Annotated in this window: 109 protein-coding genes and 4 tRNA genes (2 of these 113 cut by a window edge); 36 read left to right on the top strand and 77 right to left on the bottom strand. The window is 55.9% G+C overall.

Annotation, left to right across the window (positions count from 1 at the left end):
* The 3 genes from ACOSDR_RS04015 to dctP form a co-directional block, all read right to left on the bottom strand.
* On the bottom strand, positions 1-1179 hold the 5' portion of the coding sequence (locus ACOSDR_RS04015; protein WP_420724174.1) for a TRAP transporter large permease. Its footprint begins 138 nt before the window's first position; the window shows 1179 of its 1317 coding nt (coding positions 1-1179); the start codon lies at positions 1177-1179; its stop codon lies beyond the left edge, outside the window.
* Positions 1179-1730, bottom strand: a complete 552-nt coding sequence (locus ACOSDR_RS04010) for a TRAP transporter small permease (protein ID WP_420724175.1) — start codon at positions 1728-1730, stop codon at positions 1179-1181. Before ACOSDR_RS04010 ends, ACOSDR_RS04015 begins: the two co-directional genes overlap by 1 nt.
* A 96-nt stretch (positions 1731-1826) precedes the next feature.
* On the bottom strand, positions 1827-2816 hold the full coding sequence (gene dctP / locus ACOSDR_RS04005) for a TRAP transporter substrate-binding protein DctP (protein ID WP_420724176.1): 990 nt from the start codon (positions 2814-2816) through the stop codon (positions 1827-1829).
* Positions 2817-2971: 155 nt separating this feature from the next.
* On the opposite strand from dctP, the gene ACOSDR_RS04000 reads away from it, so the two are divergent.
* From ACOSDR_RS04000 to ACOSDR_RS03975, 6 genes are all read left to right on the top strand, one after another.
* Complete coding sequence (locus ACOSDR_RS04000; RefSeq protein WP_420730435.1) at positions 2972-3637, top strand: GntR family transcriptional regulator; 666 nt, start codon at positions 2972-2974, stop codon at positions 3635-3637.
* Positions 3638-3788: 151 nt separating this feature from the next.
* On the top strand, positions 3789-5309 hold the full coding sequence (locus ACOSDR_RS03995) for a 4-hydroxyphenylacetate 3-hydroxylase family protein (protein ID WP_420730434.1): 1521 nt from the start codon (positions 3789-3791) through the stop codon (positions 5307-5309).
* 8 nt (positions 5310-5317) lie between these two features.
* Positions 5318-6490: a LysR substrate-binding domain-containing protein gene (locus ACOSDR_RS03990; RefSeq protein ID WP_420724179.1), complete on the top strand. Its 1173-nt coding sequence runs from the start codon at positions 5318-5320 to the stop codon at positions 6488-6490.
* Positions 6491-6518: 28 nt separating this feature from the next.
* Positions 6519-6935 carry a RidA family protein gene (locus ACOSDR_RS03985; RefSeq protein ID WP_420724180.1) on the top strand — a complete coding sequence of 139 codons (417 nt, stop codon included), beginning with the start codon at positions 6519-6521 and terminating at the stop codon, positions 6933-6935.
* Between the two features lie 3 nt (positions 6936-6938).
* Positions 6939-7613 carry a DUF1028 domain-containing protein gene (locus ACOSDR_RS03980; protein WP_420724181.1) on the top strand — a complete coding sequence of 225 codons (675 nt, stop codon included), beginning with the start codon at positions 6939-6941 and terminating at the stop codon, positions 7611-7613.
* 42 nt (positions 7614-7655) lie between these two features.
* The gene (locus tag ACOSDR_RS03975) at positions 7656-8585 is read left to right on the top strand and encodes a LysR substrate-binding domain-containing protein (RefSeq protein ID WP_420724182.1); all 930 of its coding nucleotides are present in this window, start codon (positions 7656-7658) and stop codon (positions 8583-8585) included.
* Here the strand turns inward: ACOSDR_RS03975 and argE are convergent.
* Genes argE through ACOSDR_RS03955 form a run of 4 tightly spaced genes read right to left on the bottom strand, consistent with a single transcriptional unit; the run spans position 8580 to position 11656 of the window.
* Entirely contained in the window at positions 8580-9737 is a 1158-nt protein-coding gene (gene argE, locus ACOSDR_RS03970; RefSeq protein WP_420724183.1) for an acetylornithine deacetylase, read from the bottom strand. The genes ACOSDR_RS03975 and argE overlap by 6 nt on opposite strands.
* 56 nt (positions 9738-9793) lie before the next feature.
* A complete protein-coding gene (locus ACOSDR_RS03965; protein WP_420730433.1) occupies positions 9794-10399 on the bottom strand; it encodes a biotin transporter BioY in 606 nt (201 codons plus the stop codon).
* Complete coding sequence (locus tag ACOSDR_RS03960; protein WP_420724185.1) at positions 10338-10934, bottom strand: energy-coupling factor transporter transmembrane component T; 597 nt, start codon at positions 10932-10934, stop codon at positions 10338-10340. The genes ACOSDR_RS03965 and ACOSDR_RS03960 overlap by 62 nt, the downstream gene beginning before the upstream one ends.
* The gene (locus ACOSDR_RS03955; RefSeq protein WP_420724186.1) at positions 10922-11656 is read right to left on the bottom strand and encodes an energy-coupling factor ABC transporter ATP-binding protein; all 735 of its coding nucleotides are present in this window, start codon (positions 11654-11656) and stop codon (positions 10922-10924) included. Before ACOSDR_RS03955 ends, ACOSDR_RS03960 begins: the two co-directional genes overlap by 13 nt.
* 328 nt (positions 11657-11984) lie before the next feature.
* Here ACOSDR_RS03955 and ACOSDR_RS03950 point away from each other — a divergent pair, with 328 nt between their 5' ends.
* Positions 11985-14054: an NAD(P)-binding protein gene (locus tag ACOSDR_RS03950; RefSeq protein ID WP_420730432.1), complete on the top strand. Its 2070-nt coding sequence runs from the start codon at positions 11985-11987 to the stop codon at positions 14052-14054.
* A gap of 27 nt (positions 14055-14081) precedes the next feature.
* Here the strand turns inward: ACOSDR_RS03950 and ACOSDR_RS03945 are convergent, their stop codons facing one another.
* From ACOSDR_RS03945 to ACOSDR_RS03935, 3 genes are all read right to left on the bottom strand, one after another.
* Positions 14082-15179, bottom strand: coding sequence for a hypothetical protein (locus ACOSDR_RS03945; protein ID WP_420730431.1), 1098 nt, complete (start codon positions 15177-15179; stop codon positions 14082-14084).
* Between the two features lie 223 nt (positions 15180-15402).
* A tRNA-Pro gene (locus ACOSDR_RS03940) sits at positions 15403-15479 on the bottom strand.
* 91 nt (positions 15480-15570) lie between these two features.
* The gene (locus ACOSDR_RS03935; protein ID WP_420730429.1) at positions 15571-16062 is read right to left on the bottom strand and encodes a GFA family protein; all 492 of its coding nucleotides are present in this window, start codon (positions 16060-16062) and stop codon (positions 15571-15573) included.
* A gap of 138 nt (positions 16063-16200) precedes the next feature.
* On the opposite strand from ACOSDR_RS03935, the gene ACOSDR_RS03930 reads away from it, so the two are divergent.
* On the top strand, positions 16201-16530 hold the full coding sequence (locus tag ACOSDR_RS03930; protein ID WP_420724190.1) for an ArsR/SmtB family transcription factor: 330 nt from the start codon (positions 16201-16203) through the stop codon (positions 16528-16530).
* Here the strand turns inward: ACOSDR_RS03930 and ACOSDR_RS03925 are convergent.
* Complete coding sequence (locus ACOSDR_RS03925) at positions 16521-17933, bottom strand: mechanosensitive ion channel family protein (protein WP_420730428.1); 1413 nt, start codon at positions 17931-17933, stop codon at positions 16521-16523. The genes ACOSDR_RS03930 and ACOSDR_RS03925 overlap by 10 nt on opposite strands.
* A 251-nt stretch (positions 17934-18184) precedes the next feature.
* On the opposite strand from ACOSDR_RS03925, the gene ACOSDR_RS03920 reads away from it, so the two are divergent.
* Entirely contained in the window at positions 18185-19393 is a 1209-nt protein-coding gene (locus tag ACOSDR_RS03920; RefSeq protein ID WP_420730427.1) for an MFS transporter, read from the top strand.
* Positions 19394-20190: 797 nt separating this feature from the next.
* Here ACOSDR_RS03920 and guaA read toward each other — a convergent pair.
* From guaA to ACOSDR_RS03840, 16 genes are all read right to left on the bottom strand, one after another.
* Positions 20191-21759, bottom strand: coding sequence for a glutamine-hydrolyzing GMP synthase (gene guaA, locus ACOSDR_RS03915; protein ID WP_420724193.1), 1569 nt, complete (start codon positions 21757-21759; stop codon positions 20191-20193).
* A gap of 1145 nt (positions 21760-22904) precedes the next feature.
* Positions 22905-23300: a RidA family protein gene (locus ACOSDR_RS03910; RefSeq protein WP_420730426.1), complete on the bottom strand. Its 396-nt coding sequence runs from the start codon at positions 23298-23300 to the stop codon at positions 22905-22907.
* A 13-nt stretch (positions 23301-23313) separates the two neighbouring features.
* Positions 23314-24432 carry a peptidoglycan DD-metalloendopeptidase family protein gene (locus ACOSDR_RS03905; protein WP_420730425.1) on the bottom strand — a complete coding sequence of 373 codons (1119 nt, stop codon included), beginning with the start codon at positions 24430-24432 and terminating at the stop codon, positions 23314-23316.
* Positions 24425-25069 (bottom strand): protein-L-isoaspartate(D-aspartate) O-methyltransferase, encoded by a 645-nt coding sequence (locus ACOSDR_RS03900; protein WP_420730486.1) that lies wholly within the window; start codon positions 25067-25069, stop codon positions 24425-24427. The genes ACOSDR_RS03905 and ACOSDR_RS03900 overlap by 8 nt, the downstream gene beginning before the upstream one ends.
* A gap of 86 nt (positions 25070-25155) precedes the next feature.
* Complete coding sequence (gene surE, locus ACOSDR_RS03895; RefSeq protein WP_420730424.1) at positions 25156-25941, bottom strand: 5'/3'-nucleotidase SurE; 786 nt, start codon at positions 25939-25941, stop codon at positions 25156-25158.
* A 5-nt stretch (positions 25942-25946) separates the two neighbouring features.
* Positions 25947-27230, bottom strand: coding sequence for a serine--tRNA ligase (serS, locus tag ACOSDR_RS03890; RefSeq protein ID WP_420724197.1), 1284 nt, complete (start codon positions 27228-27230; stop codon positions 25947-25949).
* Positions 27231-27327: 97 nt separating this feature from the next.
* Positions 27328-28182 carry a twin-arginine translocase subunit TatC gene (tatC, locus tag ACOSDR_RS03885; protein ID WP_420724198.1) on the bottom strand — a complete coding sequence of 285 codons (855 nt, stop codon included), beginning with the start codon at positions 28180-28182 and terminating at the stop codon, positions 27328-27330.
* Positions 28179-28886, bottom strand: a complete 708-nt coding sequence (gene tatB / locus ACOSDR_RS03880) for a Sec-independent protein translocase protein TatB (protein WP_420730423.1) — start codon at positions 28884-28886, stop codon at positions 28179-28181. Before tatB ends, tatC begins: the two co-directional genes overlap by 4 nt.
* A 70-nt stretch (positions 28887-28956) precedes the next feature.
* Positions 28957-29202 (bottom strand): twin-arginine translocase TatA/TatE family subunit, encoded by a 246-nt coding sequence (locus ACOSDR_RS03875; RefSeq protein WP_420724599.1) that lies wholly within the window; start codon positions 29200-29202, stop codon positions 28957-28959.
* Between the two features lie 116 nt (positions 29203-29318).
* Complete coding sequence (locus ACOSDR_RS03870) at positions 29319-30398, bottom strand: ABC transporter ATP-binding protein (protein ID WP_420730422.1); 1080 nt, start codon at positions 30396-30398, stop codon at positions 29319-29321.
* Positions 30399-30480: 82 nt separating this feature from the next.
* The gene (gene scpB / locus ACOSDR_RS03865; protein WP_420730421.1) at positions 30481-31152 is read right to left on the bottom strand and encodes an SMC-Scp complex subunit ScpB; all 672 of its coding nucleotides are present in this window, start codon (positions 31150-31152) and stop codon (positions 30481-30483) included.
* 35 nt (positions 31153-31187) lie between these two features.
* Positions 31188-32087, bottom strand: coding sequence for a segregation and condensation protein A (locus tag ACOSDR_RS03860; protein ID WP_420730420.1), 900 nt, complete (start codon positions 32085-32087; stop codon positions 31188-31190).
* 63 nt (positions 32088-32150) lie between these two features.
* Positions 32151-33164 carry a beta-N-acetylhexosaminidase gene (gene nagZ / locus ACOSDR_RS03855; protein ID WP_420730419.1) on the bottom strand — a complete coding sequence of 338 codons (1014 nt, stop codon included), beginning with the start codon at positions 33162-33164 and terminating at the stop codon, positions 32151-32153.
* 16 nt (positions 33165-33180) lie between these two features.
* Complete coding sequence (locus ACOSDR_RS03850) at positions 33181-34104, bottom strand: SPOR domain-containing protein (RefSeq protein ID WP_420724204.1); 924 nt, start codon at positions 34102-34104, stop codon at positions 33181-33183.
* Between the two features lie 97 nt (positions 34105-34201).
* Complete coding sequence (gene argS / locus ACOSDR_RS03845; protein WP_420730418.1) at positions 34202-36034, bottom strand: arginine--tRNA ligase; 1833 nt, start codon at positions 36032-36034, stop codon at positions 34202-34204.
* Between the two features lie 46 nt (positions 36035-36080).
* Entirely contained in the window at positions 36081-37235 is a 1155-nt protein-coding gene (locus ACOSDR_RS03840) for a deoxyguanosinetriphosphate triphosphohydrolase (protein ID WP_420730417.1), read from the bottom strand.
* 154 nt (positions 37236-37389) lie between these two features.
* Here ACOSDR_RS03840 and erpA point away from each other — a divergent pair, with 154 nt between their 5' ends.
* Both erpA and ACOSDR_RS03830 read left to right on the top strand, forming a co-directional pair.
* Positions 37390-37755: an iron-sulfur cluster insertion protein ErpA gene (erpA, locus tag ACOSDR_RS03835; protein ID WP_420730416.1), complete on the top strand. Its 366-nt coding sequence runs from the start codon at positions 37390-37392 to the stop codon at positions 37753-37755.
* A gap of 24 nt (positions 37756-37779) precedes the next feature.
* Positions 37780-38397, top strand: coding sequence for a TetR/AcrR family transcriptional regulator (locus ACOSDR_RS03830; protein WP_420730415.1), 618 nt, complete (start codon positions 37780-37782; stop codon positions 38395-38397).
* Positions 38398-38422: 25 nt separating this feature from the next.
* On the opposite strand, the gene ACOSDR_RS03825 is transcribed toward ACOSDR_RS03830, so the two are convergent.
* The 4 genes from ACOSDR_RS03825 to yajC form a co-directional block, all read right to left on the bottom strand.
* Positions 38423-38797, bottom strand: a complete 375-nt coding sequence (locus tag ACOSDR_RS03825) for an Mth938-like domain-containing protein (RefSeq protein ID WP_420730414.1) — start codon at positions 38795-38797, stop codon at positions 38423-38425.
* 46 nt (positions 38798-38843) lie between these two features.
* Positions 38844-39800, bottom strand: coding sequence for a protein translocase subunit SecF (gene secF, locus ACOSDR_RS03820; protein ID WP_420724210.1), 957 nt, complete (start codon positions 39798-39800; stop codon positions 38844-38846).
* 3 nt (positions 39801-39803) lie between these two features.
* A complete protein-coding gene (gene secD, locus ACOSDR_RS03815; protein WP_420724211.1) occupies positions 39804-41417 on the bottom strand; it encodes a protein translocase subunit SecD in 1614 nt (537 codons plus the stop codon).
* Positions 41418-41507: 90 nt separating this feature from the next.
* Positions 41508-41915, bottom strand: coding sequence for a preprotein translocase subunit YajC (yajC, locus tag ACOSDR_RS03810; RefSeq protein WP_420724212.1), 408 nt, complete (start codon positions 41913-41915; stop codon positions 41508-41510).
* 218 nt (positions 41916-42133) lie between these two features.
* Between yajC and ACOSDR_RS03805 the strand changes: the two genes are divergently transcribed.
* From ACOSDR_RS03805 to ggt, 3 genes are all read left to right on the top strand, one after another.
* Positions 42134-43009, top strand: a complete 876-nt coding sequence (locus ACOSDR_RS03805; protein WP_420724213.1) for an ATP-binding protein — start codon at positions 42134-42136, stop codon at positions 43007-43009.
* A gap of 739 nt (positions 43010-43748) precedes the next feature.
* On the top strand, positions 43749-44057 hold the full coding sequence (locus ACOSDR_RS03800) for a hypothetical protein (protein ID WP_420724214.1): 309 nt from the start codon (positions 43749-43751) through the stop codon (positions 44055-44057).
* Positions 44054-45970, top strand: coding sequence for a gamma-glutamyltransferase (ggt, locus tag ACOSDR_RS03795; protein ID WP_420730413.1), 1917 nt, complete (start codon positions 44054-44056; stop codon positions 45968-45970). The genes ACOSDR_RS03800 and ggt overlap by 4 nt, the downstream gene beginning before the upstream one ends.
* Here ggt and ACOSDR_RS03790 read toward each other — a convergent pair.
* The 9 genes from ACOSDR_RS03790 to ACOSDR_RS03750 all read right to left on the bottom strand — a co-directional run bounded on the left by ACOSDR_RS03790 (position 45967) and on the right by ACOSDR_RS03750 (position 51997).
* Positions 45967-46818: a hypothetical protein gene (locus ACOSDR_RS03790; protein WP_420730412.1), complete on the bottom strand. Its 852-nt coding sequence runs from the start codon at positions 46816-46818 to the stop codon at positions 45967-45969. The genes ggt and ACOSDR_RS03790 overlap by 4 nt on opposite strands.
* Before the next feature lie 307 nt (positions 46819-47125).
* A tRNA-Pro gene (locus ACOSDR_RS03785) sits at positions 47126-47202 on the bottom strand.
* Positions 47203-47252: 50 nt separating this feature from the next.
* Positions 47253-47708 carry a MerR family transcriptional regulator gene (locus ACOSDR_RS03780; RefSeq protein ID WP_420724217.1) on the bottom strand — a complete coding sequence of 152 codons (456 nt, stop codon included), beginning with the start codon at positions 47706-47708 and terminating at the stop codon, positions 47253-47255.
* A gap of 89 nt (positions 47709-47797) precedes the next feature.
* A complete protein-coding gene (locus ACOSDR_RS03775) occupies positions 47798-48088 on the bottom strand; it encodes an integration host factor subunit alpha (RefSeq protein ID WP_420724218.1) in 291 nt (96 codons plus the stop codon).
* A gap of 106 nt (positions 48089-48194) precedes the next feature.
* Complete coding sequence (locus ACOSDR_RS03770) at positions 48195-49169, bottom strand: beta-ketoacyl-ACP synthase III (RefSeq protein ID WP_420730411.1); 975 nt, start codon at positions 49167-49169, stop codon at positions 48195-48197.
* Positions 49166-50236 carry a phosphate acyltransferase PlsX gene (gene plsX, locus ACOSDR_RS03765; RefSeq protein WP_420724220.1) on the bottom strand — a complete coding sequence of 357 codons (1071 nt, stop codon included), beginning with the start codon at positions 50234-50236 and terminating at the stop codon, positions 49166-49168. Before plsX ends, ACOSDR_RS03770 begins: the two co-directional genes overlap by 4 nt.
* 311 nt (positions 50237-50547) lie before the next feature.
* A complete protein-coding gene (gene rpmF, locus ACOSDR_RS03760; RefSeq protein WP_420724221.1) occupies positions 50548-50733 on the bottom strand; it encodes a 50S ribosomal protein L32 in 186 nt (61 codons plus the stop codon).
* A gap of 86 nt (positions 50734-50819) precedes the next feature.
* Positions 50820-51398, bottom strand: a complete 579-nt coding sequence (locus ACOSDR_RS03755; RefSeq protein WP_420730409.1) for a YceD family protein — start codon at positions 51396-51398, stop codon at positions 50820-50822.
* Positions 51399-51400: 2 nt separating this feature from the next.
* Positions 51401-51997 carry a ubiquinol-cytochrome C chaperone family protein gene (locus ACOSDR_RS03750; protein ID WP_420730485.1) on the bottom strand — a complete coding sequence of 199 codons (597 nt, stop codon included), beginning with the start codon at positions 51995-51997 and terminating at the stop codon, positions 51401-51403.
* Positions 51998-52174: 177 nt separating this feature from the next.
* Between ACOSDR_RS03750 and ACOSDR_RS03745 the strand changes: the two genes are divergently transcribed.
* Positions 52175-52639: an outer membrane protein assembly factor BamE gene (locus ACOSDR_RS03745; protein ID WP_420730408.1), complete on the top strand. Its 465-nt coding sequence runs from the start codon at positions 52175-52177 to the stop codon at positions 52637-52639.
* 88 nt (positions 52640-52727) lie between these two features.
* On the opposite strand, the gene ACOSDR_RS03740 is transcribed toward ACOSDR_RS03745, so the two are convergent.
* On the bottom strand, positions 52728-54821 hold the full coding sequence (locus ACOSDR_RS03740; RefSeq protein WP_420730407.1) for a sodium-translocating pyrophosphatase: 2094 nt from the start codon (positions 54819-54821) through the stop codon (positions 52728-52730).
* A 294-nt stretch (positions 54822-55115) separates the two neighbouring features.
* Here ACOSDR_RS03740 and ACOSDR_RS03735 point away from each other — a divergent pair, with 294 nt between their 5' ends.
* Positions 55116-55910 carry a hypothetical protein gene (locus tag ACOSDR_RS03735; RefSeq protein WP_420730406.1) on the top strand — a complete coding sequence of 265 codons (795 nt, stop codon included), beginning with the start codon at positions 55116-55118 and terminating at the stop codon, positions 55908-55910.
* A gap of 15 nt (positions 55911-55925) precedes the next feature.
* Positions 55926-56669 (top strand): SDR family NAD(P)-dependent oxidoreductase, encoded by a 744-nt coding sequence (locus tag ACOSDR_RS03730; protein WP_420730405.1) that lies wholly within the window; start codon positions 55926-55928, stop codon positions 56667-56669.
* A gap of 24 nt (positions 56670-56693) precedes the next feature.
* Here the strand turns inward: ACOSDR_RS03730 and ACOSDR_RS03725 are convergent, their stop codons facing one another.
* The 7 genes from ACOSDR_RS03725 to ACOSDR_RS03695 all read right to left on the bottom strand — a co-directional run bounded on the left by ACOSDR_RS03725 (position 56694) and on the right by ACOSDR_RS03695 (position 64053).
* Positions 56694-58037 carry an RsmB/NOP family class I SAM-dependent RNA methyltransferase gene (locus tag ACOSDR_RS03725; RefSeq protein ID WP_420724227.1) on the bottom strand — a complete coding sequence of 448 codons (1344 nt, stop codon included), beginning with the start codon at positions 58035-58037 and terminating at the stop codon, positions 56694-56696.
* Positions 58034-58282 carry a SemiSWEET transporter gene (locus ACOSDR_RS03720; protein WP_420724228.1) on the bottom strand — a complete coding sequence of 83 codons (249 nt, stop codon included), beginning with the start codon at positions 58280-58282 and terminating at the stop codon, positions 58034-58036. The genes ACOSDR_RS03725 and ACOSDR_RS03720 overlap by 4 nt, the downstream gene beginning before the upstream one ends.
* 10 nt (positions 58283-58292) lie before the next feature.
* Positions 58293-59756, bottom strand: a complete 1464-nt coding sequence (guaB, locus tag ACOSDR_RS03715) for an IMP dehydrogenase (RefSeq protein WP_420730403.1) — start codon at positions 59754-59756, stop codon at positions 58293-58295.
* A 177-nt stretch (positions 59757-59933) separates the two neighbouring features.
* Complete coding sequence (locus ACOSDR_RS03710) at positions 59934-61589, bottom strand: flavin monoamine oxidase family protein (protein ID WP_420730402.1); 1656 nt, start codon at positions 61587-61589, stop codon at positions 59934-59936.
* 26 nt (positions 61590-61615) lie between these two features.
* Positions 61616-62386 carry a carbon-nitrogen hydrolase family protein gene (locus ACOSDR_RS03705; RefSeq protein ID WP_420730401.1) on the bottom strand — a complete coding sequence of 257 codons (771 nt, stop codon included), beginning with the start codon at positions 62384-62386 and terminating at the stop codon, positions 61616-61618.
* Between the two features lie 3 nt (positions 62387-62389).
* The gene (locus tag ACOSDR_RS03700) at positions 62390-63127 is read right to left on the bottom strand and encodes a hypothetical protein (RefSeq protein ID WP_420730400.1); all 738 of its coding nucleotides are present in this window, start codon (positions 63125-63127) and stop codon (positions 62390-62392) included.
* Positions 63124-64053 (bottom strand): aminotransferase class IV, encoded by a 930-nt coding sequence (locus tag ACOSDR_RS03695; protein ID WP_420730399.1) that lies wholly within the window; start codon positions 64051-64053, stop codon positions 63124-63126. Before ACOSDR_RS03695 ends, ACOSDR_RS03700 begins: the two co-directional genes overlap by 4 nt.
* A 90-nt stretch (positions 64054-64143) precedes the next feature.
* Here ACOSDR_RS03695 and ACOSDR_RS03690 point away from each other — a divergent pair, with 90 nt between their 5' ends.
* Both ACOSDR_RS03690 and ACOSDR_RS03685 read left to right on the top strand, forming a co-directional pair.
* The gene (locus ACOSDR_RS03690) at positions 64144-65406 is read left to right on the top strand and encodes an NAD(P)/FAD-dependent oxidoreductase (RefSeq protein WP_420730398.1); all 1263 of its coding nucleotides are present in this window, start codon (positions 64144-64146) and stop codon (positions 65404-65406) included.
* Between the two features lie 127 nt (positions 65407-65533).
* Positions 65534-67330: an EAL domain-containing protein gene (locus ACOSDR_RS03685; protein ID WP_420724235.1), complete on the top strand. Its 1797-nt coding sequence runs from the start codon at positions 65534-65536 to the stop codon at positions 67328-67330.
* Here ACOSDR_RS03685 and ACOSDR_RS03680 read toward each other — a convergent pair.
* The 3 genes from ACOSDR_RS03680 to dapA form a co-directional block, all read right to left on the bottom strand.
* A complete protein-coding gene (locus ACOSDR_RS03680; RefSeq protein ID WP_420724236.1) occupies positions 67327-68190 on the bottom strand; it encodes a DMT family transporter in 864 nt (287 codons plus the stop codon). The genes ACOSDR_RS03685 and ACOSDR_RS03680 overlap by 4 nt on opposite strands.
* 62 nt (positions 68191-68252) lie before the next feature.
* Positions 68253-68744 (bottom strand): SsrA-binding protein SmpB, encoded by a 492-nt coding sequence (smpB, locus tag ACOSDR_RS03675; protein WP_420724237.1) that lies wholly within the window; start codon positions 68742-68744, stop codon positions 68253-68255.
* A gap of 76 nt (positions 68745-68820) precedes the next feature.
* Positions 68821-69699, bottom strand: coding sequence for a 4-hydroxy-tetrahydrodipicolinate synthase (dapA, locus tag ACOSDR_RS03670; RefSeq protein ID WP_420724601.1), 879 nt, complete (start codon positions 69697-69699; stop codon positions 68821-68823).
* Positions 69700-69997: 298 nt separating this feature from the next.
* Here dapA and ACOSDR_RS03665 point away from each other — a divergent pair, with 298 nt between their 5' ends.
* The 4 genes from ACOSDR_RS03665 (at position 69998) to ACOSDR_RS03650 (ending at position 73945) form a co-directional block, all read left to right on the top strand.
* Positions 69998-71974, top strand: coding sequence for a transglycosylase SLT domain-containing protein (locus tag ACOSDR_RS03665; protein ID WP_420730397.1), 1977 nt, complete (start codon positions 69998-70000; stop codon positions 71972-71974).
* Between the two features lie 5 nt (positions 71975-71979).
* Complete coding sequence (locus ACOSDR_RS03660; protein ID WP_420724239.1) at positions 71980-72666, top strand: haloacid dehalogenase type II; 687 nt, start codon at positions 71980-71982, stop codon at positions 72664-72666.
* 21 nt (positions 72667-72687) lie between these two features.
* On the top strand, positions 72688-73680 hold the full coding sequence (locus tag ACOSDR_RS03655; RefSeq protein ID WP_420724240.1) for a threonine ammonia-lyase: 993 nt from the start codon (positions 72688-72690) through the stop codon (positions 73678-73680).
* 94 nt (positions 73681-73774) lie between these two features.
* Positions 73775-73945 carry a hypothetical protein gene (locus ACOSDR_RS03650; RefSeq protein ID WP_420724241.1) on the top strand — a complete coding sequence of 57 codons (171 nt, stop codon included), beginning with the start codon at positions 73775-73777 and terminating at the stop codon, positions 73943-73945.
* A gap of 63 nt (positions 73946-74008) precedes the next feature.
* Here the strand turns inward: ACOSDR_RS03650 and recO are convergent, their stop codons facing one another.
* The 3 genes from recO to ACOSDR_RS03635 form a co-directional block, all read right to left on the bottom strand.
* Complete coding sequence (recO, locus tag ACOSDR_RS03645; protein ID WP_420730396.1) at positions 74009-74734, bottom strand: DNA repair protein RecO; 726 nt, start codon at positions 74732-74734, stop codon at positions 74009-74011.
* 63 nt (positions 74735-74797) lie between these two features.
* Positions 74798-76054: a hypothetical protein gene (locus ACOSDR_RS03640; protein ID WP_420730395.1), complete on the bottom strand. Its 1257-nt coding sequence runs from the start codon at positions 76052-76054 to the stop codon at positions 74798-74800.
* Positions 76055-76096: 42 nt separating this feature from the next.
* Positions 76097-78400 carry a molybdopterin-dependent oxidoreductase gene (locus ACOSDR_RS03635; protein ID WP_420730393.1) on the bottom strand — a complete coding sequence of 768 codons (2304 nt, stop codon included), beginning with the start codon at positions 78398-78400 and terminating at the stop codon, positions 76097-76099.
* Positions 78401-78471: 71 nt separating this feature from the next.
* On the opposite strand from ACOSDR_RS03635, the gene ACOSDR_RS03630 reads away from it, so the two are divergent.
* On the top strand, positions 78472-79494 hold the full coding sequence (locus ACOSDR_RS03630) for a lipid A deacylase LpxR family protein (RefSeq protein WP_420724245.1): 1023 nt from the start codon (positions 78472-78474) through the stop codon (positions 79492-79494).
* Here the strand turns inward: ACOSDR_RS03630 and ACOSDR_RS03625 are convergent.
* Both ACOSDR_RS03625 and ACOSDR_RS03620 read right to left on the bottom strand, forming a co-directional pair.
* Complete coding sequence (locus tag ACOSDR_RS03625; protein ID WP_420724246.1) at positions 79472-79858, bottom strand: GFA family protein; 387 nt, start codon at positions 79856-79858, stop codon at positions 79472-79474. The genes ACOSDR_RS03630 and ACOSDR_RS03625 overlap by 23 nt on opposite strands.
* A 25-nt stretch (positions 79859-79883) precedes the next feature.
* The gene (locus ACOSDR_RS03620; RefSeq protein WP_420730392.1) at positions 79884-80690 is read right to left on the bottom strand and encodes a CmcJ/NvfI family oxidoreductase; all 807 of its coding nucleotides are present in this window, start codon (positions 80688-80690) and stop codon (positions 79884-79886) included.
* 149 nt (positions 80691-80839) lie between these two features.
* Between ACOSDR_RS03620 and gcvA the strand changes: the two genes are divergently transcribed.
* A complete protein-coding gene (gene gcvA / locus ACOSDR_RS03615) occupies positions 80840-81757 on the top strand; it encodes a transcriptional regulator GcvA (protein ID WP_420724248.1) in 918 nt (305 codons plus the stop codon).
* Positions 81758-81768: 11 nt separating this feature from the next.
* Here the strand turns inward: gcvA and ACOSDR_RS03610 are convergent, their stop codons facing one another.
* The 4 genes from ACOSDR_RS03610 to ACOSDR_RS03595 form a co-directional block, all read right to left on the bottom strand.
* Entirely contained in the window at positions 81769-83280 is a 1512-nt protein-coding gene (locus tag ACOSDR_RS03610) for a CHAD domain-containing protein (RefSeq protein WP_420730391.1), read from the bottom strand.
* 84 nt (positions 83281-83364) lie between these two features.
* Positions 83365-84144 carry an SDR family oxidoreductase gene (locus tag ACOSDR_RS03605; protein ID WP_420724250.1) on the bottom strand — a complete coding sequence of 260 codons (780 nt, stop codon included), beginning with the start codon at positions 84142-84144 and terminating at the stop codon, positions 83365-83367.
* A gap of 25 nt (positions 84145-84169) precedes the next feature.
* Positions 84170-84868: a DNA replication protein gene (locus tag ACOSDR_RS03600; RefSeq protein WP_420730390.1), complete on the bottom strand. Its 699-nt coding sequence runs from the start codon at positions 84866-84868 to the stop codon at positions 84170-84172.
* Complete coding sequence (locus tag ACOSDR_RS03595; protein WP_420730389.1) at positions 84865-86145, bottom strand: DUF2066 domain-containing protein; 1281 nt, start codon at positions 86143-86145, stop codon at positions 84865-84867. The genes ACOSDR_RS03600 and ACOSDR_RS03595 overlap by 4 nt, the downstream gene beginning before the upstream one ends.
* 23 nt (positions 86146-86168) lie before the next feature.
* Here ACOSDR_RS03595 and purM point away from each other — a divergent pair, with 23 nt between their 5' ends.
* From purM to ACOSDR_RS03580, 3 genes are all read left to right on the top strand, one after another.
* Positions 86169-87272, top strand: coding sequence for a phosphoribosylformylglycinamidine cyclo-ligase (gene purM, locus ACOSDR_RS03590; protein ID WP_420730388.1), 1104 nt, complete (start codon positions 86169-86171; stop codon positions 87270-87272).
* A gap of 3 nt (positions 87273-87275) precedes the next feature.
* On the top strand, positions 87276-87941 hold the full coding sequence (gene purN, locus ACOSDR_RS03585) for a phosphoribosylglycinamide formyltransferase (protein ID WP_420730386.1): 666 nt from the start codon (positions 87276-87278) through the stop codon (positions 87939-87941).
* Positions 87942-88041: 100 nt separating this feature from the next.
* A complete protein-coding gene (locus tag ACOSDR_RS03580; protein ID WP_420724255.1) occupies positions 88042-88176 on the top strand; it encodes a hypothetical protein in 135 nt (44 codons plus the stop codon).
* Between the two features lie 88 nt (positions 88177-88264).
* On the opposite strand, the gene ndk is transcribed toward ACOSDR_RS03580, so the two are convergent.
* Complete coding sequence (gene ndk, locus ACOSDR_RS03575) at positions 88265-88687, bottom strand: nucleoside-diphosphate kinase (RefSeq protein ID WP_420724256.1); 423 nt, start codon at positions 88685-88687, stop codon at positions 88265-88267.
* Positions 88688-88924: 237 nt separating this feature from the next.
* On the opposite strand from ndk, the gene ACOSDR_RS03570 reads away from it, so the two are divergent.
* Both ACOSDR_RS03570 and ACOSDR_RS03565 read left to right on the top strand, forming a co-directional pair.
* The gene (locus ACOSDR_RS03570) at positions 88925-90958 is read left to right on the top strand and encodes an ABC-F family ATP-binding cassette domain-containing protein (protein ID WP_420730484.1); all 2034 of its coding nucleotides are present in this window, start codon (positions 88925-88927) and stop codon (positions 90956-90958) included.
* Positions 90955-92106 carry a CaiB/BaiF CoA transferase family protein gene (locus ACOSDR_RS03565; protein WP_420730385.1) on the top strand — a complete coding sequence of 384 codons (1152 nt, stop codon included), beginning with the start codon at positions 90955-90957 and terminating at the stop codon, positions 92104-92106. Before ACOSDR_RS03570 ends, ACOSDR_RS03565 begins: the two co-directional genes overlap by 4 nt.
* A 1480-nt stretch (positions 92107-93586) precedes the next feature.
* On the opposite strand, the gene ACOSDR_RS03560 is transcribed toward ACOSDR_RS03565, so the two are convergent.
* The 11 genes from ACOSDR_RS03560 to ACOSDR_RS03510 all read right to left on the bottom strand — a co-directional run bounded on the left by ACOSDR_RS03560 (position 93587) and on the right by ACOSDR_RS03510 (position 105128).
* Positions 93587-94108 carry a hypothetical protein gene (locus ACOSDR_RS03560; RefSeq protein ID WP_420730384.1) on the bottom strand — a complete coding sequence of 174 codons (522 nt, stop codon included), beginning with the start codon at positions 94106-94108 and terminating at the stop codon, positions 93587-93589.
* A 12-nt stretch (positions 94109-94120) separates the two neighbouring features.
* Positions 94121-94645 (bottom strand): hypothetical protein, encoded by a 525-nt coding sequence (locus ACOSDR_RS03555; protein ID WP_420730383.1) that lies wholly within the window; start codon positions 94643-94645, stop codon positions 94121-94123.
* Positions 94646-94714: 69 nt separating this feature from the next.
* Positions 94715-95437: an amino acid ABC transporter ATP-binding protein gene (locus ACOSDR_RS03550; protein ID WP_420724603.1), complete on the bottom strand. Its 723-nt coding sequence runs from the start codon at positions 95435-95437 to the stop codon at positions 94715-94717.
* Between the two features lie 35 nt (positions 95438-95472).
* A complete protein-coding gene (locus tag ACOSDR_RS03545) occupies positions 95473-96342 on the bottom strand; it encodes an amino acid ABC transporter permease (RefSeq protein ID WP_420730382.1) in 870 nt (289 codons plus the stop codon).
* A complete protein-coding gene (locus ACOSDR_RS03540) occupies positions 96339-97085 on the bottom strand; it encodes an amino acid ABC transporter permease (RefSeq protein ID WP_420730381.1) in 747 nt (248 codons plus the stop codon). The genes ACOSDR_RS03545 and ACOSDR_RS03540 overlap by 4 nt, the downstream gene beginning before the upstream one ends.
* Before the next feature lie 84 nt (positions 97086-97169).
* Positions 97170-97982, bottom strand: coding sequence for a transporter substrate-binding domain-containing protein (locus tag ACOSDR_RS03535; RefSeq protein ID WP_420724263.1), 813 nt, complete (start codon positions 97980-97982; stop codon positions 97170-97172).
* 213 nt (positions 97983-98195) lie between these two features.
* Positions 98196-99197 carry an NAD-dependent epimerase/dehydratase family protein gene (locus ACOSDR_RS03530; RefSeq protein ID WP_420730380.1) on the bottom strand — a complete coding sequence of 334 codons (1002 nt, stop codon included), beginning with the start codon at positions 99195-99197 and terminating at the stop codon, positions 98196-98198.
* Between the two features lie 77 nt (positions 99198-99274).
* The gene (locus tag ACOSDR_RS03525; RefSeq protein ID WP_420730379.1) at positions 99275-101923 is read right to left on the bottom strand and encodes a valine--tRNA ligase; all 2649 of its coding nucleotides are present in this window, start codon (positions 101921-101923) and stop codon (positions 99275-99277) included.
* 138 nt (positions 101924-102061) lie between these two features.
* On the bottom strand, positions 102062-102733 hold the full coding sequence (locus ACOSDR_RS03520) for a DUF2497 domain-containing protein (protein WP_420724267.1): 672 nt from the start codon (positions 102731-102733) through the stop codon (positions 102062-102064).
* Positions 102734-102909: 176 nt separating this feature from the next.
* Positions 102910-104337: a TolC family outer membrane protein gene (locus tag ACOSDR_RS03515; RefSeq protein WP_420730378.1), complete on the bottom strand. Its 1428-nt coding sequence runs from the start codon at positions 104335-104337 to the stop codon at positions 102910-102912.
* A gap of 137 nt (positions 104338-104474) precedes the next feature.
* Positions 104475-105128: a protein-L-isoaspartate O-methyltransferase family protein gene (locus ACOSDR_RS03510; RefSeq protein WP_420730377.1), complete on the bottom strand. Its 654-nt coding sequence runs from the start codon at positions 105126-105128 to the stop codon at positions 104475-104477.
* A gap of 195 nt (positions 105129-105323) precedes the next feature.
* Between ACOSDR_RS03510 and ACOSDR_RS03505 the strand changes: the two genes are divergently transcribed.
* From ACOSDR_RS03505 to ACOSDR_RS03495, 3 genes are all read left to right on the top strand, one after another.
* Positions 105324-105397: transfer RNA gene (locus tag ACOSDR_RS03505), tRNA-Cys, on the top strand.
* Positions 105398-105489: 92 nt separating this feature from the next.
* Positions 105490-106719, top strand: coding sequence for a diaminopropionate ammonia-lyase (locus ACOSDR_RS03500; RefSeq protein WP_420724270.1), 1230 nt, complete (start codon positions 105490-105492; stop codon positions 106717-106719).
* Entirely contained in the window at positions 106712-107878 is a 1167-nt protein-coding gene (locus tag ACOSDR_RS03495; protein WP_420730376.1) for a M24 family metallopeptidase, read from the top strand. Before ACOSDR_RS03500 ends, ACOSDR_RS03495 begins: the two co-directional genes overlap by 8 nt.
* A 15-nt stretch (positions 107879-107893) precedes the next feature.
* Here the strand turns inward: ACOSDR_RS03495 and ACOSDR_RS03490 are convergent, their stop codons facing one another.
* The gene (locus ACOSDR_RS03490) at positions 107894-109273 is read right to left on the bottom strand and encodes a hypothetical protein (RefSeq protein ID WP_420724272.1); all 1380 of its coding nucleotides are present in this window, start codon (positions 109271-109273) and stop codon (positions 107894-107896) included.
* Between the two features lie 73 nt (positions 109274-109346).
* Positions 109347-110282, bottom strand: coding sequence for a LysR substrate-binding domain-containing protein (locus ACOSDR_RS03485; RefSeq protein ID WP_420724273.1), 936 nt, complete (start codon positions 110280-110282; stop codon positions 109347-109349).
* A gap of 135 nt (positions 110283-110417) precedes the next feature.
* Here ACOSDR_RS03485 and ACOSDR_RS03480 point away from each other — a divergent pair, with 135 nt between their 5' ends.
* The 3 genes from ACOSDR_RS03480 to ACOSDR_RS03470 all read left to right on the top strand — a co-directional run bounded on the left by ACOSDR_RS03480 (position 110418) and on the right by ACOSDR_RS03470 (position 114276).
* Positions 110418-111899 carry a catalase gene (locus ACOSDR_RS03480; RefSeq protein WP_420724274.1) on the top strand — a complete coding sequence of 494 codons (1482 nt, stop codon included), beginning with the start codon at positions 110418-110420 and terminating at the stop codon, positions 111897-111899.
* Between the two features lie 263 nt (positions 111900-112162).
* On the top strand, positions 112163-113311 hold the full coding sequence (locus tag ACOSDR_RS03475) for a DNA cytosine methyltransferase (RefSeq protein ID WP_420724275.1): 1149 nt from the start codon (positions 112163-112165) through the stop codon (positions 113309-113311).
* 41 nt (positions 113312-113352) lie between these two features.
* On the top strand, positions 113353-114276 hold the full coding sequence (locus tag ACOSDR_RS03470; protein ID WP_420724276.1) for a NotI family restriction endonuclease: 924 nt from the start codon (positions 113353-113355) through the stop codon (positions 114274-114276).
* 127 nt (positions 114277-114403) lie between these two features.
* Here the strand turns inward: ACOSDR_RS03470 and ACOSDR_RS03465 are convergent.
* The 3 genes from ACOSDR_RS03465 to ACOSDR_RS03455 all read right to left on the bottom strand — a co-directional run.
* Positions 114404-114478, bottom strand: a tRNA-Asn gene (locus ACOSDR_RS03465).
* A 113-nt stretch (positions 114479-114591) separates the two neighbouring features.
* Positions 114592-114960 (bottom strand): helix-turn-helix domain-containing protein, encoded by a 369-nt coding sequence (locus ACOSDR_RS03460; protein WP_420730375.1) that lies wholly within the window; start codon positions 114958-114960, stop codon positions 114592-114594.
* A 262-nt stretch (positions 114961-115222) separates the two neighbouring features.
* Positions 115223-115343 carry the 3' end of a hypothetical protein gene (locus tag ACOSDR_RS03455; RefSeq protein WP_420724278.1) on the bottom strand. It continues 554 nt past the right edge of the window, so only the last 121 of its 675 coding nucleotides appear in the window; the start codon falls outside the window, past its right edge; the stop codon is at positions 115223-115225.

Here is a 115343-nt window from a genome sequence, read left to right as displayed (position 1 = left end):
CGCTATCCCATTGATCACATACAGATTCAGACCAACCGGTGGGGTAATCAGACCGATCTCCATATTAATGGTCAGGATCACTGCAAACCAATAGGGATCGAACCCGGCTGCTGTGACAATGGGCAACAGGATTGGCGCAGACATCAGGATCACCGCAACCGGTGGCAGGAAGAATCCGGCAACCAACAGGAAGATATTGATAAAAATCATCAATAGCCAGGGATTGACATCCAGAGTCCCGATCCAGCCAGCAATGGATTGTGTGATAAACAGGCTGGACAACATATAGGAAAACACACTGGCAGCCCCGATGATGAACAGGATCATCACGCTTTCCCGTGTCGAGTCCCGCAGCACCACCCACAGCGCTTTCGGGCTCCACAGGCTGTAGACGACCATCGCGACGGCCATACATAACAATGCACCGACAGCGGCGGTCTCAGACGGGGTCGCATAGCCACCATACATCGCAACCAAGACGCCCAGAATGATCAACAGGAAGGGCAGAACCCGGGGCAGGATTTCCAGCTTCTGACGCAGGCTGAATTCACTTTTGCGCAGCACTTCTTCTGATCCGTTGCGCCATGTGTCATACAGCGACCACAGCATGAATAGGACGACAAGAAGGACGCCCGGTATCACCCCTGCCAGAAACAAACGACCTATCGAGGTATCTGTGGCAATACCGTAAACAATCATCGTCACGGAAGGCGGGATCAGAATGCCCAGCGTACCGCCTGCGGCAATGGATCCGGCGGCGACACCATCCGGGTAGCCGCGTTTGCGCATTTCCGGGATACCCATCTTGCCAATCGCCGCACAGGTCGCGGGCGAGGATCCGGACATTGCCGCAAACAGCGCACAGGCGCCCAGATTGGAAATCACCAAGCCGCCCGGAACACGGGTCAGCCAGCGGTCCAGGGCTTCATACAAATCTGCCCCGGCCCGCGTAGAAGCAATGGACGCCCCCATGATAATAAACATTGGAATCGACAGCAGGGCGAAATTATCCAGCCCGCCAAAAAAGATTTCCGGCATCAGGGCAACCGACCGCATGCCATCAAAGGCCAGCAAGAAGCCCGCAGCAACCAACAGCAACCCAATCGCAACGGAAATACCGGAAAACAAAACCACAATCGTGGCAACCGCCACCATTAATCCTAAAATCAGCGGATCCATCAGGATGTACTCCCAACACCATAGGACGTATCAATGCGCGCCAGGATCGCATAAAGGTCCGCGATCAACTGCAGCAGCAATAAACAGAAACCGACAGGAACACCCAGATAGGGGATCCACAAACGCACGGCCCAAACCGTGTCGGATTTCCAATCCCGCGCAAAGGCTTCATACCATTGCTCATAGCCATAGACGGCCATGATGCCGATAACGGTGATGGTCGATAAAATCACGATCAGCGCCAGCACGCGCCGCAACCCAACGGGCAGCATCATGGGCACCAGATCGACATTCACATGTCCGCGTAAACGCTGAACATAGGGCAGGCCCAGCAGCGTCGCGTTGATCATCAAATAGACAACCATCTCTGTCTGCCAGGTGGTCGATTGATTTAAAATGCCGCGCACAAAAATCATCTGGCATGTAATCGCGACAGACGCGATGATCATCGCCGCCGCAATCCAACCGCAAATCGTAGAAATCCTGCCCACAACGCGCAGAAACAAATTTCCACCGTCGCGGTCTGTCGATGTCTCACCGTGTCCGCTCATCACCGAAATCCTCCGCACAAAATGGCACTTTCAACGTTGTGAAATGGCACGGGGTGATCCTGTAAGATCACCCCGGCCGGACATTCAACGTTCTGCTTACTCGACTGAAAGTGCCATATCCAGCAGCGCCTGGCCGTCTGGAACAGACTCAACGAAGGTCTTGTAGGAAGATGTCTTTGCAACATCACGCCACATCTGGAATTCCGCTGGCGTCATTTTCGCGATTTCAACACCGGCCTCTTTAAAGACACGAACCGATTCCGCATCTTCCTTTTTGGCTTCGTCCAGATAATAAGCCTGAGCCTTTGCAGCCCCTGCCTCCAATGCCGCCTTCTGAGCATCGTTTAATCCATCAAAGGTGGATTTGTTCATCAACAGCGGCTGATACATGAACCACAACGCAACATCACCAGCAGGCGTGTAGCATTTCACCTGTTCGTAAATCCGATAGGAAACGAAAGAAGAGGATGAGGTATTGGTGGCTTGCAGTACCCCGCTTTGCATCGCGGAATAGATTTCTGAAGACGCCATGGAGGCAATGGACGCCCCCGAAGCAACCAGCATCTCTTCGAATGCCTTACCGGCGGCCCGAATCTGAAGGCCTTTCACATCATCAGGTTTGGTGATGCAGCCCTGGGTACTGGCAAATCCACCGGCCAGATAGCCATGGACCAGAACCATGACATCATCGCTGGCCAAGATGTCTTCGATCTTACCCATAAAGGGCGATTCATTCAGTCGTGCCGCATGGTCATGGTTTTTCACCAGGCCTGGCATCAGCGTCAGGTTATATTCCGGATGCTGACCCCCCGCATAAGACAGCGGGAACACAGTCATGTCCAACTGACCCCGGGTCATTGGCTTGTACTGTTCTTTGGCCTTAAACAAAGATCCCGACGGAAAAATCTGGATCGACAGATCCACATTTGCCGCCGCCACTTCATCCGCGACGATCTGCGCAACCTTGTGGCGCACATCAGACGTTGACCATTGGTGGGATAGACGGAGTTCTTTCGCGAAAGACGGGCTTGTCACCCCGGCAATCAGTGCGACCGCCGCAAGCGCGGCGCTTACCTTAAACTTCATAGCGTTCTCCCCTAAAAGGAATGATATTATTATTTCTTTCCATCACGCTGTTATCAGCGCGTTGAAGAGCAGCCTAAATCGACTGCATCCAATGTCAATGATAATGTATACAATTTCGATTTGTCGCCCAAACAATGCGGTGATACCTTAAGATCATGACGATACGAACCGCTGATATGGTCCGGGAAAACCTGGAACAATTGATCATCACCGGCGCCCTGGGAAATGGCGACCGACTGGACGAGGTGCGTCTGGCAGCGCAATTTGATGTATCACGCACCCCGGTACGCGAGGCTTTACAAATGCTGACCGCTACGGGTCTGGTCGAACATATCCCAAACCGGGGCACATTCGTTCGACACCCGGATTTTCCAGAAATGATTGAAATGTTTGAAGTTATGGCAGAACTGGAAGCCTTGTGCGCGCGCCTTGCGGCCCGCCGGATCCAAACCGCACAATTAATCAAAATTCAAGAAGCAGCTGCCGCCTGTGAAAATGCGCTGCAACACGGCACGCTGGATGATTATTATCTGGAGAATGAGAGATTTCATTTCCTGATTTATCAGGCCAGTGGCAATGGCTTCCTGGCGGCAGAGGCGACAAGGCTGCAAAAGCGCCTGAAGCCATTCCGGCTGATGCAATTGCGCGTCCGGGGCCGCATGAAACAATCCATGCAGGAACATCGTGAAATACTGGCGGCGATCCAAGCCGGTGACGAATCCTTAGCCGCAAAAGCCTTGCGGGGTCACGTCAAGATTCAGGGGCAACGGTTCAACGACCTGATGGCCAGCTATACCCAGGATACCGCCCAGGCCGGGTGACGCATTTAAGCTAAGTCGATCAAAATGGATTAGCCTTATCCTAATCAAGGATGTGGAAAGCCGTGCTTTATCTTAGCCCCAATCTTCCGCCACACTGACTGCAGCACAGAATCCCGTACGGGATGCAATTTTTTGGATGTGGAGCAGACCAATGATCAGAACAGGCGACCAATACCGCGATTCCATTCGGGATAACCGCGAAGTTTATATGAATGGCGAACGGGTAAAAGATGTCACCCGCCATCCCATGTTCAAACCCCTGGTCGATATCCGCGCTCGCATATACGACATGGCCCATGACAGCGAAACCGCCGATGTTATGACGGTTGAGCAGGACGGCGAAGTCAACGCGGTTGGCAACGCCCTGCCCTATACTCAGGAAGACTGGTGGGCCAAGCGCCGCGCGACCGACACCGTGCTGGAAACGATTGGCGGTGTCGTCACCCGCGTGGGAGACGAAACCGTCGGCGAAATGTGGTCACTGTATGATGGTCAGGACCTTCTGAACGAAGTCGACCCTCAGTTTTCAAAGAATATCCAGAGCCATATCAAGAAAGTACTGCACGAAGACCCCTTCCATGTATCGGCCAATACCGATCCCAAGGGCGACCGATCTCTGGCCCCACAGGATCAGGATCCGGACATGCTGTTGCATGTGGTCAAGGAAACCGATGCTGGCATTGTCGTGCGGGGCGCGAAATATGAAACGGCAGCAGCCTATGCCAATCAGGCCTTCACCAAGCCCACGATTGCCAATTGGGGCAATGCGGAAATGTCCGACTATGCTGTCGGCTTCATCTGTGACCTGAATTCGCCTGGGTTGAAATTTATCTGCCGCGGTGGATTTGCCGGGACGCGCGGGGATGAGCGGGACTACCCCCTGACCAATCGCTTTGATGAAGTCGACACCATCGTTATCTTCGATAATGTTCTGATCCCCTGGGAAAATGTGCTGTTCTATCGCCATACCAAGGCGGCAACTTTTATCCGGGCGACGCTGCATCGCTATTCCGCCTTCGCCTTTGTACAGCGCACCCTGAAACAGGCCGACCAGATGATCGGAACCGCCCTGTTCAATGCGCGCCAGACCGGCCTGGAAAAGCAACAGGCGGTTCAGGAAAAGCTATCCCAACTGGCGATCTGGCGTGAAGGCATCAATGCGCATCTGACCGCCGCCATTGCCCTGGGCGAACGATCCCCCGCAGGGCTGTTGATGCCCAATCAATCCCTGCTGATGACCGGGCGTTGTCATGCCCTGGATAACCTGCCGGCCATGATGCATATCGCGCGGGAATTATGCGGGGGACAAATTTGCGTCACCCCCAATGTCGCAACCTTTGAATCGCCGGAAACCAAGCCCTGGATGGATAAATACTATACCATCAATGACAGCTGGATGGCGGAGGATCGGCGCAAGCTATTGGCCTATGCCCGCGACCTGCTGAATTCGGACTATGCCGGTCACCGACTGACCTTCCAGCTTTTTGCGCAATCTCCGCCTTTCGCCCAATATGGGGCCGTCTATCGCAATTTTGATTGGGATGGGCCGCTGAGCTTTGTAAAGGCGGGGGCCAATCTTTCTGACACCGTGGTGAAAGGCTTCAAGCCCCGCAACAGCGACTGTGCAGTTCACCAATATTATGGCGAGCAGCTAAAAGACGCCGCGGAATAGGGGAAGTCATGGACGGCATCATCGATCTGGACCTGCGGGACCGCTTTCTGGGCGGGATGAGCCATGCGGCCTGCACGGTCAATATCGTCACCACCAATGGACCAGCCGGTCATGCGGGGGTCACGGTCTCAGCCATGGCATCGGTCTCTGCAGATACGCCCCGCCCGACCCTGCTGGTCTGTGTCCATCACAAAAGCCCCGCTGCGCAGGCGATCATTGATAATGGCGTGTTTTGCGTCAATGTGCTGCGCGATGATCAATCCTATATCTCCGACACATTTGCGGGACGCTTTCGCGATGATGTTGCAGACAAATTCGCCTGTACCGAATGGACCAAGCAAGTGACCGGCGCCCCCAGGGTGAAGGATCCGCTGGTCGCCTTCGACTGTCGGGTATTGAGTTCGGAACGTGTCGGCACCCATCATGTATTTATCGGAGAGGTGGAGGATATATTCTCCGCCGGGCGTGGATCGCCCCTGATCTATGCCAATCGCACCTATGGACGGACATCGCGGATTGATCCCGTCGCCTCAATAGAGGCCGGATTGATCAATGCCGAGGGAAGCCTGCGCATCGGTTGTTTCCACACATTCGGTCCCTTTGTTCTGCCGGAAGTCTTGAGCACAATCACACCGCAACTGGATGTTGAACTGACATTGGTGGAAGGCGATCACCGCCGCATTCTGGAGAGTCTGAAATCCGGTGAGACGGATATCGCCTTGATGTATGATTTCGATCTGGGGCGGGATATTGAGACGGAACTGCTGAACGAACTGTATCCCTATGTCCTGTTGGCGGAAAATCATCCCCTGGCGGCGCAACAGAGCCTGTCACTGGCCGATCTGGTAGCGGAACCCATGATCCTGTTGGATGCCCCGCCCAGTGCGGATTACTTCCAATCGTTGTTTACCAAGAATGGCATGTCGCCCAATATCCGCTATCGATCCGCATCGTTTGAGATGGTGCGCGGCATGGTGGGCCGTGGTCTTGGATTTTCCATTCTAGCAACCAAGCCCGCCAGTGATATCAGTTACGATGGCTGTCCCCTTATCACGCGCCCCTTGACCGATACGGTTGATCCCAGCCGCGTTGTCCTGGCGACCCGCAAGGGAAAGCGTCTTCCGAAACCAGCCCAGGCTTTCGCCAGCCTGTGTCGTGATATGTTTAGTCCTGAAACCTGACCCAACCCAATCTGTGAACGGAAACACTATGGCCCATACCCGCATTCGAAAATTCAACACCGCCGATACCTATCCGGAGCAAAATCTGGACAATGATCTGTGCCAGGCCGTGGTGACACAGGGCGGCAAGACCGTCTATCTGCGCGGTCAGTGCCCGCAAAACCTGGATGATGCCAAAAATATCGACAGCCATGATCCGGTGGAACAGACCCACAAGGTCATGCAGAATATCAAGCAATTGATCGAAGAAGCCGGTGGCACGATGGAGCATCTGGTGAAAATCGTCGTCTATATCACCGATGTCCGCTATCGGGAGGCGATCTATCGCACCATGGGCGAATATATCAAAGGGGTTCATCCCGTTTCCACAGGCCTGGTGGTACAAGCCCTGGCGCGCCCGGAATGGTTGGTTGAAATCGACGGCACCGCTGTCATACCGGAGTAACCGATGACCTTTTCCCTTGTTGCCCGTTGCAAAGAGACCGGCATGTTCGGTATCGCCATTTCGTCTTCCTCTCCTGCTGTTGCAGCGCGGTGTTCCTATACCCGCGCGGGCGTTGGCGCGGTTGCCAGTCAGAATATCACCGATCCGACACTGGGGCCGGGTGCGCTAGACCTGATGCAAGGGGGCCTCAGCGCGCCAGAAGCCATCGCAAAGCTGCAGGCGGAGCGGAACTTTATGGACTATCGTCAAGTTTTGGCGATTGATACGGCGGGCAAAACGGCAATCCATTCCGGCACTCGGGCGCTTGGCATCTGGACACAGGCCGAGGGAATTGATGTCGCCTCCGGTGGCAACTTGCTGGCCAATGACACGATTCCACAAGCCATTGTGGACGGGTTCATGGCATCCAAGGGGCATCTGGGTGATCGCCTGATCGCTGCCATGCGGGCCGGGTTGGCGGCAGGCGGTGAAGCCGGTCCCGTCCATTCCGCAGGCCTGCAATTATGCGATACGGTCGCCTGGCCCGTTGCGGATTTGCGCTGCGATTGGACCGAAGACTGCCCGATTGAGGCCATCGCAACCGCCTGGGACGTCTATAAGCCGCAATTGGCAGCCTATATACAGCGCGCCCTAGATCCGACGGAGGCCCCGTCTTACGGCGTACCGGGCGATCTTTAATAGTGTCTTGATTTTCGTCAGCGTTAAGGTTTAGTGGCATCTATGCCGCTGCGATTCACATTCAGACAGCTTGAATATCTCGTTGCCGTTGGGGAGGCAGGCAGCATTGCGCTCGCCTCTCAGCGGATCAATGTGTCCTCCCCCTCTATCTCGTCAGCCATCTCTCATCTAGAGGCGGAATTGGGGATGCAGCTATTCGTGCGCCAACATGCCCAGGGCCTGTCCCTGACGCCAGGCGGACAGCGCCTGTTTAACGAGGCGAAGCAAATCCTGCATCACGCGGCCTCCCTAACCGATCTGGCCGGCGATATCCGCACAGTACCGCGTGGGCCGATCTCCATTGGCTGCCTGAACACCGTCGCACCCTTTATCTCCGCTGCGATCCGCCGCTCCTTCGAGGCAGACTACCCCGATGCGGAAGTGACACTGCGTGAAGCCCATCAGGCGGAATTGCTGCATATGCTGGGCCGTGCGGAAATCGACATCGCCATTACCTATGATCTGGAGATACCCAGCGATATAGAATTTCAGCACCTGATCGCCCTTCCCCCCTATGTCATGGTCGATATAGACCATCCCCTGGCGCATCAGGACAGCATCATATTGGACGATATGCGCGATGACCCAATGATCCTGTTGGACCTGCCATTGAGCCGCGAATATTTTCTGTCCGTGTTTCATGCGGCAGGAATTCGCCCCAACATCGCGCAACGCACATCGGATCTTTCCGTCGCGCGCAGTCTGGTGGCAAACGGATTTGGCTATTGCCTGATCAATTTCCGCACAAAGACCAGAATTGCACCGGATGGGGAGGAACTGACCTTCCTGAAGCTATCTGGCAATCATCGCCCGATGGTTTTGGGACTGGCGACAAAGCGCAGCGAGCATGTCCCGCGCGTTATCTCCGCCTTTACAGAACATGTGCAAAAGCTTGCGGAAAAGGGCACCCTGCCCGGCATGGCCCCGCTATAGGCCATCCCGCAAACGCGCGATCAGGGCATCCAGCATCTGATCGCATTGCTGTAATTGCACCAGGGTAACAAATTCGTCTGGCTTATGTCCCTGTGCCATAGAGCCAGGCCCGCACACTACGGTGGGCAGGGATAGGCGTTGTGTAAACAGCCCCGCCTCCGTTCCGAAGGCCACTTTCATCGTGGCATTGGCCCCGGTCAAGGACTTCACAAAGGCAACGACGTCGGAAGATTCGGGTGTTAACAAGCCAGGGTAACTATTTGTTATTTCAAAGTTAATTGAAACTTCCGGATAGTCGTCTGAATGCCGGGCTACAATGTTGTCAGCCGCCGCGCGAATGCGGTTTAAAATCTCCGCCGGATCATCCTGTGCAATATTTCGGATTTCAAAATCCAACTGACAGTGATTGGGGACAATGTTCAACGCAACGCCCCCCTGGATCAGGCCAACATGAACCGTGCTATAGGGAACATCATAATCGGCATCCTGGGCATCGCTTGCTGCCAGTGCCGCCTGCTCCTGGCGCAGCACCGCGATCAGATCCGTTGCCAGATGAATGGCATTCAGTGCCTGGGGGGCCAGGGCGGAATGCCCCTCTCGCCCTGTGCAGGTCGCCCGGATGACGGTCTTTCCCTTATGCCCCGTCGCCACCGCCAGAGAGGTCGGCTCCCCCACGATACAAAAACCGGGCTTGAACGGCGCATCGGCCAATACATCCAACAGGGACCGCACACCGATGCAGCCGATCTCCTCATCATAAGACAGGGCCATGTGCAGCGGCGTTTTTAGATCGTATTGGGACGCGCGCACCATCGCCGCGATGGCGCAGGCGACGAACCCCTTCATATCCGCCGTGCCGCGCCCATAAACCTTGCCGTCTTCCTGGGTCATCTGAAACGGGGGCTTGGTCCAGGCCTGCCCCTTTACCGGCACAACATCCGTATGCCCAGATAACAGCACGCCACCCGCCTGATCCACTTGCCCAATAGTGGCGTAAAGGTTGGCCTTTGTACCGCTCTCATCCCTCAATACTTGGACCGTCGCACCCGCTTGGCGCAACACATCCTCCACGAACAGGATGAGATCCAGATTGGGCTCCAAACTGACGGTGGGAAAAGCTAGAAGACGATCTAAAATGTCGAGGGTTTTCATATAATATCTCTTAGAATGTGAACTACACCTATCTTATCAGGTGCCGATGCATCATTTTATTCTGATAGGCTCGGTCTGGCGCGTCGGACCTCACGGTTTATATAGGCAGCTAGGATAGCCTTGAGGATATCCCCAGGGATAAAGATGGCAACGGCGAGAACAGCCTTCAGCAGAGACAGCTCAGCAATGATCATCAGCCCGACAATTCCAAAAACATAAAGCAAGACGATACCGCCCAAAAGGCTCGCAATCACACCTGCGGTCATAACGCCGAGCCGAGTTGTCGCCCTGAACACCAGTCCAATCGCGATAACGGCAATGGGCCATCCAACAAAAAAACCGACAGTGGGGCCTACAAACACACCCAGCCCACCGCGTCCACCCGCGAGCAGGGGAGCGCCGAGTGCAACGACTCCGATAAAGACGATGATTGAAAGCGCCCCGCGCCAGGGGCCAAGAATCAGCCCTGCCAGCATGACGCCCAGTGTTTGGGCGGTTATTGGAACGCCACTGGCAATGGGCAAAGTAATCTGGGGAATCAATCCGAGGGCGGCGATGAATGCCGCGAAAAGCGCAACGCGGGTTACTGTATTTTCCATTCTATTTTCTCCGATCAAAGCCGCCACGGGCGACCAGTGCTTCAGCGGTGCGATCCGCATCATCTATCACTGATATAACAAAGGGTGATACGAGTCGCCAAAGTGGGCGGCGGGGTGAGCGGGCGCGCCAGCTTTCCGCAAGGAATTGCCAACGTTCTGTCAGCATTGGTGCGAAACGCAAAGTCATAGCAATGACCACGCCAACCGGGCGGGTCGGCAGTCCGATCCACCGGAGCGGCGCCAGAATGCGGTCCAGCACGGCAAGCATGCTAGCCAGCGGAATCGAGGCTGAAATCACTGTGGCGAGCAGAACCAGCGTGGCGATTCGCAGGCAGACAGTAAGACCCAGCACCCAATCCCCCAACAGTCCATGGGCCGCAAAGGCGAGGAGCAGCATTTGTCCAGGCGCGCGCAACGCGGAATATAGGCCGTGGGCGCGGGCAAGTATGGTCAGGATCACGACGCAGGCGAAGACTGCGATCAGAAAGACAGGCCTGTCTATCAGAAAGACGAATACATTGATAAGAGCCAGCAATAAGAGCTTCAAACCTGCGGGCAAACGGCGCAGCCATTGCGCCTCAATATTTACATTTCCCACGATGACTCTCTTTCTACGGCTGCCTGCATCGCGACGGCGAAGGCGGGCAAGATGGATTCCGGTCGACCATCGGCATGAATCCTCCCTTTCTCGATCCACAACACTCTGTCGAAATCGTTCAGGCTATCGATGTCATGGGTGATCATAAGGACCTGATGGGGCAGATCCGCAATGAAACGCTTCAGGCGGCTTCGGGTTGGAATGTCCAATCCATTGAAGGGTTCATCCAGCAGGATCACTTTCGGCTGCATGATCAACACCGCCAACAGGCACACCAGACGGCGCTGACCTTCTGACAGGGTCGCGACGGCGCGATCGCGCCAATCGGCGATCCCATAGTGCTGAAGCAACGCCATAACCGTGGAATCAATCCGCTTCGAAGAGGTGCCATTTTCGCTCAGACCAAAGGCAATTTCCTCAAAAACATTGGGACACAGGATCTGATGATCCGAGTTCTGAAACAGAAAGCCGGCAACAGATAAGGAGTCAAAGTCGCGTTTTGCGGGGTCGCGACCATAGAGCCGCACAGTCCCGGATGAGGGGCGCAGTATTCCCTTTATAAGACGCGCCAATGTCGACTTTCCCGATCCATTTCGTCCAACAATCGCAACTCGGTGCTGTGTTATCGACAGATCAAGATCATGCAGAACCGTCTGCCCACCGCGATCAACCCGGGCCTGTTTCAGGTGAATACCGGTTTCAACGCTGATATCTGAAGTCACGAGCTGTATCCATTATGGGCAGTGAAGGCGCCATCTATCGCATATTGTCTCGCTGAGTCCCAGACGCGAGGCAAAGTATTATTTTGGCCGAGGGCGTCTTCCGGCCTCTCTTGTGCCATGAAGCCACGTTATCGGCTCACAATGTACGCTGCTGTCAAATTCAGCGTGAAATTTAGTGAAACCTGACCTCAGATATTCGCACTACATCAAGTCTTGCTTACCAGCGCGATGGTTAGTCTTTACCTAAGCTGCGCTTCCGAACACGATGCTTTTGCAGAGGAATGGAATTGCCCAACCTCCGCAAGGCAGCAAAATAGGGAATTCAGACGTGGCACGGGATCCAAGATACGACATTTTATTTGAACCACTGGCAATCGGTCCGGTTACAGCCAAGAACCGATTCTATCAGGTGCCGCACTGCAATGGTGGTGGCTATCGCGACCCATCGGCGGCGGCAGAAATGCGTGGCATCAAGGCCCAGGGCGGCTGGGGGGTAATCTTCACCGAACAATGCGAGATGCACCCGACATCTGAAATCACCCCCTTTATCGAATTGCGCCTGTGGGAAGATCAGGACATTCCGATGATCGCCAAAATGGCCGACAGGATGAAGGAACACGGCGCCTTGGCAGGCATTCAACTGGCCTATTCCGGGATCAATGGTCCAAATTTCTATACTAAAGAAGTCCCCATGGCCCCGTCTGCCCTGCCAATTCGGACCTTTACCAATGACCCGGTGCAGGCACGGGCGCTGGACCGTCAGGACATCAGGGATCTGCGTCGCTGGTTTGTTACCGCCGCGAAACGCTCCCGCACGGCAGGGTTTGATCTGATCTGCCTGTATGGCGCCCATGGGTTTGGCATTTTTCAGCATTTCCTGTCCCGCGCCACCAACCATCGTACCGACGAATATGGCGGCAGCCTGGAAAATCGCTCACGCTTCGTGCGCGAAGTGATTGCTGACCTAAGAGATGCGGTCGGCGATTCGATGGGCCTGACCTTACGTGTTTCCCTGGATGAAATCACCGGCGATCTGGGGTTTGGCAATGCGGAAGTCCGCGATTTCATCGAAATGCACTCAGATCTGCCCGATTTATGGGACCTGGCCCATGGCACGTGGGAGGATTGCTCCGGCCCCTCCCGCTTCAAGGAAGAAGCGGCGCAACAGGATCTGGTGCAGGGAATCAAGGCGCTGACCAGCCGTCCCGTCGTTGGCGTGGGGCGTTTCACCAGCCCTGATGTCATGGTGCGGCAAATCAAATCCGGCATCCTGGATTTCATTGGATGCGCGCGCCCCTCCATTGCGGACCCCTTTCTGCCAAAGAAAATCGAAGAGGGCCGTATCGAGGATATTCGCGAATGCATCGGGTGCAATATCTGCATCACCGGCGATATGACCATGTCCATCAGCCGCTGTACCCAGAACCCCACCTTTATGGAGGAATGGCGCAAGGGCTGGCATCCCGAAAGAATGAATGCAAAAGGCGACAGTTCGTCCGTTCTGATTATCGGTGCAGGCCCGGCAGGACTGGAAGCAGCCCGCGCCTGCGCCGAGCGGGGCTACGATGTCGCCCTGGCAGAGGCACAATCCGAAATTGGGGGGCGTGTGGCGAGGGAGCGCCTGTTGCCTGGCCTGTCTGCCTGGGGGCGCGTGGTCGACTATCGCGCCTATCAATTATCCCAGAAGGGCAATGTCGAGACATATCTGAACTCCTCCCTGACGGCGAACGATATCCTGCAATTCGGCTTTGAAAATATCGCCATTGCCACGGGGGCAAGCTGGCGGCGCGATGGGGTGGCGCGTCAGCATGTATCGCCCCTGCCCATCGATCCCGCCTTGCCCCTGTATACGCCAGACGACCTTATGGCGGGTAGCATTCCGACCGGCACTGTCGTCCTGTATGATGATGATCATTATTACATGGGGGGCGTACTGGCGGAGTTGCTGGTTCAGAACGGTGCCACGGTTGTGCTGGTCACGCCTTCCGCCTATGTGTCGGACTGGACCAACAATACCCTGGAACAGGCCAGCATTCATCGAAAACTGGCCATGATGGGGGTTGATATCCAGCTGAACCGGGGCGTGGTGGCGATTGGGGCAGATCATGTCCTGACCAATTGCACCTATACGGATGTGACCCGCCCGATACCCTGTGATGCCGTTGTCATGGTGGCATCGCGCATCGGAAACGATGGACTGTATCAGGCCTTAAAGGCCCGACAGGACGATTGGCCGGATGCCGGGTTAAAATCCGTGAAGCTGATCGGGGACGCCAATGCGCCGGGGCCAATTGCCTGGGCGACCTATGCCGGTCACCGGTATGCCCGTGAATTGGATGAGCCAGACCGTGGCGACGCGCTATCTTTCCGGCGGGAGATTACGGCCCTGGCGGAGTAGATTTGTCCTGGCAGCCTCTGTTCCGGCCTAAATCTCCACAATCTCAAAGGCGCTCAGTCTCTGTATCATTTCCTGATCCAGCTCTTCAGTGCGCCAGTCCATATTCGCCTTCACCCAGCTTTTCTGGGTTTCGCGAATTCCCGACAGGATATCCGCCTGCTTACCCGCCAGGACAGCCTTCGGAAGAATTGGCAGATCCTCATAAATCTGCTCCAACATCTTACGACGTTCGCCCCGGAAACTTTCTTCAGATTCTTTCCAGACCTGACATAAACGTGTCCAGCCATCCAGAATCCAGGAGATCTTTTGGACACGGTCAGACATATCCCGCATCGCCTTATCGGATTGGCTCAGGGTCGCAGCCAAATCAATTTCATATCCCCAGCAAGCGTCCATTTCCCGCAATGCAATGTCACTGGTCAATGCCGCAGCCTCAATCACGCCTCTTCCAACGAATTGAACTTCTGGCGGCTCTTTCGCCAGATGCTCTTTGATTTCATCGATCATCAATTGAATATTGCTATAGGTCTGGGTCAGATAACCCGGATATTCTGTTTCTCTGGCACCGATTGCCCAGATGATATTGGCCCATAGCTGGAATTTCCGCATCAGCTCTTCGGATGTTGTATTCCACTTTTCGCTGTAACGTTTGAACTGCTCTTTGGCCTGAGATTGGCCGTCCTCCGTCATCAGATCATTCACATCCAGTTCGATAGGATCAGTACTCAAGACCCTTAATGCCCGCAGGATCAGCAAACACTGGTTGTAGGATATGACCGTACGTTCATCTTTCAGCGCCTTCTTTGCCGCCTTCGCCTTTGGGACGCCGCCATAGCCCTTGGCGTCCACTTCCATCACGATCCGCCGCAAATCAAAGGGCGTAAAGGTTTGAGCATCGGTCAAATGCTCCAACAAGGCCTGATCATACAAATTCAGATCAATCGTCCCGGAAAGAGCCTTAAATGGAACGACATAGGTGCCCTTACCACCACTCAGCGCCGGCAGAAGAAACTCCCTTTCCTCCGCAACTTCGCCCCGTAAACGCGCGTTGCGGGCCACGTCCGTGGTAAAAGGAACCGTCACGCCCCGTTCTTCAAATGTGCTAGGTAAAAATAATGTCGCCATTGCCCCCATCCTATGCAAAAGGCGTATTATAATTTCGCTAAGGTGGCAATTGGAAAGAGTCTGGAAACCTCAGCCCAATCCAAAATTACTGTGATGCGCCAGTTCACCAGTATTGCAGGGATGCAAGATCTTTTCGTCATCGCTGAGGTCATTCCTCAGGTAACAAATAAATGCACTCCCTCGTCGGCAGAGAAAGCGAAATGCATTTGATTTTCAGAAAAAATGGTCGGGGCGGCTGGATTCGAACCAACGGCCCTCTGCTCCCAAAGCAGATGCGCTACCAGGCTGCGCTACGCCCCGACATGTGCGGTCTCCCGCGCCCGATTGCTCAGGTGGCGCAATGAGTATTGCGTCGCGGGGGGAAAATCAACACTTCCGTTGACCTGTAATGTCACTTCTCGCGATTTTTTAGGGCCATAAAGCGCTTTTGGCTGGATTCCGGCCATTCTTCGCGGGGTTTATAGTATCCGGGATGTTGCGACGCCCCCGGCGGAATGATCACCCAGGGCTGTTTAGAGTCGGTATAGATGTGAATATCTGGCGGCGCGCATTCCGGATTGTCCAGTGTCCCAACCCGCACGAAGGCGACAGCTTCCCCCGCCCCGGCATAATGGCTCCAAACCGCCATACGACAGGTTGGGCAGCGATGGATAATCTGACCCTTTCCGCTCTCACTGGGGGTCATGATGACTTCCGGGGTGCCTGTGATCACCTCGACATGACTGCTTTCGATCATCGCGTTCAAGGCAAAGGCGGACCCTGTTTCACGCTGGCACCAATGGCAATGACAGCAATGGACGAACATTGGCGGGGCGGTTATCGCATAGCGTATCTGTCCACAACTGCATCCGCCCTCTTGTCGCCACTGTGCCTGTTCCTTCATCAGACGCCCCTTCATGTAAATGTGCAGTTTTTGTTTCACTATGTCGAAATATGCTTGAATTCCGTTTGCGGTTCCCCCTACATAGACCCTGCGATCTAGAAGTAGCGTATTTTGGTGACATTTACCATGGTGGGGACCATGACAACAGCATGCTTGAAAGCGGGTCAAACGACTCCGATAAGAGAGAGTTCTGCCGTCGATATCGATTCGGCGGCTGCGGCGCTTCGTGCCATATCAAATGTGCATAGATTTATGATTCTGTGTCTTCTGGCAGAGCAGGAACACACTGTTGGGGATCTGGAACGGGCGGTCGGAATTCGTCAGCCCAGCATGTCCCAACAGCTGGCGCGGTTGCGGGAAGACGGTATCGTGTCTTGCACCCGGGACGGGAAATCAATGATCTATGCCCTGACTGATTCCAGGGTCAGGCAGGTGATTTTGACGTTGAGCACGATCTATCATCGTTGATCGTCCGACGGCGCTGTAGTGCCTGACGATGGCGGAGGTTCCGTTGCGTCTGAATGACCCATCTTCGAAGCATCTGGCTTGGGGGACAGGGGTTCTGTGTGCATATAGACCGGAATTGGCACGCTGGACCGGATGTGAAGATCACGCTGCCCGAATGGGAACTCTATCCCGTTGTCGCGGTACATCTGCCAAATAATCAACAGAATTTCGCTGCGGACATTCACCACGCCCGCCTGGGGATCATCAATCCAGATCCGCATTTCCAGTTCCAGGGCATCGTTCCCGAAATTCATGAAACGACAGACCGGCGCCGGATCGGTCCGGACACGCGCGATGGAACGCGCCGCCTGAACGGCCAGATCCATCGCCAGCTTCACATCTGAGTCATAGGATATGCCAATTGGAATCTTCAGGCGCACCAATGTGTTGGAATAGGACCAGTTTTCAACCCGTTGAGAGATCAGCTCTTCATTGGGAATCAGATGTTCTGTTCCATCCCGGGTGATCACGGAAACATATCGGGCGCGCAAGGAATTAATCCACCCGAACGTATCGCCAATGGCTATTACATCGCCGGGCTTTACAGATTTATCCATCAGCAGGATCAAGCCGCTGATCAGGTTGGAGATAACCTTCTGCAGACCAAAGCCGATCCCCAGGCCAATCGCGCCGGAAAAGACCGCCAAAGCGGTTAGGTCTATGCCGATACTGTCCAGGGCGGCGAAAATCGCAATGGCGATCAGGAGAATGCGGAAGGTCTTGCTGAGCAGCACCCGCGCAGACGGCGATAAGCTCTTGGAATTATGAAACCGGCTATCGACCATCTGGGATACCAGGCTGCCCAGCCATAGCAGCACGACCAGCACCACACCGGCCTTACACGCGCTCAGCACGGAAATCCGGACATCCCCAAGATTGACCCCCATCCTGTCCAGCGCCACCATTGTGGGTGTCAGGAGCCCCAGCAGATTCAAGGCGGCAATGCTCCAGGCGATGATCGCCAACAGCTTCGCCCAGCCAGGGTCGCGCACCGCGCCGGAAACCAATCGGATCACCACCCAGGCCGTTAACAGGCTGACCGCGCTTTCAATCAGGTGATTGGACAGTCCAGCCTCTTGCGCTGCAAAAACTGAAAACCATTGTAAAATCAGCCATATGAGCGGCAGTATCAGTGGCAACACGGTCCGGATTGCCACATCGAAAACGCGGGCAAACCTCAATTTGCCGATCTGATTTTCCAGCAGGCGTTTTACGGTCGGGGTCAAAAGCGCTGACAGGCCGAAGGCCACGACAATGATACCCGCCTGGACGACGGTGGATGGCACCAGAAGATTACTGTCGATCCACTGCCACACGCTCGCGATCAGCCGTTCAATCTCCGCCGCGTCCAGATACTTCTCCATTCCAACTCCCTTACATGATTTTGAATATCGTAGTGAGCATTCCGGTAAATTACTAGGCTGGTACTATGCTGGGGCGGATCACCTTAATTTTAAGGCGATACTCTGCTGTTTTATTCCATTTGGGAACTCAATATAGTGTCATGCAATTTATTCATTCCTGAATTTCATATAAATTGCGTCAAAACACCCCCTATTCTCCAATACCGATGACCGCCATATTGCGCTGCATCACATAGGGACGCGGAGTATCCATGCCGACAAAAGCAGAAATCATAACCAGCACGACTATTGCTGAAGACCCGCCGGTCTTGAGCCGCTGGCTGACATTTGCCATGGCGGGCGCGACGGGAATTGCTGTGGCCAATATTTACTATAATCAGCCGATGCTGGGCATCATGCAGGCGGAATTTCCCGGACAGTTGGCTGGGCTTGTTCCGACCGTCACACAGTTGGGATATGCGCTGGGCATATTCCTTCTTGTCCCCCTGGGGGATCTAGTCGAACGCAAGAAGTTGATCATCCTGCAGTTTGGTCTGCTGTTCCTTGCCCTGGCCGGTGTGGCCCTGGCCCCCAATGCGTCTGTGCTTCTGTTAACGTCCTTGCTGGTCGGGGTCGGTGCGACGGTCGCGCAACAGATTATTCCTTTGGCGGCGCATTTGTCGGACCCAAATAAAAGAGGCGCCACGGTGGGATTGGTTATGTCCGGTCTGTTATGTGGCATCCTTTTCAGTCGTACCCTGGCCGGGTTTGTCTCAACCCATTCCGGGTGGCGCGAAATGTTCGCCCTGGCCGTGCCAATGGCACTCGCCGCTTGTGCCGTAATGGCCTGGAAACTGCCGCGCAGTCACCCGGAACCGACAATGGGCTACCCTGCCCTGTTGGGATCGATATTGGGATTATGGCGGGAGTTTCCTGAACTGCGCGTGGCAACGCTGACGCAATCCTCTCTCTTCGCTGCGTTTAGCGTGTTCTGGACCATCCTGGTCTTCCAATTGGAAAGCCCGGCCTTCAATCTGGGTCCCGACGCAGCCGGCTTATTTGGAATTATTGGCGCAATCGGTATATTGGCTGCCCCCTTTGCAGGCAAACTGGCCGATAAGCGTGGCCCGCATATGATCGTGCTGTTCGGGACCAGCCTAACCCTGGTTTCATGGGTCATATTCGGATTCTGGATATCCATCCCCGGCCTGATCGTGGGGGTGATCCTTTTGGACCTTGCGTTGCAAAGCGCGATGATCCCCAATCAGCACATCATCTATGCCCTGCGGCCCAGTGCCCGTGCCCGCGTCAATACGATCTTCATCGGCAGCATGTTTCTGGGTGGCTCGCTAGGGTCCGCCCTCGCCTTGCAAATCTGGACGGCGTTCGGGTGGACCGGGGTCTGCCTGCTGGGTGGCGGCTTCTGCGCCATAGCAACGGCATTGCAACTCGTCCGTTGGTCTGCACGTCGCTCCCGGTAAAACGCCGCACGCACAATTACACTACACGATATGGGCTACGGCATCAGCCTCTCTCTGCTTTTGCCCCGTTTAACATTAGTAAAACAGGCTGTTTGTGAAGGGACTTCATCCCAGTATCCACGCCCATAATTCTGGAACATAAATGCTGGGGGCCCGCATTCTTGATGGAGTTGGCCTAAGGTTGTTTTGGTTGGATAAACATTCGGATAATCCTCAGGGATATACAGCGATCAGCCATACCAATATTCGATATCACGATAATTGTCTTTTGGTCCTGATAGTTCAGTTCTTTCCCGATCCTGTGTGCAGTCCGACCATGCACCATTCACCGAGCAATCACCCGGCCTCACTTCAAATTATTCGATGACTTTACTCGGAGCCTCCCCCGTAAAATCTTCAATAACCTTATAGCCATATGGTTTGGTATTCAGACTTCTTTCGAAGTCTCCGAAAGACCCGCGATCAACTGTCTGGCATCCCATAAGGCTCGCAATGAAGAGCAATACAAAAATGTAAGTGTTCTTTTCATCTTAACTGACAGCTTGATTAAGATTTTCGATATCGACTATAAAGACCCAGTCTATTCTTCTGATTCCTGCCTTCAGCGACCAAGCCTTTGATCATACAAATGGCTCTACCCATTTCAATTCCTCACGAAATTGCTGCAATTATGCCCAATATGTGCAAAATAGGCTGTAAGGGCCGATGCGCTGAGGGATCGCTTCGGGCGTTGGCTTCCGGGCTGCGGCGTCACCATGCGCACATTCAGGTCAGCACTCTCGGGTTCGGCCCTTACCTTACTCCCACTCAATCGTGCCGGGCGGCTTGGACGTTACATCATAGACCACGCGGTTGATGCCGCGGACCTCGTTGATGATGCGGGTCGCAACACGGCTGAGGAAGGCGTGTTCGAACGGGTAGCTGTCGGCGGTCATACCATCAGTAGACGTCACCGCACGCAGGCCGCAGACATGATCATAGGTGCGCGCATCGCCCATCACGCCGACGGTCTTGACCGGCAGCAGCACGGCAAAGGCCTGCCATATTTCATCATACAGGCCCGCATTGCGGATTTCTTCCAGATAGATCGCATCGGCCTTGCGCAGGATATCCGCCTTTTCCTTATCCACGGGGCCCGGTATGCGGATGGCAAGGCCCGGCCCCGGAAAGGGATGGCGGCCGATCATGCTTTGCGGCAGGCCAAGCTCCAGGCCCAAAGCGCGCACTTCGTCCTTAAACAATTCGCGCAGCGGCTCCACCAGCTTCATATTCATCCGCTCCGGCAGGCCCCCCACATTGTGGTGCGACTTGATGGTCACGGACGGGCCACCCGCGAAGGAAACGCTTTCAATCACATCGGGATACAACGTGCCTTGAGCCAAGAAATCCGCGCCGCCAATCTTGGTCGCCTCCTCTTCAAAAACATCGATGAACAGGCCCCCGATGATCTTCCGCTTCTTTTCCGGATCATCAACCCCGGCCAGCTTGCCCAGGAACAGGTCAGAAGCATCCCGATGCACCAGGGGGATGTTGTAATGATCCCGGAACAGCGTGACGACCTGATCGGACTCGCCCTGGCGCATCAGTCCATGATCGACATAAATGCAGGTCAAGCGCTCGCCAATTGCCTCATGAATCAGGACGGCAACCACAGAACTGTCCACCCCGCCCGACAGGCCACAGATGACCCTGCCGGTTTCGCCGACCTGACGGCGCACGCTTTCAATCGCCTGTTCCTTAAAGGCGGCCATGGTCCAGTCGCCGGTACAGCCGCAAACGGAATGTACGAAATTTGACAGCAGCTTGTGCCCATCGGCGGTGTGAACCACTTCTGGATGGAACATGACACCATAGAATTTGCGCGCCTCATCGGCGAAAATGGCAAAGGGGGCCCCTTCGCTGCGCGCGACAACCTTGAAGCCTTCAGGAATGTCGATGACGCGATCCCCGTGGCTCATCCAGACCGTTGGCGTATCGCCGGGTGCCCACAGACCATCATACAGGCTGCACGGCTCCAGCACATCCAGGGCCGCACGGCCGAATTCATGATGATCCGACGTGCTGACGACACCGCCCAATTGATGGCACAAGGCCTGCTGACCATAACAAATGCCCAGGATCGGCAGGCCCAGATCAAAGACCATCTGAGGCGCACGGGGGGTATCGGAATGGGTGACACTGGCCGGACCACCGCTGAGAATGATACCCTTGGGCGCAAAGGCGCGGATTTCATCATCAGTGATGCTGTTGAATGGGTGCACTTCGGAATAAACACCCGCTTCGCGCACGCGCCTGGCGATCAACTGGGTGACTTGGCTGCCGAAATCGAGAATGAGAATACGGTCAGCGGCGACAATTTCGGTCATAGGGGCAGATCTTTCCCAGATTTTGCCTGAAAACAGGTAGGGGGCGCGGAAGCGATCAGATAGCGCGATTCAGCCGCAGGAACAAGCCAGCAGCCGGGATTTTCGCGCATAAATACCACACCACGGAACCACCGTCAGAGCATGCGAGCGCCGAACACTCCCCGCGCTCTGAGGAGCCCAACGTCTCGCTGCAAGCATCCCCCTCCCCGTCACACCTGCGCAGGCGGGTATTCAGGGGCCACCCGCACCGTTCGTGCCTACCGCCCTGGATCCCGGATCACGTCCGGGATGACGATAGTGGGGGAACGCAAAGGGCGCGGAGAAACGCAGAGGGCGCAAAGGCAAATACAGGCACGTCTCTCCCGCGAAGGCGGGAGCCCAGGGCCACCCGCACCGATCATGCCCGCCGCCCTGGATCCCGGATCACGTCCGGGATGACGATAGTGAGGGAACGCAAAGGGCGCGGAGAAATGCAGAGGGCGCAAAGGCAAATACAGGCTCGTCTCTCCCGCGAAGGCGGGAGCCCAGGGCCACCCGCACCGTTCGTGCCTACCGCCCTGGATCCCGGATCGCGTCCGGGATGACGATAGTGGAGGAACGCAAAGGGCGCGGAGAAACGCAGAGGGCGCAAAGGCAAATACAGGCACGTCTCTCCCGCGAAGGCGGGAGCCCAGGGCCACCCGCACCGTTCGTGCCTGCCGCCCTGGATCCCGGATCGCGTCCGGGATGACGATAGTGGAGGAACGCAAAGGGCGCGGAGAAACGCAGAGGGCGCAAAGGCAAATACAGGCACGTCTCTCCCGCGAAGGCAGGAGCCCAGGGCCACCCGCACCGATCATGCCTACCGCCCTGGATCCCGGATCACGTCCGGGATGACGATATTTCGAGACAAATACTCCCTCACCCTGAGGAGCGCAGCGTCTCGAAGGGTGATCTTTCTGTAAGCAGCCCCCTTACAGCGCATCCTTCGAGACGGCGCGAATGCGCCTCCTCAGGATCAGAATGGTGCTGAAAGTATGCCTAAAACACCCCCTTCCGCGCCCTTCGCGCCTGCTCTGCGCTCTTTGCGTTTTCTTTTCCCGTCACACCTGCGCAGGCGGGAGCCCAGGGCCACCCACACCAATCGTCCCTACCGTCTCTGAACCTCAGACGCGGCGTGCGACCATATCGATTTCGACCAGCGCACCTACTGCCAATCCGGTCACCCCGATCGTGGTGCGGGCCGGTAATTTACCGGGATGAAAATACTGTACATAAGTCTCGTTCATCACCGCATAGTCGCGCTGAAACTCGGTCAGATAGATACGGCATTGCACGACATCCGCCAGGGTTAGATCCAATCCCTTGAGGATCAGGATCAGATTGTCCATCACGCGGCGCGTTTGTGCCTCAATCCCTTCCGGCAATGGTTTCTGATCATCATTGGGGTCGGTTGGCATCTGACCGGTCAGGAAGACGAACCCATTCACCTCTGTCGCATGAGAAAAGGGCGCAACAGGCGTCGGGCCGCCTGCGATCATATGGTGCAGTATATCGGACACAGTGCCCCTCTCCTTAGCTGGTCAGTAACAGAGTGCGGGGGTCAATAGCCTGACGCCCCTTTCGGATCTGGAAGTGTACCTGGGGCGTTTCGACATTGCCCGTTGATCCCACCCGGGCGATAGCCTGCCCGCGCTGGATCACCTGACCGCGTGTCACCAACAGACTGTCAGCATGGGCATAGGCGGTGACATAGCCATTCTGATGCTTGATCAGGACAATATTACCAAATCCCTGCAGGCCATCCCCGGCATAGGCAACGACCCCGGATTCCGCCGCCCGGATCGGACTGTTGCGCGGGGCGGCGATATTAATGCCATCATTGTGCAGGCCCCGACCTTTGGCGCCATATCCTGAGACAACCTTGCCCTGCACCGGCCACAAGAATCCCTGTCCCGTCATGGGGGGAGGACGGGGAATGGGGCCTACCAGACGGGGCGGCGCGTTTGGCTTGGCGGGGGGATAAACCACCTCGCCCGGTCCATAGCTTGCCTGCTGGGGGGGTGACGGTTGTGGGTCGGCAGCAGTTGGATCGGAAGAAGCCGGCGTTTCATCCTGTCCAACGGGAGAAGACGTGCCAGAGGGCGGCAATGGTTCCTGGGATATCGTCCCATCATCCGGGGCGGACGGGCTTAACGCGACGGTTTGTTGGCGCACCGACCCGGTCTGGGCTGGAATATTCAGCCTTTGCCCAACCTTAATCCGGTACGGGGATGGTATCTGGTTAGCCCGCACCAGTTCATTCATCGCCACGCCATATTGCCGGGAAATGCCGTAAACTGTTTCTCCTGGGCGCACTGTATGCAGCCGCACTGCGGGGATGCGCAGGCGCTGCCCCACCAACAGATCATAAGGCGGCGTCAGATTGTTTTCGACAATCAGGCTGCGCAAGGGAACGCCGTATTCTCGGGAAATCGCATATAATGTCTCCCCCCGGGCGACACGATGGATGCCGTCTTCCGGTTGAGCGACCGAGACACTGGACGAGCCACCAACGGTGTTTGCGGACCCGGTGCCGCCGCTCGGCACGCTGGACCCATCGAATATCCGAACCTGCGGACCACCGCCAGAAGAGCACGCCCCCAACAACAAGATCACCAACAGTCCAAATAGTGGAAGTGGAAATCTAGCCATTGCCCGCCTCCACCCCCGGCAGCAAGGGGACGAAACGCACGCCGCCAAGCTCTTGAAGCTCTAGCCCAGTCTCCGCCTTAATGCCCAGCAACAGTGTCTGGTTCTCCCCGTCGGGGCCCACCGGCACGACAAGCCGCCCGCCGATTGAAAGCTGATCGATTAAAGCCTGCGGAATATCCGGCGCAGCGGCGGTTACAATGATGCGATCAAAGGGGGCCTGCTCTGCCCAGCCGACTGCCCCATCCCCAAATCGGGTGCTGATATTGTGCAGATCAAGGATTCGAAACAGCGACTCTGCCTCTCGCAGCAGAGGTTTGTGGCGCTCGATCGTATAGACGCGCCGCGACAGCTTGCTTAACACTGCCGCCTGATAGCCCGACCCTGTGCCAATTTCCAAAACCTTGTGGCGGCGGGTCAGGTCCAGTGCATCGGTCATCCGCGCAACGATCAAGGGCTGGCTGATTGTCTGTCCACGCCCGATGGGCAGCGCGGAATCGTCATAGGCATGCCGGGCAAAGGTTTCTGGCACGAACAGCTCACGCGGGATCGCTTCCAGGGCTGCCAATACAGTCTGGTTCAAAATCCCGTTCTGGCGCAGCCCCAAAATCAGCTGCGCGCGTTCGGAGACCATATCCATCTCAATATCGATGTCTCTTGCCCCGATATCAGTTCCCCAACATCCCTGACCCGACCGAGGCCAGACCATAGCACCTTGCGTCAGGTTTAAAGCGCTTCGGCGGCTCTATGCAAGAGGTCCCTGTCGGTTCTGTCCAGCGTCAATGGCGTGATCCCGATCCGACCGGCTTGAATTGCGGCTGTATCCGTGCCGGATTCCAACGATCTGTCACCATCCTGATGGTGCAAAATATATCGCCCCTGCGCAGCTTCAACAGCGACATAATGCATCGTATCAACCGATTGACCCTGGCGACACAATTGCGGTTCAGAATGCATGACACGGGATGGAAAATTAACGCCATATGCCCCGTTAGGCGCAAAGCCAAACCAGCAAATACGCCCCAGAACGGCCGGTAAATGCTTGCGCACATCATCCCAGGTATGGGGCTCCACAGGGTGACCGGAAACATGGTCCGCACTAAAGGCAACGGCTGGCACACCATTGGCCGCCGCAGATATCGCCGCCCCGACAGTCCCGGAATAGATCAGGTCCACCCCGATATTCAAACCGTGATTGATACCACTGAGCACCAGATCAGGCGGGGCATCCTTCATCACCAGACGCAGGGCTGCCAGAACCGTATCGGCGGGTCGACCGGTAACGGCATAGCGTCGCAGCCCCCTTTCCTGCACCTCAATCTCGCGACGCAGGGAAACCATGGCGGATGCCCCACTGTGCCCTTCTGCAGGGGCACAGACCCACAATTCCCCCACCATCGGGCGTATGATTTCTTCCAGAACCGCAAATCCTGCGGCATCAATGCCATCGTCATTGGTCAGCAGGACCCGCGCCGTGGGCAAATCAACGGATCGCAGATCCGGCTCCATCATCCGCCTCACGCCTTGCCAACTGGTTGAATGACATCCTTGCCACCCATATAGCCGCGCAGCACCTCTGGCACCGTGATCGATCCATCGGCATTCTGATAATTCTCCAGAATGGCGACCATGGTGCGGCCTACCGCCAATCCCGAGCCATTGAGCGTGTGGACAAACCGGGTGCCCTTCTCTCCAGCGGTGCGGAAACGCGCCTTCATGCGCCGCGCCTGAAAATCCCCGCAGTTTGAGCAGCTGGAAATTTCGCGATAGCGGTTCTGTCCGGGCAGCCAGACTTCGATATCAAAGGTCTTGCGAGCGCCAAACCCCATATCCCCGGTGCACAGCATCATTGTACGGAAAGGTAGGCCCAAAGCTGTCAGAATACCCTCAGCACAAGCGGTCATGCGGTCCAGTTCAGCTTCAGACTGATCGGGATGAACGATGGAGACCATTTCAACTTTGGAAAACTGATGCTGGCGGATCATGCCCCGTGTATCCTTGCCCGCCGCCCCTGCTTCTGACCGAAAACACGGTGTCCAGGCCGTCATGCGCTTTGGCAGGTCGGCCTCGTCATAAATCTTTTCCGCTGCCGTATTCGTCAGCGGCACTTCCGCGGTGGGAATTAACCAGAAGCCATCATCCGTATGGAACAGATCCTCAGCGAATTTCGGCAATTGTCCGGTGCCATACATGGCATTGTCCCGCACCAGCAGAGGCGGAATGACTTCGGTATAGCCGTTGGTTTCGGTATGGGTATCCAGCATGAAACTGGCAATCGCCCGCTCTAAACGCGCTAAGGCCCCCCGCAGCAAGACAAACCGCGCACCGGACATGGTGGCTGCCGTTTCAAAATCCATCAGGCCCAGCGCTTCGCCCAGATCAAAATGTTCCTTGGGTGCAAAGTCTTTCGCAACAGGTTCCCCGACGCGTCGGACCTCAACATTCTCCTCTTCCCCACCACCATGAGGCACATCCTCATAGGGAATATTCGGCAAGCCCGCCAAAAGGGCATCCAGCGTTTCCGCCAGCAGGCGTTCTTCTTCCTCCGCCTTGGCCAGGCCGTCCTTCAACGATTGCACTTCCGCAATCAGATCATCTGCGTCTTCGCCCTTGGCTTTGCGCTGGCCAACTTCCTTCGACGCTGTATTGCGGCGGTTCTGTATCTCCTGCATGCGTGTCTGGGCACCACGCCGGGCCTCATCAAGGCGCAGAATCTCAGCGGATGCAGAGGAAATCCCACGACTTGCCATTGCGGCGTCAAAGTAGTCCGGGTTATCCCGAATGACTTTCAGATCGTGCATTCTCTCTCTCCTTATCCACGCATGGGAACCATCCCCCAAATTGATGGAGGCGTTATAGGACGCACCGGGGGCACACGTCCAGCCGCTGTAATGGATTTTAAGGTTGGGAACCCGCCTTGCGGTCTTCGGCATCCGGATCGTCGTCATCGTCGTCGACATCCAGACCCAACAGCTTATCGCGTTCCTTGCGTTGACGTTCAATCAACACACCGCACCAAATAGAAATTTCGTACAGCAGGATAATGGGAACGGCGAGACCGATCTGGCTCAACGGATCTGGCGGTGTCAGCACCGCAGCGACGATAAAGGCAACTAGCACCGCATAGCGACGTTTTGCCCGCAAACCATCCGACGTCGCTATGCCGACCTTAACCAAAAGGCTGAGCAGCACGGGCAGTTCGAAGCACAGACCGAACGCAAAAATCAATGTCATGGCAAAGGACAGATATTCACTGACCTTTGCTTCCATTTCCACCCGCAGGCCATCTGCGGCGGATTGCTCAAAGCCTAGAAAGAAGCTGAGCGCAACGGGCATCACCAAATAATAGACAAAGGCCGCACCCAGGGTGAACAGGAAAGGCGTTGCCAACAGAAATGGCATGAATGCTTGTTTTTCGTGACGATACAGGCCGGGCGCTATGAACATCCACATCTGTCCCGCAATTATCGGGAAGGTGAAACAGAAGGAGGTAAACAACGCCACCTTCATCTGGGTAAAGAACCATTCCTGTGGGGCCGTGAAAATCATACGGCGCCCTTCCAGATTGTCCCCCCAGGAGGATATCAACGGATGCGCAAGGAAATTATAAATCGGTTCAGCAAAGGCAAAGGCTATGAAAAAACCGATCATCAAGGCGCCAACAGAAATCAACAGCCGCCGACGAAGCTCCTTTAAATGCTCCATTAGCGGCGCTTTTGAATTTTCCAATTCGCTTTCATCAACGCTGCTCATGACTTATCGCCTGTCTTCTTAGCAGCCGCTTTTTTGGCAGCAGTCTTTTTAGCACCCGCCTTTTTGACTGCTGTCTTCGCAGGTGCCGTTTTGGGTGTGCCTGCTTTTGTTGCAGACGTTTTTGTTGCAGACGTTTTTGTTGCAGATGTCTTTGTGACGGGCGATTTCTTTGCGGTGGCCTTTTTCGCAGCCGCCTTAGGGGGTGCCGTATCGAGACCTGTCTTGGACGCCGCACCATCTGGATTGGCCGTCTTGGCGTCCTTGACCGATTCCCCATCTGCCTTCACGTCAGGCTTAGGCGTGGTCGTGCTGGGGGAGTCTGTGGCGCTGGACGATGCGGTGGTGCTGGCTGTGGGCGTTTTATCCGGGAAATTGGGGCGTGCGCTTTTGTTGATCCAATCCTTTGCGGACGACACCTGCTCCTTCGTATCCTTCATGGATTTGGATACTTCACCAGTCGGATCGATATCTTTCACCCAATCAGAGGACCCGCTTTTTGCCTTCGTGACTTCATTTTTGATGTCTTGCAGGTCCGCTTCCCGGGCCATTTCATCCATGGCGCTGTGGAACTCACCTGCCAAAGAACGGGCTTTTCGCATCAGTCCGGAAACCGTGCGAAACACGCGCGGCAATTCCTTGGGCCCAACAACAAGAACGGCCACAACACCAATCACCAAAAATTCCTGCCAACCGAAGTCGAGCATACCTCACCGCACAAACCGGGTTAAAGAAAAGACACGCTTATAGAGGCAGTCTTATGGCTGCCCCGCGAACTCAGCTGTTTACAGCCTTATCCTTTTTCGTCGTCTTCTCAGCATCCCCATCGGCGGCGATGCGCTTGGCTTCGGTTTCAGACTCTTCATCCGCAGAGCCATCCGTCTCGTCCTTCATGTTCTTCTTAAAGGTTTTCAAACCTTTACCGAAGTCGCCCATGAGGCTGGAGATTTTGCCTTTACCGCCAAAAAGCAGCAATACGACAGCCAAAACGATGACCCAGTGCCACCAAGAACCGATACCCATAAATTCTACCCCTGTGGTCTCTTTGCCGTCTGTATAGACAGAAACGACACGTGTTTCACGGTTCAATCAAAGCCCGCCATCACAGTGTGACCGGACCCTGATCTCGCTTGTCCCCGCTATGTAGCGCCTTCCGAGGGAAAAACAAAGACCTGACTGCGATCCAAATGAACAGATTGCAATTCGCCTTCCTTCGGAAGATACCGGCCGGGCATGCGCGCATGTAAATGAACCGCCTGATCGCTGGTTTCGCAAGTGCATAAATGAATTAAACTGGTCCGACCCAGCATTCGCGACGCCAAAACCTTTACCCGCGCTGGGGCGTCGGACGATACAGGCGATAAATTCAAGGCTTCGGGGCGGATCACGACTTCAACTGCCGCCCCCTCTTTCAAGCCACCTGATGGAAAACTCCCCAACGGGGTTGCCGCCTGCCCTTCTGCAACAGTCCCCGCAATTTTGTTCACATCGCCAAAAAACCCTGCAACAAAGCCATTTTTAGGCTTTAAGTACAAAGTATCTGGTGTTCCTTCCTGTTCTAACCGCCCATCACGCATCACGACGATGCGGTCCGCCATATGCATCGCTTCTTCCGCATCATGGGTGACCATCAGGACCGCCGCGCCTGATTCTTTCAGGATATGCAGGGTACGATCCCGCACAGATTCCCGCAAACGCGCATCCAGGCCGGAAAAAGGCTCATCCATCAAAATCCCATGCGGTTCCGGGGCCAGCGCCCGTGCCAGGGCGACCCGCTGTTGTTGACCACCGGACAATTCATGGGGATAAGCCGCCGCATAGTCGGTCATGCCAACCTGTTTCAGAACGGCCACAACTCGGTCTTTGGCCTTGGCCTTATCCGTCAGGCCAAAGCCAATATTCTCGGCAATCGACATATGAGGAAACAGGGCGTAATCCTGGAAAACCAGACCCAGATTGCGGTTTTCCGGCGCGACCATTTTCCCCTTCTGAGAAACCGGGACGCCATCCAGCAAGACATGTCCCGCCGTCACGGGTTCCAGACCTGCGGCAATTCGAAGCGCCGTTGTCTTGCCACAACCAGAAGGCCCCAACAGGCACACAACCTCACCCGGATGCACCTTCAGGTTCAACCCCAGAACAGAAGGCGTGTCGCCATAAGAATGACTGACATCCCGCAATTCAATAACGGGTGGCAAAGAGTGTTTGACGTCTTGCATAGAGATCATTGATCCAATCTATTGAGAACCAGTCGCAGGTTCAAGGCCAGCCATGCCATGCGCGGCCCTTTTTATCCCTTTATCAGTCGTCCAGGGCGATATGCTCATCTTCCTCAACGGCGTCAAAGGCTTCATCGTTTTCCAGAAAGGCCGTGCGCTCGTCATCCTCTTCATCCTGCGCCTCGTCATCCGTATCCGTGCCCTGCATGGCAATCGCCCCCAGATTGGGACGGCTATCCAACAGGCCTGCCGCCTTCAATTCCTCAACGCCGGGCAGATCATCCAGGCTTTCCAGGCCAAAATCTGCCAGGAAGCGCTCTGTCGTGCCCCATGTCACCGGCTTTCCAGGCGCGCGCCGGCGGCCTCTTGGGCGTATCCAGGCAGCTTCCAGCAAGGCATCCATTGATCCTTTGGACAGGGCAACCCCGCGAACTTCCTCAACCTCCGCCCGGGTAACGGGCTGATGATAGGCAATGATGGCCAGGGTTTCGATCGCGGCACGGGACAATTTGCGGGGCACTTCCCGCTCCACCGTCATGTGAGACGCCAAGTCGCTTGCCGTGCGGAAGCACCACCCCTTCCCCACCTTCACCAGGTTCACGCCGCGCGCCGAATACATGCCTTCCAGCTCTTCCAGAAGGCTTGCCAGGTCCACCCCTTCCGGCAAGCGTTCTAACAGGGCGGCATCTTGAACAGGCTCAGCGGCAGCAAACAGCATGGCCTCTAGCAAACGTAATTGCTGAAATCGATCCATCTCTAACAGTCCCAATCTATGCAGAGCGTTATCGCTCAGTCTTCCTTATCTTCAAACAAGTCCATGTCGTCCGGGTCCAGCGGGTCTTCATCCGCCGCCAATGCATGCGGATCAGGCTGCTGCAAATCTGCGCCCGGTTTTGCGCGCATATAGATCGTGCCAAAAGTGCCGGTCTGGCGGATTTCCACCAACCCCTCTTTCGACAATTCCAGGCTGGCCGCAAAGGTGGAAGCCATAGCGGACCGACGCAGCAGCGGGTCGTCGCTCTCATAGGGAATAAACCGTTCCAATGTCTGCCAATCGGGCATTTCGCCCAGGATGGCGCGCAATCGACGGGCCGCCTGTTCCATCGAAACCAGACGCGTTGGCATGATCCGCAATTCGCTGCCAATATCCTGTTTTCGGCGGATATCCCCATAGGCCCGCAGCAGATCCAGTAGATTGGCATCATAAATCGCGCGATTGGCAATCCTCAGCCGCTCTGGCATGCCACGAGCAAAGAACTCCTGTCCCAGGCGCGGGCGATCAAACAGAATCTTGGAAACGCCCTGCATCGCTTCCAGCCGCTGCAACTGAAAAGCCAGACGCGCAGCAAGCTCAGCCGGGTTTTCCTCTTCCGATTCATCGGCAGGCGGCGGCAGCAGCAATTTGGATTTCAGATAGGCCAGCCAGGCCGCCATCACCAGATAATCTGCCGCAAGTTCCAGCCGTAACTCTCTGGCTTTATTTATGAATTCTAAATATTGCTCGGCCAGCGCCAGAATCGAAATCTTCGCCAGATCAACCTTCTGATCGCGCGCCAGGGTCAACAGCAAGTCGATGGGCCCTTCGAATCCATCCAGATCCAGAACAAGATTGTTCACGGTAATCAGGCCCGCAGCAGGGGCGGTATCTTCCTGAAACTCTGATCTGGGATCTGATCCGGTATCCGACACGGTTCCGTCCTTAATTGACTGACATAGTGATGTGCCGGATGACACCGCCTTTGGCAAGAATGGCTATATCAAAAGCGCCATGAGTTCCGCCAAGGCGGCGTCTGCATCAAAGTCAGGCTCCACCTGGCGCAGGCTTGCCGCCCTGGCCCAGCGGCGTTGCGCCTCTGGCGACATCGGGCCGGTCGCAGCCATGACAGCCTGCATTTCCTGCGGATCGCCATTGCAATGAAGCACGAGGTCACAGCCCGCTTCCAGGGTGGTTCTGGCGCGGTCTTCAAAACTGCCGCCCAAGGCCTTCATGGACAGATCATCGGTCATCAGCAAGCCATCGAATAGCAGGGCTTCGCGAATGAAGGCGATCCCGATTTTGGATTGCGTGACAGGACGATCCGGGTCCAGCGCATCAAAAACAATATGCGCCGTCATCCCCAGTGGTATCTCAGGAAGCTTCATGAAGGGCACGAAATCCGTGTTCTTCAGCACCTCTAACGGCGCATCGACACGGGGAAGATCATGATGGCTGTCGGCCATTGCGCGCCCATGGCCCGGCAAATGCTTAGAAACCGGCAGAACACCGCCCGCCAGCAATCCCTTAACCGCGATACGACCACAGGCCGCAACAAGGGCGGGATCGGTCGAGAAGGCGCGATCCCCGATCACATCATGGGATCCTGGTATCGGGACATCCAGACAGGGCACGCAATCCACATCAATGCCTAAATCCGCCAGATCCCGGGCAATCAGGCGATAATTCAACCAAATCGCCCGCAGGCCATCGGTAATATCGCGATCATACAGGTCGCCCAATTGCCGCGCCGTGGGGGCGTGTCGCCAATGGGGTGGTTTCAGGCGTTGAACCCGGCCGCCTTCCTGATCAATCAGGATCGGCGCATCGTCCCGACCAACACTGGCACGCAATTCCTTCACCAGGGTGCGTACCTGATCCGGGGTATCGATATTTCGGGCAAATAGAATGAACCCCAAAGGGTTTGTCTGTGCAAAAAACGCCGATTCCTGAGGTGACAGTGTCAAACCCTGGCAGCCAAGCAGGGCAGCAGACGGCACAGTGGGGCTCATAATGGCGATCCCACTACTAACTGCCGGGCGCAACGGGAATACAGGCCAACTTCTTGGCCTTCATTTCGGCGCATAGCGCTTTTGCAGCATCGCCATTGGCTAAAGGCCCGCCACGAATCCGGTAGTAGGTGGTGCCATTCACTGTTGCTTCCTGAATTTGCACCGCCAAATTGCCCAACAGATCCGGATTGGCGGATTGCTTCTTGGTCCATTCCGCGCGGGCGTCCGCTTCGCTGCGCAAGGCTGCGATTTGAATCCGCCAGCCATTTCCGGCGCTGGAGGGGGCCGTCGTTGTTGCAGCAGGTGTAGCAGCCGTCGTTGAGGCCGGAGCGGCTTCCTGAGCTGCCGGTTTAGGGGGCGCCGGTGGTTCCGGCTGAACCGGCGCAGCGGCGACCTGCTCTGTCTCTGAGCCGACCGTCGGTGGCGGAGCCGTTGGCTGTGCCAAGACTGCATCTGGCGCAGGCACTGGTGCGCGCGTCGCGGACGCATCAGAGCCTGTTGTTGTCGATGGGGCGGAAGGCTCTGTCGGTGCCGCGGGAGCCTTATTGGGCGTTCCCGCAGGCGCATTCTGCAAGATATCGACAGGCGGGCTGCGTGGTTCCTCTGGCGGGGGCAGAATACGCTCTACAGACGCCGTTTCCTGATCCCCGGAGACGCGATCATAGATTCCCAGTTCCGTCCCTGCGATTTCACGCCCGCCCGGATTTAAAGGGGGTTCTTTTGCCGTTCCCTCAGGCATCAACAAGGGGGCGGCAGTCTCACTGCCTTCCCTAACGCCTTGAGAATAGGCATACCAGATGATGCCGCCCAGGGTCAGCAGAGAGACAACCCCCACCGCGATGGGCAACAGGCGCAAACCGGATTTTTTCCGATCCGCCCCCGGCTCATCGCCGAGTTCCCCAAGTTCACGATCCAGTTCGTCATATTCCGTGGCAATCATGCGCAGTGCGCTCCATTGACTATGACGCGGGCAAAACCCACGCAGTTATGAGCCGCTTTACCTCAGCACTCAGCTTAGAATGTGGGGACGATGGGCCCTAATTCAATTCATTGCGCGGCTCAACGCCGAACACAGACAAGCCAGATGCGATCACGATTCTAACCGCCATGACCAGTGCCAATCGCGCCTGGGTGACTTCTGGTTCTTCCGGGTGAATGACGCGCAGCGCCGTGTCTTCCCGCCCCTGCGTCCACCACCCGTGGAAGGTTGAGGCCAGGTCATACAGGTAATAGGCAATGCGATGGGGCTCTTCGGCTTCGGCAGCAGAGTCCACAACACGCGGCCATTCCGCCATCAACCGCAACAACTGCTCTTCCGCCGGGCCGGACAGAACGGTCAGATCAGCTGCCATCAGTGCCGCATCGCTGACATCCAGATCAGGCATTTGCTCGTCTGCCATGCGAAACACCGAATGGGTCCGGGCATGGGCGTATTGAACATAGAACACCATATTATCGCGGGATTGTTCCTTAACCGCGGTCAGGTCAAAATCCAGCGGGGCGTCTGGCTTGCGGGTCAACAGATAGAACCGCACCACATCCTTGCCCACGGCCACTTCCAGGTCGCGCAGGGTGACGAAGTTCCCTGCCCGCTTGGACATCTTCATGGGTTCGCCCTTATCCAGCAGGCGGACCATTTGGCATAGCTTGATCGTCAGCGTTGCCTCGCCCTGGGACGCGGCCTGAACTGCGGCCTGCATCCGTTTGACGTATCCGCCGTGATCGGCTCCCCAGACATTGATCTGGCGCTTGAAGCCCCGCAGATATTTATCGCGGTGATAGGCGATATCGGATGCAAAATAGGTCCAACTGCCGTCTGATTTTTGCAGGGGCCGGTCCACATCATCGCCAAACTGGGTTGACCGGAACAGGGTCTGCTCCCGGGGTTCCCAATCGTCCAGCTTCTGGCCTTTCGGTGGTTCCAGAACACCGCGATAGACCATGTCCTTTTCCTTCAGATAGGACAGGACGCTGTCGACTTTACCGCTTTGGATGATGTCGCGTTCCGATGTGAACTCATCCTGTACGATCCCCATGACAGCCAGGTCCGCCTTGATCAGTTCCAGCATCTTTTCCACAGCCACCAGGCGTATGGGGTCCAGCCATTCTGATACCGGCACCGGCTTGACCGCGCCATCTGCACCGCGCGTGATCAGGCTTTCGCCAAACTTATCCAGCACCGCTTGCGCTGCAGGAATCAGATACTCACCGCGATATTCCAATTCCCGATCCGGGGCACCCATTTCAACCGTAAAGGCCTTGATTGCGGCCTCATCGGTAATCGCATAGGCCTTGGGGTCCAGCAGTTCCAGATAGCGCCAGTAAACCGCCCAGCCCAGGCTGTCGATCTGTGATCCTGCATCATTGACCCAATATTCCTTGCAGACGTCATAGCCTGCCTTCAACAACAGACCAGACAGGGCATCGCCTACGACCGCGCCCCGCGCATGGCCAATATGCAAGGGTCCTGTCGGATTGGCCGATACATATTCGACATTAACCTTTGTCCCAGTCCCCATGTCGCTGTCGCCATAGGCGGTATTGAGGCGCAAAATGCCGCGCAACACGTCGAACCAGACAGACTCTTTCAAACGCATATTTATAAAGCCGGGACCGGCGATCTCAGCGGTTGCGATCAGGTCACTCTCCGGCAGGGCCTTTGACAGGATATCCGCCAGGTCGCGGGGCTTCATGCCTGCCTGCTTGCACAGCACCATGGCGGCATTCGTCGCCATATCGCCATGGGCGCGGTCCTTGGGCGATTCCACCGTCACGCGCGACAGATCCAATCCATCCGGCAAGATGCCTTTTGCGACCATTGTTTCCAATATGCGGACCAGATCGGTCTTAACGTCCCGAAATATATTCATGATATCGCTCTTTGTGTTTTGGCGTGCTGGCCCCAGCCGGGGCGGATCATTCGGTGTGAAAGATTCGTCGGTGCAGACGTTTGGCAAAACGATCCGTCATGCCCGCAATATAATCGGCAACGATCCGCTCCCAACTTTCATTCACCGCGCGGGGATACGCCGTCAGCCACGACATGTCCAGCGCATCGCGCACTTCCAGGAAATACGTAAACAGGTCCCGCACGATCTGGGCACCGGCCTTGCGTTCTGCATTCACGCTGGGGGACCGATACATATGTTCGAAAAGGAACGTTTTCAGGGCCCGCTCATTTTCCTTCATCGGCTCGGTGAACCGCACCATCGCTTCCCCGCAATTGCGCAGATCTTCTGCCGATACCGGCGCAATCCGCGCCAGTCTGCGTGTGGTGCAAGCCAGGGTATCGTCAATCATGTCACCGATTAAGCGCCGCACAGCTTCCGAGATGACATCGGATTCGGGCGCATCCGGCTCATCCTTGCGCACCTTGGCAAAAACCTCCGCAACATGGGGAACGGAATCGCACAAGGCCTCTATGGTAAACAGGCCGGCGCGCAGGCCATCATCCATATCATGATGGTTATAGGCGATATCATCAGAAATCGCGGCGATTTGCGCCTCGACCCCCGCATGAGTGTAGATTTCCAAGTCAAATTGGGCGTTGAACCAAGCCAGGGTGCTGGGCAAAGGGGATTTGGTCACCGGACCATTATGTTTCACCACACCTTCCAGGGTTTCCCAACTAAGGTTCAGCCCGTCGAATTTGGGATAGCGCTGTTCCAACAATACCAGAACCCGAAGGGCCTGATCATTATGGTCAAACCCGCCATAGCCCGCCATAACCGCGTCCAGCGCGTCTTCCCCCGCGTGACCAAAGGGCGTGTGCCCCAGATCATGGGCCAGAGCAATCGCTTCTGTCAGATCCTCATCCGCGCGCAGAACCCGCGCAATCGACCGCGCGATTTGAGACACTTCCAATGAATGGGTCAAGCGCGTGCGAACATGGTCCCCTTCCGGCGAAATGAAAACCTGGGTCTTATGCTGTAACCGCCGAAAGGCCGTACAGTGAATAATCCGGTCGCGATCTCGCTGAAACGGTGTGCGGGTCCGTGACGCTTCCTCCGTCACCAACCGGCCGCGGGTGGCTTCATAATCCGTCGCATAAGGCGCTCTTAACACAATCACGTCTGCACCCTCCTTGGGCGACATTGTAGGATCTATCGGGATGGTCTATTCCGAGTCCGTCGATTGACAAAACACTGTGACCACTTACCTATGAGAAGTGCCTAGCAATGTGCTAGTGTATCGGAATTGGCAACCAGTTTAGGACTTAAAAGTGATGTCTGACCCTTTCGCAATCGAAACCGATGAAGCCACACGGCATCTCAGCCTGTCAGATTCCGCTGTTGCGCGCCTGAACCGTTTGATCAAACAGGAAGGCAAGCCAGACCTGATGTTGCGGGTTACCGTATCGGGCGGCGGCTGTTCCGGTTATCAATATGGCTTTGATTTCGACACCAAATCCGGCGCCGACGATCTGGTGTTTGAACGCGATGGCGTGCGCGTTGTCACCGATACGGTATCAATGGACCTGTTGGCGGGGTCCGAACTGGATTATGTCGATGATCTGGTCGGGGCCTATTTCAAGGTCAACAATCCCAATGCCTCCTCCTCCTGTGGCTGTGGAACGTCTTTTTCCGTCTGATTGAACCAGTCGCGGGGACAGCGTATGAGCGGCCTTCGCGAACAACAGAAACAGGATCGGGAATCACGTCTCCTGCATGCAGCCGCGCACTGCTTCCGGTCCGCTGGCTATGGCAATGCCACAATCGAAGACATCGCCAGACAGGCCGGTCTTTCCCCCGGAACCGTCTATAATTATTACGGGCATAAAGGGGAAATGCTGATCGCCCTGGTCGCGATGGAAGTAAACGATGTTCTGAAAGCAGGCGAATCCTTTGTCAGGAACCCTTCCCTCGATGTGCTGGAATCGGTTGATGGGTTGATCGGCCTTTTTCTGGAAAAATCACTTGTCTATCTGGACAAGGAAAGCTGGCGACACGCCATCGCCGCCTCTATCGAACAACCCGATGCGGTTTTTGCCAGCCACTATACCGATCTGGACGCCAGACTGGCCGATCAGATCAGTCGTATGCTGATGACCTTGCAACGACTGGACCGCATCCACCCGAAAATAGACCCGCAAGTATTCGGTCGCATGCTGTTTAACAACATGAACAATCAATTCATCGAATTTGTGAAGGATACGCCGCGCGAACTGGAACAGTTGCGCGCCGATCTGCGCTATCAACATACAGCCTTGTGCCGGTTGATAGAAATCGGGTGACGCCCCTCTCCCGTGCTGGAGTCGATCACACCGGGATCAGGGCCGCAGCGGCGCGTCGTCCTTCTATCATCAGGACATTGAATGTGCGACAGGCGGCCCCCGTCTTCATGATATCCATGGAAAGCCCTGCATTCCGAATGGTATCGCGCAAGGCTGAGGGAATCATCTCCATCCACTCCCCCGTCCCCAACAGCAGAACCTCAATAGGGGGCGATTCCTGCTGAACCAGTGACAAAGCATCCAGGGAGACATCAGCCGCCCGGGTCAAGGACCACGGCACCACATGGGTCGGAAACACGATCACAGGCCCCTGATAGGCAATACCGCGCACTTGAAATCGGCCCGGACCATAAGAGTCGATCAGCATCCGGTTTTCGGGAACTGCTGGGGTGATATCCATTCGGCCGCCCCTTCCTGACGCAATCAATTAGGTGAAGAGGCTGACTTTATGCCTGTTCTGCCTTTGCCTCTTCCGATGTACCAACATCATCTCCACGATGCGGTTCCAGCACTAACAGCAACGGCACGGCGATACAAATCGACGAATAGGTCCCGATTGTAATCCCCCAGATCAGCGCGATGGAGAAGTCACGGATAACCCCGCCCCCGAACACCGCCAGCGCAGCCAGCGCCAGCAATGTGGTCAAGGCTGTCATCGTGGTGCGCGACAAGGTGCTGTTAATGGCGATATTGAACAAATCCGGAAGCGACATCGTCTTGTATTTGCGAAGGAATTCACGCACACGGTCAAAAATAACCACGGTATCATTGATCGAATACCCAGCAATCGTCAGAAGCGCCGCCACAGTTGCCAGATTAAATTCCAGCTGCAGCAATGCGAACAGGCCAATCGTGGTGATCACATCATGCAACAGCGCCACAACGGCGCAGATCCCGAACTGCCATTCGAATCGCAGCCAGATATACAACATGATTGCCCCGATGGAGAAACAGATGGCATAGATTGCCGCCTTCTGCAGTTCCGCCCCGACCGTCGGTCCGACGACTTCGGTCCGGCGATATTCCTTTTCGCCGTTCGCATCGACAGAAACCATGGAATCAATGGCATCTTTTGCCTTTTGCAGGGCAGCCTGTTGCGCCACATCATCACCGGGTTGGCGTTGAATGCGGATCAACAGATCGTCCGGCGCGCCAAACTCCTGAATCTGAACATCCCCCAGACCCAGGCTGCCCAGTGCTTCCCGGAAGTCAACAACGCCCTTGCCTTGCTCTGTCTTGACCTCCAACAGCGTGCCACCGACAAAATCAATCCCAAGGTTCAAGCCACGGGACATGAATAACCCGATAGACGTCGCAATAAGCAGGACAGAGAAGATATAGGCCAATCTGCGCCGACCAATGAAGTTGATTTTCGTATTGTCTGGAATCAATCGTAACAGCATGGATCAGGCCTCCTCAGCCACGGCCTTGGCGGCAATTGGCAATGTCGTCGGTTTCTTCGCTCGTGCATACCGTACGATAAGATAGCGCGTAACCATGATCGCCGTGAACATAGAGGTCACAATGCCGATCGCCAGGGTAATCGCAAACCCCCGAATGGGGCCCGATCCAAAGGCAAACAGCAGAACCGCCGCGATCAGGGTTGTCAGGTTTGAATCGACAATGGTGACAAAGGCACGCTCAAACCCGGCCTCAATGGAATTCAGGACGCCGCGACCATTTGCGGCTTCCTCCCGAATGCGTTCAAAAATCAGCACATTCGCATCAACTGCCATACCGACCGTCAATGCAATCCCGGCGATCCCCGGCAGAGTCAGTGTTGCGCTGAGCGCAGACAACACGCCAATAATCATGATCAAGTTTAATACCAGGGCGATATTGGCAAAGACACCAAACCGGCCATAGGTCACGAACATGAAGACCACCACCAGCACAAATCCAACCACGCTGGCCAATTCGCCGGCTTCAATCGAATCCTGTCCCAGCCCCGGCCCAACCGTGCGTTCTTCGATGGTATCCATCTGCGCTGGCAATGCCCCTGCCCGCAGCAGCAGGGATGTTTCCTGGGCCTCTTCCAGACTGAAATTCCCGGTGATGATGCCACTGCCGCCGAGGATCGGGCTTTGAATGCGCGGCGCACTGACGACCTTGCCATCCAGAACGGCCGCCAGAAAGCCGCCAACATTTTCCTGTGTCACCCGCCCAAAGCGCTGTGCGCCAATCGAATCGAAGGTGAAGGAAACCACGGGACGACCATCCTGAAACGTCGCCTGGGCATTGGTCAGATTCTCACCGGAAACAAATGCCTGGCGGGATACCAGATACTGTCGCAGCGGCTCACCCGAAGCTGATTCCTCAATCGATGGCATCAATTGATAGCCAGACGGCGCGCGGCCCGATTGAATGGCTTGCGCCTGTTGTTCAAAATCCACCAGATGGAAGGTCAAACGCGCCTGGGCATTCAGAATTGATTTCAATTCATTGGTATCAGCCAGACCTGGCACCTGTATCAGAATGCGATCCAGGCCCTGGCGTTGGATTGTCGGCTCCGTCAGGCCCAGCGCGTTCACACGGCGTGTCACGACCTCTAAGGACTGCGCCATTGTGCGCTGATTGATTGCCAGAACTTCAGTTTCCGGCAGCACCAAACTAAACCGCGTATCGCCTGTTCGGACCACATCATAACCCGGTGCCGCATCGTCAATGGCTTCCAGCGTTGCATCCCCGTCCGCTGCGTCGCGAATGGTGAACGAAACACTAAGGCCGCTATTATCGACATTAAAGCTGCTGGCGCGCACCCGCTTTTCGCGCAACAGGACCCGCAGCGCATCGGCTGTGGAATTCAGACGTTCGTGGATTACATCATCGGTTCGGACCTGAACCAACAGATGCGCTCCCCCCCGCAGATCCAGCCCAAGGCTCAGCGACTTGCCTGGGGCCCAGGTTGGATAATCCTCCCAGGGGGACCAGGGGCCCGTCACGTTTGGGGCGGCATAAAGCACACCCAATAAGGCGATCACCGCGATCAGGCCCTTTTTCCACGCAGGAAATTGCAGCATACGAACCGTCCGTTACGTCTGAAGTCCAAAAAGGTTAAGGATAAGACCCTCGCAAGAGCCTTATCCCCCCTTAAGATAGGCGAAATCCAATCACTTCTTGCCGAAAAGACCACCCAACAGGGATTTCTTTTCCGTTCCCTGCTCATTGGCGGGGGCGCCCTTGGCACCGTCTTTCGCCGGTTCCGGCTTGGACACGACATCCATCAGGGTCGACTTCAGAACGCGGACTTCGACATCGTCTGCGATCTTGACCTGCAATTCATTGTCATCAACGACCTTGACGACCGAACCCAGAATGCCGCCGCCCAGCACAACCTTATCACCGCGACGTGCCGCCGACAGCTTGGCCTGATGCTCTTTCTGGCGCTTCTGTTGCGGGCGAATAAGCAGGAAATAGAAAATTACGAAAATCAGGATCAGCGGCAAAAACATGCCCAACCCGCCTTCTCCCCCAAGTGCACCAGCCGCGTCCTGCGCGAAAGCCGTTGAAATCAGCATGTGTCTACTCCCAGTTTGGTTTGTGCCCGTTTGGTTTTGTGAAAGATGGGGAGGCGTGCCGCATTCCGCCATCTGTAAAGTCGCGGGGGACTATACGGACACGCAAGGAAAGTGCAATGCCATGTGTTAAGGGGCACTTTGGGTCGATTGACCACCCCGAACCGGGGCGATAGGGTTTGCGCCCTATCCAATCCATCCAGCATCCAGGAACACTGTTTATGGTCGAGTCTGATACGCATTTACAAACAACCCTATTGCGCATCGCCGATGCGCTGGACAGACTGGCCCCGCCGCCGCCGACCAAGTTTGAATTAGGGGCCGCAGAAGCCTTCATCTGGCACCCGGAAACAGACCAATTGGAAGCGGTTCCAAAGGTCAACCGTGTTGATATAAGGTTGCTGCAAGGCATTGATTTACAATGCAATCAATTGCTGGAAAACACCCGCCGATTCGCCAATGGCCTGCCTGCAAATAATGCCTTGCTGTGGGGCGCGCGGGGGGCTGGTAAGAGCTCTCTGGTGAAGGCATCTCATGCAGCGGTCAATGCAGAACTGGCGCAGTCGGGTGAGAGAAAGCCAGTCTGCCTGATTGAATTGCACCGGGAGGATATTCCCACCCTGCCCCGGCTTCTGACCCTGCTGCGACCATTGGACCGGCGCTTCATCCTGTTCTGCGACGATCTGTCCTTTGATGGCCAGGACGCAGCCTATAAATCGCTGAAAGCGGTACTGGAAGGGGGAATCGAAGGCCGGCCGGAAAATGTCCTGTTCTATGCGACATCCAACCGTCGCCATCTGATGCCCCGTGACATGATTGAAAATGAACGCTCCACAGCGGTCAATCCATCCGAAGCGGTGGAAGAAAAGGTCTCCCTGTCCGACCGGTTCGGCTTATGGCTGGGCTTCCATTCCTGCGATCAGAATACCTATTTCGAAATGATCCGGGGCTATGTGCAGGCCTATGACCTGCCGATCGAAGAGGATGCCTGGCGCCCCATGGCCGTTGAATGGACCGTAACCCGTGGTGCCAGATCCGGTCGCGTCGCCTGGCAATTTATTCAGGATCTGGCCGGAAAACTGGGCAAACCTCTTTAGATAGACAGACGTTACCCGCACCCTTCGCGCCTTCTCTGCGGTTTATCTGCAAAAACCCTCGTCACCCCGGACATCGATCCGGGGTGACGATGTATTAGACATTTACACCCGCACCCTGAGGAGCGCAGCGTCTCGAAGGGTGGTCTGTCTGTAAGCACCGCCCTTACAGCGCATCCTTCGAGACGGCGCTGTCGCGCCTCCTCAGGATGAGAATGGTGCTTAAGGTCAGAAGTGGAATGCCATAGCCCACCAGCCCCTCAGCGCCCTTTGCGCCTCCTCCGCGCTCTCTGCGGTAACTCTTCAAAGAAGCCAGAGCCACATGCCCGAACCTGCGCCACCCGCCCTGGATCCCGGATCAAGTCCGGGATGACGATGTATTAGACATTTACACCCTCACCCTGAGGAGCGCAGCGTCTCGAAGGGTGATCTGTCTGTAAGCACCGCCCTTACAGCGCATCCTTCGAGACGGCGCTGTCGCGCCTCCTCAGGATGAGAATGGTGCTTAAGGCCAGAAATGGAATGCCATAGCGCACCAGCCCCTCAGCGCTCTCTGCGCCTCCTCCGCGCTCTCTGCGGTAACTCTTCAAAGAAGCCAGAGCCACATGCCCAAACCTGCGCCACCCGCCCTGGACCCCGGATCAAGTCCGGGATGACGATACTGAGGGAGTGTTTCTTCCTTCACGCTTGCCCAGATTGCCATAATTCCCTTACCATTGTTCCAGAGCATAGGGGGGATGGCATGCCAAAAGCGGAGGCAAAGGTTATTCAGTTGAAAGATGTAAGACCCGCCACCATCCGGGGGGGCGCAAGACCATCACGGGTGCAATTGGCTTATCTTCTGCGGGGCGTGGACCAACCGGGCGGAAAACTGCCGCTGTTTGATGAGGACGGTCAGCGCATCAGCGACCGAACCGTGCGCAGTTGTATCGAACAGGGCTGGGCCGAACCCTGGTTCAACAATCCGCTGAAACCGGACTGGTTGGTCTGTAAGCTAACCGATCTGGGCCGGGCACAGATCGACGCTGAGAAAACCCGCAGCGCCTCATGAAGGAGCAACCGGGCACCATTTCTTCCCTTTTGCGTGCGGGGTTAGGACTGATCGTCCTTGGCGGTGGATCCATGCTGGGGGGATTGGCGTTGCAGGCGCTACTAGGCGTGCCGGGGGGCGATGCGCCGGGTAAATCCCCCTCTCCCAGCGCTGCCATAGAAGGGATCGCACCGGAAGCCCTGATCGACCGGCCAGAAACTGAAGCTGAAAACAAGGCGGTAACCGCCCAGGAGTATATGATGGTTGCCGCCCATCCGGTCGCCGCCCAGATCGGGGCTGCCATTCTGGATGAAGGTGGATCAGCGGTGGATGCAATCATCGCTTCCCAGATTGCGCTAAACCTTGTGGAACCGCAAAGCTCTGGCATCGGCGGTGGTGGCTTTCTACTGGTCTGGGACGCCAAAACGGGGGGCCTGACATCCTATGACGGCCGGGAAACCGCCCCGGCAAATGGCAGTGGTGACTATGTGCTGCAACAGGATGGCGCGTTCCGACCCTTTATGGAAGCTGTGACCGGTGGGGCCTCGGTCGGGGTTCCCGGCATTTTGCGCATGCTGGAACTGGCCCATCAGGATCATGGAACACTGCCCTGGGCCCCATTATTCACCCCCACCATTCAATTGGCGGAAAAAGGGTTTCCAATCAGCCCACGCCTGAATGGATTGCTGCAGGATGCGCCATATCTGAAAGACATGGAACCGGCAGGGTCTTATTTTTATGATACCGCGACTGGAAAACCCCATCCCATTGGCACAATTTTGCGCAATCCGGATCTGGCCCGGTCCCTGCGGGCCATTGCAACCGGTGGCGCCGATGCGTTCTATACCGGCCCCCTGGCCGAAGACATCGTTACAGCAGTTCAAACTGCCCCCCGTAATCCTGGGGCCCTGTCTCTCACCGATCTTGCCAATTACACGGCAAAGCGCCGCGACAATCTGTGCCTGACGTACCGCATTTATCAGGTCTGTGGCATGGCACCGCCGTCCTCCGGTGGGTCAACAGTGCTGCAAATCCTGGGGCTGATGGAACAAAGCGAGCGCGACATCCGAAAGACAGATCCGCTTTCTGCCGATGGCATTCAGATATTTGGGGAGGCGATGCGCCTGGCCTTTGCGGATCGGAACCGATTTCTGGCGGATACTGATTTCGTTTCCGTACCCTTGAAGGAGATGCTGTCACCCGCCTATTTGGTGCGGCGCGCACGGACGATGGATTTCAGCCATGCGCCCAAAGTGCCCAGAGAGGCGGGTAATCCGACCAACGATCACGCCTTCCTGCCCAATGTTCTGGATGACAGCCCGGAACTCCCCTCCACATCGCATCTTGTGGCGGTGGACCGCACCGGAAGTGTTGCGACCATGACGACCTCCATCGAAACGGGATTTGGCTCACGCGTCATGGTCGGTGGCTTTCTGCTGAACAATCAATTGACCGATTTCGCCTGGAGTGACGTTGAAAACGGCCTGCCGATTGCCAATCGCTATGAACCAAACAAGCGCCCGCGCAGTTCCATGGCCCCAACACTGGTCTTCGGTCCAGATGGCCAGCCACGTCTGGCACTGGGCTCGCCCGGCGGCAGCCGGATCATCGGCTATGTCGCAAAAACCGTGATGGCGGTGCTGGATTGGGATATGAGCTTACAGCGCGCAATTGAAACGACTCATTTTCTGAATCGCAATGGCGCAATGGAGATCGAGGAAGACCCCAATCTGGATGGCATCGCCGCCACGCTGACCGCGCGGGGCTATGACGTTCAACGCCGCGCGATGGCAAGCGGCCTGCACGGGGTCGAATTTATCGGTGGTCAGTATATCGGTGGCGTCGATCCAAGGCGCGAAGGGCTGGCCGTCGGTGAAGGAAACCTATCGTCAGACCTGGATCAGGTTTTCGACAGGCTGATCCCCCAACGCTAATACTGATCCGACCGAAATCCTTTCAGGGCGGCCTTCGCCCTATCGATCGAGTCCCCATTTGGAAAGCCTATCCGGATATCGACCCTGAAATAGCCATCGATGGCACATTCCTGTTCCGACAGACCGTGACGAAGGCCCGCCGCGACTTCCTCCGCCATTTCCGACTCTGAGAAAGCGCGCCGATAGCGCACCTTTTCCACCAAAGTCTCTAGGCGATAGTCATGATGTGCCAGGGCTTGTTCAATGGCCGTAACGGACACTCTGGGTCTGGGGCACAACAACAGCCACGGCTTGTTCTTGCCCGCACAGATGGTCAGCAGGGCATCCATTGCACCGGCAATGTGATCCCCGATCGCCCCGCTTTCATAGATCATATCCGCCCGCAACACGGCATCGCGTAAACCGGATGGAATTTCATCGGTCAGAACATTGCACGCATACGCCCCGTCCAAAGCCCCGATTGATTGGGCATAGTGCAAAGCGACATCGGCAATATCGACGCCATCGATCCAGTGTTCGGGAAGGTCTCCTTTACGATGCGCCGAAAATGTTGCCGCATCCCCGGCGCTTGGCGCATCCGCCTGATAAATCCGATACAGATCGGCCATCGTGGATCCCGTGCGCAGACAGGCACCGACTGCACCATAGCCACAGGCGAAATCAATCAGGCGCGGTACGTCCACCGTTTCCCGCCGATCTGCCAGGATAGGCATCAGGCGGGCAAGGATCGCCGCCAGCACGCCTGGCATGCGATAATCCCCCGTCGCCACACCCCGGAAGTAGGGGCGCGGATCTGATAGATTGTACAACCTGTCAAATTGAGTCCAGTGGGTGGGCGCGTCGACCATTTCGCATCTCCAAGAATGAGACACCATCATGACGGATCATGCCTGCGCTTGTCACCCCGAACAAACCGCATTCGGCTTGGTCCGATCCCACAGACACGGAGCAAAAATGTTTGTGGGATCGGTGTATCGTCCAAGCGGCGGCCAGTGCCTCCCGGTCAACGCGGCTGGTTGTGACGGAGTCCTGTGACCAAAATAGGGCGACCAGATGAAGGTCTTATGAAGGGATTGAGGCGCGGGAAACTGGCAAGCTGCACCCCACTACGAAAAAGGGGCTAGCGGTGATATGCCGCTAACCCCTTGGTCTCACTGGTCGGGACGGCAGGATTTGAACCTACGACCCCTACACCCCCAGTATAGTGCGCTACCAGACTGCGCTACGCCCCGTTAGTGTGAGACGGGTTCATATAGAACCTGTGGCCCTGCCTTGCAATTCCCTATTCACGGTCTTTTGCATGATTTGGTGAGACGGCATCGTCAACAGCCAGTAAATCACGGGCCTGGGCCAGTTCCTCGCGCAGGCTGTGCAGCGCCGCGACATCAATCTTTGACGGGGTTGAGGCGATTTCGGGTTCCGGCGCGGGCACCGTTGCCCCCTCGTCACCCCAATCCAGCACCGTCTTAACCCCATTATCGCGCAGCAGTTTCTGCACACCGCGGATGGTATAGCCTTCTTCATGCAGCAACCGACGGATCACCTGCAGCAGGCGCACATCTTCGGGGCGATAATAGCGACGCCCGCCCGCGCGCTTCATCGGCTTGATATGGGTGAATTTTGTTTCCCAGAATCTCAGGACATGTTGCTGAATATCCAACAGATCAGCCACTTCCGTAATAGTCCGGAAGGCGTCTGCGGACTTTTCCGCCCGACTGAGATCTGAAATATCACTCATACTAATTGCCAAGTCCGACCGTGAGGCAAAACGAATGGCCCTTTGCGACGAATGGGTATGGGGACAACATCCAACCCGGATTCAATCGATCACTGATTGATTTTGTCCTTAAGGACATGGCTGGGCCGAAACACAAGAACGCGGCGCGGCAGAATCGGCACTTCCTCTCCCGTCTTGGGATTACGCCCGATACGCTCGCCTTTTTGACGCACGGAAAAGCTACCAAAGGAAGAGATTTTCACTGATTCTCCAGTAACCAGTGCATCTGCCATCTCCCCCAAAATGGCTTCCACCAAAGCGGCCGATTCGATTCGCGACAGGCCAACTTCCTGATATACCGCTTCGGCCAGCTCCGCGCGGGTAACGGTTTTTCCCGCCATAGCCCAAACTCCCCCAAGGTTTTCAAACGATTACGATGGATCAGAGTATCCCCGTCTGATTATCGCGTCAACAAACCAAGTTACAGAATCTGATTTCAGGGTCACATCACCAACGAAGCAATGCCGCCCCAAAGGTGAATCCCCCCCCCATCGCGGTCAAACCGATCAGATCACCTGGCTTAAACAACTGTCGTTCCATGGCCTGATTCATAGCCAGGGGAATCGTCGCTGCAGACGTATTGGCATGCTCTTCAAGGGAGACAATCACCTTCTCATCTGAAAGATCAAGACGTTCCCCTACTTTATTGATAATACGTATATTTGCTTGGTGCGGGACCAGCCAATCCAGATCAGATGTGGTCAATCCTTCCGCCTTTAGCAGCCCCAGCACCAGCGAGGACATATGCTCCACTGCATGCTTGAACACCTCTTTTCCCTGCATGCGGACATAACCTGCTGTGCCGGTTGTGGCCGGTCCACCATCCACGTACAGGCTGTCATAAAATCGCCCGTCCGCACCCAGTTTTGTGGAAATGATACCGCGATCACGCTCCACCCCATTCGTGGTTTCCGCCCGCAGCACCACGGCACCGGCACCGTCGCCAAACAAAACACAGGTTCCCCGGTCTTCCCAATCCAGGATGCGGCTGTAAATCTCTGCCCCAATAACCAGCGCACAGGTCGCCTGGCCCAGCCGTATCATGTTATCCGCCTGGGTCAGGGCATAAACAAAACCGGTGCAGACAGCCTGAATATCAAACGCGGCGCCGGATCGAATGCCCAATTTCGCCTGAACGCGGGTTGCCGTTGCTGGGAATGTATTATCGGGCGTGGTCGTCGCCAGGATCACCAGATCGACATCTTCCGCCGTAACGCCAGCATTCTGCATTGCCCGCCTGGCCGCCGCACAGGCCAAGTCCGACGTCAGCTCACCCGGTGCTGCAATGTGGCGCCGGGCAATCCCAGTGCGCTGTTTTATCCATTCATCCGTCGTATCGATCGTCTTGGACAGATCATCGTTTGAAAGGACCTTGCTGGGCAAATAGGCCCCGACACCCCGTATTACGCTTCTAGTCTTCACGATGCTTTGACTTCGGCTTCGACTTCAACACTCACCGGAACCTCCGCCCCTTCCTGATTAAGGGTTTCAAAATCGGCCTTCATCTTATCGATGAAACCATGCGCGCACATATCCGCCGCCACACCAATCGCATTGGCAAAGCCAATCTCGTCCGTGCCACCGTGGCTTTTTACCGTGATTCCATTCAGGCCTAGCAAGACCGCGCCGTTGTAACGACGCGGATCGACCCGATAGCGCAATTTGCCCATCGCGCGTTTGGCGATCAGATATCCGATTTTGGCCAGGGTGCTGGATTGAAATGCTTCCCGAAGGAAGGCACTGATCAGACGGGATGTGCCTTCCGCTGTTTTCAGGGCGACATTCCCAGTAAACCCGTCTGTCACGACAACATCCACAGTGCCGCCTGCAATGTCGTCCCCTTCAACGAACCCAGCAAAATGCATGGGCAGGGCGCTAGCGCGCAACAGGGCTGCGGCCTGGCGAATTTCATCGCGACCTTTCAGGTCTTCCGTCCCGATATTCAACAGGCCCACGCTGGGTTTGGAAATTCCCATAACAGTGCGGGCGAAGACCTCCCCCATCACGGCGAATTGTACAAGATGCTGGGCGCTGCATTCCACATTCGCGCCCAAATCCAGCATACAGGTCTCCCCCTTCTGGGTCGGGAAGAAAGAACAGATCGCAGGGCGGCTGACGCCCTTGAGGGTGCGAAGTCCAAACATCGCCAGCGCCATCAGGGCGCCGGTATTGCCCGCAGATACACAGCAATCAGCCTCTCCCGCCTGAACGGCATCAATGGCTTTGCGCATGCTTGAATCTTTGAGATGCCGCAGCGCATAGCTGGGCTTGTCCGTGCTGGCCACAACCTGTTCGGTGTGGCGAATTTCGACATAATCTTTCAGCAGGGCTTCTTTTTCGACAAGCGGTGCAAGAATGGCCTGATTGCCAAAAATCAGAAACCGCGCGTCGCCCAGGCGCTCCCGTGCAAGCGCGGCGCCGCGCACCACGATATCAGGAGCGCCATCGCCCCCCATTCCATCCAATGCGATCACCAGAGGCTTCGCCACGGGCAGTGTCCCCTTAACGCGGATAACCCGACCTTAGTACCTTTGAACACGCCGCGCCTGCGGAGCATCTAGTCGAGTATATTATTCTATACCCTGCATCGGAACACCTCCCCGGGTGTCCGACAACCCCCTGCCAGATAAATTTGCTATCTGACATTAAACATTGCCCAACAAATACAGCGTTAAACACGTCACGTGTTCAATGAACTCAGTGTCCGGCAACACCAATCGGGCCCGCAAGGGCCCGATTCTGTTTACTCTGATACCAACTGGTCACTCGACCCCTTAAAAGGATCCCAAGTGCCGTTAGTTTAGAATCCGCTTTTCGGCTCTACAACCTGGCGACCACGATACATGCCGGTCTTCAGGTCAACATGGTGCGGACGCACCATTTCGCCGGTGGTCTGATCTTCACGATAAGACGGATTGCCCAGCGCATCGTGCGACCGACGCATGCCACGGCGGGATTTGGTGATCTTGCTCTTTGGAACTGCCATTTGTTTGACCTTCGTAAGCTTGAGGTGTCTTGCAAAACGGCGGCCTACATAGCCCTTTTGTAAGGCTACGGCAACCCGGTTTGCGTCTATTCGTCATCCTTGCTGGTAGAATTTGATAATCCAGCCAGCGCGGCGAATGGATTTTTAGGTTCTGTGCGATCCAATAGCGCCTTACGCCCCTCGGGTAAAGCATCCAGTACCTGGTCCAGGTCAACGCCATCCTGGCGGGGATACGGATCCAGCGCCAATGCCAGTTGCTGGGCGACGGCTTCTCCCACATCAATCTTACCCTCCAGAATGACATCGGGCGGATCTGCGTCTTCCAGGGTCAATTCAACATTTTCCTCCACCATCGATGCGGGGGCAAATTCCAGGCTGAAGGGAACCCTCATGGATTGTTTGAGGAACGCTTGCGTGACGACACAGCTTTGCTGGACCACAGCCAGGATTGTGCCCTTCACCTGCACCATAGGCCCGCCGGCCAGCAGCGTCAGGCGACACTCAGCAGACAGGCTGTCCACCCTCAGAATATCAAAACGCCGCGCCAGGGCCTCACGCTGTGTCGCATCCGCCTTCAATTGCATCTGCAGGCCCTTGGAGGGGATTTCATCGACCTCTATCACAGTGCTGAATTCTGGCGCGTCCTGATCTAACTCTTTCGTCATGACTATGCCGTCTCCTCAACATCGGTACTCAAACGAACAGGAGGCAAGGCAGCAAAAACAGGATCCGGGGACGTGAATGTCACACGGCCGACCAGAATATTCTTCTCTGTCTGGGTATACAGATGCGCCGATTGTTTGTCGAAATACTCACCCATTGCGGAAAGCCGCGCCGAATCGATATCCTGCCCTTGAAACACGCCCCATTTCAGCACCGTTTCCAGGTCGTCGGCCCCGTCCGAACCATTGATCGCACCCCAATAGGCGTCAAAACGCCCAAAGAACAATTGCGCAAGCTTCTTGACCTTTTTGCCAATCGACATGTCCCCCACGCCCATCTCTCTGAGGGAGCGATCAAAGTCGGCGACAATTTCATCAGACAAGGCACCGCCGATAACATCCCAGTCAGGACGACCCGTCATGCGGCGGAACAACAGGAAGGTGTGCAAGGCAATGCTCTCCACACGCCCTTCCAATGTGTCTGGAATACCGGCCTTGGCATATAATACAGGCTGGCGCGCGGCGGTCACGATCTGCTCGTACAGCACCAGTGCGATTTTCTGCTCGCGCGTTAATCTGGTTCGAAAGAAGCTTCTAAACATATCAAACACGGTGACCAACCCCGGGTATCGTTCAGACGCATCCTTGCGCCCCTTGCCATATCTTCAGCCGGGACTTAGCGTTCCCCGGCCCATTCGGCAAGATGGCTTGAAAAAAAGCCCGGCGCGGCCCACACTAAAACAGTTGGTAAAACCCTGATAAAGAGCAAGGTTGCGTTGATGAAATTTGCCGCCTCGACCCCAAAAGCCCTGCGGCGCAGCCTGAAAACCGGCGCGTCTGTGAGTGTTCTGTTGCTGGCCCTGACTGCGTGCGACCCGAAAGTCGCCCTGCGCGGAAATGCCCCGCTGGAAAGCCGGTTGGAACAGATATCCGTCGGACAATCGACCAAGCGCGATGTGGTCGCGGCCATTGGAACCCCCTCAACCATTGGCACTTTTGACGATAATGTCTGGTATTATATGAGCCAGCGCCGAGAAACCTGGGCTTTCTATCCAACGGAAGTCACCGAAAATCAGGTTCTGGCCTTTCATTTTGACGAAGGTGGTACGCTGCAGACCATCGATACCTATGACAAGGATGCGCTGACAGAGGTTAACCTGGAAGAGAAAGAGACCCCGACATCCGGTCGCACCATGTCAATCATGGAACAGTTGTTTGGTAACCTTGGGAAATTCGGCACCTGACCGACCAATCCATCAAACGCACATAAAAAACCCCGGAGCCTGCGCCCCGGGGTTTTTCTTGGTCAGAACCTGACAGATGTCAGATCAATCAATGGGCCAAGGCCGCCAACAGCAGCAATGCCACAATATTGGTGATCTTGATCATTGGGTTCACAGCAGGACCAGCGGTATCCTTATAGGGATCCCCAACCGTGTCACCGGTCACAGCAGCCTTGTGAGCTTCCGAGCCTTTGCCACCATGATTGCCGTCTTCGATATACTTTTTCGCATTATCCCAGGCACCACCACCGGCGGTCATGGAAATTGCAACGAAGACACCGGTCACGATCACACCCAACAACATCGCGCCAACAGCGGCGAAGGCATTGCCCTGGGTCGAAACCGCATTGATGACGAAGTAGAGCACGATCGGGCTCAAAACCGGCAGCAAGGATGGTACAATCATTTCACCGATTGCGCGTTTGGTCAGCATGTCGACACAGCGGCCATATTGTGGCTTGCCCGTGCCTTCCATGATGCCTGGGATTTCTTTGAACTGACGACGCACTTCAACCACAACTGCGGCCCCTGCCCGTCCAACAGCCGTCATACCCATTGCGGCAAACAGATACGGCAGCAGGCCACCGATCAACAAACCAACGACAACATACGGATTAGACAGCGAGAAATCGACATCGGTGGCAGAGAAGTACCGGGTCAGATCAGCCGTATAAGCCGAAAACAGAACCAGTGCGCCCAAACCGGCAGAACCAATCGCATAGCCCTTGGTTACAGCCTTTGTCGTGTTCCCAACAGCATCCAGGGCATCCGTGGTTTTGCGAACGCTGTCATCCAGCTCCGCCATTTCCGCGATACCACCGGCATTATCAGTCACGGGACCATAAGCATCCAGAGCCACAACCATACCGGCCAAGGCCAGCATCGTGGTCACAGCGATGGCGATCCCGAACAGGCCTGCAATCTGGAAAGTCACGATGATCGCAACACAGATCAGAATTGCTGGAATGGCGGTTGCTTCCATCGAAATCGCCAAACCCTGGATCACATTCGTGCCATGGCCGGTTTCCGATGCTTTCGCGATGGACCGCACCGGGCGATATTCTGTTGAAGTATAATATTCTGTCACCCAGACGATCAGACCGGTCAGAACCAAACCGACAATCCCGCACAGGAACAGATCCATACCGGTGAAAGTGACATTGTTCACGGTCATTTGCAGATCCATGCCGATCACATGATCGGTCACGAAATACAGGGCCACCGCAGACAATACAGCCGATGCAATCAAGCCCTTATACAAGGCCCCCATGATGTTGGTTCCGCCGCCCAAGCGCACGAAATACGTGCCGATGATTGAGGCGACCAGGCAAACCGCACAGATCATCATCGGATACATCAGGAACTGGCTCATCTCCAGACCGGTGATGCCGTAAATCAGGGCCAGTACCATGGTGGCCCCAACCGTCACGACATAGGTTTCGAACAAGTCAGCCGCCATGCCCGCACAGTCGCCGACATTATCGCCAACGTTATCGGCAATAACAGCCGGGTTGCGGGGATCATCTTCCGGAATGCCGGCTTCGACCTTCCCCACCAAGTCAGCGCCGACATCGGCCCCCTTGGTGAAAATGCCGCCGCCGAGACGGGCGAAGATGGAAATCAGCGAAGCACCAAATGCCAGACCGACCAGGCCTGCAATGATGTTCTTGGCCTGATTGGCATCGTTCACATCATACTGACCAATTAGCACAAAATAGTAGCCAGCGATCGCCAACAGCGCCAAACCGGCAACCAGCATACCGGTCACAGCGCCGGATTTGAAGGAAACCGAAAGACCCGCAGCCAGGCTTTCGCGAGAGGCTTCAGTCGTGCGAACATTGGCGCGCACGGAGATGACCATCCCGATGTAACCAGCAGCGCCCGACAAAACGGCACCGATGACAAAGCCAATGGCGCTGGTCCAGCTCAACGCCAACCCCAGAATAATGGCAACCACAACACCGACCAATGAAATGGTCATATACTGACGGTTCAGATAGGCCGTAGCACCTTCTTGAATGGCTGCGGCGATTTCCTGCATGCGTTCATTGCCCGCACTCAGGCTCAGGATGCTTTTGGACGTGACGGCACCATACAGCACTGCCAAAATTCCGCATCCAATGATAATATATTCGTATTCCATTGGCGTTTCGTTTCCCTTCTTGGCATCCCCACCCTGATTGCTCTTTGTGCTGATGCGTTGGGAGGCCCCTGCACCGACATGGCATGTTTTTTTTAAAAGCGGGGATTCTTTGTTAGATCAGTTGCAACCGCTATTGCTTCAGAATGAGTATCATCCCGAAAACCAGCGCAAAGTTAGGCGAACAGTCCCATTCTGTAAACCGATTCGACGGATCGAAGAAAATCTGCATTAAAACCTGTTTTTCATTGATCCGGGGCTTGGCATGTCGCCTTCCTGTGGCGCAATAAGGATGGCATGAACAGTTTCGACCACTATCACCAGAAGGGGTGGTGCCTCTTCCCAACCGATCCTGTGCTGCGGCACTGGTTGGACGCCACCCTGCCCGCTGTCTGGACCAGCATCGCCGCCCCGGAAAATGCCCACTGGCTGCGCTATGGCGGAACCTGGTTTGCCGGGGTGAATGTGCTGTCCAACGATGCGACTGGGGCCGTATCCGGCGGACCAGCCCTATCTGGAACCGCTGTTGACTTCATCCATGATCGCCTTAATTACAAAGACTTACCGTGGGATCGGGCGCAGGTATCGGTTTGCCATCCCGGATATCCGCAGCCAATGGCGGGAGAGACGGACGCAATGCATGCCTTTCGCCGGGATCGCGATGCCGCCCATATCGATGGATTGTTAAAAGAAGGACCCCAGCGGCGGCGGTATCTGAGGGAATATCACGGATTTCTATTGGGTATTCCAGCGACCGACTACTCGACAGGGGCATCCCCCTTCGTGATCTGGGAGGGATCTCACAGGATTATTCAGGCCTGGTTACAGGAAACCTTTGCCGGGATCGCGCCAACCAAATGGCGGAATCTTGATGTTACAGAGTCCTATCAGGCCGTGCGGCGAAAGGTATTTAGGAATTGCCCGCGCATCACCCTGGCACCGCAACCGGGACAGTCATTCGTAATGCATCGGCACTGCCTGCATGGCATGGCCAAATGGCAAGCAGATGCCAGTGCCGGGCCGCAGGGTCGTGTCATCCTGTATTTCCGCCCCCCGGTCACGGACCTGACGGGATGGCTAAACAATGCGTAAGGAGAGTGTATCCCTATGATGACATCCTTTCCCGACAGATCGGAAGCCGTCGTGATCGGCGCATCTGGTGGAATTGGCGCGGCTGTGACGGCTCTGCTGGCCGCTGATCCGCGTTTCGAGACCGTGCACGCCTTTGCACGCCGGGAACTGGTCGCAACGGCTGATGGCGTTCGGGTTGGACAGATCGATATCGCTGATGAAGCCTCGATCAGGGCCGCCGCCGCCAGGGTCACTGCGCCACGTCTGGTATTTGTGGCAACCGGCATCCTGCATCAGCAAGATCACGGGGATCAGAAACTTGGGCCAGAAAAATCATGGCGCAATCTGGACCCCGACTGGCTGGATCAGGTCATGCGCGTCAATGCGACCGGTCCAGCGCTGGTTGCGAAACACTTCCTGCCAAAGCTGCCAAAGGAAGAAAAAGCAGTCTTTGCCGCCCTATCGGCACGGGTCGGAAGCATTTCGGACAATGCGCTGGGCGGTTGGTATGGCTATCGTGCGTCCAAGGCTGCATTGAACATGCTGTTGAAAACGCTGTCGATTGAACTGGCGCGCAGCCACAAGGATGCCATTGTCCTGGGTCTGCATCCTGGCACCGTCGCGACGAATCTGTCAGCCCCGTTTCAAAAGGGCGTCCCGGAAGGCAAGCTGTTCAGCGCCACTTATGCTGCGGAACGCCTGCTAAGCGTCATCAATGACGCAACCGCCCCCCAGACAGGCAGCCTGATCGCCTGGGATGGAAAAACCATCCTGTTCTGAAGCGACGCGCGATAATCTGGACCATCAACCGGCAGTCAGCTTGCGTCCCAAAATGGAGATGAAGAATCCATCCATACCGTGATCGGCCGGGGTCAGGCGCAGGTTTGGACTGTCCGCTGCCCCTGGATAGGCCAGGTTCGGGAAAAGTGTTGTCCAGACTTCCGCCACCGGATGCTGATAGAAATCAGGATGATCGGCCAGAAAAGCCGCGACGCGATCTTCATTTTCCTGTGGCAGGATTGAACAGGTCACATAGATCATGCGGCCCCCCGGCGCGACAAGCCTGGCGGCGCTGTCCATCACTACCGATTGCTTGTGCATCACCTCTTCCAGGCCTTCGGGCGTCAGCTTCCACTTCTGATCTGGATTGCGGCGCCAAGTGCCCGATCCCGTGCAGGGGGCATCGATCAAGACGCGGTCAAAGCCACCATCGAACCGATTGGCGCGGCGCTTGACCCATTTGTCCCGCTCTGAGGACAACAGGCGACGCTCCACCATAAATGCCCCTGCCCGCTTCAACCGCTGGGCGGCGCGCTTCAGGCGGGGCTCGGAAACATCACAGGCGATGATCCGACCGGTATTCTCCATCGTGGCCGCCATGGCCAGTGTCTTACCACCCGCACCTGCACAGAAATCCACAACCTTCATGCCCGGCTTGGCTTCAACCAACAGCGCGGCGAATTGTGACCCTTCGTCCTGGGGCTCGACCAGACCTTCCTTGAAGACCTTGGTTCCGCTCAACGGCTTACGGTCCGCCAGGCGCAGACCGATTGGCGACAATGGGGTTGGCTTAGTAACAATGCCCTCTTCCGCCAGGGCTGCCTGGGCCGACTCCCGATCCGTCTTTAGCGTATTCACGCGAAGATCGACCGAGGCCTCGTCCAGATGCGCGGCCAATTGCCGCTTGGTATCCGAGCCATATAATTGTGCAAAAATCGGCTGTAGAAATTCCGGCATGTTTCCGGCGGTGACATCCGGCTGGCATTCCAGTTCAAACCCGCGCTGTGCGCCCAATTCGACCATCACGCGCTTTTCCATGCCACTCAGCGGGGCTGGATCAAATCGCTCCCCGGTGATGACGGTTTCCCAATCGGTCAGGCGCATGCCTTCACCCAGTTGCAGCCAGACCAGCAGACGCGAACGACCATCCGGCGGGCCGCTCTTGGCGCGATCCAACCACCAGTCAATCTGGCCCCGCCGACGCAGAGTGCCATAGACCATGCCCGCAATGGCAGCCTTGTCCTTGGACCCGGCATAGCGATTGCCGCGCGCCCAATCCGACATCATCTTATCCGCAGGGGGCGCGCCAGGGGTGTCCAGGCGGTCCAACAGTTCAATCGCAGCGGAAATCCGCGCACCAGGGGTCATCCAAATCGTACCTTCATCCACAGGATCGACAGCACCAGCGCCAGGGTTACCCCATTGGCCAGTATCAGCGGCAAATCTTCACGCACGATCCCATAGGCCAGCCAAAGGCAAACCCCAAGCGCAAAGATCAGAAACATCGACAGAGAGATATCTGCTGTCGACCGGGAACGCCAACATTTCAACGCCTGCGGCACAAATGCCACCGTCGTACACAAGGCGGCCATCAGGCCAATCAGGCTGATCATTTACGGATACTCACCGATCAATCTGATAATTGGGGGACTCTTTCGTCACCGTGATATCATGAACATGGCTTTCGCGCAGGCCCGCATTGGTAATCCGGCGGAAGGTGGCGCGTTTCTGCATGTCCTCGATTGAGCGGCTTCCGGTATAGCCCATTGCGGCACGCAAGCCGCCCACCAATTGGTGCACCACGCCAGAAACCGGTCCTTTATAGGGAACGCGACCTTCAACGCCTTCCGGCACGAATTTGTGACTTTCCGACACTTCTTCCTGGAAATAGCGATCGGCAGACCCGCGCGACATTGCCCCCGCAGAGCCCATGCCGCGATAGGATTTGTAAGACCGCCCCTGATACAGGAAGACTTCACCCGGCGCTTCTTCTGTCCCGGCCAGCAAGGACCCGATCATTACGGCATTCGCCCCCGCCGCAATGGCTTTTGCCAGATCGCCGGAGAATTTAATGCCACCATCGCCAATGGCTGGAACGCCCAGTTCACGACAGACTTCCGATGCTTCCAGGATCGCGGTTAATTGCGGCACACCAACGCCAGCAACAATGCGGGTGGTGCAAATCGACCCCGGCCCTATCCCGATTTTCACCGCATCCGCGCCATGATCAATCAAGGCCCGTGCGCCTTCTGCCGTGGCGACGTTGCCTGCAATCACCTGGGCATAATTTGACAGCTTCTTAACGCTGGTAACCTGATTAAGGACACCCTGGGAATGACCATGGGCGGTGTCGACGACGATAACATCCACGCCCGCATCCAATAGCTGTTCTGCCCGGGCCAGACCATCCTTGCCCGTTCCGGTCGCAGCAGCGACCCGCAGGCGCCCCCGCTCATCCTTACAGGCATTGGGGAAGTTTTGTGCCTTTTCGATATCCTTTACGGTGATCAAGCCGACGCAATGCTTTTCCGAATCCAGAACCAGCAGCTTTTCGATGCGGTATTGGTGCAACAGGCGCTTCGCCTCTTCACGGCTGGCCCCTTCCGGCACCGTGATCAATCCCCGCTTGGTCATCAATTCCTTGACCGGCGTATCCAGATCTTCGGCAAAACGGACATCACGGTTGGTCAGGATGCCAACCAGTTTCTTGGACCGCTTGGAGACAACGGGAATGCCGCTGATCCGATTGCGCCGCATCAGTTCCAGCGCCTCGGCCAATGTGCGCTCTGGCGTGATCGTGATCGGGTTCACGACCATGCCGCTTTCAAAGCGCTTTACCATATGCACTTCATGCGCCTGTTCTTCGGCTGTCATATTCTTGTGGATAACGCCGATGCCGCCCTGCTGTGCCATGGCAATCGCCAGTGGGCCTTCAGTCACCGTATCCATGGCCGCAGAAATCAAGGGAATTCCCAAGCGGATTGTCTTGGTGAGCTGCGCACCCGTATCGGTCTGCGCCGGTAGGATTTCAGAGTGACCAGGCTGCAGAAGGACATCATCAAAAGTCAGGGCTTCAGCAAAACGCATGGTGGCACACTCCTTATCTCAGCTTTCGGTGCCGCACTATACGCAAATTCACTCTTAATCCAAGCTTCAATCAGGCGAGCGTTGCAGAAATAGGCCAAAAACACATGTTCCGTGGTGGCACGGATGCAATTTTTGCCAATTTAAGACAAAAAATCAGGGTGCCTTTGTCAAATAACCCTAATCATCCAGTCGAATCGGACCCCATTGGGGATATAAATCCCCCGGCCCTGGATTATCCGGCGCAGTTCGACCCCCCAAATGGGTCATGACACCCCAAACCGCATTCAGGGCTGTCTGCACCGCGCCTTCCGCCCAGGCTGGCGTCCAGCTGATATCATCGCCTGCCAGAAACAATCCGCGTTCCTGCGGTGGCAAATCCCCCTGCATAAAGTGGCGATACATGCGGTGGTTATAGCGATAATGCCCCGGCAGTGCGCCTTTAAATGCCCCCAGGAAATTTGGATCCGCTTCCCAACTGACAGTGATCGGGTCGCCGATGATATGGGACTGGATATTCAGATCCGGATAGATCTTCTGCAAGGCAGACAGCGCCAGTTCGACCCGTCGTTCCACGGGCAGCGGCAGCATTTTTAAGGCATCAGACATCCAGGAATAGGTCAGGCAGATCACACCGGGCTGATCCGGTCCATTATCGAACAGATAGGTTCCGCGCGTCAGCCTGTCGGTCAGGGTCATCGATAACGGATACCGCCCAGACTTTGGATCCCGATCCTTCCAGAAAGGACGATCCACCATGACAAAGGTTTTTGAGGATTGCATATAGCGGGTGCGGTCCAGGGCCATCCACAGTTTCTGACTGACAAGCGCCTCCTCCGTATCAATCGCGGTGGTCAGCAGCCAGCTTTGACAGGTCGCAATTACTGCATCGAATTCCTCAGTCCGTCCCCACCGATCGGTAACAGCAATCCGCCCCCCGTCTGCGCGATGAATGCGGGTCGCGCCGGGCCGCGTCGCGCCGCTATTCAGCGATTGCAGGCTGGTCCCTGCGGGCCAATATCCTTTTCCATCTGTGGGCTGCCGCCACAGGCCTTGCGGTAACCGTTCCACCCCCCCGACGAAAAACCGTTGGTTGCTGTCGCAATCGGTGACATTGACCCGCAGAATTTCCAGCATGGAATTCGGGAAGTCGGAATCCCATCCCCCGGTGCCAAAGCCAACCTGTCCAAAAACCTCCCGGTGGCGAAAGCTCAAGCGCTGAAAGGCGGGGGATGTGGTGATGAAGTCATAGAAGGTCCGTTCATCCCAATCACGCACCAGCGGATTCCAGATTTCCTTGATGCGCGCCCGGTCTTTGGCGCGGATTGCCGCTTTCAGGTCACTAAAGCGTGCCCCTTCCTCCAGGGCCTGGTCATAAGCGGCGGCGACTTCATGAAACAAGGGCGGCAGGTCGGCCATCGTCTCTGCATAGTGCGTTTCGCCTTCCAGATCGATTACCGTGGACCCTGCAGCGGGTGTCATCGGGTTTGGAAAGGGCTTTGTTTCCAGGCCCAGCATGTCGGCATAGTGATAGAATCCGGTGCCGGAGACCGGGAAGCGCATGCCGCCCAGTTCAGCAACAATATCGGTTGCCCCTTCAAAGGGTTGAGAGCGCAGCCGCCCGCCCAGTTGCCCGGATTCAAACAGGATGGGATGCGCGCCCAGTCGCATCAGCTCATATCCAGCGATCACGCCAGACAGTCCCGCCCCGATCACGGCAACCTTCGCACCATGACTGTCCGCAGGCAGACTGCCAAGGCGGCTGGGATGGGCCAGCCAATCATCATAGGCAAAGGGAAAATCGGGCCCAAACACGGTAATCGGTGCGTCTGTCATGGACGTGCTTTCACAGTGACGGTTCTTCAATAAAGATCGGTGCGACGATCCGATAGATGGGTGACATCCTCTTGCGTCGCCCGCAAAACCGGATGCGACAAATCGGCATACAGGGTTTCCTCCCCCTCCCCATCGGCCCGGACAACATCCGCACCGGTCGGGTCACACAGGCAGGACAGACCGCAATAATCGAAGGGCGCTTCCCGCCCGACATAATTTACATAGGCGACATAAACGCCATTTTCCTGTGCCCGCGCAGGCACAAGCCGACTACAGACTGACTCATAGGGGCGCATATTGGCGGTTGGCACCAGGATAACCTGTGCGCCTTTCACGGTCAGGGCGCGTGTCACTTCTGGGAATTCCACATCATAGCAAATCGCGACGCCCAGGTTCCAACCGTCCAGCGTCACAATTTCCGACAGGGCCTCCCCCGTTGTGAACTGGCTGCGATCCACGTCCCCGTATAAATGAGTCTTGTGATAAGTGCTGCGCACACTACCGCCCGCATCAATCAGAAACGCCGCGTTATATATGGCACTGGAAACACGATCCGGGCCGCCAACCAGAAGGGCGATGCCATGCTGTCTGGCAATATCGCAGACGCGTTCAAGGTCCATCTCTGACACCGCCGCATCAATCGCCGCAGCACCAATATTATAGCCAGACAGAAACATCTCGGGCGTGACAAGCAAGTTCGCGCCATTCTGACCGGCACGATGCGCCTCTTCCGCCAGCCGTGTCAGAGCTTTTGTCATAGACGTCATTGGGCGTGACTGCATTAGGGCAAGGCGCATGATCTAATCCTGTATCAATCGATGGGCGGCCATTTGGTCATAATAGGGTCGACATTCATCCGCAATTGCCTGCAAGGCGAGCGACAGGCTGACGGGTTTGGGCTGATAGGGCAGGAAGCCTGTCGATTGTTCCACCGACTGATACCAGACAGGGGCCCAGATCCCATCACTGTCACGGCGCCCCGGCGGCCAGGATAGCATGGCGGGATCAAAAGCGATGCCAATCGCTTTACAAAGGGCGGTCAAACTTCGTTTCGGATCGGACAGGACATCCTTCGCATCCAGAACCGGTGGCACATTGCCAGATCGGCTGGATACCTGTTCGAAAAGCTGCCACAGCCGTTCAAAACCGAAATCCGCAACACTCGGTGTTTCACGCTTCTGAGTATAAGAGGCGACCATTGCGTCAGGATCGCGGATCAAAAAGCAGTGGACCATTTCATCCGACCAGGACAGATCATCCCCAGGCAACATATGCAGGCTCATATGCTTCTGGTACCAGATCGCAGCGCCTCCTGGGACAGGTCCCGCCAGTGTCCGGGCAACGCGGGTGAAATCACAGTCCATATCGGCCATCACGTCTGCCGCCATGGGATGATCAATCCCCGTGCGTGACAGGTAACAGCCATAAAAGGGCTCGTCCGTGACGGTGCAATCTGCACGGTTTTCAAAGCTGCGCATCATGGCCGTAGAGATGTTGCGCGGCCCGGACCACATGGCGATGCGCAGCCCCTGACTCATACCGAAATCTCTCCTGACGGACATTCCCGCTCGATAAGGGTATAATAGCCCTGTCTGAGGCGTTGGGTAACCGGCCCCAACCCGCCGGACCCGATTTTCCGACCGTCCACTTCCCGCACGGGGATCAGACCAGCAAAAGTGCCGGTCACAAAGGCTTCATCAGAGGAATAAACTTTGGTCAGAGGGAATGTCGTCTCCCGCGCTGGAATGCCCAATTCTGTTGCGACGCGCAGAACATTGCCACGTGTGATTCCCGCCAGACAATACTGGCCCGACGAAGTCCAGACCTCCCCGTCCCGCACGATAAAGAAATGCGTTGAATTGCAGGTGGCGACAAAGCCCTGGGGGTCCAGCATCAGGGCCTCGTCCGCACCGGCCTTTTCCGCCTGAATGCAGGCTGCGATACAGTTCAGCTTGCTGAGGGAGTTCCATGACGGATCCTGCACGTCAGGCGCGCCGCGATGGATATGAACCGTATGCAGCCGCAACCCGGTCTTCAGAACATCAGGGTTTGGGGATTTGTATTCTGGAATAATGACGATGGTCGCCGGACCGATATTCGCACGCGGACTTTGAAACGGGGTGGTTTTCATGCCACGCGATACGACAAGGCGGATATGAACACCGGTTGTCATCTTATTGGCGCGACAGGTTTCCAGAATGGCACTGTGCAAGGCATCGGGGCTCATCCCAATATCCATATCGATCGCCTTCGCGCCCTCATACAAACGCGCCAAGTGACGATCGATGAAAGCCAGGCGGCCATTATGCAGGCGTATCCCCTCCCACACTCCATCACCCAGCAGGAATCCTGAATCAAAAACCGAAACAGTGGCTTCTGCGCGGGGCACGATCTTGCCCCTAACATAGATCTTTACCGTTTCATTTCGCGGATCCGCGCCATGGGCATGACTTCCGGTTTCCATCGATGATCTCTTTTCCAGTTGATTTTGTTTCTGCTAGGCTCCGTATTCCTACACCTAATCCTCGTACCACCCTGACAAAGCGACCGCAATATGACCGACGATCCGACAGCCCGCCCCGGTGAAAGCCTTCTGATATTAGGTGCCGGCGCGGTTGGCTGCACCTCTGCCCTGGCCTTTGCGCGGCGCGGGTTCAAGGTCACGGTGATTGATCGGACCGGTCCTGGATCCGGGGCCAGTTATGGCAATGCGGGTGGAATTGTTCCCTCCGCCTCCCCCCTTGCCCAGCCTGGCCTGCCCTGGCAGGTGCCGGGCATGCTGGTTGACCCGACCGGCCCACTCAGCATCCACCCCGCAGAATTGATCAAGTCCCTGCCCTGGTTTCTGCGCTTTGTGATGGAATGCAGCGCCAGCCGGGCCGAGGCAAATTCCAAGGCCCTGTATGCGCTCAGCGGCTCCGCTGCCCCGGCCTGGAAAGATTTGATACGCGGCACGCCCGCCGAAACGCTGTTGCGCGATGTTGGCTGGCTGAAAGTCTATTCCAGCGAAGACGGCTTTAAGAATCACGCCCCGGAACGTGATTTTCTTCGGCGGCGTGGTGCGCCGGTGGAAATACTCAGTCAGGATGAAGTTCGTCAATTAGAACCCAATCTGGCCCCGATCTTTGTGCGCGGCATGCTACAGCCCGACGGGCTGTTTGCTGTGAACCCCCAGCGGCTGGTTGAGGCCGTCGCGACAGAGGCGATGGCGCAAGGTGCAAAATTCCTGCGTGAAACCATCGAAGATCTGACCGTCGATCCGGATGGGCGCATTACGGTTAAAACCAATGTGACCCAACACAAGCCAGACCGGGTGATGATTTGTGCCGGGGCCTTTTCAAAACGGTTTGCACAGGCCCTGGGGGCAGCCCCCTTGCTGGTGGCGGAACGCGGCTATCACGCAATGTTCGACAGGCCGGAAAAATGCACGACCCGCCCGGCCTTCTGGGTGGAAAACAGCATGGTCCTGTGTCCCATGGAACAGGGGGTCAGACTGACAACGCAGTCTGAATTCAACGGGTTGACGGCGGGACCTAGCTATCGGCGCCTGAACCGGTTGATACCCAAAGCGATGGAAATGATGCCCCAACTGAATTCAACCGTTCGGGATCGATGGATGGGACATCGTCCCGCAACCCCGGATTCCTTACCCGTGCTGGGTGTTGCCCCGGCAACGCCGCGCGGCTTCTTCAATTTCGGTCACAACCATCTTGGCCTGACCCTATCTGCAATTTCAGCACAGGTCGCCGTGGATTTGTGGACGCAGGCGGGTTTGTCAGAAAATATCCCCATTAGCGCCTATCGCCCACTTCGATAAAGGCGATCTTCTTCAAAACACCCATCCGCTTGTTACAGTTTTATAACACCAAGTTTTGGTAATAAATTGTTTAGACTTTCCCGATACGGTCTTGCATCAAGGATTTTTTGCGATCGGGTGCTTCAAGATGTCAGAACTGGACCTAAAAAGCCGAGAAGACGCGTTTCTAAGTGCCACTGCTCAAACTGTGACATTTGCCTTTCAGCCAATCGTCAATATTCACACCGGGCGTTGCATCGGGTTTGAGGCATTGCTCAGGAACATCGACAGGCTTGGCTATAAAACCATATCCAGCTTATTTGATCATGCCTGGAACAAGGGTTTGCTGAACCGCCTTGATATCATTCTACGGCGCATGGCCATTGCCCAATTCTCGCAAACGGAAGCCTGTCACGGCAGCAAGCTGTTCTTTAACATCGATAACCGCTGTTTGGACAGCCGGGATTACCAACCGCACGAAACGTCAAAACTATTAGAACAATACAGTCTTGCGCCGGAAAACTTTGTGATGGAATTGTCAGAATCCAATGACTTTCTGGCAGTCAGGCATTTGGAGGATTCGCTGCAGCTTTGTACCGAATATGGTTTCAAGCTGGCGATTGATGATTTCGGGCGTGGCTTTTCGGAAGTGCAAATGCTGTTTGGCTATCAGCCGGATTTCATCAAAATTGATCGGTTTTTCATTTCCGGCCTGGCGGATGATTCCAAAAAGCGGCTGTTTGTCTCCTCCATCGTCAATTTGGCCCATGTTCTGGGCGTCATTGTCCTGGCCGAAGGCGTTGAGACCGAACGTGAGTTCCTGGCCTGCAAGAGCATTGGATGTGATCTGGTTCAGGGATATTTTATTGCGCGGCCGACGACAGAACACGATACCCTGAAAGCCGCCTATCCGATTGTGGCAGAGACAAATGCGCGTGACCGCCGACAAAGGGGAACGGATGAATTTCTGATCCGGGATTTCATAAAACCGTTGCAGGCGCTTTCAATCCACAATGACATGACAACGGTTTTTGAAGAATTCCGGCAAAACAAAACCCAGTCCGTCTTTCCGGTATTGGGGGACGGTCAATCGCCCCTGGGAATTGTGCGCGAGGGCGACCTGAAAGACTTCATATACCTTCAATACGGGCGCGAACTTTTACAGAATCGCGCCCTTGGCCGTGGCCTGAAGGATTTTCTGACCCGCTGTCCGATTGTGGATATCAATACCGAAGTCGAAAAGATCCTGGAAATCTATGCCACGGGCGAAGACAAGGATGGGATCATCATCACTGAAGATTTCTGCTATGTCGGGTTCCTGACGGCAGATGCATTGCTGCGTATCGTTAATGAGAAAAACATGACGATGGCGCGGGATCAAAACCCACTGACCAAGCTTCCTGGAAACAATTCAGTCGTAGACTATCTGACCAAAGGACTGGACCACCCGGAATCAGACTGGGCCTTTGTTTATTTTGATTTCAATGACTTCAAACCTTTTAACGATAGCTATGGTTTCCGCCAGGGCGACCGCGCGATCACGCTGTTTGCCGATATCCTGCAGGCTGAAAGCATGACCCTTCCTGGATTTCTGGGGCATGTGGGGGGGGATGACTTTTTTGCTGGATTCAAGGATCTGCCTCAGGATGACGTCCAGAGGTTTGTTAAACATGTATTGGAAAAATTCAAAGCAGATGCTGAGGGGTTGTATCTGCCCGAACATCGCACTGCGGGTAAATTGGAAGCAAAAGACCGACACGGACAGATGCGGAGTTTTGGTCTGTTGAGCTGTGCCGCTGCGATTGTCCACTTGACCCGGGGGGCGCACCGGATTGAGCCGGATCAACTGTTTGATGTCATTGCCAAAGGAAAGAAGGCAGCAAAACAAATGGAAACCGCCATATCCCTGGATATTGTCGACCGCAGCGCCGAAGAGGACCGCTAATCCGGCAGAACATCCTCTGCACTGCGCGCGCTGGCCAGGACCAGAGAAATTAATACAGCGGCGCCACCAACATATTGAATGGTGGTCATGACGTCGCCTAACAACAGCGCCGACAGGACGATAATCGTCAGAGGCTCAAAATTATACAACATCGCCGCTTTTACCGACCCCGTCCGCGCCAGGGCCGGATAGGTCAAGGCCATGCCAATCGCGTATACGGTCGCAGCAGCCCAAAACGCCGACCATCCCCCGATCTGCTGCGGAAAACCACCATCCAACAGCAACATGCCTGGGATGAACAGCAGGCCAACCAGGGCATTCGACCAACCCATCAGCAATAAGGAAGAGACCCGTTTCGTCAAAGGGGGAACGACGAAGAAATACACCGCCGCCCCAACAGCTGCCAACAGGCCCAGCCCCACACCGATTGGATCAAGATCCTGCAAGGTCGGTCCGAACACCAGGGCAAGTCCCGCAAAGGCCAGTGTAAAAATACCCAAGCGACGAATTCCCGGAAGCTCCCGCGCGTGAATGGCAGCAATCACAAGCACGATCAGGGGATACAGATAGAACAGAAGAGCCGTCAAACTGGCCGGGATACGCCCCAGCGCACCCAGATATCCATAGGAAATCGCCGTTGTAGCGCCAGCAATGGTCAATAGACCGGGCCAGGCATCTCTGGGAACCGCCAGGGATATCCCCTTCACCTTCGCCCAGATCAGGAAGGGCAGCGCCGCACCAATGCAGCGCAACATCGCCAGGGCGATGGGATCAGCCCCATCCATGTAAGATAATTTAGCAAGTGGAATCTGGATTCCCAACAGCCCTGCGGAAAGCAGGCACAGCGCGACACCTGACATAGACGCAATCACTCCCCCCAGCCACGTAACACGGCCAACTGCCTTCCCCGAAGGAGCCGTCCCTAGCCTTCATTGCGCAGGATCGTCGCCTTGCGGCGGTTCCAGTCCCGCTGTTTTATATCCTGGCGCTTATCATATTCACGCTTACCGCGCCCAAGGCCCAGCGCAATTTTCGCCAAACCCCGATTGTTGAAATACATACGCAGAGGGATCAAGGTCAGCCCTTCCCGCTGCACCGACCCCATTAATTTTGACATCTCTTTACGATGCAATAACAGGGTGCGAATGCGCTTTGGCTCATGCTGTGCGCGCATCGGGGCGTGCGAATATTCGCCAATATGCAGATTGTGCAGATAAACACCGCCGCCCTTGGGCGCGGCATAGGCATCTGACAGGTTCACAGTCCCCAACCGCAACGATTTCACTTCGGTTCCGGTCAGGACGATCCCTGCCTCATATTCTTCTTCGATGGCATAATCATGGCGTGCGCGACGGTTCACGGCGATTGTCCCCGTGGCCATCATATGCTTTTTCTTTTTATCCTTCCCAGCCATGATCTCATCATTGCACCCTCTATGGTCTTCCCTTCGGGGGATGCAATTTTCCTTTCATCCATCAAGTCAAACACGCCTAAATCAAACCAGCGCTTTTCATCGCTGCGGTCACAATCGCTTTCGTTTCAGTCGTTGCCGAAACCAGCGGCAGACGAACCGTTTCCCCCGACAGGCCCAACAGATGGGCCCCAAACTTGGCCGGTGCCGGGGACGATTGACAGAACATCGCGCCATGGATCGGCATCAGCGTGTCGCGTGCCCGTTCAAAGCTGTCCCAGTCCTTCTGCTGCCAGCTGTCATGCAACTGTGCACACAGCTTGGGGGCGACATTGGAAGACACCGAAATGCATCCATGTCCACCCTGGGCCAGGAATGCCCCAATCGTTGCGTCTTCACCAGACAATTGCGCAAAGTCAGGACCAATTGCCAGCCGCGTCGCCAGGGGGCGCGCCAAATCGTTGGACGCATCCTTAACGCCGATGATGGTATCAAAATCCTGCGCCAGGCGGGCCATTGTCGCAACCGACATATCAATCACGCTGCGGCCCGGTATATTGTAAATGATGATCGGGATATCAACCGCAGAGGCAATCGCTGCGTAATGCGCATACAGGCCGTCTTGCGTGGGCTTATTGTAATAGGGCGTTACCACCAGCGCCGCATCGGCACCGGCCTCTTTCGCATGATGCGTCAGGCTGATTGCTTCGCGCGTATTATTTGATCCCGTCCCGGCAATCACCGGCACCTTACCGCCGGCCACTTCAATGGCGATATCGATCACGCGGCGGTGTTCTTCATGGGACAGTGTTGGCGACTCCCCTGTCGTGCCAACGGGTATCACGCCATCGGTGCCCTCATCGATCTGCCATTGCACGAATTTCGCGAAGGCGGCTTCATCAACCGACCCATCCTCGTGCATCGGCGTGATCAGCGCCGTCATCGATCCGCGAAACATCGCAGGCATGTCCCATACTCCTTGGTCTTGTAAAAACCGGTCGCCGAAGACTCCGGCGCCGAAAGTGACCGGGTTGTTACCATAAGGTTGCCCGCAGCAACAAGCCAGAAACCAGATCACATCCTGGCGAGTGTTCCAGAAAACCAAGTTTCGCCTGTTGCACGCGCGCGCGAAGCAACCGATACTCTTTCCATGGCAAGACCATGCGGGCTTTTAAGAAAGTGTGCCGCCAGTGAGGCAAGGATCCGCTAACGCCAAAAACACCTGATTGACCGGAGCGCTTAACAGAATGCTCTTAATGCGCCATACCTGCCGACTGCCGCGCCCTCTTGTTGCCGTCCTCTGTGGCACGGTAATGGTGCTGATTTCCCTATCATCGACCAGTCACGCTGATCTGTTAAACCCCAGCGATAAAAAACAATATGAAATTGCGTTCCGGGCGTTGGATGCAGGGCGCTGGGATGTCGCCCTGAACCATGCCGGGCGCGCGATGGAGAAACTGCCTGCGAAAGCCATCGAATGGCTGTATCTGCAAAGCAGCGATTCAAAGGCCAACTTTAACGAAATCACAAAATTCATTGCCGACAATCCATCCTGGCCGCGCCTGGACAGATTAAAGAGTCTGGCGGAACGCGCCATGACCAACACCCTGCCCGATCCGGTTATCATCGCTTGGTTTCGGGAAAACCCACCCTCCACAGGGGATGGCTTTTTCCTGTATATCAATGCGCTGGAACGCACAGGCACTCCGGCCATGGTTCAGAATGAGGTTAAGCGCGCATGGCGGGACCTGGATATGTCCGGCAGCGACGAGCATGAATTTCGCCAGAGATTCCGCAAACTGGTCCCCATGGAAGATGAAATCTATCGGCTGGACCGTCAGATATGGGACGGCAATTTTGGGGCCGCGGGGCGCCAGATGCGGCGTGTTCCCGATGGCTATCGCCAATTAGCCGATGCCCGGATGCGCCTGGCCCGAATGGCAGGCGGTGTGGATGCCGCTGTTGGACGGGTCCCCCCAAATTTAGCAAATGACCCTGGCCTTACTTTTGAGCGCCTGCGCTGGCGCCGCCGCAAAGGACGGGACGCCGATGCGATAGAGCTTCTGGCTTGGCCCGATATGCAGACCAGCCACCCTGAAATGTGGTGGACCGAACGCGCGATCCTATCCCGCGATATGCTGGAAGCCGGAAACGCCGAACTGGCCTATACAATCGCCAGCCAACACCGTGTCCCCGACGGAGCAGATTTTGCGGAGGCGGAATGGTTTTCGGGCTGGGTAGCGTTGCGTTTTCTGAATGATCCGGAAAAGGCCTTCCCACATTTTCGCGATATGTATAACAATGTTGGATATCCCGTCAGCCGATCCCGGGCAGCCTATTGGGCGGGCCGCGCGGCTGAAGCGGCTGGAAAAGCTGAAATATCGCAACAATGGTACAGTGTCGCGGCCCAGCACCCGACCAGTTTCTACGGCCAGGTCGCCGCGATGAAACTGCCCCCCGCAATGCAGAACGTCATTGCAACCGACCCGCATATCACGCCCGATCATCGCCGCGTCTATGAAGAAGCGGAACTGACCCGGTTGGTGCGGATGCTGGGGGAATTGGGCGCAGATGATACCGTGCGCACCTTAATCGCGCATCTGTCCCGCCAGTATAATGATCCGGCCTATTTGACCCTGACATCCGAACTGGCCGCTGATATTGACCGTCTGGACCTTGCCGTCTTTGCCTCTCGCCAGGCGATCAAGACAGAGGTTGTGACACTGGCCGGCTATCCGATCCTGCCGTTCAAAGCCAGCCAACTTTCCGACCTGACAATCGTGCATGGCCTGATCCGACAGGAAAGCGGCTTTGATATCGATGCCGTCAGCAGTGCGGGCGCATTGGGCCTGATGCAATTAATGCCGGGCACGGCTAAGGTCGTCTCCGGATGGGAAAAACTGCGCTATGACAAAGCCGCCCTGACCGGAGATATGGATTACAATGTCCGCCTGGGCAGTGCATATCTAAAGGACCTGTTGCAAAAGTTTGATGGCATGCTGCCAATGGCCTTTGCTGGCTATAATGCCGGACCAAGCCGGGTCGTGGAATGGTCCAGACGCTTTGGCGACCCCCGCAGCATGGATTTTGAGGAAATCATCGACTGGATGGAATCCATCCCCTTCCCTGAAACCCGCAACTATGTCCAGCGGGTTTTGGAAAACATCAATGTGTATCGCCAACGGGCGGCGGGACGGTCTGTTCCCATCAGCATGACAGCCGAAACAGGATAACAGCCATGACACACTTAACCGGTATAAAAGCCTGCGTTTTTGATGCCTATGGCACACTGTTTGATGTGCACGCAGCCGCCGCGACCTTAAAGCAGGAAATCGGTCCCAAGGCAGATCAGCTTTCCGCGACATGGCGGACCAAGCAATTGGAATATACCTGGCTGCGCAGCCTGATGCCCGCGTATAAGCCGTTCTGGGAAATCACTCAAAATGGCCTGGACTATGCGATGGAGGAAACGGGACTGTCCGATCGGGCGGACCTGCGCCAGAGGCTGTTGGATCTATACTTCAATCTTGCCGCCTATCCAGAAGTGCCTGCGATGCTGGGACAGTTAAAGCAAATGGGGTTGAAAACCGCGATCCTATCCAATGGGTCTATGGATATGTTGGAGGGCGCGGTTGGGTCTGCGGGTATTGGGGACCGACTGGACGCTGTTTTATCCGTCGAAAGTGTTGGCGTTTTCAAGCCCGACCCAAGCGTTTATAAATTGGTAACAGATCATTTTCGCTTATCGGATCGATCCTCTGTTGCGTTCATGTCCTCTAATGGATGGGATGCGGCAGCGGCGGCGCATTACGGTTTTCAGGTTGTCTGGATCAACCGGTTTGGAAAGCCCTGGGAACGGCTGGAAGGCGCGCCTAAGGCCGTGCTGACAAGCCTTGAAACCTTGCCGGATTTGATTTCTCTTTGACCCCTGTTTAGGAAGCCCGGAATGCCAGACATCTTTACCCCTGAATTGCCTGTCTTTGCAGATATCACAGCAGCGGTAGAGCGACTGAAGGGGCGCACCATTCGGACCCCCCTGCTGGAATCCCCCCTGTTGAACCAGCGCATGGGTCGGCGCATTCTGGTAAAGCCGGAATGCCTGCAGCGCACCGGGTCGTTCAAATTTCGCGGCGCCAGCAATAAGATTCTGGCGCTGGGTGACAGCGTAAAGACCGGTGGCGTTGTCGCCTATTCCAGCGGCAATCATGCCCAGGGCGTCGCCGCTGCTGCGCATTATGCGGGCATTCCGGCCCTGATTGTCATGCCGTCGGATGCACCCGCGATCAAACGCGCCAATACGGCGGCCTGGGGGGCAGAAATTCAACTATACGACCGGTTCACAGAAAACCGGGAAGCCTTGGCCCAATCCATCGCCAAATCTCGCGGCGCCGCGATTGTGCCCCCCTATGACGACCCGCTTGTCATCGCCGGACAAGGTACAGTGGGGGTAGAGATCGCCGAACAATTGGACGCAATTGGTGTCAAACCTTGCGCCGTGGTGCTGCCCTGTGGCGGTGGCGGCCTGATTTCCGGGGCGGCACTGGCCCTGTCAAATCTGTGTCCGGATGTTCCGGTCTACAGCGCGGAACCGTCAGATTTCGACGATACAGCGCGCTCTCTGGCCAGCGGCGAGCGGCAAAGCGTGTCGCCCAATGCCCGATCCATTTGTGATGCCCTGCTGACGCCAACACCGGGTGTCATTACCTTTGCCCTGAACCAAGCCCTATTGAGCGGGGGGCTGAGTGTTACGGATGCAGAAGCCCAGGCCGCGATGCGCACCGCCTTCCTGGACCTGAAACTGGTGGTGGAACCGGGCGGGGCCGTGGCGCTGGCATCTATTCTGTCTGGCAAGCTGCCGCCGGGTGATGAACCGGTTGTGGCTGTTCTGTCCGGCGGCAATGTCGACCCCGCAACCTTCCAGGCCGCCCTGGAAGCCTAAGACGCTGGAAATAACCCTACTTTATGTCCCTTGAACCCGTTTCAATTCGGTGTACTATTTTTAACAGGTTCAATTAGCGAAAGGAGGTGATCCCGTGTCTAAAAGCATGAAAACTCTAGCGGTGGCTTCGATCCTTATGTTCGGATCGGCGATTTCGGGTGCGGCCCTGGCCGAATGCTCGACATCCCATCAGGCGAAGAAGGGTGACACGACGGTTATGGAAACCGGTGGTACCTCAACCCCCGCAACACAAGGTAAAAGCTGACCCGCAATGGGTTTCCGCTTTGGGAAAGCCGCCCTGCATCAGGGCGGCTTTTTCCATTTCAGATCAAGACTTTCCAGCCGAAAACCGGGCAAGCAAACGGGTTCTCATATCAGGGGCAGGCTTTCCCAGAACATCGAATACATGTCTGTTCAGAAAATACCCCGTCGTTTTCATGGCCGACGCCAAAGCATCCGGCCCGGCATTACCAAGCCCGGTCATAAAACTGGGCAAGGCCAGCAGTTTATCATGATAGGGCTCCCCCGCCTGGGCAGAGACAGCGCGACCGGTTTTCGGGCTGACATAGCGCAAATCTTCTGTATCACCAGTTGCGGCACAACTGGATAAATCCAATCCAAATCCCAATTCAGACAGGAAGCCAACTTCCCACCTAATATATGTCTCCGCCCAATTGGCGCTGTCCAGGGCGACCATCAGGGCATCCAGGCTGTGAAACAGGCCCGGATGCGGTTCCCGCTCCGGCAGGGCGGATTCCACCATCGAAAGAGCCGACCCCATCGCCAGCAAGCGCCCGGAATCCTGCATCAACAGCGCGGAATAGCCGTGCACCGGCTCCACCGTCAGGGTGCCCAGATGTTCCTCAAGCCGTGCGCGCCAGGACACGGCCAGGCGATTACCCGGCTGTAATACGCCCTTCAATTTGCGGGACTGTCCGCCCCGCACCAGGCCGGCATGGCGTCCGTGGTTTTCGGTCAATACGGACAGGACAAGCGCGTTCTCCCCGTGGCGACGGGCCGAAAGTAGGATCGCCTCATCCTGCCACTCAATCATTCCCGGCGCTCACTTGTCTGTTGATCCGGCTATAGAACTATACGGAAAAGGCAGGCATGCAGCCTAATCCTTTGTGGCGATTGCCTGTTTCACCGCCTGTGTAACATCTTGCGCGCCCAGCCCCGCCTTCTTTCCCGATGTCACATCCGACCGCCCCTGTATCACGCGGCGATAAATTTCCTGGTCCAGCTTATCATCCATCCAGGAATGCATTTCCTTCACGACGCGTCCACGCATCGTCATCAGATTTTCTGAGCCAAATCGGCGCTCGACAAAATCATCCAATTCCTGCGGCGGGGCGGGCATTTGACGCAGGATAAAGGTCAGCACCGCATTTCGGGCGGGAATATCATCCTCCGCCACGCTGAGCCAGCGCGTGGCATGCCCCGCCCAACCATCCAGGGCGAAGGAGATCTTGATCCGTTCTTCGCGGATCAACGCCAGCAAACTTTCGTATTTCTTATCATTCAGATAGTAATCATCGTCCAGAACAGCCGATTTGATCGCCTGGGCCCGATCCAGACTGTATTGGATGAAGGTATTCAGATTGAAATCAATAATCCGCGCCGCTTCCATAACTTCATCGGGACGCTGGGTGCTGCAATACGCAGCAACGCCTTGGTGCAACTGCTCCAGCAGGGTCATTTGACGGCTCAGAAAACCCACCGCGCGTGTCTGGTCATTGGTGACCAGGGAACAGATCGGGGCAGCATAATCGCTGAGCGTATCCAGCCGCTTCTGCAATTCCTCCCGCGAAATCGATGCACCATTGACGACCGACCCGACAATAATGCGAACCAGACGTACCATATCCTTGGGGTTATCATCACTCAGGGACATCAGAACGGGGCGGTTCACATTGCGCAAATCCGTCTGCCCGTTCGTTTCCGCATATTTCCGGCCAAACATCGCCAGAATTTCCAGAAACGCGCTTTGTGAATCAGTCCGGCTGATCGCGATTTCATTTTCCGCCAGTCGTTTGTCCCGCTCATCCCCGGCTTCCAGGTCCGCCTCCAGGCGCATATCGCGCACCGTGATCGGGTCCAAATGCCCTTCCCGCTCAAAATAGGATTGGGCCACACGTTCATGCAGCAAGGCGTCGCGCCCGACCAGATCAGTCCATCCCGGAACATCGCCGAAAGGCATCACCAGATCATTGGAAACACGCCCTAAATCAACGCCGCCGAAATTGGGAACGATGGCTTCAAAATCATCCAGCATGGGATCACGCGGGGCCCGACAGCGCAGCATCTCTATGGTGCGCCCGTGAAACCCGACATATACGCCGCGATCCTTGAAACTTTTATACTGAACGGCCATGACCGCTTAGACCCCATCTTTGGTCAAAAATCCAACGACATATCAGCCCGAAGCGAATGCAGGTTGGTCAAAGGCCTTCATCTCAGGCGTGTCGCCCAGGACGGCCTCCACCTGTACCAAACATGTATGAGCGCTGGGGCCCTGAGACAAGCGGGATGTTCCCCGGTCCGCCGTCAGGACATTTGGATTGCCATGGCGATCCAGGCTGCCATCCCGCTCCGGCGCTTCCGGGTCATACCACGCCCCGGTCGCCAGTTGGACCACGCCTGGCATGATGGCTTCATCCAGGAATATCCCGGCCAGACAGGACCCACGGGCATTAAACACCCGCACCAAGGCACCGTCCTGCAAACCGCGCGCCTTCGCATCCTGCGGATTCATCCGCATCGGTTCCCGCCCCTGAATCTTGGTTTTAACGCTGCCCCGGCCTGGATCCAACTGGCTATGCAGGCGTGATTTTGGCTGGTTGGATATCAGATGCAGCGGGGTTTGTTCAATCGCGGCGCCCCCCAGCCATTCATACGGTTCGGTCCAGGTTGGATGCCCGGCAATCTCCGAATACCCGAAATCAGCGATTGTCTTAGAGAAAATCTCAATCTTACCCGTCGGGGTCTTCAATCGATTGGCAATCGGGTCCTTGCGAAACTCCCCCAGGAAACAGCGCGTTTCGGGCCCGCCTTCCAGATGCAGATGTCCCGCCTTCCAGAAATCATCAAAGGAGGGCAATTCGCGCCCGACCCGACCGGCCTCCTGGCGGCTGCGATCCCAGATATCGCGCAACCAGTCCATTTCGCTGCGATCCTCAGTAAATTGCGCCTTAAAGCCCAGTCGATCCGCCACATCCGCCATGATGTCATGATCATTGCGCGCCTGACCAACAGGCGCCACCAGCTTCTTCATCGCAACGGCCCAACCATCCAACTGGGCAACCGCGATGTCGTTGCGTTCCATCACGGTGGTCACTGGCAGAACGATATCAGCGTGGCGCGCCGCAGGTGTCCAGAATATCTCCTGCACCACAACTGTTTCGGGCCTGGCCCAGGCCTTGCGCAGGCGATTGAGGTCCTGGTGATGGTGGAACGGATTGCCGCCCGCCCAATGCACCATACGGATATCAGGATAGGTCAGGCGCTTGCCATTATAGTCGAATTCCGCCCCTGGATTCAGCAGCATGTCGGAAATGCGCGCCACGGGAATATAGCTTTCGACCGGATTGCGGCCCGTAGGCACCGCCGCCCAGCGCAATTGCGGGTCGGGATTACCATTGCCATGTTCACCCGCCAGACCAATGGCGATACCGCCCCCCGGCAGACCGATCTGACCCAGCATCGCCGCCAGGACGACGCCCATCCAATAGGATTGCTCCCCATGATCGGCGCGCTGTAAGGACCAGGACAGCGATATCAGAACCCGGCCCCGGGTCATTCGGTCGGCCAGTGCGATTATGTCTGCGTCAGGAATACCGGTAATCTGTGCCGCCCATGCCGGGGTCTTGGGCATGCCATCGCTGTCCCCCATCAGATAGGGGCGAAAGGCGTCATAGCCTGTTGTATAGCGTGCCAGAAAGGCTGTATCGACCTTACCGGCCTGATCCAGGCAATAGGCCAACGCCATCATCAGTGCGGTGTCGGTATTCGGGCGAATGGGCATCCATTCTGCCTGTAATTCCGGTGTCATATCATCGCGGATCGGGCTGATGCCAATAAACTGCCCCTTCCCCGCACCCAGTTTCGCCATCCAGTCCCGCGCGGTATGTTGGCCCAATCCCCCATTCTGAATCTGGGTGTTTTTCAGGGCCAATCCCCCAAAGGCCAGCATCAGATCCGTATGTTCCGCGATTTCATACCAGCTGGGTGCCTCATACATGGTGCTGCGCAAATCCGTCAGAATATGCGGCAGAATGACCTCCCCCGCAGCGAAAGAATAGGCATTGACCGATTTCGTGTACCCGCCCGCCATATTATAGAATCGATGGATCTGACTTTGCGCATGGTGGAACCGCCCGGCGCTGGCCCAGCCATAAGACCCTGCATAGATCGCCTGATTGCCATGGGTGCCGCGTATCCGTGTGATTTCACCGGCCAACAGGTCCAGCGCCTGGTCCCATTCAACCTCTATAAATCGGTCTGCGCCGCGCAGATGACCGTCCGTGCCGGGCCCCCCCTTCAGCCAGCTTTCCCGAATCGCCGGTCGCCGAATGCGGGATTTTCCATCCAATGTATCCAGAATGGAGGCTGACATATCGGACACGTCATCGCCCGAAACCAACGGAGAAAGAGAGTCGACTTGACCCTGCCGCAACTCCGCCACATAGCTGCCCCAATGATTAGCTGTTGTTAGTTTCATCGTATCAATGCACTTTCTGATGTGTTGGACTTCCAATGTAGGGGCCCCTGAGGGTTTGGGAAAAGAGATTTATGCGAACTGCGCTAAAATACTGGGCTGTTGCCGGTACAATTATGGCTGTTTCCTTGTGCGACGGGCCATCGGCGGTGGCGCAGGATATGCCCGATGACAAGGGCACATTAAGCCTGATGCTGGAAAACGATCTGTTTGGCGCCGGCACGGATCGCCATTTCACCAATGGCATCAAGATCACCTATACGACCAAGGAATATGTCCCACTGGAAAATGAACCCGTGTCCTTTATGGCGCGGCTGATTCCCTTTTGGCCCAATGGTGCGCGGGCGCGCGCGACCTACAGCCTGGGTCAGAACATGTATACACCAGATGATATTTCGGACCCGAATCTCAGACCCAACGACCGCCCCTATGCGGGCTGGCTGTATGTCAGCGGCGGCCTGATCGCGGTTTCCCCAAATGCAGACCGCAGCGACGCCATGGTGTTGGAACTGGGCGTGGTTGGTCCGTCCTCTGGCGCGGAATATACCCAGACCCATTGGCATGCCGCATTCGACTTTCAGGAACCGCGTGGGTGGGATAACCAAATCAAGGACGAGCCCGGATTCAGTCTGGTCTATGAACATCAACGCAAATGGTGGGAAAGCGGTGTCGGGCTGGGCATGAATGTGGATGTCGTGCCCAATGCGGGATTTGCCCTGGGTAACATCGCGACATATCTGTCCAGCGGCATCACCTTCCGCCTGGGTAAGGATCTGACAACCGACCTTGGACCGCCCAGAATCCGCCCCAGCCTGCCCGGCAGTGCCTATGTGCGGGAAGCGGACGGTTTCAACTGGTACACATTTGCCAGCATTGGCGGGCGCGCGGTCGCACGCAACATCTTCCTGGATGGAAACACATTCAAGGACAGCCCCAGGGTGGATAAGAAAATTCTGGTTGGTGATATGCAGGCCGGATTGGCGATGCAGTATGATGATTGGCGCCTGACCTACACCTATATTATCCGGTCCAAGGAGTACAAAACCCAGGAAAGTATCGACAAATTCGGTGCGATCAGCGTTTCATATCGGTTCTGATATCGTAATAATCCCCCGCATCTTCGGTAAAGATGTGATGCGTCAGGCGCAGCCCGGTTGGCATATCCAGGCTTCCGGCCGTGATCGACATGCGCTCTTCGCCCTGCGGCTGCCAGAACACATTCCCACCACAGCGGGAACAGAATCCCCGTCTGGCCTTGGGTGAGGAGTCGAACCAGGTCAGGCTTTCATCGGACAGGATCGTCAGGCTGTCATGCGAAGCCGATGTCATCGCGGCGAAATGACCGGATGTCTTACGGCATTGCGTGCAATGGCAGGCGACAACGGGCCGCAGCGGCCCGTCCACCCTGTAGCGGACGGCACCGCACAGACATCCCCCGAAATGAACCTGTTTCTCACTCATATGCATTCCCCCTGTTTAAGAGTGATCAATCGAAGCGCAGAAACGCCCGGACCTCGATACTGTGCCGCGTCGCAGATCCGTCTGGCGTCGACGGATCAACAAACGCCGTATGCGGGGTGAATCTGGCCCGGCCAGACGTGTCAGAGTCATATCCTTTAATCAGGATCGCTTCCTCTGTCGACATGTTCGGGAAATAGGTCCAACGCTGACCGGTGCTGTGACTGACATGGTAAATCTGCCCGGTGCGATCCTTAAAGATCAGCGCCGATGGCCGCAGGTCGACCGGCCCCAAAGTCAGAGAATCCAGCAAAGCCAGAGGCAGCGCCGTCACAGGGCCCACCAGAGGTCGCCACAGGTTCACCTGTGCCACGCGACCGGACAACCAGCGCTGTGCCTCCTGCGCACCCAACAGATCCTGTACCCGCTTGGGGGCGGATGTTTCCGTATAGTCATTATGGGCGCTTTGCACCGGAAGGCGTCCATTTGCATTGCCGGTGATGCGGATCGTATGATCAAAAATCAATACATCCCGCGCGCCGGTCTTCTGCTTCAGAATTTCGGTCACTTCGGGGTAATAATGGGATTTGATGGTCGGGTCCGCATCATCCGTGACCGGGCCAAGCTGCGTTGGCTGATGCACCAGTTCAAAGCCGTTCTGATCCAGCGTATATCGATCTTGCTGTAAGCGGCCATTAACGATCTGAACCTCTCTCATTTCCGGTTCATAGTTTCTGACAGCTTCTCCCGTATCGCCGTGATAGGTGGCTGTTGGCTCCCGAATACCGGCGGGAACAAAACTGATTTTCGCTGTTGTAAAAGGATATTGGGTCATTTCTTACTCCTCTATGTGCCAAACCAGTTTGAGTTCTGGTTCCGGTTTGATGGAACAATCCCCTTCTGTGTTTGAATATCGGATCAAATGCGCAGAGTTTAAAACGATGATTTGTTGAAAGATTATTAAGTTCAGGTTTAAGATACACTATGAGCGATATTCTACCCCCCATCGCGTCCCTGCGCGGATTTGAGGCGGCGGCCCGACATTTGAACTTTTCTCGGGCGGCAGCGGAGCTTTTCGTGACTCCGGCGGCAATCAGCCAGCAAATTCGGGGGTTGGAGGACTATTATGGAACGCCGCTATTCATCCGAACGACGCGCAGCCTGACCCTGACCAGTGCTGGTGCGGCGATCCTGCCGTCGGTGCGCGAGGGTTTTGCCGCCTTTCGGGAGGTACACCGGCGTCTGATGGCTGAGCGGGAAAGCGGCCTGCTGACGGTCAGTGTCTATCCCACAATGGCGGAGAAATGGTTAATCCCCCGGTTGGAACGCTTCGTGAAGGCGCATCCCGATATTGACCTGCGGTTCGATGCAACGGACACATTCACGGATTTTCACCGCGATGGGGTGGACATCGCCATTCGTTATGGGACCGGACATTATCCGGACCTGACGGTGATTCCCTTTCTGGATGAAAATGCTGTCCCGGTCTGCAGCCCCGCCCTTGCCAGGCATTTGACCACACCGGCGGATCTGGTCGGCCAAACCCTGCTGCATGCAGAATGGCGAATGGAACGGGAAGCGGCGGCGAACTGGCGGCTTTGGTTGAAGGCCGCCCATATCAAAACCATTGATCCCAATCGAGGGCTGCGCTTCAGTTCCGAGGCCATGCTGGTTCAGGCTGCGATTGACGGGCTGGGCGTTGCACTGACGCAATCGACCCTGGTGGAAGGAGACATCGCAGCCGGGCGATTGGTGCTGCCCTTTGGGAATGACCTGAATATGCCAACGGAATTCGGGCATTTCATCGTCTATCCAAAAAGTTCGGAGACCGTTCCGAAAGTCATCGCTTTCAGGGATTGGGCCCTGGCCGAGGCAGTCAGACCGGACTCAGCGTCTGGCTAAGCCCGTTTTCGTCAGGCCCAGAATGGTGTCAGGACCCGAAACTCTGACCACCGGGCATCAAACTCTGCCTTACCGGTCTCAATCTTTGCAGTATTGCCTTTTTCAATCGCACGACGGATGGATTTTGGAACCGGCATGTCCGGTGCTTCCATCGCATCCAACAAGGCGGCATGAACCACAGCATCATTCAGCCCACCCAGACATTCCTGCAAAGCCTTGGACGCGCCCTTCCAGGGCTTTATCTCATTGGGATCGTAAAGACTTGCAAAAAAATCAATGGCATAACGCAGTTTCTTAACGTCAATGCGCAAGGCATGAAGGGCGACATCATCCAACTGCTTTGGATCCGGCCCCGCCGCAGCCAGAACCGCAGACAATCGCTGATCCAGAAGCTCTTTCGCCACAGTTTCCGTTGATATATGCCGGGCATGCTGCGGTTCCGGTTGATAGGGAAACCGGATCAGCGCCATCTTCAACTGGTCATAGCGCGCAGAGCGCAGTGCCTTATGGGCCTTCTTATAGGCCCGTGTGCGCGCGACTTGAACCCGCTTCTGAAATGCCTTGAAAGACTTCGTACTGCCATGATCGGATTCCAGCGGCGCCAAAGTTTCCGTCAGAAAGACATCCCAGTCCCGCGCGGGACCCAGCGCCAGTTGATGCCGCCGCAACATCTTGTTCAAAGGCTTGCGCAAGTCATCCGGAATGCTGTCACGAAAGGCAGATAAGGCGGCCCTCAACCGGCGCACGGCAACCCGCGCTTGATGCACCCCCTCTATATCTGTTCCGGCAAGCACCGCGGCTTCGTTGCCCAACAGTTGCGCGGTGCCTTCCTCAATAATCCCGGTCACCGCCCGCCAGGCGGGTTCCTGCGGCTCCAGTTTCAGCTTATTTGCCTTCTGAATGGTCGGTTCGGATCGTTGAAACAGCGCGTAGCCGCGCTGGGCTTTGCTTTCGATGGCAACCGACATGCCATACCGCGCGCCCAGGTCCGCCGCGACATCCAACAGGTCCTGCGGCGTGCCCCCCTTCAGTTCCAGTTCGACCTCGCAGACCGGATCAACGCGCCCCTGGCTTTCGATTTGACCCAAATCCAGCGCCAGTTCCACAGGCCCCCCCGGCAGATCCAACAGCCATATCGTCCGTCGAATATCTGTGGTGAAGACAGGAACCAGCGGATCATCGCCGATCATCGCCATCAGCGCCTGTCGCATCGCAGGATCATCGATCAGGGATAAATCCGGTTCCTGTGCCGTGGTTGGGGCATTGTATTCGGTGCGATGCTGAAGCCCAGCGCCCTTGCCGGATACTTTCAGGGTCTGAATGCGATCTGCGCCTTCCTGGCGGATGCGCAATGCCGCTTTATGGGCGCGCAAAGACAGGTCCGGCGTATCAAAATACACCGCCAACAGTGATCGGGATACCGCCCGTGCCCGTTTCATACGGTGCAGAGCAGTATCCCGTCGGAATCGACTGACCTCCGTTTGGGCCAAACTCAGTTTTAATTCAATCTCGCTTTCAGCCATGCTCCGTATTGAATATAACTCGACCTTTGTTTCAAACAGATATTGCTTTGTAACAAAAGTTTAACAATACGGCGCTGTAATGCGCTACAGCACACCGGGAAAATTCCCGCCATCCAACAGCAGGTTCTGACCGGTGATAAAGCCAGCCCCGGCGCTGCACAGGAAGGCACAGGCCTGGCCGAATTCGTCGGGTTCCCCGACCCGCCCAGCCGGATTGGCTTCCCCGATGCGGCGCACGGCTTCTTCAACGGAAACACCCTCCCGCTGGGCCCGGGCACTGGCTGTGCCCTTCAAACGATCCGTATTGAATGGGCCTGGCAGCAATCCATTGATCGTCACATTATGGCGCACGGTTTCGCGCGCAATCCCGGCAACAAATCCGGTCAAACCAGCCCGTGCACCATTGGACAGGCCCAGAATGGCAATTGGCGCCTTCACCGCAGAAGAGGTGATATTCACGATACGGCCGAATTTCCGTTCCATCATGCCATCCACCGTGGCCTTTATCAGGAAGATGCCGGTCAGCATGTTGCCATCGACGGCCTTGATCCAGTCATCCCGATCCCAGTCCCGAAAATCTCCAGGAGGTGGCCCCCCGGCATTGTTGATCAGAATATCAGGCTCAGGACAGGCCGCCAAAAGGGCCGCGCGGCCATCATCGGTGGTGACATCGACGGCAACAGGCGTGACAGTGACTCCGGTCGCGGCGCGAATTTCCTCAGCAGTCGCATTCAGGGCATCGGCATTCCGACCATTGATGACCAGATCCACGCCCTCTTTCGCCAAGGCCAAGGCACAGGCGCGCCCCAATCCTTTGGAAGAGGCGCATACAATCGCTTTTCGGCCTTTTAGTCCCAAATCCATCCTGAATTCTCCCTCTGGTTACCCACTATTCTTCTGGGGTGGTCTCTAGATATCCCAAGTCAATTAAAACCTTGCGCGCCAATGGCTTGGTCGGCCTCTTGCGCTCTGCAAGGCTTAGCTGATCCATACGCGTTGCAATGGCCCTGGCTGCATCAAAGGTCCTTGGCATGCGATCTGTCAAGAAACGCAGAACATCGGCATCCGGCAACAGCTGTCGATCATCGAACTGCTTCAACAGCACCGATTGCAAGACCATATCGTCCGGTGGCCCCAATTCCAGTAAAGGGGCGGCAGCCAGACGGGATCGCATATCCGCCGTGCCAAAGGTCCATCGGGCGGGCGGGTCCTGAACAGCGATCAACAGATGCCCATTGCGATCTCGAACCATATTGACCAGGTGAAACAGGCAATCGGGTTCCTTGACCAAATCCGCCGCATCAACGGCGATGGCCTGGGCGTGTCCTATGACATCATTCAGCGTTGCAACCTGTAAGTCAGGCCCCTGCACGATAAGCGCCCCTGCCGCGTGGCCCCAGACCGCCAAAAGATGGGATTTACCGCTTCCAGTCGGACCGCATAGGACTGTTACCGGCCCGGGCCAAGCGGGATAGTGGTCCAGCCAATCCACCGCGACCTGATTGCAGGACCCGACAACAAAGTCATCCCGCCCATTGGCCGGACGAAACGAAAGATCCAATGGTAATTGAGACGGTCGTTGCCTCATCGTCGCGTCAAAATCCAGGAGCCTGGCGTCTCTGAATCCTCCGACAGGCCCAGGGATACGCGCCGCAAGGCCTGATCCAGCCGTGCCTGATCCCCGATATAATCTATATCGACAATGGCATGATCCGTTGCCAGCACCGCCAGACGCCATGCTTTGATAGGGGCAACGCTGTTTAAGGCCTTCTGTACACCCAACCAATCCTGCAAACCACTGACGGGTATTCGAGTGGTCAGGCTGGTGGATTCCTGATCAAATCGCAGGATATTTGCGGTTTTCCAACGATCTTCCAGAGCGTCCAGTGTCAAAGAAGCTGCCGCTGCAAACTGGGCCAGATCGGTCGACGGGTCCGCATTTTCCCCAGCACGTTCGGTTGCCCGCGCAAGCAGCGCCTCTGGGTTCAGACGCAACAGTTCCGGCGCACCAGGCCATCCGGGCCCAAAACTGGAAATCTCCACCAGGATTGAACCGTCATCCGTCTGGGTTGCGACGGGGATTATGACCGCCCCAGCGCTGTAACGGGCAGCAATGGCATTAATAGACGCCGCATCAACCTTCATCGCCCGGTCCACATCAATGGCGCTGATATCCGACAAATCCCCTAATGGCACAGTATAAGGCACCACAGTGCCAGCCCCGTCCAATTGCCACCAGCCATCCAGCCAGGGGTTGGCATCGCTCCACAACAAATCCCCTGACGCGGACTTATAGACGGGCAGGATCACGGCAAGCGGACTGCTGGATCCAAGATAAGCAACGCCGCTGCGCTGAAGAAACTGATTAATCGCATTGGCGTGGAAGCGGATGGTCAGGTTTGCCAGATATCGGCCCCCCCCAAACTTTTCATCCTGATAGGCAATATCGCGGATCAGATATTCCAATCGTCCATCATCAGGCACTGTCAAAGGTCGGGCCGCACCAGATAGGTCGGAAGGCGCAATCGCAACCCCGGACGGGGACACGGGCACCCCGGCTTCCGGTGCGGGGGTTTCCGGTGCGGGGGTCGCCGCATCCGGGGCCGTTCCCTGCGCCGCCGCTCCGTCCAAAGTCAGCCGCTCCATCAGGGTCTCGAACGCTGCGCGCTTTGCCTGCGCGACACCGATTCGCTTGGCCTCGACTTCACTGGCAGCGCGTTCGTCCACCTTGACATTGGTAATGGCGTAAAGTTCTTGTGCGAAACCTTGGCCTGTAATGCTAAAAAAGGCTAAGATAACAGCGAAATAGGGTCCAATCACGCGGTGCGCGCGACAGGATTTGAGGGGTGTGGGCCGTTCGGCCATTGCAAAAGGCTCCCTTTCGGATAATGTCCCGCCCGTTATACCCGCCGAGACAGGAGGGCGCCATAGCCCAGGACAGCAAAAAAAACGGTCTGACCTATGCGGATGCAGGGGTCAGTATTGATGCAGGGAACTCTCTGGTCGACCGTATCAAACCCTTAGCCAAATCAACCGCCCGGATTGGATCCGATGCTGGCATCGGTGGATTCGGTGCCTTGTTCGACCTGAAAGCAGCCGGATATACTGATCCACTGCTGGTTTCCGGTACCGATGGTGTTGGTACCAAACTGAAGATCGCCATCGATTCCGGTATCCATCATACAGTTGGCATTGACCTTGTTGCCATGTGTGTAAACGATTTGGTTGTTCAAGGGGCAGAGCCGCTTTTCTTTCTGGATTACTTTGCCTGTGGTCGCTTATCCGTCGATGTCGCAGAACAGGTTATCCAGGGCATTGCAGAAGGTTGCAGACAGGCCGGATGCGCCCTGATTGGCGGCGAAACAGCCGAAATGCCTGGTATGTATGGCGAAGGCGACTATGACCTGGCCGGATTCGCCGTTGGCGCGGTTGAGCGCGCAGATGTTCTGACCGGTGAAAATGTTGCCGAAGGGGACATATTGATCGGTCTGGCCTCCAGCGGTGTGCATTCCAATGGGTTCAGTCTGGTACGCAAGGTCCTGACCCTGGAAGGTTTGGGCTTTGATGCCCCCTCCCCCTGGTCGGTAAACCAGTCTGTGGGCGAAGCACTGTTAAATCCTACCCGTATTTACACAACATCTGCGCTGGCCGCGATCAAGGCCGGGGGCGTTCATGGTATCTGCCACATTACAGGTGGCGGTTTTTATGAAAACCTGCCCCGCATCGTACCCAAATCCCTGGCGGTTCGGATTGATCCCAATTGCTGGGTTCGCCCCACAGTCTTTGATTGGATTGCTGACGCGGGCGGCATTCACCCCAGTGAAATGTACCGGACCTTCAACTGCGGCATAGGCATGGTCCTGTCCGTGGCACCGGAACAGGCCGATACCATCCTGCAAGTGCTTCAGGACAATGGCGAAGCCGCCTATCGCATCGGATCGGTTGGAACGCTGGCTGATATTGGGCGTTCTGTTCAAGTGGAAACCCGCTAGGCGATGGTTCAGAAGACACGCCGACCGCGCACGGCCGTATTGGCCTCTGGTGGTGGTACGAATCTGCAGGCGTTGATTGATGCGGCACAAGACACTGATTTCCCAACAGAAATCTGTCTTGTCCTGAGCAACAATCCTGGTGCCTATTGCCTGCAACGCGCCGCGAAAGCCGGAATTCCTGGCGCTGTCGTGAACCATCGCGATTATCCAGACCGCCCCGCTTTCGAGGCCGCCATCCAGGCGGTATTGCAGGAGTATCACTGTGACTATGTCTGTCTGGCCGGGTTCCTGCGCATTCTGACTGCGGATTTTGTCGAACACTGGCGCGACCGCATGTTAAATGTGCACCCGTCCCTGTTGCCCGATTTCAAGGGTCTGCACACCCACAGCCGTGCCCTACAGGCTGGTCACAGTATACATGGCTGCACCGTGCATCTGGTGCGGGTAGAATTGGATGACGGCCCCCTGATTCTTCAAGCGGAGGTCCCGATCCTGCCGGATGATACTGAAGAGACATTGCAACAGCGTGTTTTAACGCGCGAACATCTGATTTATCCGCAGGCTCTGGCTCTGGTCACCAGCGGTCGGGTTCAGGTCGAAGGCACGCAGGCGATAATTGATGGCCAACCTGGTCCCCTGCGTTTGACCTGGGATGCTTTGGAAAAATGACGGCAGTGCCTACTTGAGAATGGTCTTAAGATGAGTACACTGGTAACAGGAAACACTTTAGGAACCGCGGGACATGCGGGTTCGGGGAAAGGGCTTTAAAATGGAAGACTTGGATTTTGTGAAGGCACCGCGCGAAAACCTGGGCACCTGGGACGGCATGAAAAAGCTGATCGTCATTGTTGGGGGCGCGGCAATTGTCATTCTTGCCCTTATGGCGCTGACACTGACCAGCTAATTCCACACCAAACAGTCAAAGAAAAAGGGTGCCCCGCAAGGCACCCTTTTTTACTTTTGTCAGGCTGATGTTTCAGGAAACCCGGCGATTAGCCGACGATTTCTGTGCCTGCAAAGAAATACGCGATTTCAATCGCGGCATTTTCCGGTGAATCGGAACCATGCGCAGAATTCGCTTCGACAGATTCGCCATACAGCTTGCGAATGGTGCCTTCGTCGGCATTGGCCGGGTTGGTGGCACCCATTACTTCGCGATTCTTCAGGACGGCATTTTCGCCTTCCAGAACCTGCACCACAACCGGGCCAGAGGTCATGAACTTAACCAGATCCGGGAAGAACGCGCGTTCTTTGTGAACGCCATAAAACTGTTCGGCCTGTTGGGTTGTCATGTGAATGCGTTTCTGTGCCACGATCCGCAGACCTGCATCTTCCAGCATTGCATTGATTTTGCCGGTCAAATTGCGACGGGTCGCATCCGGTTTGATAATCGAAAATGTTTGTTCCAGAGCCATGGTGTCTCTTTGCCCCTCTCTTGGAAACCGCGTCAGGCGGTTCCCTGTGTGTTTAAAACTCGATAAATCTCTGCTGTGCGACCGTCCGCCTTTCACTGTGGGGCTCATGTTGCACTGCGCGCGCCTTATAGACGGCATGCCATGGCCCTTCAAGCCTCGCGTTTTTTCTTCTAGCAGGCGGAAATGCGCGATGCCGTGATTTCCTATTTGTTCGGACCATGCTATGCGACTGTCGCTATGTTGAAGATCGAAGACCTTACCTACCGCGTTGGCGGTCGAACCTTGCTGGACGGGGCCTCTGCGACGGTACCCGATGGACACCGTATTGGCCTTGTCGGGGCGAATGGAACCGGCAAGACAACCCTGTTGCGCCTGATCACCGGCGATATTCCAGTCGATGGTGGATCCATCGAAACTGGCAACCGGGACAGTATCGGCACCGTTGCCCAGGAAGAACCCGACGGAAGCAAAACCCCTCTGCAAACCGTCATCGCATCCCATGTCGAACTGGCGGAATTGATGCATGCGGCAGAAAATGAACCGGACCACCCGGACATTGGCGAAATCCATGCGCGCCTGATTGACCTGGATGGCCACCGCGCAGAAGCCCGCGCGGCCCGCATTCTGGCAGGCCTTGGCTTTGACGAGGATATGCAGAACCGCACGCTGGACACATTCTCCGGCGGCTGGCGGATGCGCATTGCCCTGGCGTCTGCGCTGTTTCGCGAACCCGATATCCTGCTGTTGGATGAGCCGACCAACCATTTGGATCTGGAAGCCTCCCTTTGGCTGGAAAGCTATCTGTCCCGCTATCCGCGCACCCTGGTCATCGTCAGCCATGACCGCGCCTTCCTGAACCGCATTCCGACCGCGATCCTGCATCTGAACAATGGCAAGCTGACGCTGTATAGCGGCGGCTATGATCGGTTTGAGCGCACCCGCGCGGAACAACAGGCGCACCAATCGGCCCTGTTTGCCAAACAGCAGGAGCAGCGCCGCCACATCCAGTCTTTCGTGGATCGCTTTCGCTATAAAGCTTCAAAAGCCCGCCAGGCCCAATCGCGGCTTAAAATGCTGGAGCGGATGGAGCCTATTGCCAGCGTCACCGACGATCCCAGTATCCAATTCGTGCTGCCCAAGCCTGATATCCTGCCCCCACCGATGATTACGCTGGAAGATGTCACGGCGGGCTATACACCGGAAAAACCGATCCTGCGCAAATTAAACCTGCGCATTGATATGGATGACCGCATTGGCCTGTTGGGGGCGAATGGCAACGGGAAAACCACCTTGTTGCGCCTGTTGTCAGACAGATTGAAGGTTGCATCAGGCAGTTTGCGGCGATCCTCAAAGCTGGAAGTTGGCTATTTCGCCCAGAACCAGATGGAAGAGCTGAATTCAGACCATACGCCGGTCGAGGAATTGCAGGCCCTGGAACCCATCGTCACGGATTTAAAGCTGCGCACTCATCTTGGCCGCTTCGGCTTTACCAAGACCAAGGCAGATACCAAGATCGGCAAATTATCCGGTGGCGAAAAGGCCCGTGTGGCCCTGGCGGTGATTTGTCGCCGCCGCCCGCAATTGCTGTTGCTGGATGAGCCGACCAACCATTTGGACATCGATTCCAGACAGGCCCTGATTCAGGCCTTGGCCGATTACGAAGGGGCGGTCATCGTGGTCAGCCACGATATGCACCTGATCGAAGCGACTGCGGATCGTCTGTTGCTGGTGGATGCAGGCACTGTCACTCCCTTTGATGGGGATGTCAGCGATTACCGTAAGTTCCTGCTGGACCAGCGGCGTGAAGACAGCAAGAAGCCCGCCAAGGCTGCCAAGAAGAGCCCTGATCCCATCCCTGTTGATCCGCCTGGAAATGATCTGGACGAGAATGCTGTACCGATTCAGCAGGACGCGCCAAAGCCGCTGCCCCCCGTTAAGCAGCCCCCGCCAGCGAAGCAAACACAGGGCGTCGCGATGATGGAGGAACGCAAGGCAGACCGCCGCAGCAAGGCAGATGCCCGCGCAAAATTGGCCCCCCTGAAGAAGGCTGCGGAAGGTCTGGAAGCGCAGATGGAAAAGCTGACCCGGGCGCGCGCCGATATCGATATCAAATTGGCGGACCCTGCTTTGTATCATGGCAATGCCGCAAAACTGGGGGATCTGACGCGCATGGCATCAGACCTGGACCGCGCCATTGCCAAGACGGAAGATGCCTGGCTGCAGGCACAAGACGCCCTGGAACAGGCGAAAGCACGGTCTGACGCGGCATGACCCACGCCACCCCAAATGCCCTGGACGGACTTCTGGTGGTCGCTATTGAACAGGCCGTCGCCGCCCCATACTGCACCTCTCGCCTGGCCGATGCCGGGGCGCGGGTGATCAAGGTAGAGCGCCCCGAAGGGGATTTCGCCCGCAACTATGATCACCTGGCCAAGGGACACAGCAGCTATTTCGTCTGGCTGAACCGGGGCAAAGAATCCGTTGCGCTGAATCTCAAGGATGACGATGACCTTGCCCTCTTGAAGGCCATGATTGCACAGGCGGATATCGTGATCCAGAATCTGGCCCCCGGCGCGACCGACCGGTTGGGGATCGGGTCCAAGACCTTGTGCGCGCAGCGGCCTGAACTGATATCTGTCGATATCTCCGGCTATGGCGAGACCGGCCCCTATCGCGACATGAAAGCATATGACCTGTTGGTACAGGCGGAAACCGGCCTGTGTTCCGTGACGGGTACGCCTGAGTCGCCCGGTCGGGTTGGCGTATCGGTCTGCGATATTGCCTGTGGCATGTATGCCTATCAGGCAATCCTGGAAGCCCTGATCCTGCGCGGACGCACAGGGGTCGGACGCAGGATTGAGGTTTCCCTGTTCGGCGGCATGGCCGATTGGATGACGGTCCCCTATCTTCAGCATGTCTATGGGGGAATAACCCCCGGCCGGGTTGGATTGAATCATCCGACCATTGCGCCCTATGGGGCCTATCCATGCGGGGATGGCATCCCAATCCTGTTCTCTATCCAAAATGAGCGCGAATGGCAGCGCCTATGTACACAGGTCCTGCTAAAGCCTGAACTGGCTCAGGATGAACGGTTTTCTGCGAATGACGCCCGCGTTGCCAACCGGGTCGCCTTGAACGCTGAAATTGGCGCGGTTTTCACTGCCGCCCCGGCGGTTGACATTGCGCAACGCCTGACCCAGGCCGCCATTGCCTATGGCATGCTGAATGACATGGCAGGCCTGGCTGCCCACCCACAATTGCGCCATCGCCCAGTCCCCCTGCCCGATGGAAACAACCTGGACCTGATCGCACCACCCGCAGCCTGGCCGGGCCAGGCCGACCGGTTCGGCGCTGTGCCAGGGATCGGACAACATACGGACGCGCTGAAAACAGAATTCCTGACCAACCGCCAGTCCTGACGCCCCCGGCACCAATCGCGCCTGCCGCCCTGGACCCCGGATCAGGTCCGGGGTGACGATGTGTCAGATAAATGCACCCTCACCCTGAGGAGCGTAGCGTCTCGAAGGGGGAGCCCGCTGGAAGCACCGGACTTACAGCCCCTCCTTCGAGACAGCGCTACCGCGCCTCCTCAGGATGAGAATGAAACCCCACGCCCCGTCATACCCGCGAAGGCGGGTATCCAGGGCCACAAGCACAAATCGAGCCTGCCGCCCTAGACCCCGGATCAGGTCCGGGGTGACGATGTATCAACAAATGCGCCCTCACCCTGAGGAGCGTAGCGTCTCGAAGGGTGACCTTCCTCAAAGCACCGCATTTCCAGCCGCTCCTTCGAGACGGCGCTATCGCGCCTCCTCAGGATGAGAATGGGACCTCCCCTCCCCGTCATATTCGCGCAGGCGGTTATCCAGGGGCCCCCGCACCAAACGAGCCTGCCGCCCTGGATCCCGGATCACGTCTGGGGTGACGATGTGTCAGATAAATGCACCCTCACCCTGAGGAGCGTAGCGTCTCGAAGGGGGTGCCCTCTGTAAGCACCGGACTTACAGCCCCTCCTTCGAGACGGCGCTATCGCGCCTCCTCAGGATGAGAGTGGGACCTCACGCCCCGTCATATTCGCGCAGGCGGTTATCCAGGGCCACCCGCACCAATCGCGCCTGCCGCCCTGGACCCCGGATCACGTCCGGGGTGACGATGTGTCAGACAAACGCGCCCTCACCCTGAGGAGCGTAGCGTCTCGAAGGGGGAGCCCGCTGCAAGCACCGGACTTACAGCCCCTCCTTCGAGACGGCGCTATCGCGCCTCCTCAGGATGAGAACGAAGCGGAAGGTCAGACGTGCAACGCCATAACGCACCATCCCCTCAGCGTCCTTCGCGCCTTCTCTGCGCCCTCTGCGGTTAATCTTTACCATCTCGTCACACCCGCCCAGGCGGGTACCCTGAGCCACAAACACCAATCGCGCCTGCCGCCCTGGACCCCGGATCACGTCCGGGGTGACGATGTATCAACAAATGCACCCTCACCCTGAGGAGCGCAGCGTCTCGAAGGGTGATCTGTCTGTAAGCACCCCACTTTCAGCGCATCCTTCGAGACGGCGCTATCGCGCCTCCTCAGGATGAGAATGGGGCCTCCCATCCCCGTCATACCCGCGCAGGCGATTATCCAGGGCCACACGCACAAATCGCGCCTGCCGCCCTGGACCCCGGATCAGGTCCGGGGTGACGATGTATCAGACAAACGCGCCCTCACCCTGAGGAGCGCAGCGTCTCGAAGGGGGAGCCGCCCTTACAGCCCCTCCTGCGAGACGGCGCTATCGCGCCTCCTCAGGATGAGAATTCGACGATTTGTGGAATGCGCAGGCGGGTATCCAGGAGCACCCGCACCATTCCCCTGTTGCTTTAAGTTAGAGCGTGCCGTCGGGATGCGCGTGCTAACCTATGTTAATAGCGCCCTAGCCGAATGTCGGTATCTGCGATTTCGTCATAGTCATCGCCGTTCTTGACCACCGCATAGACGTCAGCGGTATACATATGGGACCGCCCGCCGGAACAGGGGGGGAGATAGCCTTCGGTGTACCAGTTGCCCGTGGCGCGGTTCTTCTTTTCGACCCAGACGCCCTCGGGCATGTCATCTGTGCCGCCTGGAACACTGGGCAGGGTCACTTCCGCCTGACCGGGGGTGATCATAAAGCCAATCTTGCCGTGACCACCGTCATAGGACAGCTTGTTGAAGTCCTGATCATTGAATTCAACGATGATCGCGTTGGCTTCCGCTGGGATACCAGACACGATCAGGGCTGGCGTGGCGCCCTTGCCACCATCCTTCGCACAGTGTTGTCCAGCCGGGATCTTGCTTCCCGTCCAGGTGGAATCCGCGAAACGCACCGATAGATCATCCGCGAAAGCCGTCCCCGCACACAGGACAAACGCAGCTGCAACCGCAACAATCTTTGGAATTTGCATCGTCTCTCTCCCTTAATAGCGACCCAATTGAAGATAGGTTTCAGCCATAACTTTATAGCCTTCACTATCATAGTCTACTGCAAACACCTTGGCGGAATACAAATTACCCTCGCCACCGGAACAGGGGGGCAGATATCCAACAACACCGATATCATCCCGGTTTTCCTCTTCAATCCACACGCCATTGGGCAGGGTTGTCGTGTCACCGGGGACGGACAGCAAAGTGGCGCTTCCCTTGCCGACAACGATATCAAAGCCAACAATGCCATGCCCCCCATCGGTCGACAGGGGCTCATAACTTTCATCGTTAAATTCAACCAGAATCACATTGGCCCCTTCGGGAATGCCCTGCACCGTCATCAGGGGGGTGGAGCCATTGCCGCCATATTCTGCACATTGTTGGCCATCGGGAATGGTGTTTCCATCCCAGGCGGCATCTTCAAGCACCACGGTCATATCCTGCGCCTGCGCAGTATCGATCCAAGTGCTCAATCCCAAAAAGACAGCCATTGAAAGGGCATAGGTCTTAGTCTTCACATCAAATCTCCTGATAGTAAGTCTCAGCGACAATAATCCCGCCCTCTGATACTCATTATAGGGTAAAGACTAAAGAATTTGACTCAGGAATTGCCGTGTCCGGGGATCTTTTGCATTTTCAAAGAAGGTAGCCGGTGGGCCATGTTCAACGATCAAGCCCTGATCGGTGAAATAAACCTGATCCGCCACTTCCCGGGCAAAACCCATTTCATGGGTCACCAGAATGCACGTCATGCCCTCTTCGGCCAGTTCCTTGATTGTGACCAGCACTTCGCCCACTGTTTCGGGGTCCAGGGCGGCTGTAACCTCGTCAAACAACATCACATCCGGCTTCATCGCAAGCGAACGGGCGATGGCGACACGCTGTTGCTGACCGCCGGACAGTTCACCGGGATAGGCATTCTCTTTGCCTTCCAAACGGACCTTTTTGATCAAGGCGCGGGCGCGGGTTTCAACTTCCTTTTTGTCTTCTTTTAGGACCCGGATCGGGGCCATCATGACATTTTCCAGGGCGGTCTTGTGGGGGAACAGATTGTATTGCTGAAAGACCATGCCGACCTTTTTGCGCAATTCCAATTTGTTCAGCTTGGGATCATTCACTTCCAGCCCTTCAACCAGAATAGACCCTTCATTGATGTCGTTGAGGGCATTGATACAGCGGATCAAAGTTGATTTCCCTGACCCGGACGGGCCGATGATGCAGATCACCTCCCCCTTCATCACATCGAAGGATACGCCTTTCAACACCTCAAAATCACCAAAGGATTTATGGACGTTACGCACAGAGATCATCGGCTCTTTGTCAGACCAGCTCATCACAATACCTCTTAGCCTTTCACGGCAAATTTGCTTTCCAGATACACGGTCCATCGCGCAATCGGATAGCAGTATACGAAAAACAGAAACAGGACGAAGGAATACAAAGGCGCAAGCAGATCCATTCGCCCATCTTCCGCCGCGAGCACACGACCCGCCAGGGTCATCACTTCTGACACACCGACAATTGAGGCCAACACAGTTGCCATGGTCAAAATGGAATACAGGTTCATCCAGGGCGGCAGCATACGCTTCACACATTGTGGCAGAATAATCAGCCACAGCGTCTGGCGACGGGTATAGGCCAGGCTTTCCGCGGCTTCCCATTGACCACTGGGCAGGGACAGGACCGCCCCCCGGACAATTTCAGAAACATTTGCCATTACCGGCAGCGACAAGCCGATAATCGCCTTGATCCAGTCCGGGAAGGGAATCGTGACCCCCGCTATCGTGAATTCAAACGGCAGCAGGTACATGGCAAAAAACAGCAAGACCAGCCAGGGGGCATTCCGGAAAAACTGGGTCACAAACCAAGAACTGTGGCGGATAGGCGGCATCAGCGATATCTGGGCCAGGCCCAGCATCGTGCCAACAGCTGTGCCAACCGCCATGGACAGGATGGAAATCAATATGTTGAACAGGAACCCTTCCAGCAATAGCGGCATCCATCGCAGCATGACCATGCGAATAGAATCAACTTCAGGTGCCGTGGTCGCATAGCCGTATGAGGTCGTGAAAATGCAGACCAGGGCCAGAAACACGCCATGCCAGGGTGTCAGTTTCAGCCGAAACGGATCATGTGCTTTCCGTTTTACCGGCAACATGACCGCCATGTCGGTTTTCTTAGGCGGTGCGTCATGGGATCGTAAGCGCTGGGTCATGAGCCAAATCCTGGAATTTTAAGGGCGCGTTCCCAACGGTTCATGCCCCACACCAATATTCCAACCAACACAAAATAGGCGATCAGCAGAAAAATCATCATTTCCGGTACATTCACATTGTCCGACCATATCTGGGCTGATTCATAGAGCATTTCCGGGACGGCAATCGCATAGGCCAAAGTCGTCGTCTTCACCAGATTGACCAGATTGTTGTTCAGCGATGGCAGAACCACACGAATGGCAAGCGGCAGGGTGACATCGCGATAAATCTGGAACCGCGAAAATCCCAATGATTCCGCCGCCTCTACTGTGGACTTCGGCACGGCTTCAATGCCCGACCGAAAGATCTCGACATTAAAAGCGCCGGCGAAAAAGGATAAAGAAATCACGGCCCAGGCAAAACTGCCCAGCATCGGGGCCTGTCCACCCCAGTCGGTTTCAACACGGGGCAGCATGGACCCAATTGCGAAATAAAAGAAGTAAAGCTGAACCAAAGGGGGGGTATTTCGGAACAGCTGGATATAGCCATTCACGATGCGACGGGTCCAGGTGAAGGAGGATCCCTGCAACCACGCCCCGATAATCCCAATCACGACTGAGAAAAACAGACAAATGAAAGACAATTCAACCGTCGTCAGAAAACCGTCGATCAGACGGCCCCGGTCATAACTGTCGTATATAAAAGGAAGATTTATTCCAGTGGTCTGATAAAGCTCACGAAACCACTCGTAAATTATATCCATGCATCCCCCTCCGACGCCTGACTATATATGCGAAAAGGGCGGAAGATGCCATTGGCAAATCCCGCCCTTCATCACACAAGTCGCTTACTTGTACTTATCGTGCATGGCCTTCGCGAAGGGCGTATTGGCAACCCCCCACTTGGTTTCAAGTTCCAGGATTTTCCCGGTCTTGTGCCAATCGATAATGGTCTTGCTCATGAAATCCGCAAACGCTGTCTCTCCCTTTTGGACGGCCAATCCCCAGGGGGCATCGTCAATCGTCGGCAGAGGCATTTCATAATCTGCGAATTCCGGTTCATTGGTTTTCGCAACGATGGCGGAGTCATCATAGACAAACGCGACGCAATTGCCCTGCTGCAAGGCAGCATAGGCTTCCGCCGTGCCCTTAAAGGCAATAATGTCGGCACCATATTCCTGGCCGGTCTTCTTGTTATAGAAGGCGCCCTGAATCCCGCAGACAGGTTTGCCGCGCAGGTCTTCCCATGTCTTCAGGCCGAATTTCTTGTTCGCAAGAACGTTCGTGCCGGAAGAATAATAGTTCGGATCAGGGATCAGAACGACTTCACGACGATCAGGACGATCGGTCATGGTGGCGATCATCAGATCAATTTTACCCTGTTCCAGGAACTGCATGCGGTTGGAACTGACGACCGGTACGAATTCCACTTTCACGCCCAGGCGGTCAGCAACATCTTGTGCCAGATCGGGTTCAAGCCCAATGATCGCACCCGAGGAATCCAAGTAGCCATAAGGCTTATAGTCAGCCTTCACGCCGACCTTAATAACACCAGCGGCCTTGATATCATCCAAAGCATCGGCTTGCGCCAATGAGGCCGTGAAAGCCATGGCGCCCAGCGCGGCCGCGCCGATTACGCCTTTAATCATCCTGTTCATCATTTGATATTCCCTCCATAGAACTCGAAAAGATCACTCAGAAAAGCCATAAAAAGGGCCCTGATCTGTGTGATCACATTACAGACGGCACCGTGCGTTCTGTCAAATCAGGATAATGTATCCGCCGTAAGGGGATCGCCGGTTTACGTCAAAAGGCGACCCATTCTCGCCATTATGACAGTTTGTGTCACATTCAGGACACACTCAGACCTGTCATTAGGTCCGCAACCAATCGCGATAGTCCGACAGAGCCTCAGATAGAGGCATTGGCTTCCACCCCGTATCCCCGATCAATCGGGCGATATCATAAGCATTCCACCGCCCACCGGTCTTCATAGGATCCACAATGATATCGGCTTGATCTTCCGGGACCACATCAGCACCAAACCCCGGCACAATATCCGCCACGGCATCCACCAACTGCGCCATGGTCAATCGCTGTCCATAGGCAACATTATAGACGTTGTGCGACAGGTGCGGCGCATCGAACAGGGCCAGGATCGCCCGTGCGACATCTCCGGCATGGATGTAATCCCCGGCCCCACCCCTATTGGAAATCCGCACCCGTTCCCCGGCCAGGGCCCGGCGCATCAGGACCGCGGGGGGCAGGCTAACCGCACGATGCGCGGTTTCACGGTCCATCGGTCCATAGACACTGGACAAGCGGATTGCCGCCACTGGCAATCCAAATTGCCGCGCCCATTGCCCGGCCAATTGCTCCCCAGTGTATTTGGTGATGCCATAGAAACCATCGGGATCAATATACCCGTCTTCGGGCAGCGGCTGAGACTCGTCCGGTTCCGGCCCCGTCGTGCCATAGACCGACCCGGTAGAGACATGAACCATGCGCGCCAGTTTCCGACATCCTGCGGCAAAGGCCAGTGCCCGGGCTGGCCCCATCATATTGGTCTCCAGGGCAGGCAGGCCCCCCGCCGGAGCCCCCTCAAACAAGCGATTGATTGATGTCACCGCTGCGGCATGAACGATATGGGTGATCTTCTCTTGAGGCAATTTCGCCCAAAGCGCCGGGTCACTGACCGACCCCTGCACAAAGGTCAGGCGATTTTCCAATCCCCAGAACCACCGTCGCGCCATAGCATCCAGGGGTGCCACATCCACAACAATCGCCAGAGTATCGGGCGCCCGTTCCAGCCATTGCCGCACCAGATGGCTGAGAACAAAGCCACCCCCACCGGTTACCAGAAGCGTTTGCGGCATGGCCTGCCTTTCAATAGGTACAGAGTTAAACGCTAAGGCCGCAGAGATAAAACGCTGCAAATAGCGCGTTCACAACCCTAACCAGCCGCCGCTATCCGTTCCAGCGCCTCTTTCAGCTTATCGCGCTGGGCCTCTTCGTCGGCCAAGCGGGCACGGTTTTCTGCGACCACGGCTTCGGGAGCATTGGCGACGAATTTCTCATTGCCCAGCTTCCCGGTCAGCTTGGCGATCTCCCCGTCTGCCTTGGCAATGGCTTTTTCCAGTCGCTGGCGTTCGGCGTCCAGATCGATGACCCCGGTCAGCGGAATGGCAATCGTGGCCTCGTCGACGACCAGTTGAATGGCCCCTTCGGGGATGTCGGTGACATGCTCGAAAGAAGCAACGCGCGCCAGGCCGGCAATCAGGCTATCATGCTTTGCCAGCCAGGCTTTCGCCTCGTCCCGCATGCCCTGAATAGCCAGCGGCACTTTAGTCCCTGGCGGTACATTCATTTCCGACCGGGTGGAGCGGATTTCCGTAATCAGGCGCACGACCCAGCCCATTTCCGTCTCAACCGCCGCATCAACTGGCGGCGCTGCAGGCCAGGCGGCCTCGATCAGGGGCTCCGCGCCCTCCCCCTTCACATGATCCCACAATTCAGCGGTAATGAAGGGAGAGATCGGATGCATCAGGCGCAAAATACGCTCCAGCACGAAAGCCGCCGTCGCGCGGGTCTCCGCCTGTGCTGCAGCATCCTCTCCCGCAAACAAGGGCTTGGCAAATTCCAGATACCAATCGCAGAAGGTGCCCCAGACGAATTGATACAAAGCACCCGCCGCCTCATTAAAGCGATAGGTTTCAATCGCTGTGGTCACCGCATCGCGAGTCCGTCCCAATTCGCCCAAAATCCAGCGATTGACGGTTTCTTTGGCTAAAGCAGGATCATAGCTTTCATCCAGAACACATTGGTTCATTTCACAAAACCGCGCTGCGTTCCATAGCTTGGTCATAAAGTTGCGATAGCCCTCAACCCGTGCAGGGCTGAGCTTGATATCGCGACCAGCCGCCGCCAGAGCGATCAGCGTGAAGCGCAACGAGTCCGCGCCATATTCATCAATCAACTGCAGTGGGTCGATGACATTGCCCTTGGACTTGGACATCTTCTGTCCATGTTCATCGCGCACCAGAGCATGGACATAGACCGTGTGGAACGGCTCCGTCTTCATGAAATGCAACGTCATCATCATCATCCGGGCAACCCAGAAGAAGATGATATCAAACCCGGTCACCAGCACGTCGGTTGGGTGAAAGCGGTCCAGTTCCGGCGTCTTGTCAGGCCATCCCAGGGTAGAGAATGTCCACAGTGCCGAGGAGAACCAGGTATCCAACACGTCCTCGTCGCGCTTCAACTCAGTGGGCTTGCCATAATGGGCGTCTGCTGCGGCCTGGGCCTCTTCTTCGGACAGTTCAACGAAGATTTCACCATCCGGCCCATACCAGGCAGGGATCTGGTGGCCCCACCACAATTGGCGCGACACGCACCAGGGCTGGATATTGCGCATCCATTCGTAATAGGTCTTAGTCCAGTTTTCCGGCACGAATTTCGTGCGGCCCTGCTCTACCGACTCGATGGCGGGCTTTGCCAGGGTTTTGGCATCCACATACCACTGATCAGTCAGATAGGGCTCAATCGGTACCCCGCCCCGGTCGCCATAGGGAACCGTGTGATCGATTTCTTCGATCTTTTCCAACAGGCCCAGCGCATCGATATCGGCGATGACCTGCTTGCGGCACTCAAACCGATCCATCCCGCGATATTTTTCCGGCACATCATCATTCATTTTGGCTTGAGGCGTCATGACATTGATGACCTCAAGCCCGGCGCGACGACCAACCTCGAAGTCATTGAAATCATGGGCCGGTGTGATCTTCACCGCCCCGGATCCCTGTTCCGGATCGGCATAGCTGTCCGCGACAATCGGGATGCGGCGCCCAACCAGTGGCAGGATACAGAATTTCCCGATCAGATGCTGATAGCGTTCGTCGTCGGGATGCACCGCAATGCCGGTATCGCCCAGCATGGTTTCCGGTCGCGTGGTGCCGACCGTCAGGGTGACGCCCTCTTCCCCCTCAACGGGATAGCGGAAGAACCACATCTTACCCTTGGTTTCGACCTGCTGCACTTCCAGGTCGGAAATCGCGGTTTCCAGCGCCGGGTCCCAGTTCACCAAGCGCTTGTCGCGATAGATCAGGCCTTCCTTGTGCAGGTCGACAAAAACCTTCAGCACGGCCTTGCTGAGGCCCTCATCCATGGTGAAGCGTTCGCGGCTCCAGTCACAGGATGCGCCCAGGCGCTTCAACTGCCCCTTGATGGTGCCGCCGCTTTCCGCCTTCCAGTCCCAAACACGCTGAATGAAAGCCTCACGGCCCAATTCCCGGCGCGACTGGTTGCCCTTGGCCGCCAGTTGTCGTTCGACCACCATTTGTGTGGCGATGCCGGCATGATCCATACCCGGCTGCCACAGGGCATCGCGCCCGGCCATGCGGTGATAGCGGATCAGCACATCCTGAATGGTGTTGTTCAGGGCATGGCCCATATGCAGGCTGCCGGTGACATTGGGCGGTGGAATGACAATGGTGAACGGATCAGCGTCGGGCCGACGCCCGCCTTCAAAATATCCGCCCTGTTCCCATTTCTGATAATGGGCCCCTTCCGCCTGTTCCGGCTGATAGGTCTTCTCCAGCATACCACACCTTCATTCTCAAAGATTTCAAACCGCGTCGGTTATACGACTTGCATCCCACAGGTCAAACCGGATGCGCATCAACCATCCAAGAAAAAGGCCCCAAAGCGGGGCCTTTTCCATGGAAAATTTATGTTTGGACTAGTTCTCATCATCCCAGCGTTTGCGGGCGCGATGGGACATGCGTTGGATTTCTTCCTGGACCAGCCGTTCGACCAGGCCCGGCAGATTTTCATCCAGCCAACCGCGCAGCATCGGCTTCAACAGGCCTTTGACCACATCTTCAAGCGTCTCACCGGCTTGTCCCATGCGAATTTTCCGCTCAAGGGACGCAAATTGTGAAATTCCATACCCTTCCACGTCGTCAGAGAGAATGCGGTCATCGTCACTCATCACCGGCGGCGCAGGCCTGGACGGTGGTGGGGGCGGAGGCACATATTCCTCCTCCTCTTCCTCTTCCGGTTCGGGCTCAGGTGGTGCTGGAGGGGGCGGCGGTGGCACATATTCCTCTTCCTCGTCGTCTTCCATATCGACGAGTTCCAGGTCGGGCAATTCCTCCTCGACCTCATCCTCAAGCTCTAAGGGTTCTTCCTCAACCTCTTCTTCCAGTTCCATAGGTTCCGGCTCAGGCTCAGGCTCAGGCTCCGGTTCCGGCTCGGGTTCGGGCTCCGGTTCTGGTTCGGGCTCCGGCTCAGGTTGTGGCTCCGGTGCGGGCTCTTCCTTCTTTGGGGGCTCATCCTCACCATCCTCGGAAATAATCTTCCGAATGGATGCCAGAATCTCTTCCATCGAAGGTTCTTGGTTATCGCTCATAGTTCCGTCACCATATCCACATGTCCTACCCTGACCCTCATTCGGGACAGCATAGGCTGATTCCCGCCGCGTCACCTTAAAATACAGGGACGCGATTTGTCACAGACTGCCTGAGTCTCTACAGATTCCGCAAGTCTTCAATGGCATAGGGGAAAGCGCAATCAAGCGAAACAGTCTTACGGTTCCACCTGCATGGCGTCAGTATCGCTGGGAATGCGTTCCACGTCCTCACCAACGCCCCAGAATGCATCCTTCACGTCATCGTAATGGCTGCTGGGGTCATAAACAGGAACATCCAGGCCCAGATCCTGCGCTGTCAGGGCGCCAATTGCTGCGATCAATTCAAAACGGGCGACCGTTTCATCACGCTGAGCCCGTTCCAGACTGACCTTCGCATCCAGAACTTCCTGCTCCGCGTCCAAAACGTCCAGCACCGTGCGCTGCCCGACCAGTTCTTCCTGTTGCACACCATCCAGGGCGATTTCCGCTGCCCGCACTTCTTCGCGAATCGCGACAATCGTGGAAACGACGGACTGATAGGTTTCCCAGGCGCTGATGGCTTGTTCTGATACGTCGCGACGGGCTTCCTCAATCTGCATAAGGGTCTGTCCTGCCGTCATCTTGGACTGACGCACCTGGCTGGTCGCGAAACCCTGCTGATAGATTGGCACCGTTAAGCGGGCGGTAAGTTGCGCTGTCGTCGCGCGGGACCCATCGGAGGCCTTGTCCCAGTCCTTGCCTGCCGCACCGATGATATCAACCGACGGCAAAAGGTCGGCATATTCCTGATCGATGCTGTGCAAGGCCGCGCGCCGATTATACAACGCCGTCAATACAGCCGGATTATTTGATATCGCCATATTCTTTGCCGCATCACGCCCTTCGGGCAAATCGGGCATCAGGATCGGGCGGAACAGGTTCGTTGGGGCAATTCCGATCACTTCTTCGAAAACAGACCGGCTGACTTCCAAATCCCCCCGGGCGGCGGACAAATCAGACCGGGAGCGCGCCAGACGCGATTCCGCCTGCGCTGAATCCGTCAGCGTGGCGACACCGGCATCATATCGATCCTGCGTTGCTTCCAACTGACGTTCCAACCGCGACACGTTCTGATTGTTCAACTCAACGACGGCCTCATCCCGCAAAACGTTCATATAGGCGGTAACACCTTGCAACAGAACCGATTGTTCGACCGCAAAAAGATCGGCCCGCTGGGCTAATACATCTGCCTTGGCCCCTTCGACGGCCGCCTTGGTCCCGCCACCATTATAAACGTTCTGGGTTACCTGCAATTCAATGCCCGACGTGAACCGCGAAGAATCTGTAGAGGTCACGCGCGACGTGCTTTTGGTCCGCAGCGCGTTGATATCGCCAATTAATTCAACCGTGGGCCGCCATCCGGCCTTTGCCTGTGGGACCGATTCATCCGTCGCCCGCAATTGAGCACGCCGCGCCTGAAGCGTGGGGTTCGATCGGTAGGCTTCCTCCAAAGCATCTTCCAGCGACTGCGCCATCGCGATTTGTGGACCTGCCAGGGTTCCAAATGTCATGACCGACGCAGCAACCGCCGACATCAAAACACGCTTCAGGGAAATCATTGTCATGCCCATGGGCCTCTCTAAAACACGTATACCTGTACTTGGGGATTCGATCCGCTGGCTTAATTTAGGGTTCCTTCTAGAAAAAACACCCTAAAAAATCAGGAAAAAACACCACCACCCAAAAGTCCTACCGGAGTCGTTCAAAAAACAAAAGCGGGAGTTCGCGCAAAACCCGGTAAAGGCTTTATTGTCGCATCAAACAGCACCCGTGTGGAGGTCATGCCGTTCTTCTTGCCAAACAAGGTTGCGCGCCCGATATCGCCCGGTGCCCCGACAACCGCCATCAGACGCCCGCCTTCGTTCAACTGATCCAGCAAAGTCTGGGGCGCATATTCAATCATGCCCGTCATCAGAATGATGTCATAGGGACCTTCCTTTGGATATCCATCCGCCAAAGAGGCCTCGACAGCGACAACATTATCCAACGCCAAATCCGTCAGCGCGCCGCCCATTTCTTCGACCAGATCAGGATCGTTTTCCACCGCAAAAACCGACCGGGTAAGCGCCCCATACAAGGCAGATGAATACCCCATGCCCGCACCGATCACCATGACATTGTCGGTATCCTGCGGATAGGATTCCTGGATAAGACGCGCCAGGGGCATCGGCGGCATCAGCCAGCGATTCTTTGCGACTTCGATGCTTTCATCGAAATACGACCGATGACGTTTGGCGATCGGAACAAACCGTTCCCGTGGGATTCGATGCAGCGCCTGTATAAGTTTGGTCCCGGTCACCTTGTTGGTGCGCAATTGGGATTCAACCATATTCCGGCGCGCGAGGGCGAAATCCATAGCAATTCCCCGATCCTGATAGTGCTGATGGCTTAAGCGTTCCTTATAAAAGCCAAACGCATTATTGGCAACGGCCCCAGGGGCATGAAAATGGAAGATGCGACCACTTTGCTCACCGCCGATATTGACCAGCTATCCCGGTAGGGTTATAGACCCGCTCAGATCTTGCATGCGGATGTCGTGCAAGATCGATGAGGCGCGGTGGTAGAGTGGTGATACACCGGATTGCAAATCCGTTTACAGCGGTTCGATTCCGCTCCGCGCCTCCAAATCTTCCAAATAAATCAGCCCCTTTGCCTTGACAGGGCCGTCCTGTGCGTATCACGGTACCCACCACGCAATCAGTTGGGGTCCGAAGTGTATGCAAAATTCAGATATTGTTGTGGACCATTTTGGGCGTGAGACACAGTCAGGCCCCTACCCGGAAACCCTGAACGAGATTCTGTCACCCGCCATGGCAAAGGCGGCTTATGCCGAAATATCATCCTGGCCCGCCTATCAACCAACCCCACTGCGTAATTTAGACACTTTGGCGACATCCCTGTCCATTGGGGCGCTGTATTATAAAGACGAAAGCACGCGGCTTGGCCTGGGCAGTTTCAAGGCGCTGGGCGGGGCCTATACCGTTTTACGGTTGGCTGCGACACAGATTGAGGCGAAAACCGGGAAAAAAGTCACACTGTCTGAAATCCGCGCCGGTCAACACAGGTCCGCTCTATCAGAATTAACGGTTGTCACCGCGACAGATGGAAATCACGGGCGCTCCGTCGCATGGGGTGCCCAAATGGCCGGATGTGCCTGTCGCATCTATATCCATGCAGGCGTCAGCGAGGGACGAAAACAGGCTATGGAAGCCTTTGGCGCTGAGGTTATCCGCATTTCCGGCGATTATGACGAGTCGTTGAAGGTGTGCGCCGAAGAAGCGAAATCCAATCATTGGTTCATCGTGTCTGACACATCTTATCCCGGCTATATGAATTTACCGCGCCACGTTATGGCGGGCTACAGCGTTATGGCGACTGAAATTCTTCAGCAATTGGAGGATACGCGGCCCAGCCATGTTTTTCTGCAGGCAGGCGTTGGCGGGCTGGCCGCAGCGATCTGCGCCCGGTTCTGGCAAAGCATGGGGGCAGATAAGCCCAAAGTCATCATTGTAGAACCAACCCGCGCTGCCTGTGTCCTGGAAAGCGCGCGACAGGACAAACCCATGACCGTTGAGATCACGGAAGAAACGATCATGGCGGGATTGTCTTGCGGCGAGGTTTCGCTGTTGGCCTGGGATATCCTGTCGCAAGGGGCCAGTGATTTCATCACCATCGGAGAGGACGGCATTGGCCCGGCCATGCGCCTGTTGGCATCGGGTGCGGCAGGCGGGGGCGAAATCATTGCAGGCGAATCGGCTGTCCCCGGGCTGCTGGGCGCAATCGGCATGGCCAGCCGAAAAGATCTGCGCGACCGGCTGGCTTTAGGACCAGACAGTACTGTTCTGGTGTTTGGCTGTGAAGGTGCAACGGACCCTGCGATCTATAAAACCATTATAGACAAGCATTCCGACAGTGATAATGCCTTGATGGAGCCCTGGCATGGCTGAGGCGCCAGCGCGCGGTTTCCCGGCCCAGGAATTCGAACAGCGCACCAGACGCGCACAGGATCGCATGGCCGATGCTGGCATTGACGCATTGCTGCTGACGACAGAAGTCGAACTGCGCTATTTCAGTGGCTATCTGACGCAATTCTGGCAGAGCCCCACCCGCCCCTGGTTCCTGGTCGTTCCCGCCAGCGGGAAACCCATTGCGGTGATCCCGACCATCGGGGCGGCCTGTATGGGGCGCACCTGGATTGAAGACATCCGCACATGGTCATCCCCACAGCCCCATGATGAAGGCATCAGCCTGCTGGTGGAAACATTGCAAGAGGTCCTGGGCACAGGCGGCGTTCTGGGAATATCCGAAGGGCCGGAGACCCATCTGCGCATGCCGGTATCAGACTATCGCCGCATGATGACGCTGTTGCCCGGCATCGCCACACGCGATTGCAGTGCGATTCTGCGCGACCTGCGCATGGTGAAATCGGACGCTGAGATCACCAAGATCATCCATATCTGTGATCTGGTCTCAGATGTGTTTGAAGACCTGCCAAACTTTATCCATACGGGGATGAGTGAGATTGAGGTTTTCCGTACCTTCAAAATCAAATGCCTGGAACAGGGTGTGGATGACGTATCCTATTTGGTCGGGGGTGCCGGCCAGGGCGGCTATGGCGACATTATCTCCCCGCCGCGTGAACGGCGCATTACACAAGGCGATGTCCTGATCCTGGATACCGGCTGCCTGTTTGACGGCTATTTCTGTGACTTTGACCGAAATTATGCCTTTGGTCATGCCAGCGATGACGCAAAGCGGGCTTATGAAACCGTTTATGCCGCAACAGAAGCCGGTTTTGCCGCAGCAAAGGTCGGGGCAACCTGCGCTGATTTATTTCACGCCATGCAGGATGTGATGACAAAGGCCGGGGCCCTGGGCAACGATGTTGGACGCCTGGGCCATGGATTGGGCATGCAACTGACCGAATGGCCGTCAAACACGCCTCAGGATCAGACGGTGCTGAAACCCAATATGGTGATGACCCTGGAACCCGGCATGACCTTTGCGCCGGGATTGGTCATGGTGCATGAGGAGAACATCGTTATCCGCGACTCCGGTCCAGAATACCTGACCCGCCGCGCCAGCCCGACACTGCCAATCCTGTAGCCGTCCTCGGCCCCCTTACAGTCCCCAACCGCTATCTAGCAACACGATCATCGTCCCTGCCAGTAACAGGGTCGATGAAACGACAAAGGGCAGGTTCCAGCGCCACGCCGTGACCCAGGCACTTTGCCCCGTCACCCGCGCCATATACAGATTGGTCGCAGAGAATGGGGAAACATTCGTGCCCTGCCCCCACATCACCATCAAGGACAGTGCCAACAAGGCGGGCGGAACACCAATCACTGTTGGCGTCAGGATCGTTGTTACCAGCACCACTGTGACCACCGGATGCAGGCCGACCGCGCTGGCAACCGCATACCCCACCATAATCGCCAGCAGGATGATTTCAGAAGGAATGGCCCAATCGGCCATGACGGAACCGGCGGATCCGTCGGGTATCAAGGCCGCCACGCCGACCCCCAACAGATTGGCACCGGTAAACAGGATGGTTTCCCCGCGCAAGCCGGGCAATCCCCGAAACACATGCCGGGCCGTACCCAACAGGCCTGACCCAGTGCCGCTGCGCCCGATAAAGAAGGCCCAGATCATCGCATAAAGCGGCGCAGTAACCGCCAATGCGATGGGAATGGACCATCCCAATCCTTCAACCAATCCAATGATGCAGCCAAACAGCGTGATCAGAATCATCGCCAGTTTGAACCAAACCAGGCCGGTCATGGGATGATCCGGCGGATCCAGGGCAATCGGGGTCGGGACTAATTGCGGTTGTTTCGGGCGTGAAAACAGTCGATCCACGATCCAACTCCACACCAGCATGGCCATGGCGATTGCAAATCCAGTTGGTCCCACCTCCAGCCAGTTAACCCCAGGAACAGAAGCAATGATAACCGCCGTTCCGACATATAAGGGCGACCAGCATGTGCCTGCAGCGAAACCCTGAATCATCGCCCGGCTTAATCGCTTTTGCAGGCGCGCCGCTGCCCCTTTGGAAACCATGGGCGTCAACAGCGACAATCCGGCCAAATTAAAGGCGACACCCAGAAAATGCGCGACCACCATTACCCAGGCAAACCGCTTACCTGGACCCTGACGCATGACCATTTCGCGCACAGCCAACAGGGACGGACTTTGGGAAGACGGTTCCTGCAACCATGCAACAGAGGCGAATAACAGCAGGAAAGGCAAGGCCCGCACAATTCCCGTATAGAGCGTGCCCAGCATGTCATCGGTATATGCGGCAGTGATTAAACCGCCCAGAATCAACACGACCCCAACACTTTTCTGTATCAAGGGGATGCGTGTAAATTCCAGAATCAGAAGCAACAGCACAGATGCAACAGCCGTATCCCGGAACCAGCCAATTTCTGTCAGTTCACCCATCACCGTGAAAACGGCAATGCCTAAGAATAGAAAGGTCGATACCCGGTCTCGCATCATGCCTTAAAATTGCTGACTTTGCCGCAATGCGAAAGCCTAGAATTCGCCTTGCTTAAGAATCTGTGTCACAGGTCTATTCTTCTTTTGGCACCGCATGAACAAGGGGCGACATGTCGTCTGTGATCGCATCGGATAAGGCATGCATAAGCTGCAGGCGGGGGCTTGTGCGCCGAAACACCAGACGAACCCGGCGCGATGCCCCTTCCCCGCCTCTGGTCTTCGAAAAGGGGCGCGCCAACACACCTGTTTCTGCAAGGCGTCCCCCCTGCGTGGCCAGGGCGGGTATCAGGGTGACGCCTGCGCCAGCCGCAACAAGATTCAGGATCGTTTCCATACTTGTGGCGCGCGTATCGGCCTGCGCCGCATTCTGCGACACGGCATGCCTGCAAACGCTAAGCGCTTGATCGCGAAAACAATGCCCCTCACTTAACAACAGCAATTCCTGCGGGTCGATATCCACCGCTACCAGTTCCGACTTTTGCTCCAGGCGATGCCCTTTTGGGAAAGCCGCCCAGAATGGTTCATCATACAGCGGAATATCCACAAGCGTGGAATGCATCGGATCGGTTGCCAGAATGGCCGCATCCAATGCGCCGGACCTCAGCATATCTTCCAGGGGGTCTGTCATATCCTCCACAAAGGACAGGTGCAGTGCCGGGAATTTGCGGCCCGTCATCGCCAACAGGCTGGGGATGATCATCGGGGCAATGGTGGGAATGATCCCCAGTTTGATCTTGCCAGCCAGCGGGTCACTATGTGCCATAGCAGTCCTGCGTATATCTGCAGCCCCTTCCTGAACACGATGCGCGATCAACAGGATTTCCTGTCCAACTGCAGTTAATCGCACGGATTTGTTGCTGCGTTCAAACAATGTAACCCCCAGCTCATCCTCCAGTTTCTTGATCTGCGAGGACAATGTCGGCTGGCTGATGTGACAGTGCTCGGCGGCCCTGCCAAAATGGCGGGTCTCCGCAACGGCGCAAAAATATGTCAGGTCTCGAAGATTCATTGATTTTCCAATAATAGATTTTATCTATCGATATCATAAAAACAATCAATTTAACAGATGGTTTTATTTCCCGTATCGTCCCCATATCGGATAGAGGCAAACGCTATCCCAAACCAATAAAAGGAGACTGCGACAATGACGAACAAGGCGAGTAAAGGACAATGCCCGGTCATGACAACGACCGCTGGCAATCCGATCGCGGATAATCAGAACAGTCAGACGGCAGGGCCACGCGGACCGGTTCTGATGCAAGACTATCAGTTGATTGAAAAGCTGGCGCACCAGAACCGCGAGCGCATTCCTGAGCGGACTGTCCACGCCAAAGGCTGGGGCGCGCATGGAACCTTCACCGTGACCCATGACATCACGCGCTATACCCGCGCAAAGCTGTTTTCTGAGATCGGCAAGCAAACCGGAATTATCTCTCGCTTCTCTACCGTTGCAGGGGAAGCTGGTGCCGCGGATGCGGAACGCGATGTGCGCGGCTTCTCGCTGAAATTCTATACAGAAGAGGGCAACTGGGACATGGTCGGCAATAACACGCCGGTTTTCTTCATCCGCGACCCATACAAGTTCCCGGACTTCATCCATACGCAAAAGCGCCACCCCAAGACCAATCTGCGCTCTGCCACGGCGATGTGGGATTACTGGTCACAAAGCCCCGAATCCCTGCACCAGGTCACCATCCTGATGTCGGATCGGGGGATTCCAAAGGCACCGATGTTCATGAATGGCTATGGCAGCCATACCTATTCCATGATCAATGCTCAGGGGGAACGGTTCTGGGTGAAGTTCCACTTCAAGACCCAGCAGGGCCATAAGCATTTCACGGATGCGGAATCCACCGCTGAGATTGGTCGCAGCCGAGAGACTTATCAGGAAGCCCTGTATGGGACGATTGAAAAAGGCGACTTCCCACAGTGGAAACTGTATATTCAGGTGATGCCGGAGATGGATGCGGAAAAGACCCCGTTTAATCCGTTCGACCTGACGAAAGTCTGGCCACATGGCGACTTCCCCTTGATCGAAGTTGGCGTTCTGGAATTGAACCGCAATCCTGAAAATTACTTCCAGGAAATTGAAAACGCGGCCTATTCTCCGTCCAACATCGTTCCGGGCATCGGTTTCTCCCCCGATAAGGTTCTACAGGCACGCATCTTTTCCTATGCGGATGCGCACCGGTATCGTTTGGGAACGCACTATGAATCCCTGCCGGTGAATCGCCCGAAATGTCCGGTTCACACCTATCACAAGGATGGCACGATGAATTTCAATCCGCCCTCCCCTAACCCGGATGCTTATTACGAGCCCAACAGCTTCAACGGGCCGAAACAGGAGGAAGGATATCGTGAACCCCCTTTGAAAATATCGGGCGATGCGGATCGATTTAATCACCGCGAAGGCAATGACGACTATAGCCAGGTCCGCGCCCTGTATAATCTGTTTGATGCCGGTCAGAAGGACCGCCTGTATCAGGCAATGGGCGGATCCATGGCCGGTGTGCCAGAAGCCATCGTGCAAAGGGCCCTGGGGCATCTGGCAAAGATCGATCCCAGCTATGCCGAAGGTGTCGGTAAGGTTGCCGGTGTCGCAGTACCCCGCATGGCCGCAGAATAAGCCACCGCTAAGCCTGAAAAAGGAAAGGGCCGCTTCCGAAGAAGCGGCCCTTTTTATTGCAGTATTTATTAGAATCGAGATTATTCTTAACAGTAAATGCGATACGAGAAACAGCCTGAATAAGGCAATTTTGCTCAACCCTACGAATTTAATCAAAAGACGGTACTGCGTATGGCTCTTGCAAATAGTTCATTTTATGTTCTATTGTTTGGCATTAAGGACTACGATATCTAATTCAAAATTTCCGAGCCATGGAGAAACATATGAAAAAAACTGCCATCGACCTTTTCTGCGGTGCGGGTGGTCTTTCCGAAGGTTTTCGGCAAGCTGGTTTTCATATTCTTGCAGGCAATGACATTGATGAAAATGCTGGAAAAACTTATTCCATCACCCATTCTGATGCAAAGTTCTTGCTGGGTCCCATACAATCGATATCCGCCCAAGCTTTAATGAATGCTGCAGGTCTTTCTCCAGGGGAGCTTGATGTATTGATTGGTGGGCCGCCATGCCAGGCCTACTCAGTCTACAATCACCAAAGAGGCATGCACGATGAACGAGCAAATCTTTTCCGTGAATATCTTCGCATTGTTGAAGGCACTCAACCAAACTGGGTCGTGATGGAGAATGTTACAGGGATATCATCAATCGCCAATGGTGCCATAGTAGAAACTATAAAATCAGAATTTAATCGACTTGGTTATACCATGAACCACGCGGTCCTTAAGGCAGAAGAGTATGGGGTACCGCAAGAACGACGACGCATCTTTTTTATTGGAACTAAGACAGGAATGCCTATTAATTTTCCAATCAAAACACATGGATTAGAATTAATTCCCTTCACAAATATTTGGGATGCCATCGGGGATTTACCTTTCGTTGAGAATGGTAATATACCCGATAATGTCAATTATGCTTGCGATTCTAAATCATGGTATCAACGTTATCTTCGTGGCGATTGCTCCAAGGTATATAACCATGTTGCGCCAAAACTCGGCTCAATTAATCTAGAACGCATACGTCATATTCCCCAAGGTGGTTCATGGCGTGACATACCTTTTGAGCTCTTGCCGAATGGAATGAAAAGAGCAAAGCGTAGCGATCACACCAAGCGATACGGAAGAATGAAGACTGATGGGCTTTCATGCACCATTTTAACAAAGTGTGACATACATTGGGGTGCATATATACACCCCATTCAAAATCGCGCGATCACAGTAAGAGAAGCTGCGAGGCTCCAAAGTTTTCCTGACTGGTTTGAGTTTCAAGGTTCCAGGACAGATCAGTATGTTCAAGTTGGCAATGCCGTTCCCCCGCTCTTAGGAAGACGAGTTGCTGAAGCTTTGTTGGCGACCAACAGTGACGTTATCAAAGTTACGCGTCAGAATCATCATCTTGGTAATGCGGCAGCATAATCGGATTGAATCGTTCCTCTGTTTAAACGGTATAAGTGATAATGAAATCTAAAGTAAAGACAGGCTCTTCATATGGTATCGCAGAACTATATGGAGAAAGTTTTGTCACTGTATCAAATGAGCGCCGCAAACAATTATTAGGTCTTACTGAGCAACCCGATTGCCCACACCTTAAAAGTTACCAGGAACTTGCGCCAATACGTAAGGGGAAACCCTCAATACTATGCGGAAAAAAAGGAGGGGTTTGCTCGATAAGAAGTTTCACCCAAAAAATGGATAAACAAAGCTTTGGAGCAATTACCGCGACATGTCCGATTAGATTTTACCAAAATGGATTAGTTTTCAGGAAAATAGGTGAAGTCTTGTTGGGAAATGAAAATGCTAAAATTGCAAAAGAAATTCCATTCCTTATTCGTCCGTCAGAATCTAATAGTGACAACGAATTATCTCAAAGTGAGGACGTTGGTAGAATAGATATGGTACTTGTTGACAGTACGGATCATCATTTCAACTGGTGCGCCGTTGAGCTGCAAGCTGTGTATTTCTCTGGCGGCGCAATAAGCAAAGATTTTAAGAACATACAATCGCACCAAGGTTCTGATGTTCCAATGCCAGGGACCAATCGAAGACCAGATTTCCGGAGTTCTGGCCCCAAACGACTAATGCCACAACTTCAAATAAAAGTTCCCACTCTTCGTCGCTGGGGAAAAAAGATGGCTGTAGTGGTTGATCGCCCATTTTTTAACTCTCTGGGCGAAATGGATCATGCTCAACATGTAACAAACAGTGACATAATCTGGTTTATAGTCTCGTTCTCAGAAACGGATGGTTCCATTTATCCAAATATCGTTGTGGAAGAAGTTCGGTTCACCACACTGGAACGGGCTGTAGAGGGTTTAACTGCGGGCATCCCGACAACTCTTCCAACATTTGAAGAAAAAATACGAGAAAAGCTAGGGCGGTAGTTCTTCTGAATGGGACAACCTTTTGGCCGTTCAGATTTTTAACGGGCCGATAAAGATAGTGAATCCTGAAAATTTCTTACAGCACAAAAAAGGAAAGGGCCGCTTCCGAAGAAGCGGCCCTTTTTATTGGCTCCCGAGGTTCGATTCGAACGAACGACCGATCGGTTAACAGCCGATTGCTCTACCACTGAGCTACTCGGGATCAGCGATGCCGGTTGATAAAACCGCGCATCATATAAGTCAATTTCTTTTCACCATTTTTTTCAATCAGAATGATTTCATCTGACCGCGACGCCGCCAGATGGCGGAATTGCCTTACAGTTGATCCAGTTGCGCCTCGATATCAGAGACCAATTGAGACAATTCGTTAATTTTCATGCGGACGGATTGCAGTTGCGCCCGCGCCGCCGCAGCCGGATTTGTAGAATCGTCTGGTGCGAATTCCGCACTGCCATCCAACAGCCAATGGGCGCTGACACCCAGAATACCCGCCAATGTGATAATACGGTTGGATCGGGGATCCCGTTCTTCGGATTCCCATCCGGTAATGGTGTCGACTGTGACCCCCATCCGGTGGGCCAAGTCTTCCTGGGTCCAGCCCAGCGTTTCCCGTGCATCCGTAATACGCCGGCCTATTCCCAGATCAGTATCATTTCCGACAGGAACAGAGTCATACGCGTTCATTATACCCTCTCAATCTCAGTTGTTTTTTCTTGGGGCGCGAAAAGTCAGCGCCACGACCGTACGTCTGGATTATACGACAGGAACCCTATGGGTATCATTTCCCCTTGAGCTTTCTAAAAAGCCCAGTTCGCATTGACGTCAGACAGTGAATTAAGTCTGTGTTGCCCCAAAGCAACAGATCGCCCCTGACCATACCGGGCGCAAACCGATCCGTCCAGTGCAGGGCGCAAGAAATGATTTGTTTCACAGAATTGTAGGAAAATCAGCTCATGACTTCGAAGGCGGCCTGAGAATCGGTGCGCAACATGTTAACGATGCCTTCCCGATCATTGCTGGGCGATACGACATCCCCCAGGCTTTCACAGGTATACCCCAAACGCACA

The organism is Hwanghaeella sp. 1Z406, from assembly GCF_048892425.1.
In the GTDB taxonomy this organism is placed as follows: domain Bacteria; phylum Pseudomonadota; class Alphaproteobacteria; order UBA8366; family Aestuariispiraceae; genus Pacificispira.
This window is presented reverse-complemented; position numbering and strand designations above follow the sequence as displayed.

Bases quoted from the DNA above. Each gene is read 5' to 3' on its own strand.
- ACOSDR_RS03965 (WP_420730433.1), bottom strand. From the start codon at position 10,399: ATGATGCGGATCGCACCGCTGAAGCACTGGTCGCCCGTGGCGGCTTTG.
- ACOSDR_RS03495 (WP_420730376.1), top strand. From the start codon at position 106,712: ATGGCTGAGGCGCCAGCGCGCGGTTTCCCGGCCCAGGAATTCGAACAG.
- ACOSDR_RS03790 (WP_420730412.1), bottom strand. From the start codon at position 46,818: ATGGTCGACGCGCCCACCCACTGGACTCAATTTGACAGGTTGTACAAT.
- surE (WP_420730424.1), bottom strand. From the start codon at position 25,941: ATGATGGAGCCGGATCTGCGATCCGTTGATTTGCCCACGGCGCGGGTC.
- ACOSDR_RS03700 (WP_420730400.1), bottom strand. From the start codon at position 63,127: ATGAGTCAGGGGCTGCGCATCGCCATGTGGTCCGGGCCGCGCAACATC.
- ACOSDR_RS03740 (WP_420730407.1), bottom strand. From the start codon at position 54,821: ATGGAATACGAATATATTATCATTGGATGCGGAATTTTGGCAGTGCTG.
- ACOSDR_RS03945 (WP_420730431.1), bottom strand. From the start codon at position 15,179: ATGGCGACATTATTTTTACCTAGCACATTTGAAGAACGGGGCGTGACG.
- ACOSDR_RS03745 (WP_420730408.1), top strand. From the start codon at position 52,175: ATGAAATTTGCCGCCTCGACCCCAAAAGCCCTGCGGCGCAGCCTGAAA.
- ACOSDR_RS03870 (WP_420730422.1), bottom strand. From the start codon at position 30,398: ATGCAAGACGTCAAACACTCTTTGCCACCCGTTATTGAATTGCGGGAT.
- tatB (WP_420730423.1), bottom strand. From the start codon at position 28,886: ATGCTCGACTTCGGTTGGCAGGAATTTTTGGTGATTGGTGTTGTGGCC.
- ACOSDR_RS03560 (WP_420730384.1), bottom strand. From the start codon at position 94,108: ATGCAAATTCCAAAGATTGTTGCGGTTGCAGCTGCGTTTGTCCTGTGT.
- ACOSDR_RS03800 (WP_420724214.1), top strand. From the start codon at position 43,749: ATGCCAAAAGCGGAGGCAAAGGTTATTCAGTTGAAAGATGTAAGACCC.
- yajC (WP_420724212.1), bottom strand. From the start codon at position 41,915: ATGCTGATTTCAACGGCTTTCGCGCAGGACGCGGCTGGTGCACTTGGG.
- ACOSDR_RS03690 (WP_420730398.1), top strand. From the start codon at position 64,144: ATGACCGACGATCCGACAGCCCGCCCCGGTGAAAGCCTTCTGATATTA.
- tatC (WP_420724198.1), bottom strand. From the start codon at position 28,182: ATGAGCAGCGTTGATGAAAGCGAATTGGAAAATTCAAAAGCGCCGCTA.
- ACOSDR_RS03750 (WP_420730485.1), bottom strand. From the start codon at position 51,997: ATGTTTAGAAGCTTCTTTCGAACCAGATTAACGCGCGAGCAGAAAATC.
- ACOSDR_RS03905 (WP_420730425.1), bottom strand. From the start codon at position 24,432: ATGGCTAGATTTCCACTTCCACTATTTGGACTGTTGGTGATCTTGTTG.
- purM (WP_420730388.1), top strand. From the start codon at position 86,169: ATGTCCCGCCCGTTATACCCGCCGAGACAGGAGGGCGCCATAGCCCAG.
- ACOSDR_RS03605 (WP_420724250.1), bottom strand. From the start codon at position 84,144: ATGGATTTGGGACTAAAAGGCCGAAAAGCGATTGTATGCGCCTCTTCC.
- ACOSDR_RS03600 (WP_420730390.1), bottom strand. From the start codon at position 84,868: ATGAGGCAACGACCGTCTCAATTACCATTGGATCTTTCGTTTCGTCCG.
- ACOSDR_RS03610 (WP_420730391.1), bottom strand. From the start codon at position 83,280: ATGGCTGAAAGCGAGATTGAATTAAAACTGAGTTTGGCCCAAACGGAG.
- secF (WP_420724210.1), bottom strand. From the start codon at position 39,800: ATGCTGTTACGATTGATTCCAGACAATACGAAAATCAACTTCATTGGT.
- ACOSDR_RS03625 (WP_420724246.1), bottom strand. From the start codon at position 79,858: ATGAGTGAGAAACAGGTTCATTTCGGGGGATGTCTGTGCGGTGCCGTC.
- ACOSDR_RS03935 (WP_420730429.1), bottom strand. From the start codon at position 16,062: ATGAAGGAACAGGCACAGTGGCGACAAGAGGGCGGATGCAGTTGTGGA.
- ACOSDR_RS03995 (WP_420730434.1), top strand. From the start codon at position 3,789: ATGATCAGAACAGGCGACCAATACCGCGATTCCATTCGGGATAACCGC.
- ACOSDR_RS03705 (WP_420730401.1), bottom strand. From the start codon at position 62,386: ATGCGCCTTGCCCTAATGCAGTCACGCCCAATGACGTCTATGACAAAA.
- ACOSDR_RS03515 (WP_420730378.1), bottom strand. From the start codon at position 104,337: ATGACAATGATTTCCCTGAAGCGTGTTTTGATGTCGGCGGTTGCTGCG.
- ACOSDR_RS03980 (WP_420724181.1), top strand. From the start codon at position 6,939: ATGACCTTTTCCCTTGTTGCCCGTTGCAAAGAGACCGGCATGTTCGGT.
- smpB (WP_420724237.1), bottom strand. From the start codon at position 68,744: ATGGCTGGGAAGGATAAAAAGAAAAAGCATATGATGGCCACGGGGACA.
- ACOSDR_RS03900 (WP_420730486.1), bottom strand. From the start codon at position 25,069: ATGGATATGGTCTCCGAACGCGCGCAGCTGATTTTGGGGCTGCGCCAG.
- ACOSDR_RS03480 (WP_420724274.1), top strand. From the start codon at position 110,418: ATGACGAACAAGGCGAGTAAAGGACAATGCCCGGTCATGACAACGACC.
- ACOSDR_RS03595 (WP_420730389.1), bottom strand. From the start codon at position 86,145: ATGGCCGAACGGCCCACACCCCTCAAATCCTGTCGCGCGCACCGCGTG.
- erpA (WP_420730416.1), top strand. From the start codon at position 37,390: ATGTCTGACCCTTTCGCAATCGAAACCGATGAAGCCACACGGCATCTC.
- ACOSDR_RS03985 (WP_420724180.1), top strand. From the start codon at position 6,519: ATGGCCCATACCCGCATTCGAAAATTCAACACCGCCGATACCTATCCG.
- ACOSDR_RS03725 (WP_420724227.1), bottom strand. From the start codon at position 58,037: ATGACCCCTGGTGCGCGGATTTCCGCTGCGATTGAACTGTTGGACCGC.
- secD (WP_420724211.1), bottom strand. From the start codon at position 41,417: ATGCTGCAATTTCCTGCGTGGAAAAAGGGCCTGATCGCGGTGATCGCC.
- ACOSDR_RS03470 (WP_420724276.1), top strand. From the start codon at position 113,353: ATGAAATCTAAAGTAAAGACAGGCTCTTCATATGGTATCGCAGAACTA.
- dctP (WP_420724176.1), bottom strand. From the start codon at position 2,816: ATGAAGTTTAAGGTAAGCGCCGCGCTTGCGGCGGTCGCACTGATTGCC.
- ACOSDR_RS03780 (WP_420724217.1), bottom strand. From the start codon at position 47,708: ATGAGTGATATTTCAGATCTCAGTCGGGCGGAAAAGTCCGCAGACGCC.
- ACOSDR_RS03510 (WP_420730377.1), bottom strand. From the start codon at position 105,128: ATGGATTTCGCCCTCGCGCGCCGGAATATGGTTGAATCCCAATTGCGC.
- ACOSDR_RS03630 (WP_420724245.1), top strand. From the start codon at position 78,472: ATGCGAACTGCGCTAAAATACTGGGCTGTTGCCGGTACAATTATGGCT.
- ACOSDR_RS03655 (WP_420724240.1), top strand. From the start codon at position 72,688: ATGCCAGACATCTTTACCCCTGAATTGCCTGTCTTTGCAGATATCACA.
- ACOSDR_RS03875 (WP_420724599.1), bottom strand. From the start codon at position 29,202: ATGGGTATCGGTTCTTGGTGGCACTGGGTCATCGTTTTGGCTGTCGTA.
- rpmF (WP_420724221.1), bottom strand. From the start codon at position 50,733: ATGGCAGTTCCAAAGAGCAAGATCACCAAATCCCGCCGTGGCATGCGT.
- ACOSDR_RS03580 (WP_420724255.1), top strand. From the start codon at position 88,042: ATGGAAGACTTGGATTTTGTGAAGGCACCGCGCGAAAACCTGGGCACC.
- argE (WP_420724183.1), bottom strand. From the start codon at position 9,737: ATGAAAACCCTCGACATTTTAGATCGTCTTCTAGCTTTTCCCACCGTC.
- dapA (WP_420724601.1), bottom strand. From the start codon at position 69,699: ATGTTTCGCGGATCGATGACGGCGCTGATCACGCCGATGCACGAGGAT.
- serS (WP_420724197.1), bottom strand. From the start codon at position 27,230: ATGCACGATCTGAAAGTCATTCGGGATAACCCGGACTACTTTGACGCC.
- ACOSDR_RS03500 (WP_420724270.1), top strand. From the start codon at position 105,490: ATGCAAAATTCAGATATTGTTGTGGACCATTTTGGGCGTGAGACACAG.
- ACOSDR_RS03530 (WP_420730380.1), bottom strand. From the start codon at position 99,197: ATGCCGCAAACGCTTCTGGTAACCGGTGGGGGTGGCTTTGTTCTCAGC.
- ACOSDR_RS03490 (WP_420724272.1), bottom strand. From the start codon at position 109,273: ATGATGCGAGACCGGGTATCGACCTTTCTATTCTTAGGCATTGCCGTT.
- ACOSDR_RS03545 (WP_420730382.1), bottom strand. From the start codon at position 96,342: ATGACCCAGCGCTTACGATCCCATGACGCACCGCCTAAGAAAACCGAC.
- ACOSDR_RS03475 (WP_420724275.1), top strand. From the start codon at position 112,163: ATGAAAAAAACTGCCATCGACCTTTTCTGCGGTGCGGGTGGTCTTTCC.
- ACOSDR_RS03920 (WP_420730427.1), top strand. From the start codon at position 18,185: ATGCCGACAAAAGCAGAAATCATAACCAGCACGACTATTGCTGAAGAC.
- ACOSDR_RS03775 (WP_420724218.1), bottom strand. From the start codon at position 48,088: ATGGCGGGAAAAACCGTTACCCGCGCGGAGCTGGCCGAAGCGGTATAT.
- ACOSDR_RS03540 (WP_420730381.1), bottom strand. From the start codon at position 97,085: ATGGATATAATTTACGAGTGGTTTCGTGAGCTTTATCAGACCACTGGA.
- guaA (WP_420724193.1), bottom strand. From the start codon at position 21,759: ATGACCGAAATTGTCGCCGCTGACCGTATTCTCATTCTCGATTTCGGC.
- ACOSDR_RS03535 (WP_420724263.1), bottom strand. From the start codon at position 97,982: ATGATGAACAGGATGATTAAAGGCGTAATCGGCGCGGCCGCGCTGGGC.
- ACOSDR_RS03990 (WP_420724179.1), top strand. From the start codon at position 5,318: ATGGACGGCATCATCGATCTGGACCTGCGGGACCGCTTTCTGGGCGGG.
- ACOSDR_RS03550 (WP_420724603.1), bottom strand. From the start codon at position 95,437: ATGATCTCTGTGCGTAACGTCCATAAATCCTTTGGTGATTTTGAGGTG.
- ggt (WP_420730413.1), top strand. From the start codon at position 44,054: ATGAAGGAGCAACCGGGCACCATTTCTTCCCTTTTGCGTGCGGGGTTA.
- ACOSDR_RS03755 (WP_420730409.1), bottom strand. From the start codon at position 51,398: ATGACGAAAGAGTTAGATCAGGACGCGCCAGAATTCAGCACTGTGATA.
- ACOSDR_RS03925 (WP_420730428.1), bottom strand. From the start codon at position 17,933: ATGGAGAAGTATCTGGACGCGGCGGAGATTGAACGGCTGATCGCGAGC.
- ACOSDR_RS03850 (WP_420724204.1), bottom strand. From the start codon at position 34,104: ATGATTGCCACGGAATATGACGAACTGGATCGTGAACTTGGGGAACTC.
- ACOSDR_RS03720 (WP_420724228.1), bottom strand. From the start codon at position 58,282: ATGATCAGCCTGATTGGCCTGATGGCCGCCTTGTGTACGACGGTGGCA.
- ACOSDR_RS04000 (WP_420730435.1), top strand. From the start codon at position 2,972: ATGACGATACGAACCGCTGATATGGTCCGGGAAAACCTGGAACAATTG.
- ACOSDR_RS03930 (WP_420724190.1), top strand. From the start codon at position 16,201: ATGACAACAGCATGCTTGAAAGCGGGTCAAACGACTCCGATAAGAGAG.
- ACOSDR_RS03825 (WP_420730414.1), bottom strand. From the start codon at position 38,797: ATGGATATCACCCCAGCAGTTCCCGAAAACCGGATGCTGATCGACTCT.
- ACOSDR_RS03565 (WP_420730385.1), top strand. From the start codon at position 90,955: ATGACCCACGCCACCCCAAATGCCCTGGACGGACTTCTGGTGGTCGCT.
- ACOSDR_RS03570 (WP_420730484.1), top strand. From the start codon at position 88,925: ATGTTGAAGATCGAAGACCTTACCTACCGCGTTGGCGGTCGAACCTTG.
- ACOSDR_RS03805 (WP_420724213.1), top strand. From the start codon at position 42,134: ATGGTCGAGTCTGATACGCATTTACAAACAACCCTATTGCGCATCGCC.
- gcvA (WP_420724248.1), top strand. From the start codon at position 80,840: ATGAGCGATATTCTACCCCCCATCGCGTCCCTGCGCGGATTTGAGGCG.
- scpB (WP_420730421.1), bottom strand. From the start codon at position 31,152: ATGGATCGATTTCAGCAATTACGTTTGCTAGAGGCCATGCTGTTTGCT.
- ndk (WP_420724256.1), bottom strand. From the start codon at position 88,687: ATGGCTCTGGAACAAACATTTTCGATTATCAAACCGGATGCGACCCGT.
- recO (WP_420730396.1), bottom strand. From the start codon at position 74,734: ATGATTGAGTGGCAGGATGAGGCGATCCTACTTTCGGCCCGTCGCCAC.
- ACOSDR_RS03680 (WP_420724236.1), bottom strand. From the start codon at position 68,190: ATGTCAGGTGTCGCGCTGTGCCTGCTTTCCGCAGGGCTGTTGGGAATC.
- ACOSDR_RS03635 (WP_420730393.1), bottom strand. From the start codon at position 78,400: ATGAAACTAACAACAGCTAATCATTGGGGCAGCTATGTGGCGGAGTTG.
- ACOSDR_RS03620 (WP_420730392.1), bottom strand. From the start codon at position 80,690: ATGACCCAATATCCTTTTACAACAGCGAAAATCAGTTTTGTTCCCGCC.
- ACOSDR_RS03710 (WP_420730402.1), bottom strand. From the start codon at position 61,589: ATGACAGACGCACCGATTACCGTGTTTGGGCCCGATTTTCCCTTTGCC.
- ACOSDR_RS03485 (WP_420724273.1), bottom strand. From the start codon at position 110,282: ATGAATCTTCGAGACCTGACATATTTTTGCGCCGTTGCGGAGACCCGC.
- ACOSDR_RS03520 (WP_420724267.1), bottom strand. From the start codon at position 102,733: ATGAGCGATAACCAAGAACCTTCGATGGAAGAGATTCTGGCATCCATT.
- ACOSDR_RS03640 (WP_420730395.1), bottom strand. From the start codon at position 76,054: ATGGCCGTTCAGTATAAAAGTTTCAAGGATCGCGGCGTATATGTCGGG.
- ACOSDR_RS03685 (WP_420724235.1), top strand. From the start codon at position 65,534: ATGTCAGAACTGGACCTAAAAAGCCGAGAAGACGCGTTTCTAAGTGCC.
- ACOSDR_RS04010 (WP_420724175.1), bottom strand. From the start codon at position 1,730: ATGAGCGGACACGGTGAGACATCGACAGACCGCGACGGTGGAAATTTG.
- ACOSDR_RS03660 (WP_420724239.1), top strand. From the start codon at position 71,980: ATGACACACTTAACCGGTATAAAAGCCTGCGTTTTTGATGCCTATGGC.
- ACOSDR_RS03830 (WP_420730415.1), top strand. From the start codon at position 37,780: ATGAGCGGCCTTCGCGAACAACAGAAACAGGATCGGGAATCACGTCTC.
- ACOSDR_RS03730 (WP_420730405.1), top strand. From the start codon at position 55,926: ATGATGACATCCTTTCCCGACAGATCGGAAGCCGTCGTGATCGGCGCA.
- ACOSDR_RS03695 (WP_420730399.1), bottom strand. From the start codon at position 64,053: ATGGAAACCGGAAGTCATGCCCATGGCGCGGATCCGCGAAATGAAACG.
- ACOSDR_RS03975 (WP_420724182.1), top strand. From the start codon at position 7,656: ATGCCGCTGCGATTCACATTCAGACAGCTTGAATATCTCGTTGCCGTT.
- ACOSDR_RS03525 (WP_420730379.1), bottom strand. From the start codon at position 101,923: ATGCTGGAGAAGACCTATCAGCCGGAACAGGCGGAAGGGGCCCATTAT.
- ACOSDR_RS03735 (WP_420730406.1), top strand. From the start codon at position 55,116: ATGAACAGTTTCGACCACTATCACCAGAAGGGGTGGTGCCTCTTCCCA.
- purN (WP_420730386.1), top strand. From the start codon at position 87,276: ATGGTTCAGAAGACACGCCGACCGCGCACGGCCGTATTGGCCTCTGGT.
- ACOSDR_RS03460 (WP_420730375.1), bottom strand. From the start codon at position 114,960: ATGAACGCGTATGACTCTGTTCCTGTCGGAAATGATACTGATCTGGGA.
- argS (WP_420730418.1), bottom strand. From the start codon at position 36,034: ATGAATATATTTCGGGACGTTAAGACCGATCTGGTCCGCATATTGGAA.
- nagZ (WP_420730419.1), bottom strand. From the start codon at position 33,164: ATGAGCCCCACTGTGCCGTCTGCTGCCCTGCTTGGCTGCCAGGGTTTG.
- ACOSDR_RS03665 (WP_420730397.1), top strand. From the start codon at position 69,998: ATGCGCCATACCTGCCGACTGCCGCGCCCTCTTGTTGCCGTCCTCTGT.
- guaB (WP_420730403.1), bottom strand. From the start codon at position 59,756: ATGCGTTTTGCTGAAGCCCTGACTTTTGATGATGTCCTTCTGCAGCCT.